114 protein-coding genes, 1 tRNA gene and 1 pseudogene (2 of these 116 running past the window's edge) are annotated in these 111,828 nt (G+C 60.6%); 36 read left to right on the top strand and 80 right to left on the bottom strand.

Features of this window, described 5'->3' with window-relative positions:
- Positions 1–967, top strand: the 3' portion of a protein-coding gene (locus HAHE_RS12605; RefSeq protein WP_338684935.1) for a matrixin family metalloprotease. Its footprint begins 188 nt before the window's first position; the window shows 967 of its 1,155 coding nt (coding positions 189–1,155); its start codon lies off the left edge, out of view; it ends in the stop codon at positions 965–967.
- Here the strand turns inward: HAHE_RS12605 and HAHE_RS12600 are convergent.
- Positions 925–1,566 (bottom strand): hypothetical protein, encoded by a 642-nt coding sequence (locus HAHE_RS12600; protein ID WP_338684934.1) that lies wholly within the window; start codon positions 1,564–1,566, stop codon positions 925–927. The genes HAHE_RS12605 and HAHE_RS12600 overlap by 43 nt on opposite strands.
- 609 nt (positions 1,567–2,175) lie before the next feature.
- On the opposite strand from HAHE_RS12600, the gene HAHE_RS12595 reads away from it, so the two are divergent.
- Entirely contained in the window at positions 2,176–2,607 is a 432-nt protein-coding gene (locus HAHE_RS12595) for a hypothetical protein (protein ID WP_338684932.1), read from the top strand.
- A gap of 270 nt (positions 2,608–2,877) precedes the next feature.
- On the opposite strand, the gene HAHE_RS12590 is transcribed toward HAHE_RS12595, so the two are convergent.
- The 4 genes from HAHE_RS12590 to HAHE_RS12575 form a co-directional block, all read right to left on the bottom strand.
- Entirely contained in the window at positions 2,878–3,258 is a 381-nt protein-coding gene (locus tag HAHE_RS12590; protein ID WP_338684931.1) for a hypothetical protein, read from the bottom strand.
- A gap of 121 nt (positions 3,259–3,379) precedes the next feature.
- Positions 3,380–8,782 carry an RHS repeat-associated core domain-containing protein gene (locus HAHE_RS12585; RefSeq protein WP_338684929.1) on the bottom strand — a complete coding sequence of 1,801 codons (5,403 nt, stop codon included), beginning with the start codon at positions 8,780–8,782 and terminating at the stop codon, positions 3,380–3,382.
- 7 nt (positions 8,783–8,789) lie between these two features.
- Entirely contained in the window at positions 8,790–9,467 is a 678-nt protein-coding gene (locus HAHE_RS12580; RefSeq protein WP_338684927.1) for a hypothetical protein, read from the bottom strand.
- 7 nt (positions 9,468–9,474) lie between these two features.
- Positions 9,475–10,260, bottom strand: coding sequence for a hypothetical protein (locus HAHE_RS12575; RefSeq protein WP_338684925.1), 786 nt, complete (start codon positions 10,258–10,260; stop codon positions 9,475–9,477).
- A gap of 689 nt (positions 10,261–10,949) precedes the next feature.
- On the opposite strand from HAHE_RS12575, the gene HAHE_RS12570 reads away from it, so the two are divergent.
- Positions 10,950–11,150, top strand: coding sequence for a hypothetical protein (locus tag HAHE_RS12570; RefSeq protein ID WP_338684924.1), 201 nt, complete (start codon positions 10,950–10,952; stop codon positions 11,148–11,150).
- Between the two features lie 168 nt (positions 11,151–11,318).
- On the opposite strand, the gene HAHE_RS12565 is transcribed toward HAHE_RS12570, so the two are convergent.
- Positions 11,319–12,212 carry a cupin domain-containing protein gene (locus tag HAHE_RS12565; RefSeq protein WP_338684922.1) on the bottom strand — a complete coding sequence of 298 codons (894 nt, stop codon included), beginning with the start codon at positions 12,210–12,212 and terminating at the stop codon, positions 11,319–11,321.
- 210 nt (positions 12,213–12,422) lie between these two features.
- Here HAHE_RS12565 and HAHE_RS12560 point away from each other — a divergent pair, with 210 nt between their 5' ends.
- The 3 genes from HAHE_RS12560 (at position 12,423) to HAHE_RS12550 (ending at position 14,250) form a co-directional block, all read left to right on the top strand.
- Positions 12,423–12,617, top strand: a complete 195-nt coding sequence (locus HAHE_RS12560) for a hypothetical protein (protein WP_338684920.1) — start codon at positions 12,423–12,425, stop codon at positions 12,615–12,617.
- A gap of 58 nt (positions 12,618–12,675) precedes the next feature.
- A complete protein-coding gene (locus tag HAHE_RS12555) occupies positions 12,676–13,182 on the top strand; it encodes a hypothetical protein (RefSeq protein ID WP_338684919.1) in 507 nt (168 codons plus the stop codon).
- 144 nt (positions 13,183–13,326) lie between these two features.
- On the top strand, positions 13,327–14,250 hold the full coding sequence (locus HAHE_RS12550; RefSeq protein ID WP_338684917.1) for a hypothetical protein: 924 nt from the start codon (positions 13,327–13,329) through the stop codon (positions 14,248–14,250).
- Positions 14,251–14,317: 67 nt separating this feature from the next.
- Here HAHE_RS12550 and HAHE_RS12545 read toward each other — a convergent pair whose 3' ends face one another.
- The 7 genes from HAHE_RS12545 to HAHE_RS12515 form a co-directional block, all read right to left on the bottom strand.
- Positions 14,318–15,670 (bottom strand): relaxase/mobilization nuclease domain-containing protein, encoded by a 1,353-nt coding sequence (locus HAHE_RS12545; RefSeq protein WP_338684916.1) that lies wholly within the window; start codon positions 15,668–15,670, stop codon positions 14,318–14,320.
- Positions 15,670–16,014 (bottom strand): plasmid mobilization protein, encoded by a 345-nt coding sequence (locus HAHE_RS12540; RefSeq protein WP_338684915.1) that lies wholly within the window; start codon positions 16,012–16,014, stop codon positions 15,670–15,672. The genes HAHE_RS12545 and HAHE_RS12540 overlap by 1 nt, the downstream gene beginning before the upstream one ends.
- A 326-nt stretch (positions 16,015–16,340) precedes the next feature.
- On the bottom strand, positions 16,341–17,186 hold the full coding sequence (locus HAHE_RS12535; RefSeq protein ID WP_338684914.1) for a hypothetical protein: 846 nt from the start codon (positions 17,184–17,186) through the stop codon (positions 16,341–16,343).
- Positions 17,183–18,820: a recombinase family protein gene (locus tag HAHE_RS12530; RefSeq protein WP_338684913.1), complete on the bottom strand. Its 1,638-nt coding sequence runs from the start codon at positions 18,818–18,820 to the stop codon at positions 17,183–17,185. The genes HAHE_RS12535 and HAHE_RS12530 overlap by 4 nt, the downstream gene beginning before the upstream one ends.
- Before the next feature lie 278 nt (positions 18,821–19,098).
- Positions 19,099–19,992, bottom strand: a complete 894-nt coding sequence (locus tag HAHE_RS12525) for an ArdC family protein (protein WP_338684911.1) — start codon at positions 19,990–19,992, stop codon at positions 19,099–19,101.
- 49 nt (positions 19,993–20,041) lie between these two features.
- Positions 20,042–20,275: a hypothetical protein gene (locus HAHE_RS12520; protein ID WP_338684910.1), complete on the bottom strand. Its 234-nt coding sequence runs from the start codon at positions 20,273–20,275 to the stop codon at positions 20,042–20,044.
- Positions 20,272–20,475, bottom strand: a complete 204-nt coding sequence (locus HAHE_RS12515) for a hypothetical protein (RefSeq protein WP_338684909.1) — start codon at positions 20,473–20,475, stop codon at positions 20,272–20,274. The genes HAHE_RS12520 and HAHE_RS12515 overlap by 4 nt, the downstream gene beginning before the upstream one ends.
- 332 nt (positions 20,476–20,807) lie before the next feature.
- Here HAHE_RS12515 and HAHE_RS12510 point away from each other — a divergent pair, with 332 nt between their 5' ends.
- Positions 20,808–21,527: a hypothetical protein gene (locus HAHE_RS12510; protein WP_338684908.1), complete on the top strand. Its 720-nt coding sequence runs from the start codon at positions 20,808–20,810 to the stop codon at positions 21,525–21,527.
- A gap of 106 nt (positions 21,528–21,633) precedes the next feature.
- On the top strand, positions 21,634–21,999 hold the full coding sequence (locus HAHE_RS12505) for a 4-fold beta flower protein (RefSeq protein ID WP_338684906.1): 366 nt from the start codon (positions 21,634–21,636) through the stop codon (positions 21,997–21,999).
- A 150-nt stretch (positions 22,000–22,149) separates the two neighbouring features.
- On the opposite strand, the gene HAHE_RS12500 is transcribed toward HAHE_RS12505, so the two are convergent.
- A complete protein-coding gene (locus HAHE_RS12500; protein WP_338684904.1) occupies positions 22,150–23,499 on the bottom strand; it encodes a hypothetical protein in 1,350 nt (449 codons plus the stop codon).
- Between the two features lie 163 nt (positions 23,500–23,662).
- On the opposite strand from HAHE_RS12500, the gene HAHE_RS12495 reads away from it, so the two are divergent.
- Genes HAHE_RS12495 through HAHE_RS12485 form a run of 3 tightly spaced genes read left to right on the top strand, consistent with a single transcriptional unit; the run spans position 23,663 to position 24,747 of the window.
- Positions 23,663–23,995: a hypothetical protein gene (locus HAHE_RS12495; protein ID WP_338684902.1), complete on the top strand. Its 333-nt coding sequence runs from the start codon at positions 23,663–23,665 to the stop codon at positions 23,993–23,995.
- 6 nt (positions 23,996–24,001) lie between these two features.
- The gene (locus HAHE_RS12490; RefSeq protein ID WP_338684900.1) at positions 24,002–24,568 is read left to right on the top strand and encodes an RNA polymerase sigma factor; all 567 of its coding nucleotides are present in this window, start codon (positions 24,002–24,004) and stop codon (positions 24,566–24,568) included.
- Positions 24,565–24,747, top strand: a complete 183-nt coding sequence (locus HAHE_RS12485; RefSeq protein ID WP_338684899.1) for a hypothetical protein — start codon at positions 24,565–24,567, stop codon at positions 24,745–24,747. The genes HAHE_RS12490 and HAHE_RS12485 overlap by 4 nt, the downstream gene beginning before the upstream one ends.
- 18 nt (positions 24,748–24,765) lie before the next feature.
- Here the strand turns inward: HAHE_RS12485 and HAHE_RS12480 are convergent, their stop codons facing one another.
- Entirely contained in the window at positions 24,766–25,032 is a 267-nt protein-coding gene (locus HAHE_RS12480) for a hypothetical protein (RefSeq protein WP_338684897.1), read from the bottom strand.
- Between the two features lie 55 nt (positions 25,033–25,087).
- Between HAHE_RS12480 and HAHE_RS12475 the strand changes: the two genes are divergently transcribed.
- Both HAHE_RS12475 and HAHE_RS12470 read left to right on the top strand, forming a co-directional pair.
- Positions 25,088–25,591 carry a hypothetical protein gene (locus tag HAHE_RS12475; protein WP_338684895.1) on the top strand — a complete coding sequence of 168 codons (504 nt, stop codon included), beginning with the start codon at positions 25,088–25,090 and terminating at the stop codon, positions 25,589–25,591.
- Positions 25,588–26,247, top strand: a complete 660-nt coding sequence (locus HAHE_RS12470) for a hypothetical protein (RefSeq protein WP_338684893.1) — start codon at positions 25,588–25,590, stop codon at positions 26,245–26,247. The genes HAHE_RS12475 and HAHE_RS12470 overlap by 4 nt, the downstream gene beginning before the upstream one ends.
- 15 nt (positions 26,248–26,262) lie before the next feature.
- Here the strand turns inward: HAHE_RS12470 and HAHE_RS12465 are convergent, their stop codons facing one another.
- A complete protein-coding gene (locus HAHE_RS12465; protein ID WP_338684891.1) occupies positions 26,263–27,813 on the bottom strand; it encodes a type IV secretory system conjugative DNA transfer family protein in 1,551 nt (516 codons plus the stop codon).
- Positions 27,814–27,978: 165 nt separating this feature from the next.
- Between HAHE_RS12465 and HAHE_RS12460 the strand changes: the two genes are divergently transcribed.
- The 3 genes from HAHE_RS12460 (at position 27,979) to HAHE_RS12450 (ending at position 30,416) form a co-directional block, all read left to right on the top strand.
- Positions 27,979–28,974, top strand: coding sequence for a hypothetical protein (locus tag HAHE_RS12460; protein ID WP_338684889.1), 996 nt, complete (start codon positions 27,979–27,981; stop codon positions 28,972–28,974).
- Between the two features lie 23 nt (positions 28,975–28,997).
- Complete coding sequence (locus HAHE_RS12455; RefSeq protein ID WP_338684888.1) at positions 28,998–29,504, top strand: hypothetical protein; 507 nt, start codon at positions 28,998–29,000, stop codon at positions 29,502–29,504.
- 561 nt (positions 29,505–30,065) lie between these two features.
- The gene (locus HAHE_RS12450) at positions 30,066–30,416 is read left to right on the top strand and encodes a hypothetical protein (protein WP_338684886.1); all 351 of its coding nucleotides are present in this window, start codon (positions 30,066–30,068) and stop codon (positions 30,414–30,416) included.
- Here the strand turns inward: HAHE_RS12450 and HAHE_RS12445 are convergent.
- On the bottom strand, positions 30,370–30,975 hold the full coding sequence (locus HAHE_RS12445) for a hypothetical protein (RefSeq protein ID WP_338684884.1): 606 nt from the start codon (positions 30,973–30,975) through the stop codon (positions 30,370–30,372). The genes HAHE_RS12450 and HAHE_RS12445 overlap by 47 nt on opposite strands.
- Positions 30,976–31,312: 337 nt before the next feature.
- On the opposite strand from HAHE_RS12445, the gene HAHE_RS12440 reads away from it, so the two are divergent.
- On the top strand, positions 31,313–32,371 hold the full coding sequence (locus HAHE_RS12440) for a helix-turn-helix transcriptional regulator (protein ID WP_338684882.1): 1,059 nt from the start codon (positions 31,313–31,315) through the stop codon (positions 32,369–32,371).
- Positions 32,372–32,402: 31 nt separating this feature from the next.
- Here HAHE_RS12440 and HAHE_RS12435 read toward each other — a convergent pair whose 3' ends face one another.
- The gene (locus tag HAHE_RS12435) at positions 32,403–32,693 is read right to left on the bottom strand and encodes a hypothetical protein (RefSeq protein ID WP_338684880.1); all 291 of its coding nucleotides are present in this window, start codon (positions 32,691–32,693) and stop codon (positions 32,403–32,405) included.
- Between the two features lie 295 nt (positions 32,694–32,988).
- On the opposite strand from HAHE_RS12435, the gene HAHE_RS12430 reads away from it, so the two are divergent.
- The 3 genes from HAHE_RS12430 to HAHE_RS12420 are packed head-to-tail and all read left to right on the top strand — an operon-like array spanning position 32,989 to position 36,656.
- Positions 32,989–34,179, top strand: coding sequence for an ABC-three component system protein (locus HAHE_RS12430; RefSeq protein WP_338684878.1), 1,191 nt, complete (start codon positions 32,989–32,991; stop codon positions 34,177–34,179).
- The gene (locus HAHE_RS12425; protein ID WP_338684876.1) at positions 34,176–34,661 is read left to right on the top strand and encodes a three component ABC system middle component; all 486 of its coding nucleotides are present in this window, start codon (positions 34,176–34,178) and stop codon (positions 34,659–34,661) included. Before HAHE_RS12430 ends, HAHE_RS12425 begins: the two co-directional genes overlap by 4 nt.
- Entirely contained in the window at positions 34,662–36,656 is a 1,995-nt protein-coding gene (locus HAHE_RS12420) for a DUF3732 domain-containing protein (protein ID WP_338684875.1), read from the top strand.
- Between the two features lie 55 nt (positions 36,657–36,711).
- Here the strand turns inward: HAHE_RS12420 and HAHE_RS21755 are convergent, their stop codons facing one another.
- The 3 genes from HAHE_RS21755 to HAHE_RS12410 form a co-directional block, all read right to left on the bottom strand.
- Positions 36,712–37,281, bottom strand: coding sequence for a tyrosine-type recombinase/integrase (locus tag HAHE_RS21755; RefSeq protein WP_353415639.1), 570 nt, complete (start codon positions 37,279–37,281; stop codon positions 36,712–36,714).
- 276 nt (positions 37,282–37,557) lie between these two features.
- Complete coding sequence (locus tag HAHE_RS12415; RefSeq protein ID WP_338684873.1) at positions 37,558–38,070, bottom strand: DUF6082 family protein; 513 nt, start codon at positions 38,068–38,070, stop codon at positions 37,558–37,560.
- A 100-nt stretch (positions 38,071–38,170) separates the two neighbouring features.
- Positions 38,171–38,629: a hypothetical protein gene (locus HAHE_RS12410; protein ID WP_338684871.1), complete on the bottom strand. Its 459-nt coding sequence runs from the start codon at positions 38,627–38,629 to the stop codon at positions 38,171–38,173.
- A gap of 209 nt (positions 38,630–38,838) precedes the next feature.
- On the opposite strand from HAHE_RS12410, the gene HAHE_RS12405 reads away from it, so the two are divergent.
- A complete protein-coding gene (locus HAHE_RS12405; protein ID WP_338684870.1) occupies positions 38,839–39,141 on the top strand; it encodes a hypothetical protein in 303 nt (100 codons plus the stop codon).
- A 6-nt stretch (positions 39,142–39,147) separates the two neighbouring features.
- Here HAHE_RS12405 and HAHE_RS12400 read toward each other — a convergent pair whose 3' ends face one another.
- On the bottom strand, positions 39,148–40,308 hold the full coding sequence (locus tag HAHE_RS12400) for a hypothetical protein (RefSeq protein WP_338684869.1): 1,161 nt from the start codon (positions 40,306–40,308) through the stop codon (positions 39,148–39,150).
- Between the two features lie 125 nt (positions 40,309–40,433).
- A tRNA-Gly gene (locus HAHE_RS12395) sits at positions 40,434–40,508 on the bottom strand.
- Positions 40,509–40,632: 124 nt separating this feature from the next.
- Between HAHE_RS12395 and trpC the strand changes: the two genes are divergently transcribed.
- Positions 40,633–41,436: an indole-3-glycerol phosphate synthase TrpC gene (trpC, locus tag HAHE_RS12390; protein WP_338684867.1), complete on the top strand. Its 804-nt coding sequence runs from the start codon at positions 40,633–40,635 to the stop codon at positions 41,434–41,436.
- 330 nt (positions 41,437–41,766) lie between these two features.
- Here trpC and HAHE_RS12385 read toward each other — a convergent pair whose 3' ends face one another.
- The 8 genes from HAHE_RS12385 to HAHE_RS12350 all read right to left on the bottom strand — a co-directional run bounded on the left by HAHE_RS12385 (position 41,767) and on the right by HAHE_RS12350 (position 49,696).
- Positions 41,767–43,080 (bottom strand): tetratricopeptide repeat protein, encoded by a 1,314-nt coding sequence (locus tag HAHE_RS12385; protein ID WP_338684866.1) that lies wholly within the window; start codon positions 43,078–43,080, stop codon positions 41,767–41,769.
- Positions 43,081–43,142: 62 nt separating this feature from the next.
- Positions 43,143–43,577, bottom strand: a complete 435-nt coding sequence (locus HAHE_RS12380) for a four helix bundle protein (RefSeq protein WP_338684865.1) — start codon at positions 43,575–43,577, stop codon at positions 43,143–43,145.
- Positions 43,578–43,583: 6 nt separating this feature from the next.
- Positions 43,584–44,285: an energy transducer TonB gene (locus tag HAHE_RS12375; RefSeq protein WP_338684864.1), complete on the bottom strand. Its 702-nt coding sequence runs from the start codon at positions 44,283–44,285 to the stop codon at positions 43,584–43,586.
- A complete protein-coding gene (locus HAHE_RS12370) occupies positions 44,282–44,686 on the bottom strand; it encodes a biopolymer transporter ExbD (protein WP_343218186.1) in 405 nt (134 codons plus the stop codon). The genes HAHE_RS12375 and HAHE_RS12370 overlap by 4 nt, the downstream gene beginning before the upstream one ends.
- Positions 44,683–45,234, bottom strand: coding sequence for a MotA/TolQ/ExbB proton channel family protein (locus HAHE_RS12365; protein ID WP_338684862.1), 552 nt, complete (start codon positions 45,232–45,234; stop codon positions 44,683–44,685). Before HAHE_RS12365 ends, HAHE_RS12370 begins: the two co-directional genes overlap by 4 nt.
- Positions 45,234–46,583 (bottom strand): MotA/TolQ/ExbB proton channel family protein, encoded by a 1,350-nt coding sequence (locus HAHE_RS12360; RefSeq protein ID WP_338684860.1) that lies wholly within the window; start codon positions 46,581–46,583, stop codon positions 45,234–45,236. The genes HAHE_RS12365 and HAHE_RS12360 overlap by 1 nt, the downstream gene beginning before the upstream one ends.
- Positions 46,580–47,326, bottom strand: a complete 747-nt coding sequence (locus HAHE_RS12355; protein WP_338684859.1) for a DUF3450 family protein — start codon at positions 47,324–47,326, stop codon at positions 46,580–46,582. The genes HAHE_RS12360 and HAHE_RS12355 overlap by 4 nt, the downstream gene beginning before the upstream one ends.
- A 105-nt stretch (positions 47,327–47,431) precedes the next feature.
- On the bottom strand, positions 47,432–49,696 hold the full coding sequence (locus tag HAHE_RS12350) for a TonB-dependent receptor family protein (protein WP_338684858.1): 2,265 nt from the start codon (positions 49,694–49,696) through the stop codon (positions 47,432–47,434).
- 177 nt (positions 49,697–49,873) lie between these two features.
- Here HAHE_RS12350 and HAHE_RS12345 point away from each other — a divergent pair, with 177 nt between their 5' ends.
- Positions 49,874–51,706 (top strand): DUF5060 domain-containing protein, encoded by a 1,833-nt coding sequence (locus HAHE_RS12345; protein ID WP_338684857.1) that lies wholly within the window; start codon positions 49,874–49,876, stop codon positions 51,704–51,706.
- A 7-nt stretch (positions 51,707–51,713) separates the two neighbouring features.
- On the opposite strand, the gene HAHE_RS12340 is transcribed toward HAHE_RS12345, so the two are convergent.
- Complete coding sequence (locus tag HAHE_RS12340; RefSeq protein WP_338684856.1) at positions 51,714–52,088, bottom strand: hypothetical protein; 375 nt, start codon at positions 52,086–52,088, stop codon at positions 51,714–51,716.
- Positions 52,089–52,392: 304 nt separating this feature from the next.
- On the opposite strand from HAHE_RS12340, the pseudogene HAHE_RS21750 reads away from it, so the two are divergent.
- Positions 52,393–53,202: pseudogene (locus HAHE_RS21750) on the top strand (IS5 family transposase); the annotation flags it as partial.
- Positions 53,203–53,756: 554 nt separating this feature from the next.
- Here the strand turns inward: HAHE_RS21750 and HAHE_RS12325 are convergent.
- From HAHE_RS12325 to HAHE_RS12250, 16 genes are all read right to left on the bottom strand, one after another.
- Positions 53,757–54,689, bottom strand: a complete 933-nt coding sequence (locus HAHE_RS12325) for an alpha/beta hydrolase (protein WP_338684854.1) — start codon at positions 54,687–54,689, stop codon at positions 53,757–53,759.
- Between the two features lie 92 nt (positions 54,690–54,781).
- Entirely contained in the window at positions 54,782–55,216 is a 435-nt protein-coding gene (locus HAHE_RS12320) for a GNAT family N-acetyltransferase (protein ID WP_338684853.1), read from the bottom strand.
- Between the two features lie 33 nt (positions 55,217–55,249).
- Entirely contained in the window at positions 55,250–55,978 is a 729-nt protein-coding gene (locus tag HAHE_RS12315; protein WP_338684852.1) for a hypothetical protein, read from the bottom strand.
- A 125-nt stretch (positions 55,979–56,103) separates the two neighbouring features.
- A complete protein-coding gene (locus HAHE_RS12310) occupies positions 56,104–56,682 on the bottom strand; it encodes a hypothetical protein (RefSeq protein WP_338684851.1) in 579 nt (192 codons plus the stop codon).
- 65 nt (positions 56,683–56,747) lie between these two features.
- The gene (locus tag HAHE_RS12305) at positions 56,748–57,014 is read right to left on the bottom strand and encodes a Txe/YoeB family addiction module toxin (protein ID WP_338684850.1); all 267 of its coding nucleotides are present in this window, start codon (positions 57,012–57,014) and stop codon (positions 56,748–56,750) included.
- Complete coding sequence (locus tag HAHE_RS12300) at positions 57,011–57,268, bottom strand: type II toxin-antitoxin system prevent-host-death family antitoxin (RefSeq protein ID WP_338684849.1); 258 nt, start codon at positions 57,266–57,268, stop codon at positions 57,011–57,013. The genes HAHE_RS12305 and HAHE_RS12300 overlap by 4 nt, the downstream gene beginning before the upstream one ends.
- A gap of 177 nt (positions 57,269–57,445) precedes the next feature.
- On the bottom strand, positions 57,446–57,757 hold the full coding sequence (locus tag HAHE_RS12295) for a type II toxin-antitoxin system RelE/ParE family toxin (RefSeq protein WP_338684848.1): 312 nt from the start codon (positions 57,755–57,757) through the stop codon (positions 57,446–57,448).
- Positions 57,745–58,002 (bottom strand): type II toxin-antitoxin system Phd/YefM family antitoxin, encoded by a 258-nt coding sequence (locus HAHE_RS12290; protein WP_338684847.1) that lies wholly within the window; start codon positions 58,000–58,002, stop codon positions 57,745–57,747. The genes HAHE_RS12295 and HAHE_RS12290 overlap by 13 nt, the downstream gene beginning before the upstream one ends.
- A gap of 186 nt (positions 58,003–58,188) precedes the next feature.
- Complete coding sequence (gene nadS, locus HAHE_RS12285) at positions 58,189–58,479, bottom strand: NadS family protein (RefSeq protein WP_338684846.1); 291 nt, start codon at positions 58,477–58,479, stop codon at positions 58,189–58,191.
- Positions 58,476–58,793 carry a type II toxin-antitoxin system RelE/ParE family toxin gene (locus tag HAHE_RS12280; protein WP_338684845.1) on the bottom strand — a complete coding sequence of 106 codons (318 nt, stop codon included), beginning with the start codon at positions 58,791–58,793 and terminating at the stop codon, positions 58,476–58,478. Before HAHE_RS12280 ends, nadS begins: the two co-directional genes overlap by 4 nt.
- Before the next feature lie 720 nt (positions 58,794–59,513).
- Positions 59,514–59,993 (bottom strand): hypothetical protein, encoded by a 480-nt coding sequence (locus HAHE_RS12275; protein ID WP_338684844.1) that lies wholly within the window; start codon positions 59,991–59,993, stop codon positions 59,514–59,516.
- Between the two features lie 130 nt (positions 59,994–60,123).
- Positions 60,124–60,654 (bottom strand): restriction endonuclease, encoded by a 531-nt coding sequence (locus tag HAHE_RS12270; protein WP_338684843.1) that lies wholly within the window; start codon positions 60,652–60,654, stop codon positions 60,124–60,126.
- Entirely contained in the window at positions 60,654–61,592 is a 939-nt protein-coding gene (locus HAHE_RS12265; protein WP_338684841.1) for a hypothetical protein, read from the bottom strand. Before HAHE_RS12265 ends, HAHE_RS12270 begins: the two co-directional genes overlap by 1 nt.
- A 155-nt stretch (positions 61,593–61,747) precedes the next feature.
- Positions 61,748–63,013 carry a hypothetical protein gene (locus HAHE_RS12260; RefSeq protein ID WP_338684840.1) on the bottom strand — a complete coding sequence of 422 codons (1,266 nt, stop codon included), beginning with the start codon at positions 63,011–63,013 and terminating at the stop codon, positions 61,748–61,750.
- A 51-nt stretch (positions 63,014–63,064) separates the two neighbouring features.
- Positions 63,065–63,592 carry a hypothetical protein gene (locus HAHE_RS12255; protein ID WP_338684839.1) on the bottom strand — a complete coding sequence of 176 codons (528 nt, stop codon included), beginning with the start codon at positions 63,590–63,592 and terminating at the stop codon, positions 63,065–63,067.
- Positions 63,593–63,743: 151 nt separating this feature from the next.
- Positions 63,744–64,112, bottom strand: coding sequence for a hypothetical protein (locus HAHE_RS12250; RefSeq protein WP_338684837.1), 369 nt, complete (start codon positions 64,110–64,112; stop codon positions 63,744–63,746).
- A gap of 153 nt (positions 64,113–64,265) precedes the next feature.
- Here HAHE_RS12250 and HAHE_RS12245 point away from each other — a divergent pair, with 153 nt between their 5' ends.
- Positions 64,266–65,333 carry an IS110 family transposase gene (locus HAHE_RS12245; RefSeq protein WP_338684835.1) on the top strand — a complete coding sequence of 356 codons (1,068 nt, stop codon included), beginning with the start codon at positions 64,266–64,268 and terminating at the stop codon, positions 65,331–65,333.
- Between the two features lie 1,015 nt (positions 65,334–66,348).
- Here the strand turns inward: HAHE_RS12245 and HAHE_RS12240 are convergent.
- The 22 genes from HAHE_RS12240 to HAHE_RS12135 form a co-directional block, all read right to left on the bottom strand.
- The gene (locus HAHE_RS12240) at positions 66,349–66,597 is read right to left on the bottom strand and encodes a hypothetical protein (RefSeq protein WP_338684834.1); all 249 of its coding nucleotides are present in this window, start codon (positions 66,595–66,597) and stop codon (positions 66,349–66,351) included.
- Between the two features lie 160 nt (positions 66,598–66,757).
- Entirely contained in the window at positions 66,758–67,282 is a 525-nt protein-coding gene (locus HAHE_RS12235) for an Imm21 family immunity protein (protein ID WP_338684833.1), read from the bottom strand.
- Positions 67,283–67,865: 583 nt separating this feature from the next.
- The gene (locus HAHE_RS12230) at positions 67,866–68,501 is read right to left on the bottom strand and encodes a DMP19 family protein (protein WP_338684812.1); all 636 of its coding nucleotides are present in this window, start codon (positions 68,499–68,501) and stop codon (positions 67,866–67,868) included.
- A 158-nt stretch (positions 68,502–68,659) separates the two neighbouring features.
- Positions 68,660–69,001, bottom strand: coding sequence for a hypothetical protein (locus HAHE_RS12225; protein ID WP_338684816.1), 342 nt, complete (start codon positions 68,999–69,001; stop codon positions 68,660–68,662).
- Between the two features lie 134 nt (positions 69,002–69,135).
- Complete coding sequence (locus tag HAHE_RS12220) at positions 69,136–69,495, bottom strand: hypothetical protein (RefSeq protein ID WP_338684831.1); 360 nt, start codon at positions 69,493–69,495, stop codon at positions 69,136–69,138.
- Positions 69,496–69,654: 159 nt separating this feature from the next.
- Positions 69,655–70,149, bottom strand: coding sequence for a signal peptidase I (gene lepB, locus HAHE_RS12215; RefSeq protein ID WP_338684805.1), 495 nt, complete (start codon positions 70,147–70,149; stop codon positions 69,655–69,657).
- A gap of 47 nt (positions 70,150–70,196) precedes the next feature.
- On the bottom strand, positions 70,197–70,808 hold the full coding sequence (locus HAHE_RS12210) for an Ig-like domain-containing protein (RefSeq protein ID WP_338684810.1): 612 nt from the start codon (positions 70,806–70,808) through the stop codon (positions 70,197–70,199).
- A gap of 154 nt (positions 70,809–70,962) precedes the next feature.
- On the bottom strand, positions 70,963–71,379 hold the full coding sequence (locus tag HAHE_RS12205; protein ID WP_338684803.1) for an SMI1/KNR4 family protein: 417 nt from the start codon (positions 71,377–71,379) through the stop codon (positions 70,963–70,965).
- Between the two features lie 149 nt (positions 71,380–71,528).
- Positions 71,529–71,873 carry a hypothetical protein gene (locus HAHE_RS12200; protein ID WP_338684829.1) on the bottom strand — a complete coding sequence of 115 codons (345 nt, stop codon included), beginning with the start codon at positions 71,871–71,873 and terminating at the stop codon, positions 71,529–71,531.
- A 111-nt stretch (positions 71,874–71,984) separates the two neighbouring features.
- The gene (locus HAHE_RS12195) at positions 71,985–72,404 is read right to left on the bottom strand and encodes a hypothetical protein (RefSeq protein WP_338684827.1); all 420 of its coding nucleotides are present in this window, start codon (positions 72,402–72,404) and stop codon (positions 71,985–71,987) included.
- A 140-nt stretch (positions 72,405–72,544) separates the two neighbouring features.
- The gene (locus HAHE_RS12190) at positions 72,545–72,994 is read right to left on the bottom strand and encodes a hypothetical protein (RefSeq protein WP_338684808.1); all 450 of its coding nucleotides are present in this window, start codon (positions 72,992–72,994) and stop codon (positions 72,545–72,547) included.
- Between the two features lie 143 nt (positions 72,995–73,137).
- A complete protein-coding gene (locus HAHE_RS12185; RefSeq protein WP_338684825.1) occupies positions 73,138–73,701 on the bottom strand; it encodes a hypothetical protein in 564 nt (187 codons plus the stop codon).
- Between the two features lie 158 nt (positions 73,702–73,859).
- Positions 73,860–74,213, bottom strand: a complete 354-nt coding sequence (locus tag HAHE_RS12180; protein ID WP_338684823.1) for a hypothetical protein — start codon at positions 74,211–74,213, stop codon at positions 73,860–73,862.
- 786 nt (positions 74,214–74,999) lie between these two features.
- A complete protein-coding gene (locus HAHE_RS12175; RefSeq protein WP_338684820.1) occupies positions 75,000–75,464 on the bottom strand; it encodes a hypothetical protein in 465 nt (154 codons plus the stop codon).
- Positions 75,465–75,487: 23 nt separating this feature from the next.
- Positions 75,488–75,964 carry an SMI1/KNR4 family protein gene (locus tag HAHE_RS12170; RefSeq protein WP_338684818.1) on the bottom strand — a complete coding sequence of 159 codons (477 nt, stop codon included), beginning with the start codon at positions 75,962–75,964 and terminating at the stop codon, positions 75,488–75,490.
- Between the two features lie 250 nt (positions 75,965–76,214).
- Positions 76,215–76,556, bottom strand: coding sequence for a hypothetical protein (locus tag HAHE_RS12165; RefSeq protein WP_338684816.1), 342 nt, complete (start codon positions 76,554–76,556; stop codon positions 76,215–76,217).
- A gap of 582 nt (positions 76,557–77,138) precedes the next feature.
- Entirely contained in the window at positions 77,139–77,714 is a 576-nt protein-coding gene (locus tag HAHE_RS12160; protein ID WP_338684814.1) for a hypothetical protein, read from the bottom strand.
- A gap of 52 nt (positions 77,715–77,766) precedes the next feature.
- Positions 77,767–78,402, bottom strand: coding sequence for a DMP19 family protein (locus tag HAHE_RS12155; RefSeq protein ID WP_338684812.1), 636 nt, complete (start codon positions 78,400–78,402; stop codon positions 77,767–77,769).
- Between the two features lie 32 nt (positions 78,403–78,434).
- On the bottom strand, positions 78,435–79,046 hold the full coding sequence (locus tag HAHE_RS12150) for an Ig-like domain-containing protein (protein ID WP_338684810.1): 612 nt from the start codon (positions 79,044–79,046) through the stop codon (positions 78,435–78,437).
- A 138-nt stretch (positions 79,047–79,184) separates the two neighbouring features.
- The gene (locus tag HAHE_RS12145) at positions 79,185–79,634 is read right to left on the bottom strand and encodes a hypothetical protein (RefSeq protein WP_338684808.1); all 450 of its coding nucleotides are present in this window, start codon (positions 79,632–79,634) and stop codon (positions 79,185–79,187) included.
- A gap of 158 nt (positions 79,635–79,792) precedes the next feature.
- Positions 79,793–80,287, bottom strand: a complete 495-nt coding sequence (lepB, locus tag HAHE_RS12140) for a signal peptidase I (RefSeq protein WP_338684805.1) — start codon at positions 80,285–80,287, stop codon at positions 79,793–79,795.
- Positions 80,288–80,457: 170 nt separating this feature from the next.
- Positions 80,458–80,874, bottom strand: a complete 417-nt coding sequence (locus HAHE_RS12135) for an SMI1/KNR4 family protein (RefSeq protein WP_338684803.1) — start codon at positions 80,872–80,874, stop codon at positions 80,458–80,460.
- A 320-nt stretch (positions 80,875–81,194) separates the two neighbouring features.
- Between HAHE_RS12135 and HAHE_RS12130 the strand changes: the two genes are divergently transcribed.
- From HAHE_RS12130 to HAHE_RS12120, 3 genes are all read left to right on the top strand, one after another.
- The gene (locus HAHE_RS12130) at positions 81,195–82,535 is read left to right on the top strand and encodes an integron integrase (protein WP_338684801.1); all 1,341 of its coding nucleotides are present in this window, start codon (positions 81,195–81,197) and stop codon (positions 82,533–82,535) included.
- 372 nt (positions 82,536–82,907) lie between these two features.
- A complete protein-coding gene (locus tag HAHE_RS12125) occupies positions 82,908–85,964 on the top strand; it encodes a PSD1 and planctomycete cytochrome C domain-containing protein (RefSeq protein WP_338684799.1) in 3,057 nt (1,018 codons plus the stop codon).
- The gene (locus HAHE_RS12120) at positions 85,961–87,430 is read left to right on the top strand and encodes a DUF1501 domain-containing protein (RefSeq protein ID WP_338684797.1); all 1,470 of its coding nucleotides are present in this window, start codon (positions 85,961–85,963) and stop codon (positions 87,428–87,430) included. Before HAHE_RS12125 ends, HAHE_RS12120 begins: the two co-directional genes overlap by 4 nt.
- Before the next feature lie 14 nt (positions 87,431–87,444).
- Here HAHE_RS12120 and HAHE_RS12115 read toward each other — a convergent pair whose 3' ends face one another.
- Positions 87,445–88,515 (bottom strand): substrate-binding domain-containing protein, encoded by a 1,071-nt coding sequence (locus HAHE_RS12115; protein WP_338684795.1) that lies wholly within the window; start codon positions 88,513–88,515, stop codon positions 87,445–87,447.
- 103 nt (positions 88,516–88,618) lie between these two features.
- On the opposite strand from HAHE_RS12115, the gene HAHE_RS12110 reads away from it, so the two are divergent.
- From HAHE_RS12110 to HAHE_RS12100, 3 genes are all read left to right on the top strand, one after another.
- On the top strand, positions 88,619–93,271 hold the full coding sequence (locus HAHE_RS12110) for a beta strand repeat-containing protein (protein ID WP_338684793.1): 4,653 nt from the start codon (positions 88,619–88,621) through the stop codon (positions 93,269–93,271).
- Between the two features lie 134 nt (positions 93,272–93,405).
- Positions 93,406–94,938 (top strand): YifB family Mg chelatase-like AAA ATPase, encoded by a 1,533-nt coding sequence (locus tag HAHE_RS12105; RefSeq protein WP_338684791.1) that lies wholly within the window; start codon positions 93,406–93,408, stop codon positions 94,936–94,938.
- Between the two features lie 169 nt (positions 94,939–95,107).
- Positions 95,108–96,427, top strand: coding sequence for a DUF2254 domain-containing protein (locus HAHE_RS12100; protein WP_338684790.1), 1,320 nt, complete (start codon positions 95,108–95,110; stop codon positions 96,425–96,427).
- A gap of 255 nt (positions 96,428–96,682) precedes the next feature.
- Here HAHE_RS12100 and HAHE_RS12095 read toward each other — a convergent pair whose 3' ends face one another.
- From HAHE_RS12095 to HAHE_RS12070, 6 genes are read right to left on the bottom strand one after another with little or no spacing between them, the layout of a single operon-like run.
- Positions 96,683–97,003, bottom strand: coding sequence for a DUF2007 domain-containing protein (locus tag HAHE_RS12095; RefSeq protein ID WP_338684789.1), 321 nt, complete (start codon positions 97,001–97,003; stop codon positions 96,683–96,685).
- A 56-nt stretch (positions 97,004–97,059) separates the two neighbouring features.
- Complete coding sequence (locus tag HAHE_RS12090; protein WP_338684787.1) at positions 97,060–97,743, bottom strand: hypothetical protein; 684 nt, start codon at positions 97,741–97,743, stop codon at positions 97,060–97,062.
- Positions 97,727–100,687, bottom strand: coding sequence for a hypothetical protein (locus tag HAHE_RS12085; protein ID WP_338684785.1), 2,961 nt, complete (start codon positions 100,685–100,687; stop codon positions 97,727–97,729). The genes HAHE_RS12090 and HAHE_RS12085 overlap by 17 nt, the downstream gene beginning before the upstream one ends.
- Entirely contained in the window at positions 100,677–101,414 is a 738-nt protein-coding gene (locus HAHE_RS12080) for a prepilin-type N-terminal cleavage/methylation domain-containing protein (protein WP_338684784.1), read from the bottom strand. The genes HAHE_RS12085 and HAHE_RS12080 overlap by 11 nt, the downstream gene beginning before the upstream one ends.
- The gene (locus HAHE_RS12075; protein ID WP_338684783.1) at positions 101,411–101,902 is read right to left on the bottom strand and encodes a hypothetical protein; all 492 of its coding nucleotides are present in this window, start codon (positions 101,900–101,902) and stop codon (positions 101,411–101,413) included. The genes HAHE_RS12080 and HAHE_RS12075 overlap by 4 nt, the downstream gene beginning before the upstream one ends.
- On the bottom strand, positions 101,899–102,471 hold the full coding sequence (locus tag HAHE_RS12070) for a pilus assembly FimT family protein (RefSeq protein ID WP_338684782.1): 573 nt from the start codon (positions 102,469–102,471) through the stop codon (positions 101,899–101,901). The genes HAHE_RS12075 and HAHE_RS12070 overlap by 4 nt, the downstream gene beginning before the upstream one ends.
- 192 nt (positions 102,472–102,663) lie before the next feature.
- On the opposite strand from HAHE_RS12070, the gene HAHE_RS12065 reads away from it, so the two are divergent.
- Positions 102,664–104,415 (top strand): hypothetical protein, encoded by a 1,752-nt coding sequence (locus tag HAHE_RS12065; RefSeq protein WP_338684780.1) that lies wholly within the window; start codon positions 102,664–102,666, stop codon positions 104,413–104,415.
- Between the two features lie 224 nt (positions 104,416–104,639).
- Here the strand turns inward: HAHE_RS12065 and HAHE_RS12060 are convergent, their stop codons facing one another.
- The gene (locus tag HAHE_RS12060; RefSeq protein ID WP_338684778.1) at positions 104,640–105,215 is read right to left on the bottom strand and encodes a type II secretion system protein; all 576 of its coding nucleotides are present in this window, start codon (positions 105,213–105,215) and stop codon (positions 104,640–104,642) included.
- A gap of 510 nt (positions 105,216–105,725) precedes the next feature.
- Between HAHE_RS12060 and rnr the strand changes: the two genes are divergently transcribed.
- The 3 genes from rnr to HAHE_RS12045 all read left to right on the top strand — a co-directional run bounded on the left by rnr (position 105,726) and on the right by HAHE_RS12045 (position 109,035).
- Positions 105,726–108,089, top strand: a complete 2,364-nt coding sequence (gene rnr / locus HAHE_RS12055) for a ribonuclease R (protein WP_338684776.1) — start codon at positions 105,726–105,728, stop codon at positions 108,087–108,089.
- 199 nt (positions 108,090–108,288) lie between these two features.
- Positions 108,289–108,474 carry a hypothetical protein gene (locus tag HAHE_RS12050; RefSeq protein ID WP_338684774.1) on the top strand — a complete coding sequence of 62 codons (186 nt, stop codon included), beginning with the start codon at positions 108,289–108,291 and terminating at the stop codon, positions 108,472–108,474.
- A 3-nt stretch (positions 108,475–108,477) separates the two neighbouring features.
- On the top strand, positions 108,478–109,035 hold the full coding sequence (locus HAHE_RS12045; protein ID WP_338684772.1) for a hypothetical protein: 558 nt from the start codon (positions 108,478–108,480) through the stop codon (positions 109,033–109,035).
- 85 nt (positions 109,036–109,120) lie between these two features.
- On the opposite strand, the gene HAHE_RS12040 is transcribed toward HAHE_RS12045, so the two are convergent.
- Complete coding sequence (locus tag HAHE_RS12040; protein ID WP_338684770.1) at positions 109,121–109,666, bottom strand: hypothetical protein; 546 nt, start codon at positions 109,664–109,666, stop codon at positions 109,121–109,123.
- Between the two features lie 175 nt (positions 109,667–109,841).
- Here HAHE_RS12040 and HAHE_RS12035 point away from each other — a divergent pair, with 175 nt between their 5' ends.
- Positions 109,842–110,858, top strand: coding sequence for a hypothetical protein (locus tag HAHE_RS12035; RefSeq protein ID WP_338684768.1), 1,017 nt, complete (start codon positions 109,842–109,844; stop codon positions 110,856–110,858).
- A 5-nt stretch (positions 110,859–110,863) separates the two neighbouring features.
- Here HAHE_RS12035 and HAHE_RS12030 read toward each other — a convergent pair whose 3' ends face one another.
- Positions 110,864–111,828, bottom strand: partial view of a DUF481 domain-containing protein gene (locus HAHE_RS12030; protein ID WP_338684766.1) — the 3' portion only. Its footprint extends 469 nt past the window's final position; 965 of the gene's 1,434 nt are visible here — the last part of the coding sequence; its start codon lies off the right edge, out of view — the gene reads right to left on this strand; the stop codon is at positions 110,864–110,866.

Genomic DNA, 111,828 nt, shown 5'->3' with positions numbered 1-111,828 from the left:
GGATCCCGGAGGAATGCGCGGAGGAGACAGCGGATGGCTTATCCCACTGACGGTATTCGAGACCGAGACCGGTGAAGACACGGACCTGTTCAAGCCCCTCCCGGCCTCTTTGCAGACGATTGAGGCCTTCATGGCTTCGTTGGAAACCTCGGTCATTGTGGAACGACCGAACGGGGAGCCGATCTTGGGCGGACTCGCCGAGTTGAACGAAGGGAAGGGTGAGGGAAAGCCTGTCGAAGTCACTTACTACCATGTGGAAGAAGACATCGCTCTCAACGAACTCGAGGCCGTTCTCTATTATCAGCAGGCGACCGCCGCATTCCGCGGACAAGAAGACGCCTTCGAAGACACCTTCCTGTCAGCTGACCCTGCCGGCTCGTCCGTCGTCCAGACACCACTGCGTGCGGCGACGGAAGAAGGAAGGGTCGTCCGCTGGACTCCGGGATCGACCCTCACCTACTGCGTGCTCAGGTGGACCTTTGGGGATGACCAGGCGAAATATGAGCAAATCTGCGAGAACATGAAGTCGGCCGCTGCGGACTGGAGTGCCGTGTGCAACATCCAGTTCGAACATCGCAAGGAATTTGACGAAGTGCCCCGCAGCCAGACTTTCCCGAAGGATGCTGAAGGCGAACGAGCGGTTCTGTTCGTTGTCGCCCAGCAGGAGATCGGGTCGACGATCGCCCGGGCTTTCTTTCCGAACGACCCTTGGTACCGTCGCATGCTCCTGATTGATCCGGACGAATACTATACGACCAAGATCAACAAGATCGGGATCATTCGTCACGAACTCGGCCATGTGCTGGGCTGCCGTCACGAGCACATCAGCCCGGATGCGCCTGCTTGGATCAGCGAATTCTGTACTTTGGAGTCTGCGCAGAACTCGAAGCCGATCACCAAGTTTGACCGGGCGTCTGTCATGCACTACCCGTGTGTCGCCCTGTTAGAGGATGGCCCTCCCGATTGATCCGTCGGGCGGCGGCCTTCGGAGTCCCGGATGAATTTGCTGAGATCGGCTGTCTGTTTCTGGACCCCAAGCGACACCGACCTAAGGCGCTGGGCAATGACATCGTAGGAACGTATCATGGCGCCGAGACCGGCATCGGGCTCCCCCTCCAGAAGGTATACCCGATTGCCCTGGGCCAAGGGGCACCTTGCCCTCAGCTCTGCAGCAATCTCCCGTCCCAGCCGGTCGATTTGCTGCGAAGCGATAACATAGGCTTCGGCCTTGGAGTTGGCTTCGATGGTTCCATCTACAGGTTTTACCGTCTCGCCGAAGAGAACCTCACGAATGTTCTTTTCCTTGCCCGCAATCGTCGCCTGATGCCCAGCCAAGGCGGCGGCCAGCTCTGCCTGTGCGACGGCAGCACGTAGCTTCGCTTCCGCAGCTTGGGCCTGCACCGACTCCAGCTGTAACTGTGCGGCCTGAACCGCAGCCTTCAGCCGCAGCTCTCTCACGGCCGGGTCATCGTTCAGATCGGAGAGATCATCCTGTCCACCTGCCACCGAAGGCACATGGAGCGCTGCAAGGCAGATCAGGAAACGGAGGGAGCGATAAGGCATCATGGGAAGTGGTTGCGTGCCGGGGCTGGCGACGCCCGGCAACCCGGGCACGGTTTACTAGGACTACAAGCTGATGTAATCATGGTAGAATGTTAGATAATGTGCAATCCCAAACGATCGACATTCGGGATCGAGGCGTTACGACCACGCCATCAGTTACCTTTACCCTGCAGAGTCCCGAAAGTCTCAGGACAAGAGCTCCTGCATCCTCGCGGGATGCCTTCGAAGCGGGATTTACCAATGCAAGATCCACAGCGCGCTGGAGATTGCCCTCCGGACCTAGCCGGAAGCAGCATGCAGCCACCATCGAACAAGTCGCGCCCCTGACCCGCGTGAAGGACTGATGCTTCGGCTGAAAGATTCAAATCAAGGAGCGGGTCCGGACTGGCGGGGACAGCACAGGATCGGGGAGGGGCCAGGTACTGGAGCGTTCGGAATGGTAAGACCGCACGCACCGGAAGGACCACTACGCACGAGAAGCTCCGATCCGAAACTTGGCATCATCACCGGTTGGCAAGCCCACTGCGGTTGGCTGCAACTAATCCCACCCAACACTCCAGGAAGAGTCTCAGGAGACTTGTAATTCTCACTGCATCCAACTAAATCCCCTTCATGAGACTTGTAATCGGAGCTTGCCTTGCCGTCTTTCTAGGGGGATGCAACCCTACCAAAAGCCGCACCGAAGCCGAGGGTGCCGTGGTTGATTTTCATGCAAAGTTCAGCGCAGCAGATTTTGAAGGGATCTACAATGCTGCTCATAGAGATTTCCAGTCCTCACAACCCAAGGATGACATCGTCGCCTTTATCCGCACTGTAAGAAGCCGCCTAGGGCCGGTTGTTTCCTCAAAGCTGAGCTCATGGAGCTCAATGTCTCAGAATCTCAGCACTACGGTTACGATTTCGTATAACACAGTTTTTGAAAATGGGACAGGTAGTGAGCAGTTCATCTATCAAATCGAAGAAGCAGAGGCTAAACTACTGAGCTGGAACATTACTTCCAACCAGCTGATCCACAACAAGAACGACAAACCAAGTCAGCCTTAGCCTGCTTGCCGGAAGCCTTTTCCGAAACGGACCCGTCATCCGGCCAAAGAAAATTCGCATAGCGCATCAGAGCCTGATATTCCGGCCCGTGAGGGCCAATATCGACGCCGATCGTCAGTTGTGGATCTAGATCTAGGCCCTCCTCATGACTTCCGCAGGCCCCACCGTTTCGACCAAACACCCTTGGCAAAGCATATGAACTGAATTCCCACATCATTGCACATAAGCTCCGCGTGCATGAAGGCAAACGATGAGGGATAGGACACTCGGTCAACATGGATCCTGACACCCCACACTTACGAGCTGATTGCTGAGGGTTCTGAGGACTGCCCGATTCGGCATATCAAATATCGCTAAGGCAACCGAAAAAAGATTGATTGCTAGCAGCAGCACGGCCAACCCCACCCACTTCAACGCGAGGATCGATGTTACGGCGACTAAGATTAGTGAAGTTATTACCAATACTTTCGCGGCTACATCATAGGTCATGAAGCAGGTGATCTTCGACTGACCTGCCTCCCGTCTAATGATGAATTCGGCCTGCAGCCAGTTCACCCAAAAAGGTTGGCATGATCGAACCTCAACACTATCAGGCTCATCGCCAAGACAGACCACCAACGACTGCGGCAAACCTTTGAGGTCCTGCGCCACTTCACCCAGACTAGCAACATCTACTTCGAAACACCTTGTAGTCGAAAAAACTCTCCGAATCATTGGTGGAAACAGGAGCGACGTGAGCCCCCTCCATAGCTTGATAATGACAGTCAAGGCATCATGGAATTATTGATTTGATAAACCCACCAATCGCTCTGACCACATCACCGGGAGTGAGGACTCCCGTGTGGGTGCGACTTGCCGTAGCCGCAACCGGCGCTCCCAAATTAACACTCGCACAGGCGCCTCCTTTGTTTTCCCCGGTGCCATTCACGACCTCACTAATCGCCTTACCTGCTTCATCAAATAAGTCCCCCCCATCCGAAGGCTGCCCCAATCCGACACCAAACGGCCCCAATCCTGCTCCAACGTTGGTGGTGCGCCCAGCGAGATCACCGTCCGCATAGGCTGAGGCCGTAAGCCCAACGCCGATGTCAAAGCCAACGACGGCTCCTACTCCGCCGTATAACCCGATTCTATCCAGAAGCGGCTTAGATGAGTCTCCTGATATATAGATTCCTAGTTCGCCACACCCACCACCAACTGCAGCAGCGACCCCATTAATACCGAGACCATATTCTCGCAAACCGAGAGGATCGAGGCTCGACAGCACAGAATTCCCAACATATCCATAGAGATTTGGCCCCTCAGGCAACCTCTCAGCCGCGGTGCCTACAATCGACTCCCAGGGATCGGATGAAACCCATCTCCCAAGGGATGGGTCGTAAGCGCGATAAGCTGTTAGGTAATTGCTGGACAGCTCGTGATTGAAGTAGCCTGCATATCCCAGAGAGGGCTCTAACGTCGGAGAGCCTATCTGGTCTAGAATCCCATACGGCGAGTAGTCTCGGCACGCCACAACCGAGCCACTCGATGCAACAAATTCGCGCACACTACCTAGGTGGTCTCGGCAATACAAATAGTCGTCAAAGGTCGAGGAGTTGCGGCGCAGTTCACCTTCGGCATGGAATTTTGACACAATCACATTCGAGCCGCTGCGTTCCTGCGCTGGACGGATCCCTCCTATCCACACAAATCTCCGCTCAACCTCCCCCGCGCCGCCCGGATCCCGGATGATCTTCACGCGTTCGCCAGTCGCATTGTAGACGAAGCGCTCGGTAACTCCGCCAACACTTACCGTCTCAAGGCGATTCTCCCTGTCCCATGTATAGGTCGTAGTGACCCCATCTACGGTCCGACTGACCGTGTTCCCGTTGTCGTCGTATGTCAGGCTCGCCCACTGGCCGCTGCCGGAGTCGATCCGGTAGCTCTTACTTGTCACGTTACTGGTGACGTCGGTCGCCTGAACATCAACCTGGGTCGTGCCGTCGCTCTCCAGCGGCACTTTCGTCTCGAAGATCCAGCTCGAACCGAACTCGCGGACCCGGGCCTCCTTGGTTTCGCCGCCCGCTGTAACCTCGACCTCGGCCCATTCGTCCATTTCACCAACGAACGGGACTTCACCGAGAAAGTCGCCGGTCGTGAGCTGGTTCCGGGAATTGAAGTTCGCGGTGAACGGTTCTCCATCGACCGTCTTTGCCGTCCGGTTGCCTGCGCGATCGTAGCCGTATCCCAAGGTCTCGAGAATGGCTCCCGATGCGTTGGTCTGGCGGATGGTGGCTTTGGTCAGTTGGCCGGCAAGATCGTGGACGAATTCCATGAATTTGACCGTTCCGCCCTGTTCCTTCGTCCATGTGGCGATCTTCCCATCCGGAGTATAGGTGTAGTCGAACTTCGAGATCGTCGTGCTTCCGTGCTTGTTGTGGATCTGGCTCAGGAAACCGCCCTGATTGGACGGAAGGTAGTTGTAGAGCGTCTGGAAGGATCCGCGTGTGACCGAATCCGGTCGCGTGTCGGTGCCGGTGTAAGCGGTCGTGAAGGTTCCCATGTCGTTCACGTGCTGGGTGATGCGTCCCAGCCCATCGATGGTCGAGATCGCCCAACTGAAGGTGGGATTGGCCCAAGGGGAGCCGTCGTCGGCAATCTGAGTGCCGATCCGTCGGTTCAGCGCATCGTACGAGTGGACCACGGTGTCGTCCGCCCACGGCCCGTCCACCGTATGGAGCAGACCCGCACCCAGGTTCCCGGTCTGCCCGCTCCCAAGAGCGCTGACCAGCGAATGGTAGCCATAGCTCGTGGTCTGCTGGACGCCGTCTTCGTCATACCACTTCGCCGTCTGCATTCGACCGAGGAGGTCGTCGTAGGTAAATTGCGCGAAGAAGGGGTCGGTGTCGCCCGGATGGCTCTTCTCGGCAAGCTGGCCGTCCAGATGCCAATCAAAGTCAACGGACGCGTTCGCCCCGCCTTGTTCCTCCGGATAGGTGACCGTGTCCAGCCGGCCGCTCTCCCCCTCGTAGGTGTAAGAGATCTCCTTACCATCGGGCAGGATTTTTCGGGTGACCCGCCCGAGCAGGTCCCGCTTCCACTCCGTATGCCGCCCGAGGGCATCGGTAATGGCCTCCATGTGCCCGCAGGAGCACCACTTGATGCGGGTATTCCGCATTTCGGGATCGATGATCGAGATCAGTTGGCGATTCCCGTTGTAGGCATAGTGGGTGTTCATGCCTTCCCGGTTCAGATGTCGAACCGGATCGAGATACTTCACCCCATCGAGCTCGTAGAAATACTCCTCGGTGCTCTGGTCCGGATGCGTCACCTTGGTGACTCTGCCGAGGTCATCGTAGGTGTTGAACGTGGTCACCAGTCCGGTCAGAGAGTCCGTAGCCGTGTGAACGTAGCCGGTGTTGTCGTGGTAGGTCAGTGAAAGAACGGTTACTGCCGAGAGACTGTTGGCCGAGTCAGTCAGTTTGATCGATTGCAGAAATCCGTCGTTGTCGGCGGCGGTAGATCCCGGCGTTGGATCCGTGAATCCGGTCGGCCATCCGTAGGTAAAGTCGAGAATTTCGTTGAGAGCATTCGTAACCTGGGTCACCTGACCCTTCGAATTGTAGACGATGGTGGTTTTGTTGTTGGCCGCATCGTAAATCTCGGTGGGCAGGTAGCTGACACTTCCTCCGTAAACCATTCCGCTCGTCTGATACTCGCCCGGGTTCCCGCCCGTGGGTTCTCCAACCCATACTTCCTCCACGTCGATTCCGTTGCCGGCGTAAATGTACTCCAGACGGCGGCCGAGTGGATCGGTTGCCACTTTCACCAATCCCGTCGAGGTGTATTCGAATCTTGAGATGGCGGGCGTAAGGGCTCCGGACTCGTTCCTGACCATCATTCCCTCGGCGATCGGGAGAAAGTCGACCGGATCAGTCGGAAGATCCTCGGCGGGCGTATCGTCGGGGTAATCAGCCAGCTGCCACTCCGTCAGCGGAGTTTTGGTGGCGTCCACGTAGGGCATGGTCTTGTAGATCCCCAGCGACGGAACATAGCCGAGCATCCACACCGTGAAGCTTGAGAACTCGAAATTCTTGCCGGTCTGGAAGTTCGGCGGGTGGTACTTGTTGGCCTTCTTGTCCCAATGAAATGTGACCGCCTCGTTCAGGTAGGCATCCCGGACCCAAACGTTGCTCTCCGGCCAGAATGGGTTGTTGGTGTTGTCGAGCTGGTCGAAAGCACTCTCGTCGACCTCTGGGAACGCGTCGTCATCGACGAAAGGGGCATAGAGCAGCTTCTCCTGCAGACCAACGGGGTCGGTAATCGTAAGGGTGGAGAAGTAGAGGTCGTTGGCGGGGCTGCCGAACGGACGCGTGAACGAGGTCTTGTCGAACCGGGTCGTTCCATACGGGGTGGTCATCGAGGAGACCGCGCTAAGATCGGTCGCGTCCGCGTATCCGAAGCTCGAATAGATGCCCTCCGCGTCGGTGATTCCGGCAAGCTCGCCGTCCGCGTAGTCGAGTGAGACTTCCCGGCACTCGGTGGCGCCCACCTTCTCAACGACACGGCTCACGAGCCACGGTTCGCCGGCCTCCTCATACTTGAAGACGAGCTTGCGGCCGAAGCCGTCTGCAACCTCATCCAGCAGGTCTCCGACACTGCTCGGACCTGCGATGTAGCTGAGCGTGAGGGAGTTCCCTTGCGGATCACGCAGTTCGGTCAGGTAGTGACGTTCCGTGTCGTCAGACAACTTCGTGAACAGCATCTCAAATCCATCGTTGGACGTCCGCTTGTACCCACCGGTGATCGTGGTAAGCTGCGCGTGGGACATCCGGTTGAGATCGAAATCCGTCCCGTTATGGACGTGGGTCTCCTGCCGTCCGCCGGGCAGGTAAAGACGGTACTTCGAGGTATCGACGTCGTCCTGGCGGATGAATGAATGGAAGTTGAAGCTCCATTTGGTTCCGACGTTGCTGAAAGGCATGTTCGGGTCGTCGCGGACCTTGGAGTTCTCCTTGTAGGTCAGGGTGAACTGCATGCCCGGCCCGAACGGGGTCTCCATGACGAGCGGCGTGTCGCGGATCATGATCCCGAGGGAGAACTCGTCGTAGCCGTAGTAGGGCATGCCCGAACCTCCACCGCATGACTTCTCGCAGCCGTCATCGTCGTCATCCTTGGCTTCGGGGGCACCCCGGCCATTGACCGAAGCCATCTCCGACTGGCTGAGCGCCTCCCATCCCGAAGGAGGCTGCTCTCCGGGGATCAGGAACGAGCCGCTGGACTCGGCCAGAAACTCATCCATCGGAATCCACTTCCGAACCTCAAAGGTCGGATCGACCACCAGCACCTTGCTGCCACGCGACTTCAGGGCTGCTGCATAGTGGTCCGCATGCCAGTGGACCACACAGGGAAACACCGGCTTCCCCTCTTCGCCGAGGCGTGCGACCTGCCACTTCAACCCGTGCTCATCGAGCATCGCCTTGAGGTCAGCCAACGTGAATCCGCCCCCATCCCCCGGCGTGTTGCGGATCTCGGCCACGACCTTGCGCTCGACATCGGTGGACTCCAGAGCGTTCGCGAGTGCGAACGGACCGCAGTTGAACGACCGCTCCGGGTGCAGGCCCATCTGCGTGTAGGCCTCCCTGATCCGTTGGCGCTTCTCGGTATCCGGTCCGATCAGAGCGAATCCGTCCAGGTCCTGCAGCAGTCGCCCGAGATCGTGCTTCCTGCCGAGCCGGGCATAGAGCCCGCCCAGTTCGACACCCACGCGTCCGGCGTACGCCTTCTGCCGTGGTTTGCTCTCGAACATTCCTTTCGAGCGGCTCCAAGCCGATTCCCATGAGCGAAGGGCCGCACTGTAGCGCCCGGATCTGTAAAGCTCGTCGGCAATCGATGCCTCCACCCAAAGTCGGAACGTTCCGGCGGGGTGGGCCTCGACAAAGCCCTTCAAGGGGCCGAGACGGTCCTCTTTGTCCTCTCCCTTTTTCCAAGCGGAGATCGCAGCCTGCAGCGCCTCGAGCTCGGCGGCCTGCGGTTGCCCATTCTCCTCGAAGTAAGGCATTGGCAACACGCTGCGGTAACGCAGCTCGGTCAGAGCATCGGCAGGGATGGCTTCAGGGGCAGGCACCGGCTCCTCAGCCGGGCTCGATACGAGGGCGCAAAGGGTCAGCAGACCTGCGAAGGCATGGGGTCTCATCGGGTAATCAGGGAAGAAGGGTCACGCCGGGAGTCAGGATCGTGATGGTTGGTCCGGCGGAAGGGGTTGGATCGGTCGGCACGGTGCCGTTGGCCACGAGTCCGAGGTTGTCGGTGGCGTCGCCAGTCCCGTCAAAATCGGTATCGGCAATCAGGGGGTTCAGGCCTAGAGCCAGCTCCGTAGCGTCGTCCAGCCCGTCGCCGTCGGTATCGGCAAGGTAGTGGCTGCTGACGCCCCAGAGGGCTTCGTTGACGTCAAGGATGCCGTCGCCGTCGGTATCTTCCGCTGCGTCACCGATGGTGTCGCCATCGCTGTCGGCATTCAGAGGATCCGAACTCAGAAGCTCAACCTCGACCCAATTCGCGATGCCGTCCGAGTCGAAATCCTCAAGGACCGGATTGCTATAGCTCTGGTTCGTCGTTTGCACGCGAAGGAAGAGTGCCGGCGAGTTGCTCCAGAAGCCGTAGGCAATCGACTCGTCGAAACCTTCCCGGATGTCCGGACAATAGAACCAATCCGACAGATTGTCGGAGAACTGGAGGAAGTAGACGTGGTCGTCCTCCCCGTGCCAGTTGACTTCGAATGAACCCTCGCCCCCGGCTTCGATCAGAGGCTCGGGGAGGACGGGCCCTTGGCCGAAGGCGGTGCAGGCGGATAGGAGACCGAGTAGGATCGGGAGTTTCATATGCAGATCAGCGGCGCCAGAAATTCACTTTGATGTCCTTTGGCTGGGGAGGGTTCGCATCCCTCCACGCTTTGGCCTGCCGGGCGTTCTCAAGATTCTTCTCGTGGGCAATCACAAGTTCGTCCTTTCGGGTCACGTAGATCTCATGCAGGGCGACAATCCCTTGGAGCGCGTCATCGTTGGCCGGATCTCCCTGCGTCACCACGAAGGCGACCTCGTCACTCGGAAGCTCGGGGTGTTCCGGAATCTCCAGAGTGAGCCCGCTCTCGGGAGGAGGATCATTGATCCGGCCGGCGATGAGGAACATGCTGTATGTGGTTTCCCCTTTCTCGATGTCACCCAGGCCCTGAAGGAGGCAAAAGTCGATGTTCGACCAGCCGACGTAGTGCTGTCCTTCGTAGGACCAGGAGAACCTCGACAGCTCTCCGTTGTAGACCGTGGCCCCTATGCTGAGGAACTTGTAGGTCTGATGGTAGCTCGCGAATTCCGCCAGTTGCTCCTCGGTCAAGGGAGCCGAGGGTGGAGGCTCCGGAGGCTTGGGAATTCCCGGGTCCCCGACAACGGTGGCATCCACCGCGCGTCCACCCGACAGATTCCGGCGGTCCCGAATGATTCGAAACTCACGGGGAGCGATGCGCGGCACTTCAACGGGCGGCGTAAACAGCGGAACATCCGAAATCTCCGTGACCGCGACATCGGGCTCTCCGGTAGTGGATGGGCCATCATCCGCGGTCTGTGCGGAGGCGAATCCGATCGAAACGGCCGGGATGGCCAGAAGGTACCTTAGGAGCATGCCGCCCGATCTCAGGTGACCCCGATGGTGTCGAGAAAATTCGCGAGGCGGTTTGGCACTCCGTGCGAAACCCATACCCGCTCTCCAACTCCGGCGGTAGCAACCGCAGCCGGAATCGACGGGATGGTGCGGGCGCAGCGCAGCGAGCCACGGTCACGGCGATTGGGGTTGCGGGCGCGGGAGGCGGGAGCCTCTTAGCCCGGAGGCAGATCCTCTTCCCCGCCGAATCCCGCGTATGCGGGTTTCGGTGCCTCCGTGGCAGGGTGGAGGCGGCACGGGTTGGCCGTCCGGCTCGGGAGCGAGGCACGAGCGAGAGAGAGCGGCGGACAACCGGTGCCGGTGGTGCGGCTGGTCTTCGGGGCGTTGCGGGGTGCCCCTGCTGGATGGGGTAGCGGCGCACGCAGCAGCCGCGAGGGGAAGGCCTTCCCCTTACAACTGAAAACCGTCGGCAGAAGATTCCAGAAACAGCCCAATTTCCCCGAAAGCTCGAAGACGCTGCTGGCAGTCTGCAGCAGCCATCGCGAGCTAAGCGATCAAAAGATCTGGGCCGATTCCGAATCCAGCAGAGGTTCTTGCGAGCAAATTTACAGAACTTAATTCAAATCGTTGCTTGCGCGATTCTTGAATGGGTGCGTTAGTCATTGGTCGGTGATCGTGTGAACGCCGGGAAAAACCTACGAGAAATACGAATGACAATCAAAATTAACAAACGGGTGATCTTTCACGATTTGCCCAATGAGAGTCGGTTGACCGTCGAGCAGCTTCTCCGATTGCCCGAGGTGATGATGTATCTGTCCTACATGGGGCTCGACTTGGTTGAAGTGCGTTATGCGGGTCAGTTCATTCTGGAGTGCAAGGCGCATCACTTTTCCGAGACGGAAGAATCCTGACCGGGGCGGCGATCCGCCGTCATTGGGACAGATGATCGATCCGGCAGAGAACCCGGAAGTCCGCACTGCAACCTATCGCCCGGCTGGCAAGCTTACCGGAATCCCGATCCTGCCGCGCCCCCGCGGATCACAATCCCGCGCCTTTTTGGCCCAAACCTTTCGGTAGCGTCACCCGTCCAGCGTGACCGGTCTGCATTTGGCCGGGCGTGCTACCGCGAGAATCGCCTCATTACCACCGATATTCTCGATGCAATGCCAGAGGCCGGAAGGAAACGCGATCGCCTCGTCTTCCTGCACCTGGAACGGTTTCGCCTGATCCCGGTCCTCGCTCTCGCCGATGAGAAACCTCAGGCCTTTGCCTTGGAAAACGAACGCGAACTCATACCCGTTGTGGGGACTCCAGCCTGTCTTGCCCCCAGCCTCGATCTTCAGGTAGTCAATGCGGACAGAAAGTTTTGAAGCGATGTTGTTGGCCAGAGAACGCACCTCACATCCCTCGGAACCGTCCGTCGGGTCACGGTTGATCGACCAGGCTTTCGCGTGGCCATGGATCACGTCCCTGATCGTTGGGCGCTGGCAGAAGCTGAAGAAGATTTGGAGACAGGGAATTTCCAGAATATCCGCCATGGCCTGTAACCGTGTCCACGAAAGGTCGGGCCGGCGCTCTCCGCGAGACAGCGTGGTTTTCCACTGTCCACTGGTCAGCAAAGGTTTGGCGTTTTGCCGCGTGCACCGCTCTTCGTACGCCTTCCAGAGAGCATCTATGGATTTACCTCCCCTGAACTGCTCGATCCATCGTCGAGCACCTTCGATAATTTGCTCCTCGGACGGCAGCTTCACAACAACAGAGCTTTGATTGCCTCGGGCGGAAAACCCAAGAATTGCTGCTGATGGATGCGATTTGCCGCCGAGTCTGCAAGGAAAAAGACCGCGGGCAGGTGCAGCCGGCTCATCAAGCAAGGCAAAATCCTTCCAATTCAGCTGCATATCCGCACCAATCTCGAGTTCAATTACCCCGAAGATGGAGCTGATACCGGCTCTCGGCACCGTCCGGATACCCAATCTGTCAGTTCCGCGGGCGGGCAGTGGCGATCGGCTTCGAAAAATCGATCTCGATTTCCCCATAATACGGCAGCCGGAGCCGAGAGCACCGTTTCCAAATCGGCTCTCGGCCGACTGGATGCAATATGCACCCAATTTGTCGCAAATTGCGAGTCACAAGCTGATGAAATTTCTTGCTGGGTGCACGACCCCATGCATACTTGGTATGCCATGAACACCAAATCAGCCACAGCTCAGAAAAAGGTCAGCCTCAATATTCGAGTCACTCCTGAGCTGCGAAGCCAGCTCAAGCAGTATGCCGACGAGTCGCAAGTCACCCTTGAGGAGCTTGCCACGGTCGTGTTCGAGCGGCTGCTCGAGAAGCGATGGCCGATCGAGAAGAAGGTGACCCTCGCGACAGTGTAGGGGCTTGTACCGAGAAAAGCTTTCTGTTAGCTTTCATTAACCAAACCTTCTCAGGGAGATGAAAATCCGGAGCTCAGAAAGAAACAAGCTGGTGTTCAGTTTCACCCGAGGTCGCTCGGGGTACTGCGCTGAGGGTGTTTTCGAGAAGCCGTGGACCGTCGAGCTGCTCGATCACAGCTTCGAGACGGTTCGTATGCTCGTCGACTGTAGGGTCGATGCTCCGAACCCATTCTCGGCCGGCCAGGTGTATGAGGGCGATCTCGTCCATATCCGGGCGCATGGATCGCTGCATGCGGACAGTTGCCAGTTCATTCTGACCGCCCACCTGCGCCGCGGTGAATTTGAAGTGATTGCACTCGCTGTGCCCGACCCGGCCGCGCCGGGGGACCTACGAATGGAGACAGCGTATGCCGCGTCCTTCGCTGCCGCCATGGCGAGGACGTTCGACCCGATCTTGTTCCAAGCTTTGGCGGAAATATTTGATGACAGCCTAATCGAGTTCGCGAAGGTGTCGAAACATCCTGCAACTTCCCCCTCGGCTGTCCTTGCACCGCCGTTGCCGTAGACGTCTAACAGAGTCTCTCATTCTGGAGACCAACCGGAGGGGACCTAACAACGCTTTTGGGAAGCGAGATGGAACTCGGTCGGCTACAAGAGCTTTTCAACATTGGAATGGCGGGATTGCGGAGGCGTCCCTTAACGTCATTCCATGGGAGATTTGCTGACCCAAATCCAGAACGAGGCCGTGGACGGAGAGTCGGATCTGAGCTCGCTGCTCCGGAAGTGCAGGGTTCTCGCGCAGCGAATCGACAACGCTGCGCTGAAGGAATGGGTTAACCATGAGCTGAACGGCTATTCGGATGCCGAGGCACTACCTGCCTACCGTATCATCGGAACGCCCTGCGTGAACGGTCACTACTTCGGATCGTTCAGCAGCGAGATTCGGAATGTGCCAATCCCAAGAACCGCAGTTGATGAGCGCGTCCGGGATCATGTTTTCACGCTGCCACTGCTCCCGGGGGTGCGCGTCCTGGAAGAACAAGCCGATTCGGCAACGGATGGCTACATCACCTTCCGGATTGCACCCGAAGCATGTGGTTTCGTTCACGATCCATCGATTGCCCCTGGCTTTCACCTCGGGGCAATGCAAAAGATTCTGTCCGTGTCGGCGCTCGAAGGTGTCCTCGACAGCGTTCGCAACCGCATTCTGAACTTCACATTGGAGCTTGAGTCAGAGGCCGACCAAACTGGAGATCCTCTCGTCGACTTGAGGGAGAGAAAAGCGGGAACGGTCGACCGGATATTCCACACCCACATTCAGGGCGATGTGGAGAACTTCGCGGCAGGCAGTTCCGGATTCTCCCAGCAATCGGTGTCGGTTCCGCAGGCGGGACGTGGAGAACTGATTGATGCACTGACCGACCTCGGATTGGACCCGGGTGAAATCGGAAAGCTGATCGACGCCGTCGAATCGGAGGCTCCCAAAAGCGACGGAACATTCGGCCCACGAGTCTCGGGGCTCATGGGACGGGCGTTTGCAAGTGCGGGTGAAGGTCTCCTTAAAGTGCCCGCAGCTGTGGCGGGTGAGCTCCTCACCGCGGCGCTCAAAGGTTACTACGGCATTGCTTCCTGAGACTCAGGATTGATACGCCTAACTTCTTCGGAGGTTCGGGCAACGGCACAGATAGCCTCCGCCTCCTTTACCTTGTTCCCGGAGCCGGGCGGCTTGCCAAGTCGGGTCCGAAGGCTTGCCCCATGGCGGGCGACGCCCACTCCTTCGCCCCCGAGCGCTCGGGCTGGTTCCTCTGCTTCGAAAGCCTGACCAATGCTTCGAACTCGCGCAACTGCCTGCGTTGAAGCCGGTCAAGATCCTGCTTCCTCTCCCTCGTCATTGCTGCGAGTGACTCTTCGATCCTTTGCGTCGAGCGCTCTTGCCGGTCCTCCAGCTCCCGAAGCTCCTGCCTGAGCTTTCGGTCCGAACGGAAAAGTGCGAAGCCGATCCTGCGCACAAGTCCCGGGCAATGGAGCTGGTCCCGCAATCGTCCGATCGCCTCCGTCTTCTCGGCCATCCGATGGTAGACCATGAGGTCACTTCGGGCACCCTCGATCCTCCGGTCGTGACTTTCCTCCAGAGCTCCGCGTTGCTTGCGGTGTTCCCGTTTTTGGCGGGTCATCCGGTCGGCAATCGCCTTCTCTCGTGCCCTGCGTTCCTCATCCCGTTGTCGCTCATCGGCCTCGATACCCGCTTTGATCACTTCCGGCGTCGGAAGCGACGTCGGATCGATATCCGCCATCCGATCCCTGAACACCTGCTCACGGAACTCCCCTCCCATAGCCGCCTTCAGATCGCGGATCGGATTGGAAGACTTGCCGTACGGATCGACCACCACGAGACGCTTGCGTCCGCGAGTCAAACGATAGCCCTTGGATTCGAGTTCCCGCACGAATCCTTCTCCGGTCCGGCTGCCGGTCCAGGCCTCCACGAGAACGGGATTGGCGTATCGCGTCTTCCCGCCTTGCCGGCGCTTGCGGTGGTTCTCCTCCCGTTGGGGGCAGTAGCTGGTCCCTTCCTTTTTCTGATACTCCCGCGCCCAATCCTGGAGCTTGCGCTTCGAGCGATACAGATTGGCGGCCATGCCGGTGACCGGATGGATGCGGTTGACGATGACATGGACGTGGGGTTGCGGCTCGTCCCGGTGGGCGACGATTACCGCCTCGTGTTCGGCCAATCCGAGCTTGTCGATCGAGGTCCGGGCAGCTTCGAGCATCGTCTCCTTGTCCGGAGTCTGTTCCGGATGCCACGAGAGCGAGTAGGAGATCACAGGCTTGGCGACCCGGTCACCGGTTCGCGACCGGCCTGCCGCGGATTTCAACCGGGCGGCATGTTGGGCCGTGTAGGCCATGACCTTCCAAGCCTTCTCGATCCTGTCGGTCATCAGGTTGAGCGTGTGTGTCCACGCGACCCTGGCCGTGGTCCGCGCCCGCTTGTCATGGGCGTAGTAGAGGAACGCTCCGTGGAAGGAGCTGCCCTCGGCGGCGAGACGCGGGACCATCAGTCCGCCTCCTTCCCGATGGCCTCGTCCATCAGGGCGTCGATGCGCCGGCAGAGCGCCTCGACCCGCGGCTGGATGCGCCCGAAGATGTGCGCGTTCTTGGTCAGCTGGTTCAGGTTGTGGCCGATGTGGTAGAGCTGGCGGACGAGGGCCGGGTCATGCGAAGCGGTGGCCTCGATGACAAGGCGCTCGACCCGTGAGAGCGTGAGCGCGCGGGCCAGTTCGCCGACCGACATGTCGACCGTTTCCGCCTCGCGGGCGAGACGGATGTGGTCGGCCTCGGTGAGGCGGAAGCGGACGATGCGGGTCAAGCGCCGCTCGTCGGGTGTTCTGGGGCGGGCCATGCTTACACCTCCCGATACGAACGGGAGGAAGGAAGCAACCGGCGGAGGCCGGTCACGGGCGCGGCACGCGCCACCTGCGGAGGGATGCAACGGGAAGCGCAGCGCCTCCCTTGCCAAGATGGAGGCCGAAGGCCGGGTTTGTGTGCCACACAAACCCATCTTGCTATCCGGCGAAACGAGCATCGCGAGCAGGTTGGCGCCAACGGGCGCAAATGGGGACGCAGTGACAACCGGACACGGTTCATGGGCACTCCTTTCGTTGGTGCAAGTGGGGACCATCCCGCGTCAGCGGGAAGTCATCGGGCAGCAGCGGCCGTGCTGCCGTTTCAGAACGGGGCGAGGCGGGCGATCTCCGCCATCGTGTATTGCCGACCCGGTTCACAGGGATACGGATCCGGCTCGTCGATGCCCTCGTCGGCGAGGAGTTGGATCGGGGACCGGACCCGGACGCCCAGGCGGAAGCCGGACTTCTCACGCTCGATCGCAGCGGCCGCATTGACCAGGCGGAGGTCGAGCGTGAGGAAGACATCGAGGCTGCTCCGTTTCGCCGTCCAGACGTAGAAGGCGTCGGGAAGGTTCTCGTCACTCCTCAACCTTCGGGCCATCGCCCGGAACCAGTCGAGACCGGCGAAGCTCTCGCATTCGAAGGGCGAGAGACCCCGCGTCTGCCGGTCCGCCACGATCCTGCCGGCCGCCTCGGGCCCGAGCTGGCAAAGCCATCGGAAAAAGGAAATCTGGGAAGTCCGCGAGTGCCCCGACAGACGGTCCTTCTTTCCGCCCTTGCGGATGAACTCGCCGAGTTCGGCCCGGACGAACTTGCCCCGCTCGATCGGGTTGGGCACCATGCCGATGGTACAGCCCGCGAGGGCATCGATCGGTTTGCCCCCGAGGCGGTCCCGGAAGCTTTCGGACTTCAGTTCAATGGATGAGAAGGCCTCGACCTTCCGTTCGCGGATCAGCCGGCCGACCGTGAAGATCGCTTCCAACTCGGCTTCGAAGCCCGGGTTGGGATACGGCGGCAAGCGCTCGGCCACGAGCAGCTTGTGAGGGTAAAATCCGCTCTGCGGATGAGGCACGGGGACCCGGGTCCAGTGCATCCGGGACCGGTGCGTGACGATCCCGTTGTCGAGGAGGATCCGTGTCGGTTGGGAACAAGATTGCCTGTCATTCATGCCGCGTCCTCCCTGTTCCCGGATGAGGCTTCCCGATGCTTGAGCTGCTCTTCCCAATCGGCAAGATCGCGGAAGAGGGAGTTCAAACTTTCTCCGCCGGGGCGCGCCATTTCACCGAACGACCCGCAGATCGCGGTCAAAGCCTTGAAAAGCGGGGCCACTTCGGGAGTTCGAAATCCCTCAACCCGGCAAAATCGAAGCCCCTTCGGAAATGCGAGTTTCAGCACCGTCCGACGGTCATCGAACCGTCCGCTGTCCCACAGCTTCCGGGGGTTCGAAAGGAATGCGAGAGCGAGTTCGAACATTTCGGTGAAGGGCACCTTGGGGCCACCTTGTTCCCGCAGCTTCTCCTCGGCGGCAAGCGCCGATGCTTCAAGCTCGCTGATCCGGGCCTCGCAGGCCTTGGCGACCGAAGGACTGGTCGAATCCATGAGCCTTTCCACAAGGCCCCCGATCTTCTTCCGTGCGGTGCGAATGTCGGAGCGCAATGCCTCGCGCTCCTCCTCGCATCGGACGAGACGTTCGTCCCATGCTTTCCTGAAACGCTCGGATACCAGATTGACCATCGGGACCGTCGGAGTGAGACGGTCGAGGATCGTGACGAAATCGCATTCGATCCGTTCCCGCGGGATCGACTTCCGGCGGTCCGGACACTTCCGGGCGTGACACAGGTAATATGCGTACCTCCTCGTATTCCCCTTTGACCAGCAAGCGGTCAGTGGAGTGCCGCACGAGTGGCAGAGCACCGCACCGCGGAGTGGGAAGTCCTCATTGAGATCCTTCCTGCGCGGCGTGTAGGCGACGATCCGCAGCCGTTCCTGAATGCGCATGAAAGTCCCGATGCTGATGATCGGCTCGTGATGACCCTTGCGGCGCGTGACCTTCCAGCGCGGTGCCTCGACCATCCCCGCGTAAATCGGGCGCGTGAGGAGCTCGACGACCCGCTGGTGGCGGATCGAGCCGTCGGGCAGGTCCTTCGGGTAAGCGGGGCGGGACTCGAGGAATCGCTTCACCTCGACCTGGGTGCCGAAGCGCCCGGACGCGAAGCCCTCAAGGGCTTCCGCGATGATCGATGCCTCGGGCTCGTCGCGGACAAGCACCTTGCCCTGACCAGGCTTCGGTTCGTAGCGATAGCCGACCGGAGCTTGGAAGCACCAGTAGCCGTTGAGAATGCGGGCGCGCATCCGGTTCCTGGTCTGCTCGGCGTTCTTCTGCTGCTGGTGCTGCGAGACGCTGGCGAGGAGGTTCTCGACAAGGATCGAGTCGCTGTCCTCGCCGAATTCGATCGACGGGCTCTCCAGTCTCCCTCCCGCCTCATCGATCGCGGACCGCAGCCGCAGGTGGGCGTCAAGGTTGCGGGCCAGCCGCGAAACGTCGTCGATCACGACCACCGGGCGCCGGGCGCGGTTGGCGTCGAGCCATGCGAGCATCGCCTGCATTCCCGGCCGGTCGATCAGGCTTCCCGAAAGGTCGTCGGTGAAAACCTGAATGACGGCGTAGCCTTTCATCCGGGCGAAGTCGCGGCAACGCGTCTCCTGAGACCGCAGGCCGTCGCCGCGTTTGGTTTGGGCGGTGCTCGATACCCGGGCGTAGATCGCCGCAGGCGCCGGAACCGCCATCGTTGTTGAAGTCATCCTTCATCTCCTTTCCGGTCCGCTCCGGCCGGAACGGACCATTGGTGGGTTTGAGTCGAGGATACCACGGATCGGGTCGGAAACCGGCGCTCCGTACCGGTTCCCGAGACTTGTCCACAGCAATCCGTCCGATCGAAGGCGAGATCGACGAAGTGCACGACCACCCGGTCAATCGCATCGAGCAGCCCGCGGCGCTCCCTTTCCGGGAGCCCCGACAGTGCCAAGGGGCAGCGGTTTGGTGGTCCTTCCGCCTCGGGCGGCTTCGCTTCCGCCATGGCTCAAGGCTCCAGTTTGAGAATGTGGTCGACGGCCTTCTGGGCATGACCCGCGGCCTCGACAATCCAGCGGCGGTTGTTGCCGTCCTTGAGGACCTGGAGCCACGACTGGATGTAGGAGGCCGAATTGCCGTGATCATCGATCACGATTCCGGCATGGGCACAGAGGTAGGCAGCGCCAATCTCGGCAACGAGCTCCTCCCTGCCGTAGACCGTCTTGTCGGACATCGAGATGCCGCGGTTGTCGAGCAGGGTTTTGCGGGCAAGCCGTTTGGCCGCGCCGGTCGAGTGGACCATTTCGTGGAACAGGCTCTTGTAGAACCGTTCGCCACTCTCGAAGCAGCTCCTGTCGGGGATGTCGATGGCATCCTCCTCAGGATCGTAGCAGGTTCGTGCCAGGCGCCCCTCGTGGATTGCCGGAGGGTTGGGCATCCTCGTCACGATCGCCTTGGCGGCATCGGTCCGCTCATCCGCCGAGCGGGGCGGTAGCTCCGGCTGGGGAAACTCGATTCCGTCGATCTGGCAGGAATTGAAGACCGTGTAGTGGCGCAGGAACTTGCGTTGCTCCTCAACACCGTCACCGGGATCCTTGTTGTAGGTCCCGAACTTGACGACGAGATAGCCTTTCTCACCCCGGCGGACCTGTCCGCCGCGCTCCTGCGCCTGCTTGTAGGTGAGGAACCACGGCGAAACGTAGCCCGCCATGGCGAGCAACATCACGTTGATGCCGCGGTAGGGTTTGGCCGACTGGAAGTTCTTCGGGAAACCGATCGTGGCGATGTGCGGCGAATGCCACGGCACGACGCCTTCCTCCAGTCTTTCGATGATGCGTTGGGTGACGCGTTCGTGAACGCTCCGGAGGCTTTCCTCCGGACGGGATTGTTGGGATTGACTCATTCATGACTCCTGTTGGTAGGTGGTTGATGGATACGCAGTGACCGGCGGATCAGCGCCGGGACGGCCGGAAGCCGCGACGGGCGTGCCCGAAGAGCCGCTCGCCGATGCGGTCGAGGTCGACGCGATGTTCGTCGGCCAACCGCACGTCAGCGACCGAGACGACCATGAGGCCGCATTCGTCCCACGCCCGGCGTTGCAGTTCGTGGATCTCGTCGGCGGATTCCGGCGCGATGTCGCTGGCCCCGGTCAGGGCCGACCAGTAGAGGCGGAGGTAGTGCTTCATGCCTCACCTCGCGAGATGCGGGTTTCGGTCTCGATCTTCGCCTTTTCCTCGCGGATGGCGCGCAGCCAGTTCTCGCGAGACCGGGCACGCTTCGTTGCCTCCTCGGCGCTTCTGAGCAGGATGTTGATCGCCGGCAGCGGGAGCCTCAAGAGGTCACGTGCCGGCAGTTCTTCGACTTGGTCGAGTTCGGGGTGGTCCATGGGAATGTCCTTTCGTTGGTTTGATGAAGGAAGAATGCATGAACCCGGTTGGTGAGCGCCCGGTGGTGGGTGGGTGACAGGATGAGACGTGGAAGGTGAGCGGGCTCGGAGATCTCCGCGAAGGGCCACCGGGAGGAGGGCGGCCGTTCCGTCATGCTCCCGCATTCCTCGCCCGAACGGAGGCCCGTAGCGGATCTCCGCCGATCGGCAGCCATCACCCTCCTCGCACCGGTCACACCCCATTGACTCGGACCACCCATTCGTCCTATCCAGCCCCTTCCACTGATTCTCCGCTGCGTTTCGAACCAACGATAAGAAAAAGGAGTTACATCGTGTCCCTGGAGTTTCCCGAAAGACTGTTTCATACCCTCAACGATCTGGAACGCCGATGGTCGGCGGACCGCTCGGATATCCGGCAATGGCTGATCGGCAGCCAACTGACGGCTGCCGTCTGGCTGCCGGTCATGACCGTGATCGACGCCTCATCCACCCCGGCCTTCGAACATTGGGAGGGCTACATCCGGTTCTCCGGACCGCAGTGCCGGAGACTGTTCCGGAACGGATGGATCCCGCTGCGGGAATTCATCCCCTTCGAAGGCGAGAGGAACTTCCGGCTTCCCGAAGTCAAAGACGACGTGATCGTCGATCTCGACGAGCTGGTAGTCCTCGAAACCGAACGGCGACGGTTCGAGAGACTTTTCCCGGGAATCACGAGACTTCGCAAAAAGGTTGCTCCCGAGACTGCCGCTGCCGGCGGACAGGTTGATTTCGATCCAGGCTATCGTTCCGTCCGGATCGCCGGGCGCACGCACCGGTTCGGACCGATTCAGGCAGGTGTGATCGCCCTACTGGCCGAGGCAACCGCCCGTGGCGAACCGTGGCAAAGCGGCAAGGCTCTGCTTCGGGATGCCGGATCGGAGTGTTTCTCGATGTCGAACCTCTTCAAGCGGCACCCCGCGTGGCGCGAGGTCATCGAGTCGGACCGGAGAGGCTTCTACAGGTTGAGTCCGGCTGTGCCGGTTGCACCCTCATCTCTCGCCGATCGGGCTTGAGCGGATCGGACGGAAAGCTAGTGTCGGGGCGTCGAGTGATTTCCGACGCCCCCTCGAACCGATTGCACTTTTCGGCAGAAATCCGAATCCCATCTCAGACGCACCCATGGCAGAAGTCACTCTATACGACCCTAGCGGTGAGCCAGTGGTCTACATCGATGTTGACGACGATCACACGATCTACACTTGGGGAGGAACTCCAGTGGCCTACCTTTCAGATGAGCACATATACGGCTTCAACGGGAAGCATCTGGGTTGGTTCCAAGACGGCATTGTCTGGGATCATGATGGCAATCGAGCCGGCTATTTGGCCCAGACTTTGCCCGTCTACGCGGCCTATGAGCCCTACAAATCGTACAAGAGCTACAAGCCTTACAGAAGCTACCAGGAGTATGCGCCCTACCAACCATACAAATTGCATTCTGAGTCGAGGATTCCTTTGCTCCAGTTCATGAGCCAAGGCGCCTCCTGAAGCGGGCCTGGGTCCAAGCGTGAAGTGCATCACCAGTTGCCAGCACGCCCCGTTGATCCACCCTTCGGAATTCGTGACGCTCCCAAGAGCAGCTTTGTGTCCCGACTGGAGTGCCGAAGCTCCCATGCGGGGCGAATTCGAGAAGGCTCCCTAATTCGATGCCGTGAGCTTTTTCGCCGCGAGAATCAAGCGGTCGAACTGTTTCGTAGCAGAGCGATAACTGCTGAAGACAAGGTAACCTCGTCGCGGAGGTTGGGTGCACGAGGTGTTCTCCGGCGAGTAGTACCAGAAGATCTGTTGGAGTTCCGCACAGAACGATTCGAGCTCCCGGTCGAAGCGGATTCCGGCTTCGGGAGGCAGGTTTATGTCGTTGATTGCCCTGTCGATGTGTTCCGCTGTCGGCCACCCGCTTCTGAGGAATGCCTCCAACTCGGAAGGAGCGATGAGATCCGGGGGAGGCTCTCCACCACCAGAGGTTCGTTGGAAGGTCTCAACGGTCGTCAGCCAGAGATCTACCGATTGCTCGAACACCGGAGTTGCCACTTCAAGATACTCACCCAGCGAACCGAAGCGTACCTCGCCCGGCAAAGGCTTGGCTTTCGGCCACATGAAGTCACGCGAGTCCTTGTTGTCCGGGTCCAGCAGCGTTTCCCGGAGGGCGCTGTAGAGATCGTCCAATTCCTCGTGGGATTTCGCCCATCGCGCCCGGCCCGCCATCAGTCTGGTCATTCGACCGACACGACCCGCATTGAACCCTGCCAGCTCGAACGCCTTCAGCATCGAGTAGAAACGGAGATCGGGCGGCTGCTTGCCTCCGACCTTCTGGCGCACCCAAAGAACTTCGTAGGCACCGATCAGTCCCACCCCATAGCCGAAGGGAATGGCCCAGCCAATTAGCAGCGGAGGCATCAACAGCGACTTGAGAGTCGCCGTGGTGAAGTAGGCCGCCGGATTGGCGAAGACATCAATCGACACGAAGATCAGCAAGGCGAACCCGACGAGAGATGCCAAGCCCTGCAGAGGTTGTCGGAGGATTGCAAAGCGATCCTCCCCCTCTGCGATCGCCATTGAAACCCCGATGATCGCCATAGAGGGAATCAGCAGGAGTTCGCCAAGCAAGGGAAGTGCCCGCAGATTCGCGTAGAACACAATCAACGCCGACAACTTCAGTTGGTCAGAGACCACTGATCGGAACGCATCATTCGGATCCTCCTTGCCCAGCCCTCGAAATGCGATGGCAGTTCCCGGCAACAACGCCCACAAGACCGTCTCCTTCATCAGCGAGACCTCCCAGAATCCGACGTGAGACAGGAGGGCTACCCCGAGGCTGATCCAAGCCCATCCCAGCAATGCGGTGGAGGCGAGTTTCCACTTCAGCGCTTGCCGGCCGACGGATTGGAGCGAGCGCCTCACCGACTTGTAGCGCCACATCATGACCAGAATGAAAACGGCGACGCATATCAGCATCGCGGTCTCCCTATTGCTCAACTCGAAGTTCATCCCGAATGGAGCGATTGTTCACAGAATCCGGAATTCCGCCATTACAGGGCCCTCCGCGCTTTGGAGTGCGGCCCAAGCAGCCTGAAGGAAGCCGGGCGACCCGAAGATTTTCGATTTTGTTCCGTTTGCCGGTGCCCCGGCATTCGTCCTTGAATGTGAAACTATGAACAACTCAACCATTCCCCAGCAGCGCCAGCCCGGTCCCGAAGTCCGTCAACCGCGCCAAGCCGAGGTGCCGGCGCAGTCGGCAACCGAGCGAAAGATGGTCTCCCGGATTCAGGACAGCATCGACGATTACGGTCGCTATTCGAACAAGCTGAAGGATCTGAGCCTCGGCTACGCCGCGGGCAAGGGCATCAGCGAGCAGGAGGCCAAACAGGAGATCGGAAAACTGTTCGAGCGTGATCTGGGAATGAGCCTCAAATCCTACCTTGAGCAGCACCGGCTGGAGCGGGGACTTGAGGTTGACCGCAACGAGGGAAGAGGCGGACGCTGAGCTGCGATGAGCCAAGCCGCCCCACCCGAGGCCGCCTCGCACCATCCCTCGTTCGACGAGAAGATGGAGATGGTCGAGCGGTCCATCGAAGCCCACGGTTCGTATTTGCTGAACTTCCTGCACTCGCTGACGCGGAACCGGCAGGACGCCGAGAATCTGCACAGCGACCTCTGGGTGTATGTGCTGCACCGTTTCAGCCCGGACCGGATCGGAGACATCGCCGCGCTGCGCCGCAAGGCCCGGCATCTGTTCATCGACCACTACAGGAAGCTGCGTCGTGATCCGCTGGCATTCGTCGAGGATACACCCGAATCCGGATCGGGCAGCGGTATCTCCGAACCTTTCACCGAGCGTGAGCAGGCGGAGTTCAGGAGGCGGTTCTTCACCGAGTTTCCCGTTTGCCTTCCGCCGGAACACGAGGAAGCGCTCTGGCTCCACGCATGGTGCGGTCACACCTTCCAGGAAGTTGCCGGCATCATGGGCAAGCCCGCAAGCACGGTCGGTGACTGGATTGCAGGGGCGCGGCAAGCATTCGCCGACCATCTGAACTCAACCCGGCAACAGACGTCATGAAAAAGCAACGAACCGAATTCAAACCCGAGGAAGTCGACGGGCTGGTCCGCGACTATGCCAAGCCGGTTCCCCCGGCTCACCGCATCGCGCTCATCGAGCGGCTGCGTGGCGAGAGGGAACGCTTCGAGGCCAACCTGCGCGAGCAGTCCGGTCAGCGGCCCGGGCGTGGAGGCAGGTGACGCCTGCGTCCATCTCCGTCAGGCAGCCGGGAGGAGCCCCGCTTCGAGGAGCTTCTTCCGGCGTTCGGCCGCCAGTGTTTCCATCAGATCGATCAGCTCGAGCTGCTCGTCCAATTCGAAGTCGGGCATCGGGAGGATCACGCCCCCCAGCAGCATGGCGATCGCTCCGACCGCGCCTCCGGCGCCCTCGCGTTCCATCTGTGCGAAAGCTTCCGCCGCAATCCACTCGGCCCTCGCCGTCAACTCCATCACGTGCTTCTCAAGCTTGATTTCCTCATCCCGCATTCCCAATCTCCTCTGCCAAATCTAACTTCTTATCGTAGCACGTTCTTCGTTCGGAATGCAAGACATCGAGCCCATCAAGCCCCGCTTCGACGAAGCCGCGCGCGAAATTGAGGAGATCCGGATCCGGCGGCGGATCGACGAGATGAACCGGCCCCTGGTAAAACGGGCCTACGAGCGGCTTGAGAAGCGGGAGAAGGCAAAGCTGGAAGACCTCGGCAAGGATCTCGACAGGAACCGTGACCGCGAGGTCAAGGAGCTGGCAAGGGAAGCTCTCGACCGGAGGGTCAAGGAAGCCTCCAACGCTCCGAAACCAAAGTGGGCACCGGGCCCTTCCCGCGACGAACTGAACAAGGCCGCGCGGCGGGATGCCGAGGCCGAATACGCCCGGAAAGTTCAGACCGAGCTCGCGAGAGCGCGTGAGAAAGCCGACGAAGAGCGTCGCAAGTTTCTCGCCAGGATCGAAGGCGACAAGAGCCACAAGGAGGCATTCAACGACATCGCCAGCCGTCGTCACCTTCGGGAAAATTTCAGGGAAGCCTCCGAAGGCCGCGGCAGATGAGTGTCATCCGCGACCCGCGCGTCCATAGCTGGCCCGGAGTCAGCCGACGGGGGAAAAAGATCGTCCTCTCGACGAAGGTGCTGCCGACGTGGCGCCTGGAGACTCTCACCAAGTTTCTGTTCGACCCACTCGTCGGCATCTGGAAGCTATTGGTTCTTGTCGCGGTCGTTGATTTCGGACTGGCAATGCTCAGTGAGGGGGACTCGCCCATCCTCACTCCGGTTTTCCGAAAGCTCTTGGGGAAGGATGACTACGCGCACTCCGGATTGTATGCCATCCTCCTGCTCCTGAGGCTCGTCTGGTTTTACGAAACACGGTCGGGGCGGAATCTGACGCGGATTCTGTTCGGCAGGCGCCTGAGGGTCGTCAAATCCGAAACCGAACTGAAAGCGGGCGGATGGGTTCCCGAAATCAGGGTGGAACTCGATCATACCCTGAGCTTCGCAATCCAGCCCCTCGACAAGGCCGAAAACGAAATCCAGAAGGAGGGCCAGCAGCTGATGCTCGTCATCGACGACTCGCGGAGCGTGAAGCTGACCTCCATCCACGGGATGGCACGAGCCCGCAAGGTGGTCGAGAACGCCAACATGCTGTTGCAGCTCGGGCCGGCGGGAGGTAGCCCGGCCGACCTCGATCTCGATCCATCGAGGGCCTGACGCACGACGGGACCTTCAGACCCGCCATTGGTCGTACCGTCCGGCGAAGAACTCGTGCTGGTCGTAGTTGGCGCGTTGGAGAATGTACGGCCGCCTGCCCGGAATGCAGACCAGCTGGCGGTTGAAACGGTCGTCCCGGGCGAAGTAGCGGCGCACTTCCTCGGGAGTCATGAGGTTCTGCACATGGTTGCGATAGCTCTTGGCACTGGCACCCTTGCTTCGTGACTCGATCGAATTGGCTCCGCGCTCTTCCAAGCGGATCGTCGTGCTCCCCAGATACTTGCTCACCCACTCGGAGGTGAAGTAATCGACGTTGCCGAAGAACTGGAGCACGCCGCTGTTGCCCATGAACGTCTCGAAGCGATCCCCATAGAGCGCTTTCAGCTGTCCGAGGTCCTGCAGCACCGACGTGATCCTCAGGCCCAGCCCCGCCATCTGGCCGATGGCACTTTCCAACTCCTTCATCGTCCCCAGCACGGGCATTTCGTCGAGGAGCATCTGGACCGCGTGCTCCGGCCGCGCGTGGGAGCGTTCGATGGCGGCGAGCGTCATGTTGACGAAGAGCCGGAGCCACTGGCGGCAGGTCGCCATGCGCGTCGCAGGCAGCACCATATACACAGTCGTCGGCTTCTTCTTGAGATCGGCCAGCGAGAATCCGTCCGCACCGAGCGACGCGTGCATCGAGTCGTAGTCGAGGAACTTCAGATTCTTGCGGGCGTTGGACAGCACCGAGCCCCGTTCGTTGTCCCCCATGTCGACAAGCGCCTGGGCCGCAGCGGCCACCCGGTTGTCCGGCCCGCCTTCCTCCTCCATCTCTTCGAACAAAAGTTTGAGTGGCCCTTGCTTGCCGGCGATCAACTCCCCGACCGTCACCAGCGAGCGTTCGTCCTCGAAATACTCCCCACAGGCGACGTGCAGGATCACCCCCTCGATGAAGGCCTTCGCGGTTTCGTCCCAATGGGAGTCCTTGCTGTCCTGAGGAACGATCAGGGCATCCGCGATGAGACCCGCATCCTCGACAAGTGTCGGACTGAGCGGGTCAAGCATCGCCAGCGGATTGAAGCCGGTCCGATAGGGCGCGCAGTGCCCGGGTGTGACATGGAAGGGATCCAGCACGTGGACGTCCTGCCCGAGGGTCTCCGCGCGGAAGCGCGCCGTGACCGCCGCGTTCTCGCCTTTGACATCGAGAACAACCATCGAGCCCGCGTAGGTGAGGAGTTCAGGGATGAGCACGCAACGTCCCTTTCCGGACCTTGATCCGGCGACGAGCATGCGGTGACGGTCGTCCCGGCTTCCGACCAAAGTTCCGCCACGCGTGACCGGTTCCACCCGCCCGTCGAGGCGGGGTTCCAGCTTGGTTGTGCCCCCGATAACGCCGAGAAAGTTGTCCCCCGCCCGGTCCGTGAATCCGGACTGCGCCAGACGTTCGGGATCCTCGAAATAGTTCCTGTCCGAATAGCTCTCGCCGTGACGCCGCCCTTCTTCGCCGCGCAGCAGGTCGCCGAGGATCGGGTCACCGGGGGCCGGCTCTTTTCCGGGTTTCCTGCCTCTGAACGCGTCGAGCATCGCGGGATGCAACCGGTTGCGATCGGGGATGTCAAACGCGGCAGCAAGGTGGCATGGGAGGAATTCCTGACTTCGGTATTTGCCACCCCCGAATTGGTGCCATAGTGGTTCTAACGGGTTCTGTTAGTTGCCGGAAGCCTCGAAGACCTGAACCGGATTCTCCGCATGGATAAGGGATGTCTGCTTGTCGTCGCCATCATCGGCATTCTCGCGCTTGTGGGCTTCGTCCATAAGAAGTCCCATGAGAGAGGGCTCATCGAGGGTGCGAGGAGGGCGGACGCCGCGAAGTACATGGAAGGATACAGTGACGGATACGACAGCGGGGTAGAAGTCGGACGCCGGCAGGGCGTCAAAGCCGGTGATGAGGCTGGCTATCAGCGAGGGCACTCTGAGGGGTATGCGAGCGGTCACCACGAGGGAACCCTTAGCGCCGTCAGAGGGTTCCTGGCCGACCGGCAATTTCTCTTCCTCTGCATGCTGGTCGTCTTTCTGATAGCGCTGCTGTTGCTTTGGCTCCTCTTTCACAAGGCCCCGTGGCCGACACGCGATTGGTTGCGGGCCAAAGTCAGGGGGCTCAATTTGGAGAACGAATGCCGGTATCTGAACAAGCAGATGCAACAGGAGACCCGAAATGCCGCGAGGGAGTGCGCCATCGAGGTGCGCGAGCAGTTCCTCGCCGGTGTCCGGGAACTTCAGCAATCCGTCCGACTGGAACACGAGAGGATCATCGAGTTCGATGGCTTCCTCGACCGTCAGACCCGCCGTACCTCAAGTCTCGAGCGATCGGTCGCAAGGGATCCATTCACCGAGTCGGTGTGGGAGTCCCCGGTCGGGGCGGGGTTCATGGCAAGGGTGATGGAGACGCCCGAGGCCAGGTCGGCTCGCGAACGTGCCGCGGCATTCGGCCTCAGGGCCGATTGGCAACTTCCGCAGCAGCCCGGAAGCGAAGCGCGGCCAAGTCACGCTCCTGAGGCTGCGCCCCGTGATGACGTTTCATCGTGGATTGCAGACGAGGCCCGCAGGCTCTGGGACGGCATCGTGGAAGGTGTTCCGGAGAACGACAACAGTCCTTCCGGCACTGCTGGAAAACCCGAACCCCGACATCCCGATCTCCCCGCCGAGCCCGGTCGGGACCCTTTCTTCAGAATTCACCCGACCTGAGCAGACGCACACCACCAACAACCATGACCGAACCACTTGAGCCACGGCATTCGCCCTCCCTACGCCCTCAACCGAAGCGTGATCTTCCTTCCCGACCTTCGGACGAGATCGCACTGTCTTCCCACTCGTCGTACAAGCAGATCGAGAGGGGTATCGAGGGTGCTGCGGTGAGCTGGCTGGACTTCGCTCACCGGGTGAAGGCGGCGAGCATGGGCGGGGCCGCGAAGAGGGACATCCTCAGGGAGAAGCTCAGGGAGTCGGTCGAGGCGGCCAAGGAGCTGTCCGAAGCTTCGATCAAGGATACCCAGAACAAGATCAGGGCGTTGCTTGAAGTCAGCCTGCTTGAGGTCTACACCCGGACACAGGATCAGATCCAGCTCACCTACGAGTCCGCCTTGGAGAACATCTTCCGGAAGATCGAGGAGACCAACGGCAGTGATCGCCCCCCGGAGATGAAAAAACTGCTTCTCCAGCGCTACTACGCCGACATCGAAGCTCTGAACAAGGAGGTCTCGCGGCTTACGCAGTAGGTTGCCTTGGATGCCAACTCCTGTTAGAATGACAGGGAAGTAGACAAAGAAGGAGATGAGAGATTCCGGACAACGAGGACTTCCGCAAACGACTCCCCTCCATCCAGCAATCGAGGAGCAGGATATCGGACATTCTCGCCGAGGCCGAGAGGTCGACCGCTGAAGCGATCCGGGAAATCGAACAGAGTGATCGTCCGGAAGCCATGAAGGCGATGCTTGTGAAGAGCAGAACGGAGGCGCTCGAAAAGATCAGGCTCAAGGCAGCAGCGGCCCTTACGCCCGAAGGCCCAGCCTAGCGGAAGACGAATACGGTCGGCACCAGAGGCGAAAGCCTTCGCCCTAATCGCCCAATCCGACCGGGACGCACAGGGGAACTTTGTGGCCTAACAGGTGGGGGCTGCGACGCGCAACAGGAACCTTTTTGTTGCTTTTCGCCAATATTGCGGCACAGACCGTCATTTTTGCGATTTGCACGGGATTCTGCTTTCATCTCGGCAAAAAAATTGCAACGTTTCAAACGACGCCCCGCAAAGCTCGAAGCCGTAACCATGCCTGAAGAACATGATGAAAACACCTATAGCATACCAGCCTCTACTGCGAGATGAGGTTGAAACCGTACGGAGGAACCAGATCAGCATCCGCGAGCACCGGCTTACGCTGGGCCTGACCCGCAGGCGCATCCTGCAATCTGCCGATGCTCGGATCGTTGTGAAGAATACGCGCCGCCACGGTCCCTCCGACCAGCAGTTCGGAACCTTGGTTCTTAGCGAAGCCGATTTCCGTCGCTACGCGCCTTCTTGGATCAATCCGTTCAACGAGCTGTTTGAAATCCGCCGGTGGGCGATCGCGAGATTCGGCGGGACAGTCAGCGTTGAACGCTCGGGGCGGCGCTACCTTGTGGAGCTGAGCTGATCTCGGCCAAGTCACCTGCGGCGGCGGCCTGCAGCAAAACGTAGACGCGTCTGAGCGCCTCCCTCCGAGCAGCGGTATCCTTACCAGGGATCAGCTCCTCGACGGCGTCCGCACCAAGCTTCCCGGCCAGAAATGCCGGAAAATGCTCCTCACGGATCCTTGAGAATCCCCGGACCCTCCCGTCAGAGGCGACGATGAAGGACTCGTAGTCGCCTGTCGGCAGCGGTTGGCTCCGTCCGGCATCTCCCCCATCCACCGAATAGGTGTAGATCAGATACTGGGAGTAGGCCTCGGAATAGACGGCGTTCATCGCCCGGGCCCTCCCTTCCAGAGCAAAGCTCGCTTGGATCTGGGTACCGGGTTTGGCTGGGCGGAACCGGGAGCGCAGCAACTGGGCGATCTCATCGTCAGCCTCGCTTTCGTGAGCCTTGGCGGCACGTAGCCACTTGGACACCACTTCGCGTCCCCGCGTGTCGGGATTCTGTCCTTCGGTGGCGCCCGGTGGGCCTGCCGGAAATCCATGCTCCAAATTCAGGAACTCCTGATAGTTAAGATCCATTAAAGGTTCTTGTAGCGGGATTCGTGGTTCAGTGTCAATCCGATTGGGGTGATGATTTTTGCGCTTCATGTCTAAGAATTGCATATCCAACCAGAAAGAGGGAGCGAAACTGGTGCAATTTTTGGAAATATTCTGAAATTGTATTGCAATTGCTTCCAGTCTTTTGCATGTTCCCGACCCCTCGCGCGGCCGGTGGCGACTGTTCGAGGGAACCAGCCAACTTTCACAAGTTTCAATCAGCTTATCGGGTGCAGCTCCGGACAACAGGCAACTGCGTGGCAACACGCGGGCTCTGTGTGCCGTGGGGGCTGCATCGGAAGGCGACGGAGGTATACAAATGAGCTCACAAATCCCGGAAGCCCGGAGTCTCAAGTCCCACATTCGGGAGAAAATGCTATCGGTGGGGATTCCGACCCAAGATGCCTTGGCGGCGCGTCTCGACATGAGTCCGAGCAGCCTGTCCCGCAAGCTGCAGGCCCTTATCGAGGGAAGAAATTCGAAGGGCGGATTCGCCCAGCATCTGGCGGCCGCGCTGGAAATGGAAGTGGATGAACTGCTGACGCCACGAGCGCCCAAGCGCGCGAAGGGCAAATCGCGTCTGCCCGCCGCCCTTGAGGAATTGGTCGAATCGTCATTCGAGCAGGGGCACTCGCTGAAGCGTTCGGTGATTCCGGGCGTTGCCGAGGTTCTCCGTGAACTCGACGGCAGCGACACGGTGATCCTGATATTTTCCGAGCTGCCTGATGAGCTCGCGCACGCCGACCCCGAGTTCCTGAAGGCGCTGATCGAGGCTATGGATCGGGGCATAAGGATCCACTTCGTGGTTCCGGCTCCCGTGAGGGATATCGCTAACGAGCGGCGCGAGATCTCCCTACCTCTGGATAGCTGCTGGAGAGCGGAGATCGGGTGCTCATCCGAGCGACTGAAACCTCACGTCGAGCAATTCATCGACTTCCTGCACATGCACATGGAAGCCGCGGGTCGCGCCGGGCGCGCCGGGAAGGCCCAACTTTGGGAGCTCCCGAGTCATCACCAAGTCTTTAACGCCTTGGGCAAAACCATCTGCGTCCACACGCGAGAATCCTACTTCGCTTTTCAGGAATGTGCCGCGGGATCGGTTTGGGCGGCAGACGACGTGAGGTTCCTGATCTCGCTGCCCCAGCGTCGGGCGCAGGATCTGATCGGGCAACTCCGTCTTCAGCTCGCGATCATGGCTTCGAAGCTCGGCCACTCCCTCGAGGATTGGCAGATACCATCTTACTCCGGCCCCCCGAGATGGGTCATGGAGAATGTCGCGGACCTACGGGACCGCAGCATGCACCGGCCAGTTCTGATCGACTCCGGAATACATAGCCGCGGCGGATGGTCAGGAATGATCCACTCCGCCCCGGCTTAAGATGAGGCCGGGACACTCCGGCAAGACTTCCTTAGAGCCGGTTCCAGAGCCATTTCGAGCCGGAAGCGGAAAACCCGGTCCAAGCACCTTCGCCAGTGAGCCCCACGACGAGAAGCTCGTCATTGTCATCAACATGGGCCTGCAGGGCTTCCAGAATGACTTTCGCCGGTCCCGGGTGGCGGATGATCCACGTGGAATCCAAGTTGTGCCACCAAACCCCGTCGGCCAACTCCTTAATCGCCTCGATCAGTTCCTTGTAGTCCTTCCCCGGAGCGTTCAGATCGTAACCGATCAGGTAGCTTTGTTTGGGTGCCTCTGACATGCTCCCAGCCTGAAGGAGCGAGCGAGCATGGGGAAGCCTGATACTGAGGACGCCGGCGAACGGTGTTTCTCCTTGAAAGTGAACAGAATACGCATTCTGTTCACACCATTCTGGCTACAAAATGGGCCTCACTTTGGCAAGCCCCAAGCAACTCGGCCGTGCCATGGTTCTGCCATGCCCAGCTTGGCAGAATGAGATCGGAGAGCGCATGGCCCGAAAAGAGCGGGACTGCTCTCGAGCTCTAGCTTGACTGGAATCAGCAGCACCTCAGCATACTTCGGGATCAGAATACTCGATGGCGCCTAAATCCAAGCACAGTGCTCCTGGACCATTTGCCGGCTACGCGTTTCAATTTGAACGCGCGCTTTTGCGACTAGCCGACAATGAGGCCGGCGGAATCGTTGGGATAGAAACCTGTGACGACGTCGTTTCGCGCTCCCCCTCCGGAACGATCTACGAACAGGACAAGCATAGCATACAGCCCACGGGAACCCCATTCGGCGACACCTCAAATGCGCTCTGGAATACATTGATGATCTGGGCTGAATCTGCAGCCAATGGCAGTGCAAACCCAGCCATAAGTGAATTCCACCTCGTAACCAATCGGCCTGTTGGAGCCGGACTCGCACGAACAATATCAGAGGCGAAAGGCATCAAAGCAGCTACGACGGTATTTAACACTCTGAAGGAAACTGCGCAAAGTGCGCCGCTTGCAATCCAGCTTCTCTCCGAACGGGTCTTCCGGGTGAATGAACAGCTGCTTTTGCAACTGATCCAAAAAATCTCGTTGTACGACCAAGACAGCCTCTCCATTGGGAGTGCCTTGGACGATCAGCTGGCAGACAAACTCCGATTCCCAACCTGGGCCCGTAACAGCTCTCGTCAAATATGCAATTCCTTACTGGGATGGATCCAACGAGTCTGCATGGATTCATGGCGAAGGCAGGAACCAGCTTGGATTGAGCAGGCCGACTTCAATGACGAGTATCACACTATCCTAGAATCTCTCCGTCGCCAACAGTGGAGGGAAAAGAGTGAGAATCTCATACCTGTAAGCAAGGAGGAGATCGCAGAAAAGCGCGCCTATGCGTTCGTGCGTCAGCTGCAACTCATCGCCATCGAGGAATCCCAAATTACACCGGCGATTACAGACTTCATACGGTACTCATCTGAGATGAGTAGACTATTGCGTCAAGGGGCGATCACGACATCTCACATCGAAGATTTCCGCAATGAACTCGTTAGGCGTTGGCGAGCGATCAGGGATAGAATCGAGAGGCTACACGCATCCGATTCAGAAGAGAATCGTGGATTTCGGATCTACAGCACCACCACAAATGACTATCTCGCTCCGCTCGGTGGGATCGACACACAGCATCAGTATTTCACTTCTGGAGCATACCACCGCCTCGCCCACGAGATCGAAGTCGGGTGGCATCCACGCTTTGAAGCAATGCTTGAAACCCTTTTGCAAGAAACTGCATGAATTTGTTCTTCGAGAAGAACGCTATTCAGAATCCCATTCTGGGCGCGGAAGCAATATGGACCGCAACCAAGGCTTGCTACAAAAAGAGCAGCCAAATCAACGGGCTTCCTTTTGCAGCATCATTTGTTATTCTCCCGCTAGCACTCCATTCCCGGACAGCCGAGACACTGGCCACCAAGAATCTACAGGGAGCATTGATAAAATCTTTGTCCGAGAATCGGGAGATTCCCTTCGGTCTCCAGGAACGGGTTGAGGAACTATCCGATCTGACCCTAGCCTCCATAAGTTTGGCTGCCGCATCAGGCTTGATCACCTTGGACCCCGTGCATGATCGTCCCCTTGTCCCATACACAAATCGCCATCCAATCCAGCACGCTAATCAGGAAGTCAAAAACATTTTGGCAGCCAGCAAGCGGATCGGTCACGCAATTGCGGAGCTGAGCTTTTCACGGCTGTGTTCAATACTCAATTTGAAATTCTGAATGAAACTGGCAATCATCAAGGTCATCCTTTGGCCGAAGAATCAAACAAAGACACCGAGAATTATCGAATTTGCCACCGATCGAATCAACGTAATTACCGGACAGAGCGCCAGCGGCAAATCTAGTATCAGTTGGATCATCGACTACTGCCTTGGAAGCAACAAGTGCTCAATTCCCGTTGGTATGATTCGAGACCTGTCGGAATGGTTCGGACTTCACATTCAGCTTCGGAATCTGGAGATGATCATTGCAAGGCGGAATCCAGGTGACCGCAAAAGCACCTCCGACTTATACTGGGAAGAGGGAGTCGACCTGATGCCTCCCGAACATCCGGAGAAGAACGCCAGGGTCGAAGACTTCAAGAACCGGATGAATCAAATCGCCCGACTCCCTACGCTCGACTTCTCAGACGCCGATGGCAACCCTGGCTATGCATCAAGGCCCAGTTTCAGAGATATGGCTGCCTTCAATTTCCAACCGCAGCACATCGTCGCCAACCCATTTACGCTCTTTTACAAAGCTGATACGACAGAGCACAGAGAAACGCTGACTCACATTTTTCCTCTTGTATTGGGTGCGGTCGATGCTGGAACCCTCGCAGACGAACGCGAACTGCGAGATCTTGAGCGTCAATATGCTAGGGTTCGTCGGGAGCACGAGAAGCGAACTCGCGCGGTCGACGCATGGTCTGCCGAAGTGCAAAGTTTTTACTTTCAGGCTAAGGAAGTTGGACTCCTTATGGGCTCGCCTGAACCCGAGGATGGTTGGCGCCTTGAGCGCTACCTAGTGGAGCTCAGAAAGGTTCCGGACAACCTCAAAGAACTCAATTTGCCAGACGTCCCAGAGGGAGCCACTGAAAATGCAGTCGAGGTATTGCGACGCACGATAGCCACGGACGAGGAGCATACCCGTCGAATAGGTGATCTCCGGAGAAGACTAGCGCAGCTCGACGTTCTGGCCGATTCGGTTGGCGAATTTAGATCTGAGCTGGCACAGCAGGAAGACCGACTTAGCGGCACAAATTGGCTTAAAAAGAAGCTCGCAGAAGATTGCCAGTGCCCCGTATGCGGGAACAGTAACGCGCGTGCATTAGATGAGCTTGCCCAGCTTGAGGATCTTGCCGATGAAGTTGCGAAGCTATCACGCTCAGCAGCGGTTGCTCCGTCCAATCTAGACAAAGAGAAAGCAGAGATCCGGGAGGAACTTCGGACTCTCGAATCCAATTTGAGGGTTGTTCGAAAGAAGAGAGCCGAACTTGAAGGCCAAACAGAGCAAATCGTAAAGCAACGCCAGCGCGTTAGAAATGTCTATTTGTTCGCTGGTCGCGTTCAGGAAGCACTCAACAACATTGATGCGGCCGAAGATGGCGGAGACAAAGTGAGGGAGCTTGCGCGCTTGAATGAGCTCATTTCTGTACTCAAACGTAAGCTCGATCCAGGGGTTCGCAAAAGGCGGTTGATGAGCGCATTGGAGAGTGTTTCAAGAGGGATCGAGTCTTACGCGAAGCTGCTGATGCTCGAACACCAAGACGAAAACCCGACATTGGACGCCAAAGAACTGACTCTGAAGTTTCAAAGCAAAAGCGGAAGAACCGACTACTTGTGGGAAGTCGGGAGTGGTCAGAACTGGGTAGGTTATCACATAGCAACTTTTCTTGCCTTGCATGAGTACTTTTTGAAACTTGCTAACAACCCAGTCCCTACGTTTTTGGTTATTGATCAGCCAAGTCAGGTCTACTTCCCAGAAGAGTGGCCCGCGCTTGATGAAGCACCAAAAGGCAAAGGCGAATTGCAATTGTCAGAAGACATCAAAGGCGTCCGCCGTATCTTCCTAGCCCTTGATCAAATGCTTACAAATACGGATAATGAACTACAGATCATTGTGACTGAACACGCTGGTAGCCTTGTGTGGGAGAGCTGCAAGAACGTGCTGCTAATCGGTAACTGGCGGGACGGCGAAGATGAGTTCTTGATTCCAGAAGAGTGGCGTGTATAGCCCCAATGGAGACGCAAGGGCAATCTTACAAATTAAGGTGTATCGTATCTCCGTTCTAGTTCCCATTTTTCCACAAACGCCGCGCCAGATCGCGTTCGTCCTCGCCAATCAAATCCAAATACACGGTTGTTGATTCCAGCCTTGTATGCCCCAACCACTTCTTGATCGTCGAGACCGGAACCTTGGCATTAATGCACGCGACAGCGAATCCATGCCTGAGTCCTTTCGGGCATGCTTTGACCCCCTCGATGCTGGCTGCACTCATGCATTTCTTTACCAGCTTCCAACCTGTGGTTCTGCAGAAGCCCCATATACGTCGTTCTTGACGATCCGTTGTTCTAATACACTCGATTAGCTCGATTGGGACTGGCACAGCTCGACTACGGATCGAAGCTCTTTGCTTCAGGGTGCGTATAACTATTACCCCCTCGTCAGCATCGAGGTTCGTCCATTCTAGGGCAAGAGCTTCTGATACTCTTGCCCCGGTGTAGTAGAGCGTGAGCAGAAACGCTTTTCGCAGAGAGTCGTCAACTCCCAAGGCTGCGTTGTAGAAGCGCTGCCGCTCGCTCGCGTTGAGGTATTTGCGGTTCCCGGCGTGATGAAACAATAGCCCCTCCAGACCCATGGGTGAACAGAATGCGTATTCTGTTCATTCTACCAACAATCAGACCAAGAGTCACTACCCATTGACCATCATGACTATACGGACAATCATTGGAGAGAACGGGCCTCAGGCGGAACTGTGCAACGGGGGCCAATGCCCGGCGGTAATCCTGACCGAAGAAGGGAACGCCTACGTTCAAGGCAACAAGTTGAGCACTCGGGAACGAGAAAGCCTGTCGGCACCAGAGGGTGAAGACTTCGTCTCGATACCGTTTGAGGTCCTGAGGGCGATTGCCGCTCAGGTCAGCGAAGCCTGATGCTCCTCGCTGGCTTTCGGGGGAGGCTCCTTCACGGAGTCTCCCCCTTTTCGTGGATAGATCGTGCTATCGATAAACTCCCGGAAATCCGGAGCATAGTAGCAGCCATAGCGCTCCCAATGCGTTCTAATTTCAGGGGCATTCATGAAGTCCCTGATGTCCTCAAGGGTGCTCTTCCATTCAGCGGAGGTAAAGAGGCGCCGCTGCCCGAACATGACCATCGTGTGATTGATCCAGACTTGTCGAAATCGTCTCTGCCTCTGGTCTTCACCGGAGTCCCCGCTGATGGCGTCGAGAAGATCCGGATTGTCCATGGCCTTGAACAGTAGCGCCGTCGTTCGGTCATACTGCCGGGCTCTCGCCTCGAACCTGCTCTGCTGCCGTGAAAGGTGTTGCTGGATCGCCAGCGAAATCAACGCCACGACAACCGACACCACTGCAATCCATTCTGGTATTCCCAAGTTCTGCTCCTTCCAGCTCGGCTCGGCTGGCATTTTCGATTCGAATCGAAAGTAGGACAAATCGGCCCCGAACGCAATGGGACGACTACCGATGGAGAAGCTCCGCTCACGAGACGTGAGCCAAGTCCGCTGCCTACCAGCTTGCCTGATACACAACGCTCTTCCATTTGCCGGGCTCAGGGTTCTGAAGCCACTCAGCGGCTTTCTGGAACGTTCCGATGGCTTCGTCCCTTTGCTCCTGATCGTTGGTGCTTTCGCCAAAGAAGAACCCGTCGGTCTTCGGCAGTCTCTCTTGTCGGATGGCTTCAATGACCTTCAGTATTCCCGGTGCACTCAGTTCGATCCGTTGGCACTCATCGATTCCGTCCGCGAACGTCTCAACGATGAATCCGTGAAGATCCGGATGCTTGCGCCAGTAGCCCAGGTCCAGCTCGTAGCCCTTGATGCGAAAACCGCCCTCAGTCCGGTTGTTCTCGGGATTCTCCCAGTCGTGCACCAGATAAGATTCTCCGGTCAAATACATGTCTAGCCCCATGGCTGTTCTCCTTCTTGGTTGGTTTCTCCCTGATGGGATTGCCAGCCGGGGAAGCATTCGGCAGGAGGGCGGCGGTCAAACCCAGGCCGCCGGAGGCGGGGCCGGTTTGGAGGGGTTTGACCGATGACCGCCGTATGCTAGAGGCAAATTCAGGCAATCAGGGAGGAACCGAACAAGAGAATCAGCCTTTGGAGCTTCTCGTGGGTTTGATCCGGTTGAACTGCCACTGGCGGACGTTTTACCCGTGAGCACCCCGAGATACCCGCATGACCACCGCCCAAAGAACCGCCAGCCTGACCCCCATGGACAAGCTCGCCGTGCTCGTCGGCGACGTCGATCAGCTCAGAACGCGGATTGAAGGCATAGCGGCCCAACAATCGATCGACGACATGTTGGAAGTGCTTGAAATCGAGGCTCTGGCCTGTCGCTTCGGCGTTTCTCAGGACACGCTTCGGAGACGACTCCGCGAGGCAGGAGGCAAAGTCTTCAAGCTGGGCAGAAAACACGTCATCCGCAAAGTCGCCTTCCTGGAAGTCATCGAGACACTCGAAAGCGACGATTTCAGCTGACCGGGCTCAATCCTCCTCTTGCGGCGGGACAATCTTCCAGAAGAGTCCGGCCTGTTTCGGTGTGATCCTGCCATTGCGGTATTTCTGCTCGTAGGTTTTGAAGCTGCTGTGCCCCATGTTGTAAGTGAGATTCTCACGGCACCCCGGAGTGCCCCGATGGAGCGCTTCGAAATACGAACCGTAGGAGTGACGCATGATGTCATGACCCCACGACACTTTCGCAGCCTTGCGCGCCGCCCCAAAGCGTTTGGTGAAGTTCGACGGAATCACGCTTCCCCGGGCACTCTTGAACGGCTCCAACCACTTCAAGGCGTTGTCTTCGATCGGAATCTGACGCCGCGGGTTGCGGTGGGTCTTGGTGGTCACGCAGTCGATAATCCGCTCCTTGAAATTGATCTGCTCGAAGCGGGTCGGCTTAATCTCCGAGAGCGGCCGCATGCCGGCGAAAAAGCCCAGCACGAAGTAGGGCACGAGATCTCGGTCATTCGTCCAACACCACGCGAGGAGCGCTCCAACCTCCTCAGGCGTGGACACGCAGACCTCGCCACGAACATCCTTGAGCCTGGGAATGTGCTCGATGGGATTGTGCCCGTGGCTGCGCTTGGCCTTCTCGTGGCCGAAAACCGTTCCGAGCATGCTCACGAGCTGATTGTAGCTGGCAGGTGCAGGCTTCTCCTTCGTCCTCCACTTGCCGAGCCACTCTCTCCAGAAGTCAGTGTCCATGGTCACAATCGGGGTGGGCTCCAACCCCCGGACCTTGTTTCGGAAGGGCTTCCAGCGGGCGGCAAGGTAGGTGGAAGACCAGTTCTCCGAATGATCAGCCTCATGAGCTTCGACAAGCTCGCCAAAGCTGACCGACGAATTCTGCCGCTCGTGATCTTCCGCCCACGTCATGAAGGCCTCACGAAGCCCGGAGAAGCCGTGGAACCGCGCCAGCTCGTCGAGCTCCACCGCATCGCGGATCAGGTCCGTGGACGCCTTGACGGCCAACCGCCGGTTCTGTTTTTCCAGCTTCTTGAGAGAAGCGGACCTCACCTCCGCCTCCCGCTTGGTCTGGTAATACTCCTGGGAACGCTTGCCGGTGCTGGACAGCCTCGGAGGAATCGAGAGAACCCACGCCTGCTTGCTCTTCTGGTAGGCGGGTGAAAGCGTTGCGTTGCGTCCCATGGCAGGGACGAAAGTGGCAAAAACGGCGCAATTTCAGAAGAAAATAGTGTGGATTTCCGTGGATTTATCGTGGATGCCGCCACAGAAAAAGGGCTTACGGTTTCCCGTAAGCCCTTTAAAATCAATGGAGCGGGTGATCAGATTCGAACTGACGACATCAACCTTGGCAAGGTTGCGCTCTACCCCTGAGCTACACCCGCGTTGCGCGAACGCGTGCGGGGTTTCTACATCCCATTCGCGCCCGGGCAAGAGATTTTTTCAAACTTCCTGACAGCCTGAATCTTCGCGCTTGAAACTTCAAACCCGAAACTTGGAACTCCCTGCATGTCCGACAAGCTCGCCGAAATCATCGCCACCAAGCATCAGGAGGTCGAAGCCCTGATGCCCCGCGCCGGCCACCTGCGCGCCGCCGCCCTCCAGCGCAACGATTTCCGGGGATTCCGCGCCGCGCTCGACCGCGGGCCCGACCGGCTCGGGGTGATCGCGGAGGTCAAGAAGGCGTCCCCGTCGGCCGGGGTGATCGACCCGGATTTTGACCCGATCCGGCAGGCCAGGCGCTACCTCGACGGCGGCGCGTCCTGCCTTTCGATCCTGACCGACGAGCCTTACTTCCAGGGTTCGCTGAGCTACCTCGCGAAGATCGCCGAATTTTCGGAAGCTCCCCTGCTCCGCAAGGACTTCACCGTCCATCCCATCCAGATCCACGAGGCTGTCGTCGCCGGCGCCGATGCCGTGCTGCTGATCGTCGCGGCCCTCGATGACGAACTGCTCAAGAGCCTCTATCAGGAGGCCAAGGACTTCCAACTCGACGTGCTCGTCGAAGTCCACGACCTGCCGGAAATGGAACGAGCGCTGGACCTCGGCGCCGACCTGATCGGGATCAACAACCGCAACCTCAAGACCTTCACCACCGACCTCGCGACCACCGAGGCGTTGGCCGACGAGGTGCCCGATGGCACTCTGCTGGTCTCCGAGTCCGGCCTGAAGTCGCTGGCCGATTGCCAGCGCGTGCTCGACGCCGGTTCCAACGCGGTCCTGATCGGCGAGACGCTCATGCGGGCCAACGACCCCGCGTCGGAAATCATGGCCATGCTCGAGCTGCATGCGGGTGTGGACGGTGCGGAGTAACTCATCGCTCCGAAGTGCCCCGTAAACGGGGAACTACAAACATCACTGGCCGGCCACTGGGGTTCGTAGTTCCCCCTTCAGGGGGTTGCACAACCCCGGCGAAACGACTCAGCGCGCCGCCTCCACCAACTGCGCGAGGCTTTCCCGATACGCCTCCAACTCGCCACCGGGACGCAACTCAAGCACCCGCTCGACCACGATTCGAGACACATCAGGGCGTAGGCGGAACCGAACTCAAACCCCGCAAACGGGGAACTACAAACCACACTGGCCGGCCACTGGGGTTCGTAGTCCCCCCTTCAGGGGGCTGCACTACCCCGGCGAACCGACTCAGCGCGCCGCCTCAACCAACTGCGCGAGGCTTTCCCGATACGCCTCCAACTCGCCACCGGGACGCAACTCAAGCGCCCGCTCGACCGCCTCAAGCGCCGCATCGTAGTTCCGCTGCTCGACCCGGACCCGCGCCAGCCCGACCCATGCGTCCGCGGCCGTCTCTTCCACCGCCGCCGCCCGTTCGTAGAGCAACGCCGCCGTATCATACGCCTTCTCCCCGAAACGGAAATCCGCCAACGCCAGCATGGCCGCGCCATCGGTCGGGTCTTCGGCAATCAGCTTCTCCAGCTCCGCGACGCCTTCCTCGGGCGCCTTCTCCGACTCGATCGCCAACCTCGCTGTCGCCAAGCGGAACGCCCGTGACGGACTGCCTTCCTCGGACTTCGCCTTCTCGACCAACTCTTCGGCCAGTTCCCACTGCTTCGCCGAGATCGACGATCCGATCAGTGAAATGATCCGCCCTTCCGATGGCTTCGTTTCCCCACCGAAGGCCTCGGCGACGATCGCCTTCGAGTCTTCAACGCGTCCGGCTCGCAGATGCAAGTCGGCGAGCAAGAGCAAGCTGTCAGGATCGAGCGTCCCCAGCCTTCGCGGCAGTTCGAGCGCTTTCACCGCCGCCTCGTTCTCACCGAGATCGAGCAGGATCGACGCCTGCAAACCGGCATACGAAGCCTCGTTCGGCCGCTGACGGATCACCTCATCCAGCAACGCCACCGCCTCCTCGCGCTCGTCCAGATTCTGCAGGCACTGCGCCACGCCCGCCTTCCACTCGGCCGAGTCCGGCTGTCCGAGCTGCGCCATCCGATACGCCTGCAAGGCGCTCGCCCACTCGCCCTTCTGCAGGCGGCAGAACCCGAGCAACCCGTAGGTCGTACCATCGGAGTCTCCGAGCCGCAGAGCTTCGAGCAAATGCTCGAGCCCCTCGTCGAGCTCGCCTTCGCGAACCAGCACCATCGCCAGATTCCGATGGGCGCGACGGAACGACGGATACTTCCCGATCGCCTCTTCGTAGGCCTTCTTCGCCTCCTCAAGTTTCCCTTCCTCGAAGTACAGGTTCCCGAGATTGAACTGCAACGCGGCCGACTCGGACGTCAGCTTGCTGTCCTTGACCTTCTCCAGCGCCGACTCGCGCTTGCCATCCTCCATCAGCTTCTGCACCTCGACCAGCAGTCCCCTTTCCTCGGTCGAAACCACCGGTTCGATCCGAGCCTCGATCCGGTAACTGCCATTGAAGGACTTCACGAAGGAGTCGCTTTGCCAGTAGGAGGAAGAGAGCGGGAGTGCCTCGGCGGAATATCCAATATCCAACAAGGAATATCCAATGATCAAGATGGAGATTCCGGCTGTAGCGCGATTACCAAGTGAACTGAGTCTCATGATCCCTTCTGCTGTAAATTCTTTCGAGCCGTCTGGACCGAAGTGAAGAGAATGGCGATCAATTCGTCTGTCTCCTTGATCACCTCGTCCAGCTTCTCATTTGGCTGAATCAAATCCGCCCGACGGATAATCTTCAGCCACGTCAGCGTTTCCCTCAACTCCTTCAGAGCGAGCTTCACCTTGTGAATGAAGTCGCGCCTCGATTCAGCGGACACGGCCTCGCTGTAGTTCGGTGCGGGAGCCGTTCCGGACCTGAGCAACTGCTTCCCGATGTGCTGCCCCGAACGAGAATCAGGCAACGCCTCCGACACCCGAATCATGCGAACGGCATACTCGATCAATCGGGCTTCGAGGTCATATGTCTGACCACTGATCATTGAACATTCCTTGTTGGATATTGGATATTCCCTGCCGACTGTTGAGTGTTCCATCCCCTCTTACTTGCGAATGGTAATCGGCCACCGCATCACCGCCTTCACCGGCCGGCCCTGCCTTGTCGGAGCCGTGAACCGGGCCGACGCCGCCACGCGGCGCGCGGCAGTGACCAGTTCCTGATGGGTCGCGGATACGGTGCGGCGGATACTGACACTGCCTCGCTCGGAAAGCTGGATCTCGAAAACCACCGTGCCCTGCGTGACCCCGCGCCTCGCAAGCGAGGAAGGGAAGGCCGCTGAGCCGTGACGCAACAGCCGTGGCGTGCCGTCGAGCTCACCGACGTTGTAGTAGGACTTCGCCACCGGCGCGGGCGGCGGCTTGGGAGTCGAGCGGGTCGGCGTCGGAGTGCGCGGCGTCGGCGGAGCCTGGCGCACCACCGGCTTCGGCAGCGGCGCGGGTTCGATGTCGGTGAAAAACGAATCCACCGGCGTTTCGAGATCCATCGGGATGTCCGCCTTCGGCACCGGCACACGGGTCGGATCCGGCACGTCGCTGATCTGGGTCAGCGACGGTGGCGGAGGTGGCGCCTCGGGGGACGGCTCTTCCGGTGGCGGTGGCGGCGGCTCGGGCAGCGCCGTGACCTCGACCTCGCGCATCTCAAGCTCCGGAAGCATGCCCTTGGGCACCAGCAACCTCGACAGCCCGAGCAGGGCGAGCAGCAGGCCCGCCATGACCGTTCCGACGATGATGCCCGCGAATCTCATTTTTCCGTGGCCAGTGAAACCGACGGCGCGCCGGCCAGCTTGGCGGCGTCGATTGCCGCTACGGTGTCTTCCGTAGATGTCGCGGCGTCAGCGCGGATCACCACCGGCACCTCGGAGTCCTCCTCCATCATGGCGGCGACCACCGCCCGAATACCGTCCATGCCGATCTCGCGTCCGCCATGCCACACCCGGCCTTCGTCAGTCACGGCGATCAGGATCGCGCGCTTCTGCAAATCCTCGGCACTCGCGGCGCGCGGCTTCGACACCTCGACCCCGGTCTCCTTGACGAACACCGTGGTGACGATGAAGAAGATGAGCAGCAGGAAAACGACGTCGATCAGCGGCGAGATATCCACCGTGCTGACACTCGCGTCCGTAGAGCGATGCCGGAACCTCCTCATCCGGCACCTCCTCCCAATTCCTCATGGAGCTGCCGTTGCAACTCGAGGTGCGTCGACTCCGCCTGCCGTCGGAGCAGCGCGAAAAGCAAGGCGGCCGGCACCGCGATCACAAGCCCGGCTTGGGTGGTGACCAGGGCCTTGGAAATGCCTGCCGAAATCGTGTCGAGCGGCTCCGAACCCGAGGCCGAAGCCATGCCCCCGAATGTCACCAGCATGCCCGCCACGGTGCCGAGCAAACCGAGCAGCGGAGCGGCCCCGATGAGCACGCCAAGGAACGGAAGCCGACGCTCGACCCACGCCATTTCATCCAGCTCGAAGGTGGCGAAGCGTCTCTCGACTTCCGAGCGTTGCGGCGCCGCCCGATTCCATGGGAGTTCTCCACCAACGCCCTTCCGCTCGCTCCACTCCCGACGGTCGACCCGCCGCCTCGTGCGCCGGCAGTGCCACCAGATCGCGAACACGAGGCTGTAGATCATCACCGCCAACACCAGCAAAGCCCACAGGGTAAGCCCGCCTTCGTTGAGCGTCTTGAGGATCGCGTTCTTCATCAGCGTCGCAGCGAATTGACGAATGAGAGTCCGAGGCGCTCGGTCGACTGCACGATCCCCTGGCTGCGTCGTGCGAGAAACGCGTGCAACACCAGCGCCGGAATCGCAACCACCAGACCGAACAGGGTGGTGATCAACGCTTCGGAAATCCCGCCCGCCAGCGGCTTCGGGTCGCCCGAACCGAACAGGGTGATCAGGTTGAAGGTGCGGATCATGCCCGACACGGTGCCGAGCAGACCGAGCAAGGGAGCCGTCGCTGCGGTGACCGCGATGATCGGCAGGAACGCGCCGGCCTTCTGCTGGACCCCCATCAACTGCTCGTAAAGCGTCTCTTCCACGGTATCCGTCGTACCTTCCGACCGCTCGACCAGCTTGGTCATCACGCCGGCCGCGGGATGCGAAGGCCCGGCCGCCAACTCGGCCGCCTTGCCACGATCTCCCGACCGGAGCGCGGCGACGATCGCGTTGACCCACGCCTCGCCCGGTTCGCGGTAGCGCGCGAATCCGAAAAGCTTGATCAGTCCGAAGATCAGACTAAGCACCGCCAGTCCGATGATCGGCCAGATCCACAGCCCACCCTTGCGGAACAGGTCCGCCAGACCGCCGTCGATCTCCTCCAGCGCACGCGCCTTGCCACCGGTGACATCCAGTCCGAGCAGCGCCTCATTCCCCGAAACCACGGATGCCACGGCATCGGCATCTTCCGGCACCACCTTTGGCAAGGTGCCGCCTTTCTCCCAAACCACGCCTCCGGCGACGCCGTCACCACTGAACCAGACCAAAGGTCCGGCCGCCGCGAACTCGCCGGATGCCACCGCACCCGTCGGTCCCGCCGCCTCACCCGGAGCGGTCGAGCCACCGAGCATCTGTTCGAGCCGTGCGACCGATGCCTCCATCACCGCCAGCCGCGCGATCATCGCCTCGGCCGGATCGTCGGCCTCGCCCGCGATCACCGCGGCATCAACCGCCAGCTCGGGCTCACCCGGACCGGCCAAGGTCGTGACTTTCAGCGCGTGATCCTTGAGCAGGCCCGCGACGTATCCCGCGTCCTGTTTGCGCACCTGCCGCTCGCGCTCAAGCTCGCGCATCGCCATCTCGCGATCTTCCTTCGAGGTCCGCGCGATCCGCACCAGCCGACGCTTCTCGCGCAACTCCAGTCCGACTTCCTCGAACTCCTTCGAAAGTTCCGGCTTCTCCGCCGCGATCGCCTCGCGCACCTCGCCGAGCTGCTCCATCGCGGCTTGCAGGTCCTTCTCCGCCTGCTCGAGCGCGTCTTCCACGCTCGTCTCGGCAAAGCCCTGTCCCGCCAGCAGGAGAATGGCGGCTCCGTTGATCAGGATCCGCTTCATTTCACCTCGAGGATTTGGACCGGAAGCCTGACCAGCTCCGGCGGGCGTTTGCGGTCGAGCTCGTCGAGCGCCTTGATGACTTCTCCGGCCAGCTCGGGACGCGATGTCCACGTCCAGCCGCCGGCCGCCGGCTCACCGGTGCCGGCATTGCCGTTACGGTCCGTGTAGTAGGCCCGCGCCAGACCGAGGTAGAGCACCTCGACTTCCTGACCTTTCCTCACTTCCTTCGCCCGGGTGATCCGCCGGTTGAACTGCTCGGCCTTCGAAAGGATTCCGAGAATCGCCTGCAAGCCGTCGCGCGCCTCGTCGCCCGATGCCCATGCTTCGAGCGCGTAAGTTTCCGTTTCGATCTCTTTGAACAACGGCGCCGGCAGCGCCTTGACCAACGCCAGCACCCGCGGGCGCGTCCGGCTCACGGCCTCGACCGCCGCCCGCCTCGCGTCGCGCAGCTTCGCGATCTCCGCCTCGGCTTCCTGCTTCTTGGCGTCGTAGCCCTCCGCCGACTGGCCCGACTTCTCCAGCTCTTCGTCGAGCAGCTCGAGTTCGCGACGCTGCAGCTCGAGCAGGTCGGCCATCGAGGCCTTGCGCACCTCCCAGTCCGATTTCTCGGCGGAAGCCTGCGCTTTCATATCGACGATCTTCGCGATCGTCTCGCGCAGTTTCGCCACTTCGGCATCCGGCGCCTTTTCCTGCGCGGAAAGCGTCGCCGCGAGGGCCAGCAACATGGAGGGGATGAGTCGCATCGCCACGATTGCTAGACCCGATCGCTCCTCCCGACAACGCAAGAACCGGGGCCGCTTGAAGCGACCCCGGCCCGAACAATGCGCACCGAGAGAAAGGAGCATGAATCAGAAGGTCGCCTCGACCCCGGCAAACCAGGTGCGCGGCAGGTTGGTCCGCGGACCTTCCGGGAGGCGCGTCACGACCGCGCGCTCGTCGAAGAGGTTGTGCAGACCGCCGACCAGCTTCCAGTTGTCGTTGATCTCGTAGTAGCCGCTCAGATCGACCGTCAGCAGCGCGTCGACCTTGCCTTGGCGGGCGCTGGTCACCGGAACCGGCGAGTTCAGGGCGGTGCCGTAGGTGTGGCTGGTGAAGTTGGCGTCGAGGTTCACACCCCAGCAGGCGGCGATGTAGCCGATGCCCGCCGCGAGCTTCCACTCGGGGACGTACGGGATGTCCGCGCCGCGCTGGCCGCCGGCGTAAATGTCGTCCTCACCGCCGGTCAGCAGCCGCTCCTTGAGCTCGGCGCTGGTCCACGTGGCGCTGACATACATCGGCAGGTTGAAGCCGAAGCCGCGATCGAACAGCGGATCATAGGTGATCATACTCTCCACACCCCAGACCTCCGCCGCGCCCGCGTTCTGGTTGACGCCGTTGCCGAGACCGGCATCGACGCCGATCAGGTTGTCGAAGTCGGTGAAGAAAGCCGCCGTATCGACCAGCAGGCCGCCGTTGCGGTAGCGCCAGCCGAGTTCGTAGCCGAGGCTTTCCTCCTCCTCGACGCCGCCATTCACATACGAGTTCGGTCCCGGCAGCGCGAAGCCGCGGTAGATGCCGCCGTAGGTCGAGTGGCAATCGTTCCAGTCGTAGTTGAAGCCGAGGCCGCCACCCCACACGCCGACGCTGTCGGAGGTGCGCAGGCCGGCGCCGTTGAAGTCGGTCACGTCGTAGTCGACGTGCTCGTAGCGGATCCCCGGACGCAGCGTCAGCTGGCCGATCTCGATGCTGTCCTCGATGAAGAACGCGAGCGCGGTCGCTTCCTCGAGACGGTTGGACTCGTCACCCGGCGTACCGGTGCTCACCGGCGTGAAGTTCGAACCGCCGTTGGCGTTGAAGACATTCACATACTGCTCGCGGAACACGCGGTCGTAGTGGGCGCGGAAACCGCCGGTCAGCTCGTGCGAGACCGATCCGGTGTTGAAACGCCACGTTCCCTGGTTCTGCCAGCCGTAGGCATCGTAGTAGCGGGCGTTGCCCTTCACGCCGATCGAACCGGTGGCGCTGCCCTGCAGCACGGCGAGCAGAGCGGGATCGAGCAGCGCATTGTGCAGGCTGGTCCGGCCCGATCCGCTGGCGATCCGGCCGCGGCCGTCGATCGCCGGATTCAGCGTCGAGGACACATGGTCGAGCTTATACCAGTTCCGCATGAAGTTGTTCCAGTAGAGGGTCGACTGGAAGCTGACGTCGTCGCACGGCTCCAGCACGTAGCGCAGGTAGGAGCGGTACTGCTTGCTGTCCATGTTGTCGAAAACGCCGGCCGCGTAGCGCGTGTCCGGGTTCGCCCGCGCGTCGAACTCGCTGAGGCCGAGGTAGCCCTCGTCGGACTCGAAGTCGGTCATGCCGAACTTCACCTCGAAGCGCTGCTTCACGTTGCCTTCGAATTCCCAGAACGCCTTCACCATCGGCTCGTAGAAACGGAAGCCGCTGTCGGCACTGATCCCGCCGAGGTAGCTGCGGTAGCCGTCGCTCTGCTGGCCGTGGAACTCGAGCACGTAGCCCCAGCGACCCCAGTCGGTCTCGAAGGTGTCGCCATACCACGTGTGGTTGAAGAACGTGCTGTCGCTGCCCGCGGTCGTCCGCGAGTAGAAGTTCGGACCACCCTCGCCAGGCACCGGGGTCGACAGGAAATTGAGCACGCCGCCGGTCGTCTGCGGACCGTAACGGACCTGGCTCGACCCCTTCAGCACCTCGATCGCCGACATCCGCCCGCTCTTCGGGAAATAGTAGGCCGCCGGAGCCGAGTAGGGAGCCGGCGCGGTCAGGATGCCGTCCTCCATCACCGTCACCTTCGAAGTCCGGGTGCCGTCAGCGCCGCGCATCGAGATGTTCGGGAAGTTGCCGTAGCCGTCTTCCTGGCGGAGATACACGCCCGGCACGGTCGAGAGGATCTGGGTGATGTCCGTGTAGCCCCGGTCGCGGAATTGCTCGGATTCGATGTAGGCGGCCGATCCGGCCAAATCCCACACCGCCTCGCTGCTGCCGACCACCGTCAGGCCTTCCAGCATCCCGATGTCGTCCAGCGCGTCCTGCGCGCCCGCGGTCACCGCCGTAGCCAGCAGGCCGGTTCCAATCACCCGGCCCAGCCGGTTCCGTTCATCCTGTCGTTTCATCATGTTGAAATAAATCTTTATTGAGACTCAGTCGCAGTGGCGGGGATGTGCCAGACCGATACGGGTCGGGTCAAAGATTTTTTCGCCGGATTCGGAAACACCTCCGTGACACAGGCCGATGTCGTAGAAAAAACCGGAACGGTGATGATCCGTTTCCGCCCAACCCGTAAGCCCGATCCCTTGAAACCGACCCATTTCCTGCCCGCCCTCGCGGCCTTCGTCCTCCCTCTCGCCGCCCAGCCCGAAACCCAGGACGCCACGATCACCGGCGAGCTCCGCCAGTGGCACAAGGTCACCCTGACCTTCGACGGCCCCGAGGCCAGCGAGACCGGCACCGATCCGAACCCCTTCACCGACTTCGACTTCCGGGTCACCTTCACCCACCAGAACGGCGACGTTTCCTACACCGTCCCGGGCTACTTCGCGGCCGACGGCGACGCGGCCGAGACCTCGGCGGAGGAAGGCGACCAGTGGCGCGTCCATTTTTCCCCCGACCGCACCGGCCGCTGGGACTACGAGGTCGATTGCCGGCGCGGCGAGGCCATCATCGCATCCGAGGCCGACCGGGCCGACGCGATCATCGAGCCGCTGCTGCACGGGAAGAAAGGCTCGTTCACCATCGAGGAAAGCGACAAGGCCGCTCCCGACTTCCGCGCCCGCGGCCGGCTCGCCTACGTCGGCAAGCACCACCTCCGCTTCCTCGGCGACCAAAGCTACTTCCTCAAGGCCGGCGCCGACGCCCCCGAGACCCTGCTCGCCTACGCCGACTTCGACGGCACCAAGGCACTCAAACCGAAGGTCCCGCTCAAAACCTGGGAGCCGCACGTCCGCGATTGGAAGGAAGGCGACCCCGTCTGGCAGAAGGACAAGGGCAAGGGCCTGATCGGCGCGCTCAACTACCTGTCGGCCCAGGGAATGAACTCCTTCTCGTTCCTCCCCTACAACGTCGATGGCGACGGCTCGAACGTCTGGCCGTTCACCGGGCCGCGCGACAAGCTCCACTACGATTGTAGTAAATTGGACCAGTGGGCCGTCGTGTTCGATCACGCCACCGCCCGCGGGCTGCACCTGCATTTCAAAATGCAGGAGAACGAGATCGACGACAACCGCAAGGGCCTCGGCGACAAGAAGGGCAAGATCGAAGCCTCGCTCGACGGCGGCGAGCTGGAGATCGAACGCAAGCTCTACTGCCGCGAACTCATCGCCCGTTTCGGCCACGCCCTCGCCCTGAACTGGAACCTCGGCGAGGAAAACACCCAGATCGTCGCCGAGCTGAAACCGATGGCCACCTTCATCCGGGAGCTCGACCCCTACGACCACCCGATCGTCCTCCACACCTATCCGAACCAGCAGGACCGACGCTACACGCCCTTCCTCGGCAAGGACACCCTGACGGGGCTTTCCCTGCAGAATCCGTGGAATCAGGTCCACTCGCTGACAGCCAAGTGGCGTCGCGAATCCGCCAAGGCCGGCCACCCGTGGGTCTGCGCCAACGACGAACAGAACCCGGCGGGTCTCGGGGTCCCACCCGATCCGGGCTACCCGGGCAAGACGGAAGCCCCGTACTCGATCGACGATATCCGCAAGCTCACGCTCTGGGGCAACCTGATGGCCGGCGGCGCCGGCGTGGAATACTACTTCGGCTACCAGCTCGCCCAGAACGACCTGCTCGCCGAGGACTGGCGCTCGCGCGAAATGTCATGGAAATACGCCCGCATCGCGCTGGAGTTTTTCCGCGATGCCGAGATCCCGTTCGAGGAAATGACCTGCCGCGACGAACTCATCGGCAACCCGCGCAACGACAACTCGAAGTTCTGCCTCGCCCGCGCCGGCGGCCCCTACCTCGTCTACCTGCCCGACGGCGGTAGCACCTCGATCCGGCTTCCCGAAGGCAAGTTCAAGCTCGCGTGGTTCAACCCGCGCACCGGTGAAACTTCGGCAGCGAAACCCCTCGAAGGCCGCAAGCTCGAGGCACCTGACAAGGACGACTGGCTCGCCGTGATCCGGCCCTGACGCCGCTTTATTTGCCCATGCCCGACTTCGAGTCGGTCACCGGCGCCACATACGGTTGTGGCGGCACGATGCAGCGGCTCGACTCGTCGACGTAGCGCAGCAGGCAGCCGTCCTTGGTGAAGCACATCCGACGCTCGGTCCCCGGGACCAGCTCGATGCCTTGGTAATCCGGATAGCTCGAGTAGTCGAAGGCACCGGCCGTGACTTTCCAGAGACGGCAGCCGTGACCCGGCTTCTCATCGACGCGGATGTAGGCGGCGTCCGACCACGACTCACGGTAGGCCACCTCGGCCTTGGCACGGTTCAGGATCTGCGACTGCGAGGCGGAGTTCGCGCAGCTGGCAAGGACGGCGAGAAACGGAAGGGTCAGAAGAAGGCGCATGGTTTCGGGTGGCTCGGATTCGGTGCTTGGGGCGCAGCGTTTGCGAACCCGGTCCGCGCGCTGCCTTGATCATCCATACTCAAGCAATCCCCGGCCGCCACCGCAAGTGTCCATCGACTGACGACGGACCACCGCCGTAAGCCCGCCCGCCTACTCGGCGTCCGGGTAGTGCCTTCGGAAAGCTTCTTCCAACTCGCGGCGGGTCTTCTCGAGCCGGAATTGGACCATGTCGACCTTCCACCCGGCATCCACCTCCCGGACTAGGATCTGTTCACGAATTAAATCTGTACTTTTCCTGAAGCGTTTGTTTCAAGCTTCGGATGCCAGCTGGACATCCTCGAAGCATGATCACCGACGAGATTTGGGAGCAGATTGAAAGTGCTCTGACCAAGGCGAAGCATTCGCGTGCGGGAGCTCCACCGGCCATGAGTGATCGCGAATTCATGGAGGCGGTTCTTTATCTGAACCGGACAGGTTGCCCGTGGCGCGATCTACCTCCTGAACTGGGCTATTGGCATGCCGTCTACATGCGTTTCCGGCGGTGGCAGGAGCGTGGTGTGTGGAAGCGCCTTTGGCAGGAAATGCAAGGCGGGCACTTTGCCGGAGCTCGTGAACTGATGATGGACTCCACCACAGTCCGAGCTCATCAGCATGCGGCCGGAGCGCCAAAAAAAACTCTTCCGATCAGGCTCTCGGACGCTCTCGAGGGGGATTGAGCACCAAGATTCACGCAGCAACCATTGATGAGAACTGTAGCGTGGCGCTGCATCTTACCCCTGGCCAGGCCCATGATGGCAGGCAGTTCGAGACACTCTTCGAAAGCCTCCAGCCGGAGAACGTTCTGGAAGCAGCCATGCTCGACAAGGGTTACGACGCCAATCGCATCCGCGAGCGCCTGAACTTCGAGGGCATTGAAGCGGTGATCCCGCCGATCAACTCAAGGGCAGGCGTCATCCGGTATGACCGGAATCGCTACCGCCGCCGAAACCGGGTCGAACGGTTCTTCAACAAGATCAAACACTTCCGACGCATTGCCACGCGCTACGACAAGCTTTCTCAGACCTTTTTCTCTGCGGTCTATCTGGTAGCGGCATTCATCATCGCACGCAATTCGTGAACAGATCCTAGACCGTTTGCCAAAAGTAGTTGCCGAAACGGCCGAGCCTGGGGGAGCCAAGGCCAAGGCGCGAGGAGGGCGTGGATCGAGATCCACAACCGACGAGCAACGCTGGGATCGGCTCCCGCAGGCCGGAACCCCAAGAACCGATCCGCGAAGCGGCTATCCTTCTAACCAAAGAACGACCCCGTTTCGGCAAGGACTTTTGGCAAGCGGTCTAACTCATCGCTTCGAAGAGCCCCGTAAACGGGGAACTACAAACCACACTGGCCGGCCACTGGGGTTCGTAGTTCCCCCTTCAGGGGGCTGCACAACCCCGGCGAACCGACTCAGCGCGCCGCCTCCACCAACTGCGCGAGGCTTTCCCGGCACGCCTCCAACTCGCCACCGGGACGCAATTCAACCAGCCGCTCGGCCACGCTTCCGGACAAGTCAGGGCGTAGACGGAACCGAACCCGAACCCCGTAAACAGGGAACTACAAACCACACTGGCCGGCCACTGGGGTTCGTAGTTCCCCCTTCAGGGGGCTGCACAACCCCGGCGAACCGACTCAGCGCGCCGCCACCGGCCGCCGACCAAGAAGCTCAACGATCTGGGAACGGACCTCTTCCGCCACAGCCCCTTGGAGCAGGCGGTGCGCGGCCTCATACTCGAACGCCTCGTAAAGGACTCCCTCCTCACTCGCCTTTTTCTCGAGTAGCGCCCCCAACTCTCCGGTGGACACCGTCGAATCATCGGCCCCGAACATCAGGAAAATCCCCGCCTCCACCCGGATCTGCTCCGGCCCGATCTCATCCTGCAGCAGGAACATCTGACGGGTCGAATTCACCTCATGGAACGGGTAGCGGAAGCGGCTCTGGTCCGCATAATCCTCCGGGTCGGAGAACTTGTAGGGCATGACGCCGCGAAGCGCCTGCGACGCCACCGGCGTTTCGAGGATCCGCTTGAAGCGAGCGGCGGAAGGCCCGGGCGAGAAGTTCGGCACCACCAGCACCAGATGCTCGACCTGCCGCTGGCCGGACAACCATGTCGCCACCAACGACCCGGTCGAGGTGCTGACGATGCTGACCTTCTCGGCACACTCGGCCAGCGTGTCGTAGGCATTCAGCGCATCCCGCAGCCAGTCTTCGTAGGCGACGTTCGGAAGCAGATTCAGTTCGGTATTCCCGAAGCCCGTGAGCATCGGCGCGACATGGGGAATCCCCTCTTTCTCAAGACGGTCGCACAGCCCGGAGAAGGTCGAGGTCGATGAAGGGATGCCATGGATGAGAAGCACCCCGTGGGGCTTCTTCTCCACACCGAAGTAAACGTGCTGCATCGAAAGCGCGGTCGCGTTCGGGGTGCCCTCCTGTGAAAACCGGGCCGAGTACTCGCGCAACACCGCAACCGCCTTCCGCTTCTTCCACTGGTTGACCGCCACCACGAGCACCACCAGCACGGCGGTACCGATGAGCAACGCCCGCTTCTTCCGATGCCTCTTCATACTCCGGCCATCGTTGCAGGTGCGACGCGCGAGCCGCGAGCATGAAAAGACGGCTGGAGCGGTTGCAGGCCCACCTCGACCGCCCGCTCTTCTCAGTGAAGCATCTTCTGAAACCTCCGGCTGTCGATGGCATAGCCACACGCCTGGTAGAACAAATGCGCATCTTGCGCCCGCTGATCCCCACTGGACACCTCGATCCGTCCGCAACCTCTCGCCCGCGCGAAACCATCGAGGCCCGCGAGAAGCGCCCTACCGACGCCTTGCCGCTGCCGGTCCGAGCGAATGCACATCGCGGTGATGCGTCCGAGGTTCCCGGAAGCGTGAAACAGGGGAATCACGTGGAAGCTGACAAATCCCACGACCTCCCCGACTTCATCCGCGACAAGCACCGTGTCGGAAGACTCCCGATAAACCCCGATACGCTTCTTCACTTCCACCGGACCGAGTTCGTAGCCCAACTCCATCAAGAGGGAGGAAATGGACTCGGCATCTCCATCGTCAGCCTCGCGAATTCGAATCGAGGTCATCGACTTGGTCGTCATCAAACACCTGGCGACCCGCTAGCGGGAGCCCTCCTCCGACTTTGATTGAGGCCTGTCGCCACCCTCGGAATCCGGCTTCGAACGGATCGCGGGTTGGTCAGCACCGTCTGGTTCGGCCGATTGCTTCCTAGCGGGCAACTCTATCGACCAAGATCTATCCTTCCTCTCGGGAAGTTCGACCTTGGCTGTAGCTGCTTTGGCTGCAGCTTCGTGAAATTCAATCGTCTCAAGCGACAATACAAATCGGAATTCCTTGGTCGGATTCTCTTCTCGATCTCCAAATCGGAAGCGCCGCCTCACCGATTGGTGACGGAAAGGGACTTCGCCTTCAACCCTGGCCGAACCACCTCCGCCACCTAGCCTGAACATGGGACCAAATTTGATTTCCTGCCCGAATCCAGAAACAATCCACTTCTTGTAGTAGAACCCATCCACTCCCTTGCGATCCTCGTCGTTGGGGAACTTAACGTATCCAACCTTCTCGGTGTGCCGTCCGGAAGGAGCGTAGTGGATGGTTTCAACTCTTCGGCCAGGGGGGATGCCTGCGGTGTCTGGCTCTTCATCGACATCGATCGAAAACGTTGCCAACACCAGTTGCCCATCTTGAGGTTCCACCGTGAGCCGCCACAAGTCGCTGTAGCTCCCGTCCGCTTGTTCCAGATCCTGATGCACCCTTGTGCACATTTCGTCCGCACTGAGCGGACTCGCCAGCACGAAGGCGAAAATAATACTGGTGGCGGTTTTCATTTCTAGTCGAACGCCGAAGGCCCCTCACACCTGCCCATGGGCGAGACTTCGACTGTGGATTGAGGGTTGAATGGTCACGGCGGAGTTGAACTCACGGCGGGGCATCTCCTTGGAGCGACGCCTTGCTAGCCTTTTGGTTTATAGTGGAAGCGACCGTCTCGCCAGAAAATCACGCCGGAAGCCTCCCCGAACTCGTAAGCCTCTCCTCGACCATCGCGCCCCGGACAGCTCTTGTAGGTCCCGCAGGGAATAGAGTCTCCGGGCGAATTGAAGCGGAACCATGAACTCCTCGGGACTTCTGGGGGCAATACGGCATCCGTGACATCCAGCCATCTGCCAGACTCGAGACGATAGACATAGGTATCCACCTTGCTCGGGGCGCCTCCGTCCGCGAATGGTCGTGCTGAGTGGGAAGCCGCAATCGTCTTGCCATCGGAGTCCTCGAAAAGCCTCAGAAACAACATGGATTCAGCGTCTCCGCCTTCGGAGGAATCCCCAAACAAGTGTATCCTCCGATTCAGTTCGTCGTAATCACCTGGCTTCACCTCAAGATACTGCTGACGTCCCTTCGGACTCATCCCTGCAACAGCCTTGGACGGAAGTGTCGTTATCGCATCCGAAAGGGAAACGGGCGACTCGATTTTCGGAGTGCTCGCACAAGAGGCAAATACGAACAGCATCGGAGCGACGAGGAGTATTCTCATTCTGAGGCTAACGTTAGAGGAATGGGGCACCGGGCCACACGGCGGCATCTCCCACTTATTCCTCGCTATTTGGTGTAGTGGTAGCGGGCTTGGGCAATCCAGAGTTCGTCGCCCGACACCTTGTAGACCAAACGGTGCTCGTCAGTAATCCGTCGTGACCAGTAGCCGGACAGGTTCTCGCGCAAAGGTTCAGGCTTGCCGATCCCTTCAAATGGAGTCGACCGACACTCGTCAATCAATCGGATCAAACGCTTCAGCACCTTCTTGTCGGTCGATACCCAGTGGCAGACATCCTCCCAAGCCTGGTCTGCGAAAATCAGCCTGAGCTTCATTCTGCAGGCGGGAGATTCCTCTCTTGCCCGCGCCCGGACTCAAGCTGGGCTACTGCAGAATCCAATCTCTCCGCATTCGCCGGAGAGCGCCTCAAATAAGCCGTCTCCTGCATCGACTCGAAGTCGTCGAGCGACATCATCACAACTGCCTGATCCCGCTTCCGCGTGATAATTACCGGCTCCCTGTCATCACACACTGACTGCATGGTTGCCGCCAAGGTCTCTCGGGCGGCTGTGTACGAAATTGCCTTCATGTGGACAGGATCGCGTACAGAAACTGCGCCGCAAGCAGATTTTTCTGACGAACGTAACAGGTGTGCAGGCGCCGGCTACTCGGCGACCCGGCTTCCACAAGCAAGCAGCACCCGAAGCTGGCGGCAAGCCTGCAACAAGGCCGCTGTCAGGCGTCGGAACCACCGACTTGTTCTGCATTATTCTTTGTCTCGCCCTTCGAGGTCCGACAGATCAAGGCGACGTTCGGATCTCATGACGTACACGATGAATACCTTCTCTCCCTCGACCCGATGGAAGATCCGCAACGGACCGACAATGAGATGACGGTATCGCGAATCAGGAAGATCGTGGGGGACTGGACACATCTCGGGGAATGTCTCCAGCAGCTCGGCCTTCTCAAAGACGGTTCTAATCAGGCGGCAGGCCGCATGGTGATCATCGAGTGCGATGTAGTCGGCGATCTGCTCGAGATCTTGAAGCGCCGGCTCGGTCCAAATCAATCGAGCCATCGGGACATCCGCTTCTTCGCTTCGGCGTGGGTGAGCACTCGTCCCTCCTCGATCGCCTTCTCACCCTTTGCGATTCCCTCAAGAAGCCCGATCCTCGCCCTCATTGCTTCGTAGCTCTCCACGTCCACGAGGTAGGCTGCCGGGAGTCCGTGCTGGGTGATCAACACAGGTTCGTGGTCGGTCGCAATCTCGCTAATGAGATCCGTCGCCTTCCGCTTTAGGGTCGTGACCAGTTCGGTTCGCATGGAGTGACACTAAAGTATCACTCGGGGCTCGGCAACCTGATTTTAGCCGAACGTCTCAGTGAACACGCGCGAACAAAAAGCCGCACGGCGGCGAAATGATCACGGGGCGAACCGCCAGCACGGCGTCCAACAATGCGGCGGTTAGGCGTCGATCTTCCACGGCTTGTTGGCCTTGTCTTGTTCCGATCAGGCGTGGAGTGCTTGGAGCACAGCTTGCGGCTCTCGGTCGACGACGCGGAGCAACGCCTTCGCGGGACCTTCGGGCTCGCGCCGACCCTGCTCCCAATTCTGCAGCGTGCGAACGCTGACTCCAATGATCGCGGCGAATCGGGACTGGGAAAGACCCAGGCGCTCCCGGATCGCCTTCGCGTCGGGATCCCCCACCTTGAAGGTTCTAGATGGCTTCCGCTTCCCCTGCCGGATCTCACCGGCTTGGCGGATGCTCTCGCAAAGCAGTTCGAAATCTTCGTCGTTCATTGGTTCAGGTGTTGTTCAACCAGCTCTCTGAGGATCTGGAGATGGCGTTGTGTCAGGTCGGATTCTCGGTTCTTCGGGTAGGCGTAAAGCATGAAGATCGCCTCGTGGTGGACCAAGTAATAGATCACTCGTAATCCACCCCGCTTGCCTCGTCCGCTGCCCATCCAACGAATCTTCCGCAATCCCTTCGACCGGGGAATGATGTCCCCCGCCTCGGGATCTGCGACCAGCACGGCCTGCAGTGCAGAGTATGATTCGTCATCGATGAGTTCGACGATGCGCGCTGTGAAAACGTCGGTCTCATAGAAGATCATCCCCAGGCACCACCATACGCCATTGGCGCACGCCCGCAACCCCAATCTCAGGATACACTCCGAACCGCTATTTTCTGGCCAACGTAAAAGCTGTGGCGACCCCGGTAACTCACCGGAGCGGCCACGGACAATCAATCACCTTCCGAAGCTGGCGGCAAGGACGCAACAAAGCCGCTGATAGGGGTCGTCCACCAGCGCCTTGTTCGCTTTGTCGTTTGCCCTAGGGAGAGCGCTCAGAGGGATCTGTCCTCGAGACGTGGATCGACGTCCGCCTCCGGGCACCGAAAGCATACCCGATCAATGCAAAGCCGAAAGCAGGAATCAGGCTCCCGAGGCCTGCGACCAGTCCCGCAATCGGGATAGACAGGATGATGTCCGAAGTCCTCCGGAAGTCGGCCAATACCAAATAGACGCAAACCCAGCCACAAAGCAGCGATGCACCCCATGCTTCCGTGCAAGTCCTCCCGAGACCTCGGCCCGCCAACCCTCCTCGCCATGAGATCCAGATGGAGGCCGCGAGGGACGGAAGGAGGATGCTCGCAACGATAGCGGGCAGATCACCAAGTTTCGATGATCGGGCGATGCTCGCAAATATGCCCGTTGGAACACCTGGTAACATTTTTTTAGCGAACGTCATAGCACACCAACCGCCTGACGGAAGCCGCGCGTTGACTGTGGGTTGAGGGTTGTAATCACGATGAAAAATCGGCTCGGAGCGGCTCAGGCGGTTGGGTGCTGCGCCTTGTTCGGCATTGTTGGAATCCCACGCGAGCCACCCCACTCGTCGTGGGAGAAATGGAGAATCTTGCGCCCCTTGGGACCGACCAGATAAAGATCCCAAAGTGAGGATACCGCGCACTTCACCATACGGCAGAGATAGTCAAAATCAGCCTTCGAAGCAAGGTGAGCGGGAATCTCGTCAAGCCAGCGAGGTTCACCGAGCTCTGCACGAATCTCTCGAAAGTCATCTGACCTGTCCACCGACGGCCAGACACCCCAACCGGTAATCCAAATCAGTATCCGAGAAGCACCGTCGAACTGGGCAAGTCGCTCTGCTGCAACGGCTACCCGGCCTGTGGAATCTTCGGGGAGTCCAAAGTGGTCCGCCAGAATCTCCCTCGATGGGCCAGAGCTTGGTTCAGCAGGAACCCCTAGATTGCGACACCACTCGGCGGCTTGCTTTGCAGTGAGAGGTTTCATTCTTTGCCGAACGTCGAAGTCCTCTCACACCTGCCCGAGGGCGCGGCTTCGACTGTGGTTTGAAGGTTGAATTGTCATGGCGGATTGAACTCGGAGCGGGGCAGGTGCTGAGAGCGACGCCTTGTTATGCTTAGAATATCTTGTGGACGTAGAGCTTGCAGTATCGCTGCTTGATCAAATTCCGAATGTCATCCAACGACCCGAATCCACGAATGTCGTCCATGGTGATAACTACCACTCGGATCCCCTCTTGGAGGGCGCTTCTGATGATTCCGGCTGCGCCGACCTCCGTTCCAGTCCCGTCAACGAAATCGCCTGTGACTCCCTCTGCCGCAATAAAAATACCGGTTCGGAGGAACCTCCGTCGAAGCTTCGAAATAAATGCGTCTAGAGCTTGAGCGCCCACCCGCGAGTTCCAATTCTTGCATTCCACTAAGATTACCGCTTCCCACGGCCTGAGAATGGCCTCGGTCTGTGCATTCCAAAGGACGATATCAATCTCTTCGGAGTCCATCATGGCGTTGTGCTCTGAAATCTCCACTCCATCCAGATGCTCAAAGAGATACATAGCTAACTGCTCGAAGCTCTGACCCTTTTGATGGTTGGTGGTGGCGGCATCGACACTCGCAATGCGCGCCGCAAGCTGGGTTGCGTCGAACATCAGAATTCGTCGTGGTAAAGTGCTTGCCGAACTCGACTCTTCAGAGCGCGAAGCAAGTCAGTCGAGCTGTGAACCTCAAGAAGATCATCCCGATCCAAAGCGATCGCGTTAATCCCTTCTTCATGCCGCAATTGGGCAAGGCGCCTTTTTGCGCTCGGAGGGTTGCTTCCCGTCGTCATCAGAATGACTGACTTCAAGCCGCTCTGCCGTGCGCTATGAAGCAGCCACGACAACCTTGAGCGATTGAACGCGCGAATGGACTTCACTTCGACACCAATGGGGTTGCCTAGAGCAACCAACTCCGGATCATCGAGGGAATTCCACAACATAAAGTCGAACTGCCGATCGCCATGCATTCCCTTCGCCGAATCAATCACCTCCCAGCCAGGAATGCCTGAAAAGGCCTCATGAATCCACTCTTCGAATCTTCTGCTTCGGGCGAAACCCTCGTAAGCAAAGAGGCTTCGAAAGTCGTGGCTAAGTGAATCATTAGCCGGCGGTCGATAGACCCCCTCAGGGCGATCGCGAGGGCCGCTAAATCCGGCTGAATCTCTTCCAGCCAGCGCTCGCCTAAGCGCGGTCTCCAATCGGAACAGGGTGTTATCGTCAGGGTATTTGTTCGAATGAAGAGCAATTATGTGCTGACCTGCGAGATCAGCGGGGACATCCGAATAATTGTCGGCGACGAGAACTACTGGCTTCCCTGCCCCGTGGGCCAAACCAATCTCATAGCAGAGGTTGTTAGTCAGATTGGTCAGGTCTGCGATCAGGACGTCCGAAATATTGATCAATCCCCACACAGCATGTGCGAAGGAGTCCAATTGTTGGAAATTCGAGAGCGTCTCCAGCTTGAAATCTAGAGCTCCACAAAGCTGCTGCAGAACAGACTCTACCTGGCTTTCGCGTTGGTAGCCTGTCAGTAGTCCGACGGTATTCATGTTGCGCTTACAGAATATTCAGTGCGGTTCATTTTTGCATAACGTCGAAGTCCTCTCACACCTGCCCGAGGGCGAGGCTTCGACTGTGAGTTGAAGGTGGAATGGTCATGACGGAATGAACTCGCGGCGGGGCAGGTGTTTAGAGCGACGCCTTGTTAGGTCTTTATTGCCGCTGCGCCCGCGATGATCTGTCTCGCAACCTCACTCGCGATTAGGATCTCAGTGCGAAGCATCTCGAGATTCTCTGGTGAAGCCACAAAGGGAATCGCCTTGGACTCATCGAAGTCGGGATTCGAATGAACGATGGAACAGCGCAGTGCGTAGATGCGGGTGGTCAGTGTCTGTAGAAACTGGGAATCAGACTCAAACGAAACCGCAGCTAGCTTTAGAGGCTTCGCGCAATCGAGAACACAGTCCTGCTCAAAGTGGTCAAGCACATCCAACTCATCAAGTGCCCCCTTAACTTCCTCAAGGGACACGAACTGCGAGAGAACACGTTGAATCTTGATTTTGTCTGATGCGTGCTTGTCCGACTCCTTCCGTAGAATCTGGACACATTCTCGAACGTATTTCTCAGATTTGGCGTGGAAGTCGTGCTTCGCCAGCATTCGTCTCACTGCTTCCGTAACCGCTCGGAATGCCGAGCGATCCGCGAAGAACTCAAGAATGTGGAAGTAGCACAGAAACTGAAAGGGAAGGTAGTCGGTGCGCTTCGCTAGGCGGTAATACTGCAGCAACTCGGGTGAATACTCTTTGAAGATTAGCGACAGTGGTTCGGTCGGAAGCGGAAGTCGGGGGCGCCCCCTTCTCCGCACGATTCGCCTCATCGCCTCAACACGCATGGGTAGCAGCCCAAATCCGTAGGTGAGGTCAAGATCATAGAGGACCGAATCGAGAATGGCTTCGATATCCTGTTCAAGTGTGTCTTGAAGGTAGCGCCTTGCGCCAAGGCCGCGGACCGTAATCTTGAATGCACGTCTGAGGTAAGGCCCGCGCCGACGGGAGACCAAATTCGCGACGTCACCAATCAACGATTCTTCCTCCGAGAGATCCGTAAGCTCGATCGACACGCTGATCGCCTTGCTGCCGTAGGATAATTGGACCTCCAAGGGCTCGACTCGCTCCCGCTCCCACCTCATGGAATACGGAATCTCCGCACGCGCAAGAATCTGCACACCATCGTCGTCACGATAGCCAAGGAGGTCACTGAGTAGTTGGCATCCCGCTTCGGCAACGCGCCTCAGTCGACTGACGTCCTCTTCTCGGAAAACCTGCACCTGGAGGTCGGGAATTCCTCGGAGGCCTTTGATATAATAGTAAACGTAAGTTTCCTCGCCTTCCGACGTGACGAAATTCCTCTCCACCTTCTCGAACTTGAGATGGTCGTATGCGGTGGTGAGTTCTTTGAGTTCGTCTTCCATATTCTTGACCTAACGTTGAAGGTGAGACGCGCAAACCGCGCTCCCGATCACTCAATCAGGGTCGGCCGCGTCTGACGAGTCCGATCCAACACGGCCGCTGATCGGCGTCGATCCTCCACCGCCTTGTTCTGCCCGTTTCGTTTCGGCAGCGCGCTCCCACAAACGACCCTCCCGCACCGCTTCGCAGTTGTAGCACCCGCTGCTCATGCCATCGAGATTGTACCAAACGTGCTCGAATCCAAGCGCGTCGCATGAGGCAATCTTCGACCTTCCCCAATGTTGGTCGACGAACGCCTTCGGGTCGATGATGGCTCCCGACTCGGGGTGAACTCCTATGGTCATCTCATGAGCAACTTCGACCGGGAGGTCACCCGGAGAATCATCGAGTTCTTGAACAAGGTAGTCTCCCAAGAACTTGATTTGCTCGGTCGCAGGATACTCCTTCGCCTCAGCCAGCAGGCGCTCGGTCGCTTGGGCTTCATTCGGCGCCGAACAGACCGTCGTCCGGCGCTCAAACTTGGGAAGGGTGCTGCCCATCTGCTCCCAGTGGTAGACCGCTGTCATCGAAAACCAGGGCATCGGATCTCTTAGCAGAACGATAGAGTGGAGACGCTCGAACACAAGGCCGCGGGTCGGGAAACCGAGTGGAAACGAATCTTGGCGACTGCATGCAACAAGGCGGCGGGTAAGCGTCGATCTCCCACGGCTTGTTCGGCTTCTTCTTTGACGTTCAAGGGACGGTCAGTTCCAGGGGAAAAGTCGGATGGCTATCGAAGTGCGACATCTGGTGCTCGACTCCCTCGTCGTCGAAGAATCGAATGTCAATCGACTCCCAACCGCCCTTCTCCGCCATCTCGGTTGGTAACACCGCGATGCCTTCTTCATCGGTAATGAACTCCGGCGGAAACGGTTGATCGGCGAAGGCAAGTGTGACCTTGGCATCCGGAATTGGAGTAAAGTCAGGATTCAGAATTGTTATGACTGGCCGTGGTGTTTCCTCGGGCGTTACAACTTGGGCCCTCGCGCTCTCGTCCTCTGAGTTCCTGCACGAGACAGCAACCAAAAGAGTAAGCAGCAGTACGGACCTGGAGGCGCTCATTTCTGCCGAACGTCTGAGCTGTGGCGACCCGGGTCCGTGTGACGGCGGGTCCGATTGCTCATGCAGATTCCTAGCACCCCGGCGGATCTTCAACAAGATTAGATGAGAAGGCAGCAGGGCGCGGAAGCGCCAGAAGGGTAAGCTCTTGCTGCCATGAATACCACATCATCGACCACCATCATCGGAATCGACCTCGGAGACCGGAAGCACTCGATCTGCGCGCTCGACGCCTCAGCCACGATCCTCGACGAGCGCACGATCACCAACCATCGCGAGTCACTGCGCAGGCTCTCCGAAAAACACCCCGGTGCCACCATCGCCATGGAGGTCGGAACCCACAGTCCGTGGACGAGCCGCTTCCTCGCCTCGCGTGGTCACGAGGTCATCGTCGCCAACCCGCGCAAGCTTCGCGCCATCTACGCCAACACCCGCAAGTCCGACCGCCACGACGCCCGCATGCTCGCCCGCCTCGCACGCGCCGACCGCGAGCTGCTCCACCCCATCGAGCATGGTAGCGAGCAGGCGCAGCGCGACCTCCTTCAGGTCAAGTTGCGTGACAATCTCGTTGCCCGCCGAGTCGACATCCTCAACTCGGTGCGCATGACCCTCAAGAGTCTCGGCATCCGCGTTCCGAAATCCAGCACACCCGCCGTGGCGAGACGCTGCCGCGAGTTCCTGGCCGGAGAACACGCGGAGATCCTCGCCATGATCGAACCCTCACTGGAGGTCCTTGATTCGCTAAACGCCGGCATCAATCGCCTCGACAAGTCCATCGAGGAGACCTGCGCACGCTATCCCGCCACGGCCCGGCTCATGAAGATTCGTGGAGTCGGCCCCATCACCGCCCTGACCTTCGTCCTCGTCGTCGGTGATCCGGAACGCTTCACCTCCAACCGCAACGTCGCCGCCTACCTCGGACTTGTGCCGCGGCGCGAGCAGTCCGGAGACATCGACAAGCAACTGCGCATCTCCAAAGCCGGCAACGCCTACCTCAGACGCCTGCTCATCGGTTGCGCACAATACTTGCTCGGTCACTTCGGCATCGACTGCGAGCTCAGACGCCACGGGGAGAAACTTGCCGCCATGGGTGGCCCCAGGGCGAAGAAGAAAGCCGTCGTCGCTGTCGCCCGCAAGCTGGCGGTCCTGATGCTCACCCTCTGGCGCGGAGAACTCGACTACGATCCCTTCCACCATTCCGGACAACCCGCCGAAGCGGCCTGACCCGCCGCGCACGGCGACCCTTTTCCCACGATGAAACGACTTCCCAACAGATTCGGGACGACTGCGGCACCGCGGCAGCACCAGGCCGAGAGGCCCCGAGTGCGCTAACAAGATGGCAGCGTCCCACCCCTCTCCATGAGAACAACGAAGCAAGGATCGAATCATGCACCCGGCCCCAAACGGAAGCGGGCCGGACAAATGCGAATGGAAGCCCGGAGCCTTGTTTCATTCCGTGACCGCCGCAGCAGCACTCGCTCGGTAACGACACGGGGCTGCCGCCCCGCACCCCGCCGAGCTGGGGTCAGCTCGACCACACTCGGTTCCCCCCCAAACCCCCATCCGGGGGCTTCGCCCCTCCCGTCCCCCCGGGGAGCGGGGGGACATCTTCCAATCCTAACACTCCAGAACGAATGTTGAGGCAAACCTCAATTCCCAGTTGACTGCCTTCTCATGGAAGACCGCGGTGGAGCGTCGCGATCTCCGACTTGTTCTGCTTGTTCGCTAGTCCGCCCGCTGGGGTGGCACAATCACTCGCTGCCTGATGCTCTTAGTCTTGGCGCCGTGGTCGAGCTTTGCCGCAGTGCCATCGAATGCAACCGTGATTGCGATCCTACCCTCGGTCTTGTCAGCATCTTCGGGCTTTGGGGACCAAGAGACGATCCAACAGCGCTCCGAATCTCCCTCTGCCGGTCTGATCCAAACGCTATCCATGTAGTGTCTGGAGAGATCGATCTGGTGCTTTTGGGTGAAGGCCTTCGCTAGTTCAATCGCCTCGACCAATTTGGTTTTCGGCTCGTCCTGAGGTGCAGGCGTCACCGCACTCAATGGAAGAGCCAACAGCAGTGATGTGAGTAACATGTAAGCGGCTCTCATTTTTCTGCAGAACGTTCGAGAACAGGCGACCCCGACCTCCGTGGCGGCGGTTCGATTCTCGTTGCTGGATGGAATCACCTGAGCGGAACTCCGACAAGACCGCTGTAAGGGGTCGCCCCTGCTTCGCCTTGTTCGGCACTTGCTAGTCTTTTGACAGACGGCGGGCCACAGCAAAGAGAAACACCGAGATCAGGACGAACACCACACCGAAGGCCACCGACTGGCTCTCCCCATAGATGTTGAATACCGCATTACTGCCATGCGCGCCAACCCCACCGGAGGTTGCGAAAGAAATCGGCTTAACGATCACCAAGGTCCCGACCGCTAGGAACGCAACACCTGCCAACGCGAACGCAATAACACCTCCTCTATGCGGATTGGGTGACGTCATGCGTTTACTGGCCTCATCAGGGCATCTCCTCTGGGCGGTTTTTCTCTGACGGCTCCAGATTCTTGCCGAACGTCTTAGTGAAGACGCGCGAGCGCAAGGCCGCGCGCTGAGGAAATGGAAACGGTGCGAGTCCCCAGTGGGGCTTTCAACAAGACGGCGGTTAAGCGTCGATCTTCCATGGCTTGTTCGCTTGTTCGTTTTTAGTTAGCCGGAAGACGGTCGCCATGGTGTTCTCGTCTTCCGCGTAGGCAGCGTCGATCCGATACTTGCCTGGAGAAAGGGACGCGTCGATCTTCGGCTGATTGTCCCCCTCGAATCCGCACGAATCCATAATCCTGATCTCGCCCTCGGACAACGTCAGCTCGAGCGTCTCTTGCCAGTCATCCCCGTCTGCAACCCTCTGGCCAAACGAGACGAGATCGTCGAGTGAATCAGCGCCAACCCACTGGAGGATCAGTCCACCGTCATTACTGGGGACCCAAAACAAGTCGCTAGGCTCGTCTCCGATTCTAACCACGGTGACACCGCCGAACGAAATTGGATGCATGAAGCTCCCGAACTGACAGACCTCACCGTATAGGCCACTATCGGGCCTGGGGTCGTCGCCAATAGCCTTGGACCACTCGTCGGCGAGCTTCTTTGGTAGCAGAATGAACGGACCTCCAAAGCTGGTAGCAGTTTCCATTTCTGAAGCGAACGTAAAAGCTGTGGCGACCCGGTAACCTCGCCAGTGCAGCCACGGACAATCAATCAGGTTCCGATGCTGGCGGCAAGAACGCAACAAAACCGCTGATAGGGGTCGTCCACCAGCGCCTTGTTCGCTTTGTCGTTTGCCCTAGGGAGAGTGCTCAGAGGGATCTGTCCTCGAGACGTGGATCGACGTCCGCCTCCGGGCGCCGAAAGCATACCCGATCAGTGCAAAGCCGAAAGCAGGAATCAGGCTCCCGAGGCCTGCGACCAGTCCCGCAATCGGGATAGACAGGATGATGTCCGAAGTCCTCCGGAAGTCGGCCAATACCAAATAGACACAAACCCAGCCACAAAGCAGCGATGCACCCCATGCTTCCGTGCAAGTCCTCCCGAGACCTCGGCCCGCCAACCCTCCTCGCCATGAGATCCAGATGGAGACCGCGAGGGACGGAAGGAGGATGCTCGCAACGATAGCGGGCAGATCACCAAGTTTCGATGATCGGGCGATGCTCGCAAATATGCCCGTTGGAACACCTGGTAACATTTCTTTAGCGAACGTCAAAGGTGACTCGCGCGCGTTAGCGCGTTGAGTCCACCGACTTGTTCGCTTCCTGTTTGAATGGTGTTACGAGGTCATGTTCTTCCGCATACCTCTCAAGCTTTTCTGCCAGCGCGTCGGGATTCGACCAGTAGGCCTTGTCAAGCTCGTCAAGCCGAATGCACCACGCAGCCTCTTTGTATCCCTCTTTTGGGTAGTCCTTAATCAGAGAATTCCGAAGAGCTCTGTCCGTTGGCACCTGACCATCTTCGAATAAGAGTTCGGCAGCCTCGCGAAGTAGTCTCAAGCTCTCAAATGCGTTCACCTCAAGCAGTGCATCAATGACATCACTGTAATGCTCGCCCGAGCTATTGGTGAAGAACTGATGAAACCCGCCGTTGTAAACTTCTCCTTCAAGGATTCCGATGCACCAATAGGTGCGCTCCGCAGGATTTAGCCCCTTATAGCCCTCTTCGGTTTTGTGGACTCGAAGAACGAGTGACTTCCAGAGCTCCCTGACCGGGTTATACTCTTTCTGCTTCTTATAATATTCTTTGGCTCTTTCCAAGTTCTCGCGATTCCCCTGCTTGCAGGGCATGCAGACACCTCCAGTAGCCTGCGCTGTCGTCGGCAGGATGAGCGCTCCACATTTCGTGCACGGGACTTTGGTGCTCATTTTTTTAGCGAACGTCAAAACTGAGGCGACCCCGGTAACCGCACCGGGAGCGCTGCGAGCAATCAATCAGCACCCAAAGGTGGCGGCAAGCGCGCAACACGGCCGCTGATAGGGGTCGCCCTCCAGTAGCTTGTTCGCTTCGTCTATTGTCCGACACCTCAACGGCCCGCCGTCCAATAGAACGCCCCAGCGGTTGCTGCCGTCCACCAATAGAATGCAATCAACGCGACCACGACAATCGAGGCGATGATTGCAGCACGAAGGCCATCTAGATCGGCCCCCCGCCAAAGTAGAACGCCTAGCCAGATGGGCGGAATCAGGATCGCCCACCAACCCCAGCTCCTGATGAACACTGAAACCGGATTCCAGATGTAATGAGGGGCATCCGGGTAGCCATGAACTTTGAGCATGGCCATGGTGATCAGCGTCCCTCCGCAGATCACCGCAAACTGCAGAAGTAAAGCGACGGTCAAAGGGTTACGAAAGCCGTTCCAGAACATCTCTTCAGCGAACGTCGAAGGCCTCCTACACCTGCCCTTGGGCGAGGCGTCGACTGCGGGTTGAGGTTTGAATGGCCATGGGAAATTGAACTCGCGGCGGGGCTGGTGTTAGGAGCGCCGCCTTGTTCTGCTTCTTAGTTTCGTCTCGGACGGGAATCCCACCACTTCTTGCGATCAATGAAAATGTCCTCGTCGCTCTCCGTCGAATACATCTCGATAATTTCTTCGGCGAGGACGTCTGTCCAATAGTCTCTCGCCTCTCCAAGTCTCAGTAGAGTCCCGGCTACACTATCCTCGTCTTCTCTTCGCGCAGGCTCGGATTCATGCAGAAGCGCTTTGATCACGCCAAGCTGGGCTAATCGAACCTTCTCGGCGCTTTTCTGTAACTTCTCAGCATCAACGCCGCGACGGATGTCCCCTATGAGAGCCAGTTCCCTTTGGTGGAGGATGTTCTTCTTCTTCTGGCCTCCCGATCTAGCGATGTAGCTGGTCATGGGTTCCTTTCTTTGCAGAACGTTTGAGGACAGGCGGCGCCGGGCCTTAAAGCGGCGCTCCCGAACTCTGTTGAAGGCAATGAATCACCAAAACCGATTTTCAACAAGGCCGCTGGTAGGCGTCGTCCTGCTCCGACTTGTTGGCCTTGGTTGGTCTAGCTACTTGCCCGCAACCTTGCCCAGGATCTTGGCTTCATCGAGCCCGCCCCAGTAGCGACTGTCCAGAGCGTTATCAACGTTGTCGCCGAGGACAAAGTAGCTCCCGGCAGGGATCTTGAATGGGAACGACACCGGACCCGGTGCTGCAGGACTCAAGTCACCATCAGGGGCGTGGTAACCTGCTATCGCTACGTGGGCTGGACGCTCCACAAGCTCTCCGTCGATCAAAAGGGATCCGTCGCGGAAGTTGACAGTCTCTCCCGGCAAGCCGGCAATCCTCGACGCCCAACTACCACCACTTCCGGTGGGTGCCTCGAACAACACAACGTCCCATCGTGCAGGCTTCGAGCCACGGTATGCTGCTGGCTCGATCGTAATCAGTTCGCCTCGCGTGATTGACGGCTCCATGCTCGCCGATTCGTATCGCAGCTCGCTCTTGGTGCATGAAGTGATCAGGCCCGATGAGAGAATCGCGGCCAAGGTGCAAAGGCGCATCGCAGGGGAGTCTAATTTTTGGGCCAACGTTGAAGGCCTGGGACCCGCTACCGGGAGCGCCCCTCCGCTTCTGGTTGAGGTTTCTGGCCACCCTCCGAATCCGACTCGGAGCGGGTAGCGGGTTCTCCAGCGCCGCCTTGTTCTGCATTGTTGGTTTTGGGCTCTGGGCCGAAGCGGACCGTGACCCAAGGTGTCATAGCGGTGTCAAATAGCTTCAAGGGCTCTTTGTAGAGATCGCCGAGTTCAACACTGGCCGTCCCGAGATCCGGATGAACGGCAGTAATGGCGCCAATCAGATCGAGATGGACCTCAGGCAAATCAAGAAGGTAGTTCATCGTCGTGGTTGCCGGATACTGGAGCACCGCTGTTCCGGATCCATCAGTTCGTGGATTCGCCGGTCCCTGAACATCGCTCTCGGTGAATCCGCCCTCGCCAAGTCGCATCAGCGCGACGGCGGCACCTTCGATTGGCTTGCCGTTGGCATTGAGGACAGTGACGACAACTGGAATTCTCGGCGCTCCCGCCCGGATGTAGTCGTCGTCGGCCAGCGTGTAGACACAAAGTGGTTGGGGCGGATACTCGCCCTCCAGCTCAGCAACGACGAACGGGGCAAGCGACACGCTACAGCAGCAACCGATGATGAGGAGCGCTTGTCTCATTCTCAGCAGAACGTCAAAGCCCACCGGACCGCTGCCCGGGAGCGAGGCTTCGACTGTGGGTTGAAGGTTGAACGATCATAGCGGCTGGAACTAGAGGCGGGGCAGCGGTTCGGTGCGGCGGCTTGTTGTGCCTTTCTTCGTTTTGCTTGGAGGCTCACTGCTCCGAATACCACTCGGCATTCCGCAAGTAATCCGAAAAGCTGGGGTGAAGCACGGCCACTTCAGGATCATCGTGAGCCACGTAAAGGACAGGAGAAGGCCGACCTGCCGACCTGGACAGGCACAGGAAATCCCCATTGCCGATCGCATAGAACGGAATGAAATCCTCGGTGAAATTCGGGTTGTTGGCGGCCTCCCAGTCGTAGGTGGCGGTCATCTCATTGGCTGGGAGATGGTCCCCGGTGACGTTGTAGAATGGGAGCAGCTTCCTGAACGCGATGAATTCAGGGGGAAGATCCGCTCCGAACGCTTCAAGAATCTTGGCGGTATCGTCAGCCGAGAATCGAGGATCGTGGGCCGTCGATCTGCGATGCCTCTCGGCGGTCAGTTCTTCGACTTCAGCATCCGTCATATTCTTTGCACAACGTCGAAGCACTGCCGACCCGACCCTCGTGGCGGCCAGCGCGATTCATCGGAGAGTCTCTACCATCGGGAGCGGTGAGCAACAAGGCCGCTGTAAGGGGTCGGTCAGCCGCGCCTTGTTCGCCGTTGGTGGTGCTCTCACCTCGTTGCGACGAATATGGAATAGACCCCGATCAGCGCAAAAATCGGGTTGGAGACGGCGAGCTTGAGTAGGTCTGACCTATCGACCTCTGCAATGTATCCGATGAATCGCCAGCTGACCCAGCAGTAGATGACCGACGCCAGGACAAGGTAGCCGAGGTGATCCGCCGCAAAGGCGAAGATCAAGATCATCTGACCGATGCAACAGAGGGTGCCGAGCAGGCCATACGACAAGTCCGCCGAGTGGCGGGTGAGCCGCCACGCAAGGAAAGCGAGCAGGACGAAATGAACGAGCAGCGCGAGACCGTGCTGCGGCTTCGAAAGATGTGGGTCGATCGTCATGGAATCCGCAGCAACCTGCGCTCTATCGGGATTCTTTGGCGAACGTCGAAGTGGTGGCACCCGCTACCGGGAGCGCCAGTCCGACTCAGGGTAAAGGGTTCTAATCATGGTTCAATCTCCGACTCGCGGCCGGGTAGCGGGTTGTCCACCCACGCCTTGTTCGCTTTGGCTTTCTTCGAGGACGATCGCATACAGTTCATCGAGCAGCTCATCGTAGTGTGGATAGGTGTAAAACTTTCCGGATCGAGGTCGCACGGCAGTCTTGAGTAGCTCTCGATGCCCAACGATCTCCCCGGAGCTAATGGTGTAGTCGATCACCACGTCTCCGCCAGTTGGGTAGCTCCCGCCGAGATCGTCTGGATGACTCGGCCACTGACCCTCGTGCGCGGCCACGTAATCCTTCAAATCGCGAATCGCCTGCGCCGTCCCATACTCGGAGCTCATATTGCGGAATCTGGGGGCAAGCAGGACAATCATGCCGATGATCGTGATTACCACCAGCGCGGCCAAAATCTGGAGTAGCCGCTTCATGTTTTAGAGCGAACGTCAGAGGAATGGCGGCACCGGTGAACTGAAATCGGCACCCCTTCCTGATTAAGGCTAACGAACCATCAAATCGGATTTTCGACAAGGCCGCTGTAAGGTGTCGCCATCTCCGACTTGTTCTGCATTCATTTGTCCCGATCCTTAGGTTCACCTTCTCGAAAATCACGCTTCAGAAGATCCTTAACGTTCGGGAGCTTCCCGAGTAATCTCGCCCCAGCAATGGGTCGTTCAATGCCTCCTTCAGACTCCTTGGCAGGGAAAACCGTAAAGCCCCGATGCTCCATCTCGACGACAAACAGGAGCTCTCCATCAATACGAACTGCAAAGTAGTCGACAAGCACATCGAGTAGCTCAGGCGGCTCGAGCTCCTTGGCATCAAATGCTCGGCGGATACGATCAGAATTGGTGGGATTGAGCTCCTTCGTTCCTTTGATCTTGTAGATGCGGATAGCTTCTCGCTTCTCTTGAAACTCAAGCTCGAAAAAAGTAACGCCCTTCTTCTCAGCCTTCGGCTTCGCATCCACCATTGCAAGTAGCGCCAAGACAGCGAAGAAAATAGCTAGAGCATGCTTCATTCTGAAATATTCAGCAGAACGTCAGAGAACAGGCGGCCCCGACCCTCATGGCGGCGGCCCCGATTCTCCTTAGCTGATGGAACCACCTGAGCGGAAATTCGACAAGGCCGCTGTGAGGGGTCGCCCTGCTTCGGCTTGTTCGATTATTGATCTTTGGGTTGCAGCCGGCGCGGGAACTCGTGGTCAAGCAGTGCGAAAGGCCAGAATGGATTCATGTCCCCCGAAGTGACTGCTCCAGATCGCCCGCCAAAAACGAACCCCGTCTTGCCGTCTACGCGGTGGAGAAAACAGGAGTCGCCAACCCGCTCAAATCTCATTGACGGCCACTTACCTGGGTATCGGGGCAGATGGAGATCAATGATGCCGTCAGGCTGTATGACCACCTTTCCCGAATAGTCGTTCGAGCCCATTCCCATCTCGGACAGCGTTACGGTTCCGTCAGATCGAAATATGATCGCTGTATCGGAATCCATACCGGCGAGTTGTCCCTGCCGAGAGACAAACGTGAAAAGATCGTTCGCCTCAAGAAGCTCGGCAATCGAATCAGCCGGCGCAATGTAGATGGCCTCGCCTGACGAAAACAGCGACGCTAACGGGTGGGATTCATCCCAAGGAGCCTCCTGATGCTCCGGCGATTGCTTGATAGCGTCGCTGTGCTTGTCGCAGGAAGCTAACGTCAAGGCCCCAATCGCAATGAGGAATCTCATTCTGAATCGAACGTCAGAGAACAGGCGACCCCGACCCTCATGGCGGCGCTCCCGATTCCCGTTGCCGGATGGGACCACCAAAACGGAAATTCGACAAGGCCGCTGTAAGGGGTCGCCCTGCTTCGGCTTGTTCGCTTTTTGATTTCTTCACCGGATGGCTACGCCTTCCAGGTTCCGACACCGGCGTAGAGAAGCCTGCTGTGGTCGGGGGAGAAGAAGAACATGTAGTGACGACCACTGCCGGACAGCGGCTCAAACTGCTCGGAGGCGGTGAAGAAGCTCAACGTCGGGCACTCGTCCTCAGGGCCGTTGACAAACGCGAGAATGGTCTCCTTGTGTTCGTCCTCGATCAGCATCCGCTCGATCGTCTGTCGACCAAAGGGAATCAGATCTGGTCCTCGGCAAATCTTCTGGCGGCGCGCCTCGTCGAGCAGTGGATGACCCTCGACCTTCTGGAGCAGGCTGGCGATCAACCCATCACCAGAACGGTCCTCCCCGGTGATCTTAGTCATTTGTAGCGAACGTTGAAGGTGAGACGCGCAAGCCGCGCCCGGTAGGAATCAATCAGATCCGGCCGCGTCTGGCGACTCCGATTCAACACGGGCGCTGATCGGCGTCGATCCTCCACCGCCTTGTTCTGCTTTGACTATTCGGCTGCGGACTCCGCCAAGCGGATACGCTCCAAGAGCGCCGTGAAGGTAGCATCGTAGTCACTGCGATCGAAGACGAACGTGGTCGGATCATAGACAGGTTTAAATCCCTCTCCAGCGCCGGAGAAGCCTAGCCCGGACCAGAACACCCTCTTCGGTCCAACGAATATTCGTGTCCAGATCCCGCCGCAGCCCTCCCAACCGCAGTCGCTGCACGCCAAGAGCGGTAGTAGGCCAGCCCAGCGCCCTCGGTATCCGGGATGGTGGCCAGTGCGATAGGCATCCTCACGCCCACGGACAATCCAGGCGGAAACACCAACAAATGTTCCATCAGGGTTGCTCGCTTGTGGACTCGCCATCAGCTGGGGCTCCAGCCGCCTCATACGCTGCCAAACGGACTCGGAATCGATCTCGAAGTCCACGATGGCGTCTGGCTCACCCTCGCAAATCGGTGACGAGCGCACCACAAATGACAGCTGGTTGCTCATCCATTTCAGCAGAACGTCAAAACTGAGGCGACCCCGGTAACCGCACCGGGAGCGCTGCGAGCAATCAATCAGCACCCAAAGGTGGCGGCAAGCGCGCAACACGGCCGCTGATAGGGGTCGCCCTCCAGTAGCTTGTTCGCTTCGTCTATTGTCCGACACCTCAACGGCCCGCCGTCCAATAGAACGCCCCAGCGGTTGCTGCCGTCCACCAATAGAATGCAATCAACGCGACCACGACAATCGAGGCGATGATTGCAGCACGAAGGCCATCTAGATCGGCCCCCCGCCAAAGTAGAACGCCTAGCCAGATGGGCGGAATCAGGATCGCCCACCAACCCCAGCTCCTGATGAACACTGAAACCGGATTCCAGATGTAATGAGGGGCATCCGGGTAGCCATGAACTTTGAGCATGGCCATGGTGATCAGCGTCCCTCCGCAGATCACCGCAAACTGCAGAAGTAAAGCGACGGTCAAAGGGTTACGAAAGCCGTTCCAGAACATCTCTTCAGCGAACGTCAAAGCTGTGGCGACCCCGGTGACCTCACCAGGGCAGCCAGGAACAACCAAGCAGCTCCCGAAGCTGGCGGCAAGAACGCAACAAAGCCGCTGATAGGGGTCGTCCACCAGCGACTTGTTCTCCGATTGGATTATTCGGTCAGAAAGGCGCGAATCGAGGAATCGACCGGAATCAGGAACTCCTCCCAGCCCTGATCCTCTTCAAACTCGTAGCTCTCGTGCTCGAAAATGAAGATCCCCGGCAAAAGAGTGCCGGTCTCCGAAAAGACGTATCCGCTGGCGTCGCCGTTGCCCCAATCGACAAACGGCACGAAGCGCTTGGCAAGCTCGGGGTGAGTCTCCTGGAACCAATCTCGGATCTCGGACGCGTGTTCGGGAAGCTTCGAGATCGGCAGGAAGAACCAATCGGTCTCGCCATCTCGGGAGGTGCCAAAACCGTCGTATTCCGAATACAGCTCCTTGAACTCATCCGGCATCGAGTAGCCAATCGCCTTCTCGAACTCTGCGATCGATGCTGCCGACGCGGGAGAACCGAGGACGAGCGAATCCGGATCGTCAGCGTTGTCGAGCTTGTGAAATGCGACGATGCGCTTGTGCCATTCGGACATGGTGGTGGACTCTTGCGATGTAGAGTGACTCGGCTTGTCGCAGCCGCAAAGCGTCACGAAGGAAATTGTGATGACGCCCAATTGAGAGAACATTTTCTGGAGAACGTCAAAACTGAGGCGACCCCGGTAACCGCACCGGGAGCGCTGCGAGCAATCAATCAGCACCCAAAGGTGGCGGCAAGCGCGCAACACGGCCGCTGATAGGGGTCGCCCTCCAGTAGCTTGTTCGCTTCGTCTATTGTCCGACACCTCAACGGCCCGCCGTCCAATAGAACGCCCCAGCGGTTGCTGCCGTCCACCAATAGAATGCAATCAACGCGACCACGACAATCGAGGCGATGATTGCAGCACGAAGGCCATCTAGATCGGCCCCCCGCCAAAGTAGAACGCCTAGCCAGATGGGCGGAATCAGGATCGCCCACCAACCCCAGCTCCTGATGAACACTGAAACCGGATTCCAGATGTAATGAGGGGCATCCGGGTAGCCATGAACTTTGAGCATGGCCATGGTGATCAGCGTCCCTCCGCAGATCACCGCAAACTGCAGAAGTAAAGCGACGGTCAAAGGGTTACGAAAGCCGTTCCAGAACATCTCTTCAGCGAACGTAAAAGCTGTGGCGACCCGGTAACCTCGCCAGTGCAGCCACGGACAATCAATCAGGTTCCGATGCTGGCGGCAAGAACGCAACAAAACCGCTGATAGGGGTCGTCCACCAGCGCCTTGTTCGCTTTGTCGTTTGCCCTAGGGAGAGTGCTCAGAGGGATCTGTCCTCGAGACGTGGATCGACGTCCGCCTCCGGGCGCCGAAAGCATACCCGATCAGTGCAAAGCCGAAAGCAGGAATCAGGCTCCCGAGGCCTGCGACCAGTCCCGCAATCGGGATAGACAGGATGATGTCCGAAGTCCTCCGGAAGTCGGCCAATACCAAATAGACACAAACCCAGCCACAAAGCAGCGATGCACCCCATGCTTCCGTGCAAGTCCTCCCGAGACCTCGGCCCGCCAACCCTCCTCGCCATGAGATCCAGATGGAGACCGCGAGGGACGGAAGGAGGATGCTCGCAACGATAGCGGGCAGATCACCAAGTTTCGATGATCGGGCGATGCTCGCAAATATGCCCGTTGGAACACCTGGTAACATTTCTTTAGCGAACGTTGAAGGCCTGGCGACCCGCTACCGGGAAGACCCCTCCGCTTCTGGTTGAGATTTGTCAGCACCTTCCGAATCCGACTCGCGGCTGGTAGCGGGTCGTCCAGCGCCGCCTTGTTCGGCTTCCGGCATATCGTCATTGAGAGCTACTTCGTAACCCGTGGGCTTGCCATCCTGCACTACGAATCGAACTGTTACAGAGACCGGGCGATGCTTGTAGGTGGCATCTATCGTAATCTCCATGCTCTCAAGAGTCTTTGAATTGGCCAACCAGACCATTCCGTGCCCACTCGGCGCGATCTGATGCTCTTCCTCGTTCTTGTGCAGTAGCATAAGGCCGTCGAAGAATGGGCTTGCGCTGTGAACGCTTCCAATTGAGACGCCAACGGTCGGTGTGCCATCAAAACGAAACTGATCCGTCAAACTAAGCCCGACACCCCAGTTGGAGTCATCATTGCTGTAGGCGAGGATGATCAGGTCCTTCGCAAAGGGTTCAGCATCGGCATTTGCTGGCTTGAGCGACTGTGCCGAGGCATTGAGCGCGGCCATGCTAACCAAGGTGAGCACGAACAAGGCTACGAATCGGGAGCTGGTTTTCATTACGAACGAAGCATGGCGATCTCTGCCGAACGTCAAAGGTGACTCGCGCGCGTTAGCGCGTTGAGTCCACCGACTTGTTCGCTTCCTGTTTGAATGGTGTTACGAGGTCATGTTCTTCCGCATACCTCTCAAGCTTTTCTGCCAGCGCGTCGGGATTCGACCAGTAGGCCTTGTCAAGCTCGTCAAGCCGAATGCACCACGCAGCCTCTTTGTATCCCTCTTTTGGGTAGTCCTTAATCAGAGAATTCCGAAGAGCTCTGTCCGTTGGCACCTGACCATCTTCGAATAAGAGTTCGGCAGCCTCGCGAAGTAGTCTCAAGCTCTCAAATGCGTTCACCTCAAGCAGTGCATCAATGACATCACTGTAATGCTCGCCCGAGCTATTGGTGAAGAACTGATGAAACCCGCCGTTGTAAACTTCTCCTTCAAGGATTCCGATGCACCAATAGGTGCGCTCCGCAGGATTTAGCCCCTTATAGCCCTCTTCGGTTTTGTGGACTCGAAGAACGAGTGACTTCCAGAGCTCCCTGACCGGGTTATACTCTTTCTGCTTCTTATAATATTCTTTGGCTCTTTCCAAGTTCTCGCGATTCCCCTGCTTGCAGGGCATGCAGACACCTCCAGTAGCCTGCGCTGTCGTCGGCAGGATGAGCGCTCCACATTTCGTGCACGGGACTTTGGTGCTCATTTTTTTAGCGAACGTTGAAGGCCTGGGACCCGCTACCGGGAGCGCCCCTCCGCTTCTGGTTGAGGTTTCTGGCCACCCTCCGAATCCGACTCGGAGCGGGTAGCGGGTTCTCCAGCGCCGCCTTGTTCTGCATTGTTGGTTTTGGGCTCTGGGCCGAAGCGGACCGTGACCCAAGGTGTCATAGCGGTGTCAAATAGCTTCAAGGGCTCTTTGTAGAGATCGCCGAGTTCAACACTGGCCGTCCCGAGATCCGGATGAACGGCAGTAATGGCGCCAATCAGATCGAGATGGACCTCAGGCAAATCAAGAAGGTAGTTCATCGTCGTGGTTGCCGGATACTGGAGCACCGCTGTTCCGGATCCATCAGTTCGTGGATTCGCCGGTCCCTGAACATCGCTCTCGGTGAATCCGCCCTCGCCAAGTCGCATCAGCGCGACGGCGGCACCTTCGATTGGCTTGCCGTTGGCATTGAGGACAGTGACGACAACTGGAATTCTCGGCGCTCCCGCCCGGATGTAGTCGTCGTCGGCCAGCGTGTAGACACAAAGTGGTTGGGGCGGATACTCGCCCTCCAGCTCAGCAACGACGAACGGGGCAAGCGACACGCTACAGCAGCAACCGATGATGAGGAGCGCTTGTCTCATTCTCAGCAGAACGTCAGAGGAATGGCGGCACCGGTGAACTGAAATCGGCACCCCTTCCTGATTAAGGCTAACGAACCATCAAATCGGATTTTCGACAAGGCCGCTGTAAGGTGTCGCCATCTCCGACTTGTTCTGCATTCATTTGTCCCGATCCTTAGGTTCACCTTCTCGAAAATCACGCTTCAGAAGATCCTTAACGTTCGGGAGCTTCCCGAGTAATCTCGCCCCAGCAATGGGTCGTTCAATGCCTCCTTCAGACTCCTTGGCAGGGAAAACCGTAAAGCCCCGATGCTCCATCTCGACGACAAACAGGAGCTCTCCATCAATACGAACTGCAAAGTAGTCGACAAGCACATCGAGTAGCTCAGGCGGCTCGAGCTCCTTGGCATCAAATGCTCGGCGGATACGATCAGAATTGGTGGGATTGAGCTCCTTCGTTCCTTTGATCTTGTAGATGCGGATAGCTTCTCGCTTCTCTTGAAACTCAAGCTCGAAAAAAGTAACGCCCTTCTTCTCAGCCTTCGGCTTCGCATCCACCATTGCAAGTAGCGCCAAGACAGCGAAGAAAATAGCTAGAGCATGCTTCATTCTGAAATATTCAGCAGAACGTTTGAGGACAGGCGGCGCCGGGCCTTAAAGCGGCGCTCCCGAACTCTGTTGAAGGCAATGAATCACCAAAACCGATTTTCAACAAGGCCGCTGGTAGGCGTCGTCCTGCTCCGACTTGTTGGCCTTGGTTGGTCTAGCTACTTGCCCGCAACCTTGCCCAGGATCTTGGCTTCATCGAGCCCGCCCCAGTAGCGACTGTCCAGAGCGTTATCAACGTTGTCGCCGAGGACAAAGTAGCTCCCGGCAGGGATCTTGAATGGGAACGACACCGGACCCGGTGCTGCAGGACTCAAGTCACCATCAGGGGCGTGGTAACCTGCTATCGCTACGTGGGCTGGACGCTCCACAAGCTCTCCGTCGATCAAAAGGGATCCGTCGCGGAAGTTGACAGTCTCTCCCGGCAAGCCGGCAATCCTCGACGCCCAACTACCACCACTTCCGGTGGGTGCCTCGAACAACACAACGTCCCATCGTGCAGGCTTCGAGCCACGGTATGCTGCTGGCTCGATCGTAATCAGTTCGCCTCGCGTGATTGACGGCTCCATGCTCGCCGATTCGTATCGCAGCTCGCTCTTGGTGCATGAAGTGATCAGGCCCGATGAGAGAATCGCGGCCAAGGTGCAAAGGCGCATCGCAGGGGAGTCTAATTTTTGGGCCAACGTCAAAGCCCACCGGACCGCTGCCCGGGAGCGAGGCTTCGACTGTGGGTTGAAGGTTGAACGATCATAGCGGCTGGAACTAGAGGCGGGGCAGCGGTTCGGTGCGGCGGCTTGTTGTGCCTTTCTTCGTTTTGCTTGGAGGCTCACTGCTCCGAATACCACTCGGCATTCCGCAAGTAATCCGAAAAGCTGGGGTGAAGCACGGCCACTTCAGGATCATCGTGAGCCACGTAAAGGACAGGAGAAGGCCGACCTGCCGACCTGGACAGGCACAGGAAATCCCCATTGCCGATCGCATAGAACGGAATGAAATCCTCGGTGAAATTCGGGTTGTTGGCGGCCTCCCAGTCGTAGGTGGCGGTCATCTCATTGGCTGGGAGATGGTCCCCGGTGACGTTGTAGAATGGGAGCAGCTTCCTGAACGCGATGAATTCAGGGGGAAGATCCGCTCCGAACGCTTCAAGAATCTTGGCGGTATCGTCAGCCGAGAATCGAGGATCGTGGGCCGTCGATCTGCGATGCCTCTCGGCGGTCAGTTCTTCGACTTCAGCATCCGTCATATTCTTTGCACAACAGTGTTATTAGTCAGACGGGAGGGTGATATGCCGGGATGGCAATCGCTTCTGTCTTGAGGCCCAATGGAACCCCCAGACGTTGGAAGATCAAGGGGGAACGGCGGTTTCGGGGGAGCTGCATTGAGGATCTTGTTTCGTTCAGAGCTTTGAATTTTCTGGAGGTGCGTGGCAACCGATATGCGTCGCGAATCGGGATCGATGGCGCCACCGATAGCACCGATGCTGCACAACCTTGGAATACGAACATAAACGAAGTATCGATTTCTCTCTGGACTGCAAATAGGTTTCAAGTGAACAGTGTTCACATGAAACCTTCAAAGCGTTTCTTCGATTGGCGGAAGGATCTCAGCGCATCGCGGGATGTCGACCCGCGGGAGCGGGCCGGTTTCCAGTTGCTGCTGGAGTGGTTCGAGAAGTGGCGCATCGGTCGGGACCTCCCGCCGGGGCGTGCCGCAGCGCGGAGGTTTTGGAGGGAACAAGTCCAGCTCAAGCCGCGAGAGGCATGGCAACTCCAACAGTGGGCACATGCGATCAAGTGGCACCTCCGTTGGCTCCAGGCCTGTGAGCAGGCGGGTGGCACGGCCACCACTCTGGAGGAACGGGTCAGGCTCGCGGTCAACTCGGCGGCATCGCGGCGCGGACTGGCCTATCGCACCCGTCAGTCCTACTCCGGTTGGGCAGGTCGCTACGCGCGGTGGGCGGGAAGTGCGAAGGAAACCCTCAAACCGCTCAAGGCGCGGGATTTCCTGTCGTGGCTGGTGACGGAAAGGAAGGTTTCTTTCTCCACCCAGAAGCAGGCACTCAACGCGCTGGCCTTTTTCTTCAAGGACGTCTGCGGACATGAGGAGGTGGATCTGAAGGTGGTCTTGCGCAAGACCCCACCACGCATCCCGGTGGTGCTCGATCGGAGCGAGGTGGCGGCTCTTTTCAGCCATCTCGAGGAGCGCTATCAATTGCTTGCGCGGATCCAGTATGGTTCGGGCCTGCGGATGGCAGAGCTCCTGCAATTGCGGATCAAGGACGTGGATCCCGGGCGGCGCCAGGTCACGGTTCGGGAAGGCAAGGGCCATCAGGATCGCGTGACCGTGCTCCCGGGATCGGTGATTGACGATTTGGACCGCCACAAACGGAAGTTGCGTGAGGTTCACGAGCACGACCGCAGGGAAGACGCACCGGGAGTCGCGCTACCCGGTGCGCTGGAGTGGAAGCTGCGCGGGGCGGGCAAGAAGTGGGAGTGGTTCTGGTTGTTTCCGTCGGAAACCCTGTCGGTGGATCCGGAGTCCGGGGTGACGCGCCGGCACCACATTCACCCGGATGCCTACTCGAAGGCGCTTGCCAGGGCGGCGAGGGCGGCGGGGATCGAGAAACGGATGACCAGCCACGTGTTGCGGCACTGTTTCGCCACCCACCTCCTCGAAGACGGCAAGGACCTGAGGACGATCCAGCAATTGCTCGGACACAAGGACATCCGCACCACCGAAATCTACACGCATGTGGCAACAGGCGTGGGAGCATCCGGTGTGAGGAGTCCGCTGGATGAGAGCGTAGAGCGTGGAGCAGGGAGCGGAGAGCGGAGAGCGGAGAGCGGAGAGCGGAGAGCAGGGAGCGGAGAGTCTGGATCGAATCAAGGCTGCGCCTTGAGCTGAGAAGTCTTGGAGGTCCCACGAGATGCCGCGTGAGGCGGGGTTTCTGGGATGGAGCCACGTCCGCCTGCGCCCCTCCGGGGCTCCGAATCAACCACCACTCTGAATCCACGGGGTGAACCCCGTGGCTAAATGCCGTCGCCCCTTCGGGGCTGTGGAAATCCCGCATCCCGCATCCCGCATCCCGCATCCCGCATCCCGCATCCCAACTCACTGACCACTGACCACTGCCCACTGCCCACTGCCCACTGCCCACTGCCCACTGCCCACTGCCCACTGCTCCCTGCTCCCTGCTCCCTGCTCCCTGCTCCCTGCTCCCCAGCCACCGTGCGCGTCCTGAAATAGCCTGCAACGGCTGCACGTAGGCCCACCGGCATGAAGCGTTCCCTGTCCGCGTTGTTTCTGGCGCTGCCCCTTCTCGGGCAGGGCGAGGAGAGTGCGGAAATCTCCTTCAACCGGGACATCCGGCCGATCCTCTCGGAGAATTGCTTCCATTGCCACGGGCCCGACTCGGCCGCCCGGGAATCCGGGTTGCGGCTCGACACCTTCGAGGGTGCGGTCGAGGGCGGCGACACCGGACCGGCGATCGTTCCGGGGAGAGCGTCCGAGAGCCTGCTGGTCGAGATGATCCACAGCACCGACCGCACCGAGCGCATGCCGCCGCCGAAGTCGAACCGGGTACTCACCGACGCGCAGAAGCAATTGCTCGAACGCTGGATCGATTCCGGCGCGAAGTACGAGAAGCACTGGGCCTACCTCCCTCCGGAGCGGGCCGACGCGGACTTCGGCGACTCCCACCCGGTGGATCATTTCGTCCGGGAGAAGCTCAAGGGCACTTCTCTCGAACCGAGCCCGGAAGCACCGCCCGAAGTGCTGATCCGCCGAGTATCGCTCGATCTGATCGGCCTGCCGCCGACGCCGGAGGAGACGGCGGCATTCCTCACCGAGTTCGCCAACGGTCCGGACGCGGCCTACACCGCGTTGGTCGATCGCCTGCTCGCCTCCCCCCGCTTCGGCGAACGTTGGGCGCGGCCGTGGCTCGATCTCGCGCGCTACGCCGACTCGAACGGGTTCCAAGCCGACCAGCTCCGCGACTCATGGCCGTATCGCGACTGGGTGATCGACGCGATCAACGCGAACCTTCCCTACGACCGCTTCACCATCGAGCAGATCGCCGGTGACCTGCTGCCCGAGCCGACTTTGGCAAACCGGATCGCGACCGGCTTCCACCGCACCGTGCCGTGCAACGTCGAAGCCGGTGTGGATCCCGAGGAAAACCGGGTGAACCAGGTCGTCGACCGCGTCAACACGACGGCCACGGTCTGGCTCGGCCTCACTCTCGAATGCGCCCAGTGCCACGATCACAAGTACGACGCACTCTCGATGGAGGACTACTATTCGTTCTTCGCGTTCTTCAACAACACGCCGCTCGAGGTCGAACTGCCGAGCGGCAAGACGGACGTGTCGCACGACTTCGTCGGCCCCTTCCTCGACCTGCCGCTCGCCGGTGGGAAAAAGGAGGAACAGCAGCGGTTGACCAAGGAAATCGAGGAGCTGCGCAAGCAGTTGAACAGCCGCGATGCCGGCCCGTCCTTCGAACAATGGGCGAAGGAAGCCCGGGCATCCCTCGCGGACCCTCCCCGCTGGGCGCCGCTGGAAGTCGCGGGATTCGAATCGACCGGTGGCGAGGACCATCAGGTGCTCGAAGACCACTCGGTGCTGATCTCCGGCAACCTTCCCGGCACCACCGTTTACACGGTGAAGCTCGAGAGCCCGTCGGAGCCGCTGTGGGGCTTCCGTCTCGAAACCCTCACCCACCCCGAGCTTCCCGGCAAAGGTCCGGGACGGGGCGACGAGGAACGACCGAACTTCGTGCTCAACGAATTCGAGGTGCAGGCAGCGCCGACCGGCTCGGACAAGGCGGCAGCGGTCGAGCTTTTCAACGCCAAGGCCGATTTCTCTCAGGACAAGTGGCCGGTCGCCCACGCGATCGACGGTGAACCGCGCACCGGCTGGGCCATTGCCCCCAAGTTCGGAAAGCCGCACCACGCGACCTTCCTCACCCGCTCGCCGGTGTCGCCGGGCAGCGTGCTGAGTGTCGAACTGACCCAGAACTACGGCCGGGGCCGTACTTTGGGCAGGGTCCGGATCCTCGGGCTCGTCAGCCCCGACGGTCAGGAACCGCTGCCGGAGCCGGTAGTCCGGATTCTCACGAAGGAGCCCGGCGCCCTGACCAAGGCCGAGAAGAAACAGCTACGCGACCATTTCAACACCAGCAATCCGGAGCGCCTCGCGATGCAGTCGAAGCTGGAGGAACTCCAGAAGCGCCTCTCGAAGCTCAAGCCGGACCAGGCCCTGGTGATGGTGGAAATGAACGAACCGCGGGAAACGCGGATCTTCGATCGCGGCAACTACCTGAGCCCGGGTGACGAAGTCGGACCGAACACCCCGGCCACCCTGCCCGGTCTCAAGACCACCGGCGCTACACCCGACCGTCTCGATCTCGCGCGTTGGCTGGTGCGACGCGACAATCCGCTGACCGCGCGCGTCGCGGTGAACCGTTGGTGGTCCGCCCTCTTCGGCCGCGGACTGGTCGCCACCCTCGAGGACTTCGGGACCCAGTGCGAACCGCCGACCCACCCCGAGCTTCTCGACTGGCTCGCGGTCGAGCTCATGGACTCCGGCTGGAATCGCAAGCACGTGCTGCGCTCGATGGTGACGTCCGACACCTACAAGCAGTCGTCGCGGATCAGCTCGGTCGACCGGGAGATCGATCCCGACAACCGCCTCTACGCCCGGGCGCCGCGGTTCCGACTGAATGCCGAGCGGGTGCGCGACAACGCCCTCGCCTTCAGCGGCCTGCTTTCCGGGAAAATGCACGGCCCGCCGGTCATGCCCTACCAACCTCCGGGTGTCTGGCGGCAGGTCGGCCGCAATGAGCCGAAGTGGATCGAGAACCGCGACGAAGACCGCTGGCGCCGTGGAATCTATGTCGTTTACCGCCGCGCCGCCCCCTACCCCAGCATGGTCAACTTCGATGCGCCCGACAGGGCCGCGTGCACCGTCGACCGCCCGCGCACCAACACTCCCCTGCAGGCGTTGACGCTGATGAACGACCCGGCCTTCGTCGAGATGGCCGTTGCCTTCGCCGACCGCGTGCTCGGAGAAGCCGGCACCGACACCGAGCGCATCGCGAGCGCATTCGGGTTCGCGCTGGCGCGAAAGCCATCGCAGGCCGAGTCGGACCGCCTGCTCGAGCTCCTCGCCGGACAGCGCGCTCGCCTCGCCGCCGACCCGAAGGCCGCCGCGGCGCTGCTCGACGACAAGTCGATCGCCTACCGTCCGAAACACGCGCACAAGACCGAGTTGGCCGCGTGGTACTACGTGACCAGTACGATCCTGAACCTCGACGAAACCATGACGAGGCCATGAGCGACCCGTTTTCACAGACTCCTCCCGCAATCCGCCAGGCGCTGCTGCGCGACCTGACCCGACGGACCTTCTTCCAACGGGCGGGCTTCGGACTCGGCGGTGCCGCGCTCGGTTCGATGATGAGCAGCGACGCCCTCGGCGCCGGAGCCGACCCGCTTTCCCGTCTCGGCCTGCACCACGCACCGAAGGCGAAGAGCGTGATCTTCATCCATATGGTCGGCGCGCCGTCACACCTCGACCTCTTCGACTTCAAGCCCGAGTTGCAGAAGCGCAGTGGCGAGCTGTGTCCGGACGAGTTCTTCGCCGGCAAGAAGCTCGCCTTCATCCGCGAGCAACCGAACCTGCAAGGCACGCCTGCCGAGGACCGGTTCGCGTTCAAGCGCTGCGGGCAGTCGGGTGTCGAAATCTCCAACCTGCTCCCGCATCTGCAGGGCGTGGCCGACGACCTGTGCTTCATCAAGTCGCTCCACACCGAGCAGTTCAACCACGCGCCGGCACAGCTGTTCTCGCTGACCGGTTTCAACCGCTTCGGCCGCCCGAGCATCGGCTCGTGGGTGACCTACGGGATCGGCAGTGAGAACCGGAACCTGCCGGGATTCGTCGTGCTGATCACCGGCCAGGTCCTCGGCGCCGGCAACTCGGCGTGGGGATCCGGTTTCCTGCCGACCGTCCACCAAGGCGTCGAGTTCCGCTCGCAGGGCGACCCGGTGCTTTACCTTTCCGACCCGAACGGCATGACTCGCGGCGACCGCCGGAAGGTGGTCGATGCGGTCAAGGATCTCAACGGCATGCACCTCGACGACGTCGGCGATCCCGAAATCGCGACCCGCATCGCGCAGTATGAAATGGCCTACCGCATGCAGGCATCGGTGCCGGAACTGATGGAGATCGACTCCGAGCCCGAGTCGATCCACGAGATGTACGGCACCCAGCCGGGCAAGACGAGTTTCGCCAACAACTGCCTGCTCGCGCGCCGGCTCGTCGAGCGCGGGGTGCGCTTCGTCCAGCTCTTCGACCAAGGCTGGGACCACCACAACAGCGTATTCAAGAACCTGCCGAACAAGGCCAAGCAGGTCGACCAACCGATCGCCGCACTGATCAAGGACCTCAAGCAGCGCGGCATGCTCGACGACACCCTCGTCGTGTGGAACGCCGAGTTCGGACGCACGCCGATGGCGCAGACGAATAACGGCTCAGGACAATCGACGGCGATCGGCCGCGACCACCACAAGGAGGCCTACACCGTGTGGATGGCCGGTGGTGGAACCAAGCCCGGCCACATTCACGGAGCGTCGGACGAACTCGGCTACAACGTCGCGCGCGATCCGGTGCACGTGCATGATTTCAATGCCACCCTACTGCACCTGCTCGGCATCGACCACGAGCGCCTGACCTTCCGCTACCAAGGCCGCCAGTTCCGCCTGACCGATGTCCATGGCAAGGTGGTCGACGGGGTTCTGGCGTAAGGAAGCCGGAACACCTAGATTCCGGGTTTCGGCGGACCGATCGTCTCGCCCTCGACAAAGCGGGCGGTGGTGGCCGTTTGCCGGAGGTCCTTTTTCCCACGGCTGATGTTGTCGGCCCAGCGGACGATGCGCCGGACCACCGGGCCACTGTCCCACGCGATGCGTGTGACCTTTGGTCGGCACCATTCGAATGACGGGTCCGAGTCCGTGCAGATGAGCGAAACGTCCGCCGGCACCCGGATGCCCCGGTTGCTGAGAAAGTGCTGCACCGCGGTGTAGAGTTCGACTTCGTCGACCAGCAACGCGGTCGGCGGAGTCAGCGCGAAGAGCGACGACAATGACTGGTGCAGGCTCTCCGGATTATCTTCCCAGTGCGGCAGGTGGTAGGAACTCGGTTCGATGCCGCCCTTCCCGAGTTCCTCGAGAAAAACGCGCTCGGCAGCACCGGGTTGAGGAAGTCGACGCGCCGGCCGGCAGATCATCGCCACCCTGCGGTGACCGAGCTCGATCAGCTTGCGCGTCGCCTGTGCAACCGCCGGCAGCTTGTCCGGACCCACCCCCGCGATCTGCAAACGCCGGCGCCGGCCGAACATCGCGAAGGTCGGGAAGCCGCGCCCGATCATCCACTTGAGCAACTCCTGGGATCCGGCGAGCACGATCCACGCGTTGACCTCGGCGCCGCGGATGATCCGGTTGGTCCGGCCATCTCCTCCGGCGCGGTTCATCAACGGACACCTCACGACCCGGACCGAGTGCCCGGCATTCATCAGCAGGTGCTGCAGTTCCACAAGGTAGTGGAGCCGGATATCCGCCTCATCCGCGTGCAAGATTCCGATGACGAGGGTCTTGGACCCTCTTGTCCCGTGGATGGCGATCTGACGCCGCTTCCCCGACCCGGGGCGCACTACGAGACCCTCTTCCTCCAGCTTCCGCAGCGCTGCCGTGACCGTCTTGAAATTGACCCCGATCTCCGAAGCCAAGGCATGCACGCCGGGCAAGCCGCCGCCCCACTTGCCGCGGGCGATCTCCTCCCGCAGGTGATCGGCAATTTGTTCGGAAATGCTAAGAAAACCGCCCTGCTTCAAGGCTTCATGTGTTCCATAATATGGAATAGATGGCAACCAGATTCAGATTGCCGGACCTGCGACGGATACGGTTTGGCTCTCTATCCCGAAACCGATAAAACGCATGATACCATCAAAACCCCGAACCGTCTGGGGCCGGATCCTGATCCCGGCCCTTCTCTCCCTGCCCGCGCTGCAGGCTCAGGTCACTCCGGGCTTCGAACTCAACTTCGATGCCCAGAATCCCGCGAGCGCGATCAGCAGTGCGAGCTGGATTTCGACGACCGCCAACTCCAGCCATGACTTTGGCTTCGGCGGCGATGTGAGCCTTGAGTCAGTGACCACCGGACTGTCGGGCATCACGAATGCCTACCGCTTTACCGGCGGCGGTGGTGACTCCGACAACTTGACCTGGAACGGCCTTTTCGGAGAAGGCGACGCGACGACCTGGGAGTTCTGGCTGAAACCGACCGACACGGGTGACGCCAACCAAGTGATCTACGAAAGCGGAGGATCCGGAACCGGTTTCGCCATCTGGTATGAGACCGGCACCGCGTCCGACGACTCGGGTACCGTTCATTTCACCATCGACGGCGGCAGTGGCGCATCGATCGAAACCGTCAGCGCGGTGATCGACACCACCGAGTTTCGCCAGATCGTTCTGGTATATGACGAGGCTGCGGGCGGCGGCTCGATCGACAGCATGGAAATCTACGTCGATGGAGCGCTGGTGGACGACAACCTGACGGCGACCGCTTTCGACGACGCCTCGAACGACAACGACAATACCGCACTCGACGACTACTGCGGCGGTGACGGAACCGGTCTTGGAAACGCCAACAACAGTTTGGCGGAAACCGCAAGTGACGGCGAGTTCGACGGCGACATATCGATTTTCCGGGTTTACGGCTCGCAGGCGCTCACCGCGGGCGAGGTTCTCGCGAACTACCAGGCGCTTTCCGGTCCTGACACCGCAGCCCCGACCATCAGCTCGACCGATCCGACCGACGATGCGACCGGCATCTATCCAGGTGCGGTGCTCGTCGCGACCTTCAACGAAGTTATCCAGGCCGGCACCGGCAGCATCACGATCATCGAGGATCCTTCGGGCGCCGCCACCTCGACGCCGATTGCGATTGGTGATTCGCAGATCACGATCTCGGGCAAGGAACTCTCGATCGATCTGAGTTCCAATCTGGCGTTCGGCACCGAATACGAAGTGCAGATTCCATCGGGGGTCGTGACCGACACCGCCGACACTCCGAATGACTTCGACGGCACCTCGGCGGGTCAATGGACCTTCACCACCGTCGCGGTGGATGGGACCGCCCCGGTAACGACCACCTTCGATCCGGTTGACGACTCGACCGAAGTGCTGCTCGACACCACCCTCACTGTCACCTTTGACGAAGACGTCCTCCTGAACTCCGGCGCCTCACTGGTGCTTCTCGACGAGGACTTCGAAGCCGATGGCGGCAACTTCACGACCGTTGGCACGCCCAACGACTGGGCATGGGGCGCTCCGAACTCGGACAACGACGCCGGCCTGATCATCACCACCGGCAACAATGGCTCGACCAACTGCTGGGCGACAGCACTCGGCGCCGGCGGCACGCCTTCGGGCACGATCAACACTGCTGCCGATTCGATCCTCCAAGGCCCCGACGCGGCCGGCAGTGGCGTCGATCTCACCGGCGTGGCATCCGCCCAACTGCAGTTCGCCGCCGCGGTGGACTCGGTCGACGGTGACACCATCGAGGTCCTCGTCAAAGAAGTCGGAACCGACACCCTGCTCTACACGGTACCTGCCAGCTCGCTGACTCCGCCGGTGACCTCCGACTGGGCGACCTACGGGCCATTCGACATCTCCGACGCCGTCGGACACAACGTGTATTTCGAATTCCGATATGTGGGCACCAGCAACCTCTACATCGGTCTGTATATCGACGACCTGCTCGTCACCGGAATCGACGGCGCGAACGCGATCACGCTCAAGAACCTCACCGACGGTGTCGACACGGTCATCCCGATCGACGATGCCTCACAGGTCTCGGTCAGCGGTTCGACTGTCACCATCACCCCGACCGATCCGCTGACGGCGGCGGTCAACTACGCGGTGCGCATCGGCTCGACGGCAATCCGCAACTACAACGATCTCGATTTCGCCGGCATCGCCGACGACACGACGTGGAGTTTCTCGACGGCTTCTTCGACGCTCTACATCGGCGACAACAACAACAAGAACGACCGCTGGAACAACCCGGCCAACTGGGACGTGGGAGTTCCTTCTGGAGGACTCAGCCCGACCATCGCGGCGGCCAACCCGTGGGTGACCGTCTGGAGCGCCAGCACGCCGACCTACACCGGCGACCTGACGATGGAACCGAACACGACCATCCAGGTCGGCTGGACGAACAACTTCGTCGAGTCCTGGAACTGCCTCGGCACCGCCGGATCGACCACGATCACGATGGGTGACGGTGTCCTGATCAAAGGTCGCACCAGCGGAACCCCCGATGTGCCAGCGATCGTGCTCCAGGGAGACGTCACCTTCAGCTGCGGTGAATCGACCCAGACACCGGCCAGCCCGAACTTCGGCGAACCGATCACCGGAGCGCACCAGTTCACGCTGCAGTCCAACGCCAGCGGCCCGACCGTGGTCTTCGACGCCAACAACACCTTCAGCCATCTGGTGATCCGTGGCATCAACGGACGCGGCGGCAGCCACGGTACGGTGCGGGCAAGCGCGGCCGGCTCCTTGGGAGCGGGCAACGTGACTCTCGAGTCCGCGGCAAGCAACGATGCGACGCTCAAACTCGAGTTCGACGCATCCGGAGCGATGGACGCCGCCGGGACGCTCAACATCGACGCCAAGGGACCGTCCGGCGACGGCTCCAACCGGATTCAGATGGACGCTGACAACACAATTAACCTGCTCAACATCCAGGGCTTCCCGTTCCCCGCCGGCACCTACGGCCGGGTCGGAACACCGGCCACCGTCGACTACGAAGCTGCCTGGATGAGCGGCGACAGCGTGCTCACCGTGACCAGCGCGCCCGCCGACGCCGCAGCGCCGGTGGCGACGGTCACCGACGACTCGGTCAACGGCGAGGTCTTCCTCTCCCTCCAGCCGTCGGTCACCTTCTCGTTCACCTTCGACGAAGCGATCACGACCTCGGCGACCACCGCAGACTTCTCGAGCAGCGGCTCGGCTCCGGTGACGATCGACAGCGTCACCCAGACCGATCTCAACGTGATCGAAGTGGTGGTGACCGCCAGCGGCACGGGCACCATCGCCCTGCAGGCTGACGGCAGCGCGTCATTCGACGACCTGTTCGGCAACAGCCTGACCGGGCCTGTGCTCGACGACAGCACCGTGACCGTCCGCGACATTGGCGACCTCAGCACGCAGCTCGGGGTTCTCAGCCTCACTAACAACAACGGGATCAACCCGGCGACCGGAAACCTGTGGCAGATCGGCGACAACTACCGTCTCGCCTTCGTCACCAGCGGAACGACCGACGCGACCTCGAACGACATCGCCACCTACAACACCCTCGTGCAGAACGCCGCCAACGCGAGTTCCCTCGGTCTCGGGTCGGCAAGCTGGTTCGCGATCGCATCGGCCGCGGGAGATGGCGGAGGAATCCCGGCCGTTGACGCACGCACCAACACCTCCACCAATCCCGGTGTCGACGGCACAGGCGAGCCGATCTACCTCATGAACGGAACCACGATCGCTGCCAACGACTACAGCGATCTTTGGGACGGAGTGACGAACAACCACATCAACCGCGACGAGGAGAACGCCGCACGTCCCACCAATACCATTCCGTTGTTCAATCCCTACGGAGGTGTATGGACCGGCACCAATGACAACGGGACCGCCAACGCCGCCCTCGGCGTTGCCAGCCCGCGCTTCGGCATCTTCAGCGCCGAGACGAAGTTCTGGGAAAGCCGCGGGACATCCGGCCAAGCAACCGAGGCCGCCCTCTACGGGCTCTCCGAGGTGCTGACCGTAAGTGCTGCCGGCCCGCCGGACACCACGGACCCGACGCTCGTCTCGATCGCCGACGACGTCGGTGGCGGTCCGATCACCACCTCCGACACGGTGGTCTACACCGTGACCTTCGACGAGCCGATCAACGACGGCACCGTTGAAACCGGGGACTTCGAAGACGGTGGCACGTCCGCCGCAACCATCGACAGCGTCGCCACCACGGGCGACCCGGCGGTCTTCGAGGTGACGGTTTCGCCCGGTGTGGCCGGTGACCTGATTCTTCAGATCGCCTCCGGTGCGGTGATCGAGGATCTTGCCGGCAACGCGCTCGACACGACCTCGGCGCTTCAGGACGACACCACCATCACGGTCACGGCGGGCACGCCTTACACGATCTGGAGCGGTGGCGCGTTGTTCGAAGACGACGCCAACGGCGACGGGATCTCGAACGGCATGGCCTTCATCCTCGGCGCGGCCGATGTGAATGCCAACGCCGCCGGCCTGCTTCCGCAACCGGGAACCGAACCCGGCTTCCTGACGCTGAGCTTCGAGCGCCTCGACGGCATCGCTCCGGTGGTGCTGAGCATCGACTACAGCGGCGACCTCGGCTTCGGAAACACCGACGTGATTCCGCTGACCAGCCAGACGCTCGGCAGCGGCGTCGTGGTGGAAGTGGTCGACGGCAGCCCGACGGACTCCGTGACGGTCAAGATCCCCGACAGCTTCGCCTCCGGCAACGGCACCCTCTTCGGTCGCCTGAGCGCCACCGAGAACTGATCTTCCGATCGATCACCCGAAAAAACCTGCGGCGGCCTTCCTGACGGGAGGCCGCCGTTTTTGTCGGAGACGGGCTGCCTCCCCGGAAGGCTTGGCATTGACGAAAGGCCGGGCTTACCGCTAATACTGTTCGCATGATCAGTCGTCTGTATTCCGCAGCGCTTCGGGGTGTCGAGGCCCTCGAGGTGGAAGTGGAGGTCAATGTGCGCAACTCCGAGACTCCCACCGTGGTGGTCGTCGGGCTGCCGGATGCGGCGGTTCGCGAATCCTCACAGCGGGTGATTTCCGCCGTCTCCGCCTCCCCGCTGCGGATGGCGGACGGGACCAAGACGGTCAACCTCGCCCCTGCGGACGTGAAGAAGGAAGGGCCGTCCTTCGACCTGCCGATCGCCCTGGCGATGGCGTCGGCCTCCGAAGAAGTCGAGTTGCCCGGGGAGGACTGCTGCATCGTAGGAGAACTGGCGCTCGACGGCTCGGTGAGGCCGGTGAAAGGCGTGCTCTCGATCGCGCTGGAAGCGAAGGCCCGCGGCCGGCGGCGGGTGCTGGTTCCCGAGGCGAACGCCCCTGAAGCCGCCGTCATCGAAGGCGTCGACATCTACCCGATCCGAAATCTCTATCAGGCATGGCGGTTCCTGATCGGCGAGGAAACGATCGAGCCGGTCCGTATCGACCGCACCCGCTTCTTCGGAGAAAGCCGGAGCTACGAGGTCGACTTCGACGAGGTGAAAGGCCAGCACCACGTGAAGCGCGCGCTGGAGGTCGCGGTCGCCGGCGGCCACAACCTTCTGATGGTCGGACCTCCGGGCACCGGCAAGTCGATGCTCGCCAAGCGGCTGCCGACGATCATGCCGGACATGAGCGAGGACGAGGCGATCGAGGTCACCAAGATCCACTCGATCTCCGGCCTGCTCGATCCCAAGCGCTCCTTTCTCACCACCCGGCCATTCCGGTCGCCGCATCACACGATTTCCGACGCAGGCCTGCTCGGTGGCGGCACCAACCCCGGTCCCGGAGAGGTGTCACTGGCTCACCGCGGCGTGCTCTTTCTCGACGAACTTCCGGAGTTCCGTCGCCAGACGCTCGAGGTGATGCGCCAGCCGCTCGAGGACGGTCACGTCACGATTTCCCGCGCCGCCGGCTCCCTCACCTTCCCCGCATCGTCGATGCTCGTGGCCGCGCTCAATCCGTGTCCCTGTGGCTACTATGGAGACAGTAAGAGGGACTGCCGCTGCTCACCGCGGAAGATCGAGCAGTACCGGCAGCGGATCTCCGGGCCGTTGCTCGATCGCATCGATCTCCACGTCGACGTGCCGCTGGTCGACTACCGGGAACTTTCGGGAAAGGAGCGGGGTGAGAGTTCGGCAAGCATCCGCCAGCGGATCGTCACGGCACGGGAGCTTCAGCGGCGGCGGTTCGCCGGCACCGCGACCCGCACCAACTCCGGCATGGGGCCACGGCAGGTGCGCGCCTTCTGCGAACTGGATGCCGAAGGGTCGTCCTACCTCGAGCAGGCGATGGAGACCCTCAACTTCTCGGCCCGCGCCCACGACCGGATTCTGAAAGTCGCCCGGACCCTGGCCGATCTCGAGGACTCGGAACGGATCGCCACCCATCACGTGCTCGAAGCCATCCAGTACCGCAGCCTCGACCGGAATCTGTTCAACTAACAGCGACACCTGAAATGGGGAGAGCGGCTTTGAAAGCCGCTGCGTCGGAGATCGGATACCAGACTGAACCAGCGGCTTGCAAAGCCGCTTTCCCCACGCTCGCGCTTGGTTCTCGCTATCACTGTGCGATGGAGTCCAACATCCGCGAGATGACCGAGGCGCCGCACCGATGAGAACCTGGCTCGAACACTTCTGGTCGAGGTTGCGGACGAGCTTCTGGTTCGTTCCGGGGTCGCTGGTCGTGCTTTCCGCAGTGATCGCGCATGCCATCATCGCATTCGACCGTTCGGATGCCAGCGACAGCTTCACCCAGTGGCTTCAACCGGAGGCGGTTTCCGCCGACGGAGTCCGGTCGCTGCTTTCGACCGCCGCCACCGCGGTGCTGACGCTGGCCGGCTTGACCTTCTCGGCCACGCTGGTCGCGCTGACGCTGGCATCGAGCCAGTTCGGCAGCCGGATCCTCCGCAACTTCATCCGCTCGCTGCCCAACCAGTTCGCGCTCGGCATGCTGCTGGGCAACTTCGTATTCTGCCTGATCGTCCTGCGCGCGGTGCGCAGCGCGGAGGAAGGCGAGTTCATCCCGCACATCGCCACCCTCGGCGCCTTCCTCGCCACGCTCACCAGCCTGGCGACCTTCATCCACTTCGTGCATCACATTTCCGTCTCGCTGCAGGCGGACCGGATCATCTCGTCGATCCACTCCGAGCTCGACCAGGCGATCGAGCGGTTCTTCCCCGACTGCCGGCCGGAGGACCCGGACGAACGCAAGGCCGACCAGGAGAAGTCGGAGTGGGAGACGATCGAGAACGAAATCCCGATCAATGCGAACCGCAGCGGCTACATCGCCGCGATCAATGTCGAAGGACTGGTCGAGACCTGTGCGGAACTCGGGGTGCGTTGCCGCGTCTTGCTTCGTCCGGGACAGTTCGTGCAGGAAGGCAGCACCTTGCTCGCGGTGAGCCACGATGGCGACCTGGAGGATGCAGAGCTTCAGAGACTGCGCCGCGACGTCCTTCTCGACAGGATCCGCACCGCCGAGCAGGACTTCGAATTCTGCCTCCGCCAACTCGTCGAAGTCGCCTTGCGCGCCCTTTCGCCCGGTATCAACGATCCGTTCACCGCGATGAACTGCATCGACTATCTGGGCGATGCGCTGGGCAAAGTGGCGACCCGCAAGCTTCCGAAGCGCACCTTCAGCGATGCCGAAAAGGTTCCGCGGGTCCGCGTCCGTCCGACCGTCTTCGCCGATCTCCTCGGTGCGGCGTTCCATCAGATCCGCCAGGCCGCGGCGGACCGTGCGGACATCGCGATCCGGTTACTGGACGTGCTGGAAGAAATCGGAGACCGGGCGATGCTCGACACCCACCGGGATGCCATCGCCGAACATGCCGATGCCGTGCTCGCCTGCGCATCGAGCGTCGACGGCTGCGACCGCGAGCCGGTCGAAGCGGCCCACCGGCGGGTCATGGAGGCCCTTGGCCGGAGCTGAGGTCGACTCGGCAGCATTGGCTCGCCCGACGTGGGCATAGTATGGAGAGCGGCTTTGCAAGCCGCGGCATCATACCTGGATTCTCAATCAAATGCGCGGCTTACAAAGCCGCTCTCCACAGCGCCTTCGGCGCCGGAATGAACCGCAAAGTCGCCAAGACGCGAAGGCCGGGCGGACGCAGGTTTTGAAATTCCTCTGCTTTGCGCTTTTACGGTTCGGTCAATTGTCGCGTGGCCAGAACGCGGATCAGTCGGCTTAGCCTGAGATCTCTCCACCGCAGGACCAGCAGATGTCGAAGTTGCCCGGATTCATCTCACCGCATCCCTTGCATGCGACCTCCTCGTCGGAGCGCTCCCGGTTCGACTCGATGTGATCCCGGATGATGCCGAGGGCGCGCTCGTAGTCTTCGTCAGCCATCACGCACAACGCGGGGAAGAATTCGGGGATTGGGATCTCCGCCAGACCGGACGACTGGAGATGTTCGTTGCGCATCATCGTCGCGATCCCCTCGCCTTCCAACAGGTTCCGGAAATAGGTGACCTTGGTAAGGTCGGAGTCGCGGATAAGTTCCTTCATTGCGGCGACCCCAAGACGCAACAAATCCGCCGGTCCGACCAGCGGGAATGTCCGGCTCAACCGGCGATCACGAACTTCGGATCGTAGAAGGTCATGGCGCGGATCTTGCCCTCGCCGTCGTCATAGAAGACCGCGACGTAGCTGCCGGGTTCGTCGAAAGACATTCCGCACAGGGCTTCCTCCGCTCCTTGCAGCCGGATCTCGACATCGCCACGTGCCTCGCCAAGGTCGACGGTTGTCGTATTGAACCGCTTCACCGACTTCGTCTCGAGTGACTGCCGCGCCTCGGTCGCGATACGAAAGGTGACCTCAGGCAACGCGCAGACACTGACAACCGTCAGACGATAGCCGCGCTCGGCGTCCTTCTGCTTGAGCTTGAGGATCCGCGCCTGCCATTTGAACGGCTCTTCCTCGTCCTCGGTCTCCACCTTTTCCGCGAAGCCGATCAGGGTGGTCGTTTCTCCGGTTGCCACGTTGACCGACGTCTCGCCGGTTTCCACTCCGTCCTTGGTCACGGCAATCTTGTGGCTGCCGGACTTCAATCCGATGCCTCCGGTCCGCTGCCCGAGCTTGTAACCCTTCGCGTATAGATCCTCTCCATCGACCTTCAGGTGGGTGTTGCCTTCGCCCGGTCCGACGGCATTGACGAGGCGAATGAAGCCGACCTGCGGCGGTCCGTCCTGCGCGTGGACGAAGGCGAAGAGGCACAGGCTGGCGACAAGCTTAGAAATCGTTTTCATGGAGAATGACGGGACGGAAGTTGCGGGAATCGATGCCGCCATCGGCGAGCCGTTCCCCGGGATCGGCGAACACGTTGAAGACCTTCCGCGACTCGGCCAGCACTTCGGGCACGGCGTTGGAACCGGGTGCGAGTGGCGTGAGTGCCTGACCGACGACCCACACGCGGAAGTTCCGCGAACGAAGGGTCGAGCTGTTGTAAACGCGGGCGAAGACCTCTTCGGCGGCGGAGTCGCTCCACTCGACGCGGTCACCGATCGAATAGAGCTCCTCATTTCCGAAAACCGGTTCCTCCTGGACGTTCTCGACCGCCGCAAGCTGAGCGGCGGAAACGATCGGCCTTTCGCGGATGATCGCGTCGGCAATCACGTCGGCGGCGCGCGAAACCGCCGGAGTTCCAAGTTCGAGCGGTTGGATCGGAGGCGCCATTTGGTCGGTGGGCCGGTGGGAATTGCTCAGTCGGCGCGAAAGCTCGGGGTCCTGCTGAAGTAGCCCGACCGCGAGCGCCCTCAGCGCGTCGCGACCTGCGGTGTTCAGATTCACCCGGCCTTCCATCCATGCGAGGTTGCCTTCGACATCCTCGCGATCGACCGCGTTTCCGACCCCGGTGTGGAAGAGGTCGAGCAGGTGCGCGGCGTGCAACCCGGGTTCGACGAACCGCGGGTGCTCCGGACGGCCGATCCTCAGCGAGTTGCCGCCACCATAGTGGTCGTTCACCGGTGATCCGAGTTCGACCAGCGGCCAGCGGGTCTGGCTGCTCGGCATCCGGCCGTCGCGAATCTGCGCAGTATCGCTTGAGCGATCGTAGGTCGGCACCCACATCACGGGGTCGTAGACCCGGCCGAGTTCGGTCGCGCTGAAAAAGCGGCCGCGGTTCGAGATCCGCATCGGCGCCTTGAGAGGCTCGACGTCCGGCAGGTTGCGGAAGAACTGCGGGTCGTCGGGATCAATCCGTTCGTCGCCCCGGCTTCCCGCCCGACCGGCCTGGACCGCTGGAGGCAGATAGCCATACGACGTGTTGTGCCCGCAATCCGGCCATTCCGACGGCATCACGCGGCCGTAGACCTTCGGCTTGGTCGACGAGTCGCCGAAGTAAACGTTGCCCCAGCGAATCGTCCTGCGGTTCGGGCTGTAGTTGTCGGGATAGTCGTTCGGGTCCTGCGCGATGCCGACGTAGTAGGCGATCCGCGGGTCGCCCATGTTGTTGACGTAATCGAAACGCCCGATCGAGTAGCTGTGCCCGGGAATCGTAGTCCAGATCCCCTGCCGCGGCTGGCTCTGGGTGTCGCGCGGGTAGTTCATGATCAGGTCCGGATGCTTCACGTTGCCCCGCGCCTGATCGACGATGGTCCCGTTCCACTTCATCCGGTAGCCGACCTCGCCCTCGTCCTCGCCGCGCAGCGCGATCGGACTCGGGATGAAGACCGACGACGGCCCCGAATCGATCGTATACACGACCTTGCCGCAGTTGATCAGCTTGTACTGGTTCGGCTCCAGCGTGATGCTCTGGGCGGGCAGCCAGTAGTAGCCGCCTTCCTTCTTCAGTTGGGGCGACGCAATGTCGGGGTCCTCGAGGAAGTCGGGGCTGCCGAGGTTGAGGTCGGGCACCACGCCAAGATCGAACGAGTAGTTCGTCTCGTAGCTGATCTCGAACTCACCCGAAACCGGCTGGTCGCTCATGTTCCAGAGTTCGGCAAAGACCGTTCCGCTGAGGACGAGATACTTGCGACCGTCCTCGACCTCGATGTCCTCCCAGCGGAAACGAACGAGGTGCTCGCTGACCAGTGGGTAGGCATCGAGACCGCGGTGGCTGTCGGCCACGACCGTTCCGTCGCTATCTTCGTCGGCATAGTCAAAGGCGTTCGCCGCCAGCGTCTTCAGATAGTTGTCGGGAAACCCGCCCTTGCGTTCCTCGAATTCCGGCAAGGCGGTCTCGACCCATTCGGCGAAGTCGCTGATCGCGCTCTCCCGCTCCTTGGCCAGCAGGGCGTTGAGGTTGAGCTTGGGCTGACCCGCCGCGGCGACATCGATCCCCGGTGCGAACGGCACGGTCGGACGCTCAAAATACGGCTCCGTACCGGAGTTCATCGACTCCTCGATCGCCCGCGCCTGCAAGTCCTCAAGCCGACCGTCGTCATCGCGCTCAAGCGGCGGCTGGAACTCGGCCGCTGCGAGAATCGACTCCGGCGAAATGAGCACCCGCTCGCCATCGATCACACGGTCATCGAGCTGGCTGGTGTCGACGTCGCCCTCGACTTGCGGATCCAGAGCAAAGGCCGCGACCTCGGTGCGCTCGACGGTCTCATCGAGATCGACTCCCGGCGCCGGCAACGGGTAGGCCGCCCGCGCGTGCTTTCCTTCGTCGTTGTCGTTGCCGGCCGTGCGACCGTCGATCTTCGCCTGCAGGTCCTCGACCCACATCGCGTAGCGTCCGACCAGGCGACCGTCGTCGTCTTCGACCGGGATCCACGCGACCCGCGCATCCTGGCCCCACTTCCGCGGCTGGAAATCCTCAGCCGCCTCCGAAACCCAGCTCGCGGGATCGGGAAGCGCGTCGAGATCGCTCACCTCGCGCGATTCCTCATCCGCGGTGAAGAGCGGAAAGATCGTGTAGCGGGTATCCTCGCCACCGCCTTCGCCTCGGGCGAGGTAGAGGTAGTCGAGCACATCCTTCGTCGAGCCCGCCTCGGCTTCGCCCGGCTTGGCGAAGATGAGGAAGTCGTCGTTGTCGGCCTCCTCGCGAAGCAGCGTGCGGACCTGCTCGACGCCGGCACGGGCGATCCACTCGGCGCGTTTCACATCGACGTACGAGCGCGCCGTCTTGCGCTCGATGCCGACCACCGCCAGCACGCCGACCGAGAGCAGCAGGATCGCCGCCATGACCACGAGGACCGCGGCCAGCGTGAAGCCCTTTCGCGAACGCGACGTGGAACGTTTAGGAGTCATGCCCGAAGGGTTGGAAAATCTCGTAAGTCTCGAGTTGGTCGGAAAACTCCGCGTCGTCCGGATCGCCGAGCAGAGGGCTGTTGTCCCACGCGCCGGTGTCCCGGAGTTTGGCGACCAGCTCGCGGCGGGCGACCACCAGCACCAGCCGGACCGCGTCGGGTCCGACCCAGTCGGGATCAGCCGTTTGCTGCCAGTCCTCCCACTCGCCGTCGGCGCCCCGCACGCTGGGCTCGACCTTGAACGCAAGCACCCCGAAGGCCACCGGCTCGTCCGCCGGCTCACCGACGAACAACGATGACTCGTTGCCGGTCCGGAGCGCTTCGAAAGTCTCGTCACTGCCACGGAATCCACGCAGCAGACAGCGCACCGTGTCGCGGCCGATCTTCAGGTCCTTGATGTAGTAAACGACGGCACACAGGTCACCGACCCGTTCGCTGTCTGACTGCGCGTCATCCGGTTGGAGGCAGAGGAATCCGAGCCGGTCCTTGCGCCACGCGTCGGTCGATCCGCCGAAGACCATCTCCCGTCCCCGGACCGCCTTCGAAAGATCCTCGGCCGCCTGGGTCAGGATCGCCCGCGCCTCGCGCTCCGACGCGACCCCGTCGGTCCCCCGCCCGTAGCCTTCCCCGACCGCGCGCAAGCCCGCGACTCCGAGGAGCAGCACGAGCATCCCGAGGGCCATCGAGACCATCAGCTCGACGAGGGTGAATCCGGCGCGGCGCATCATGGCAGAATCGTGTGGAAGGCCACCGAATCGCGGCGTTCGGCCGGGAGCACGGCGGGGTGCTCGACTTTCACGGTGATCGTCACGCCGGTGTCCTCCGGGCGGCCCGACAGCGTCGCAATGTAGAAAATCCGCTCTCCCTCGAGCTTGTTGATTCCGTCCTCGTACTCGGCGCCATTGAGGTCCGAAATGAGTTCCCCTTCGCGGTCGAAGGCGAGCGCGATCACCTGGCCGGCCGAGGGAAACGCCTGGTCGGCCTCGATCTCGTCGAGCACCGGCGACTCGCCCTTCCTCGCCGCTTCGAGCTCCATGAGGCACCACTCGGCGATCGCCGGTGCGCGGGACTCGGCGCGGGCTGTGCCACCGGTATCGCCCGCTTTCCCCATGGCGGCAAGTGCCAGCGGGATCACGATTGCGAGCACGCCGATGGCGATCACCGTTTCGAGCAACGAGACGCCTGACGGGCGGGATGTCGGTCGGCGCTGGGTCATGACTCGAGATTCCATGCCCGCGCCACCACGCGGCCGATCCGGATCGTCCGGTCGCCGCTTGATCCCGTACGGACCGCCTCGCCGTTGCGATAGGTCCCGTTTCCGAGCGCCACCACCACCGACTCCGACCCCGGCGGCGCAAGCAGGCCGCCCCGGGCGCTGAAGACCAAGGCGGGAAACTCCGCGCTCTCGCTGCCGTTCTTCCACGTCAAATTGACGCTGGCCGCATCCTTCACATTGGCCAGCGAGTCGACCTCGCCGCCGAAAAACACGATACCGTCCGGAAGGGAATGCCATCGCTGGATCAAACGTCCCGACACGGCCTCGCCTTCCTTCCATTCGTCCAATTCGAACAGCCCGATCCGGCACTGGTCGTCGTCGAAGCCCGCGGTTCCGGGCTCGGCGATCGCCATCGCGACCGGCCGCCGCCGCGTGATGGCCGAGGTCCGGGCCTGCTCGACCAAGGACGAGAACTGCTCGGACCCGCTGCGGAGCGCCTCGCCACGGGTGTTCCCGAGCAGGCTCACGGCGATCGTCAGCAGGACGATCACGATCGCGATCACGGCCACGAGCTCGACCAGGGTGAACCCTGACGTTCGGCATTTGGATCGCGCAATTCCCCGCACCATGGACATCAACAAAATAGGAGCGGAAAAGCTGCGCTGCCCGCAAAAAAACCGTCTCTCCATCACCCAGCACGGGCTGCGCCACAAAGCGGCGAATGTGACGATCCCGTCAACCGACCGGAGTTCCCTAAATCGTTGAGAATCCGTTCCCTCCCGGGCCAGATGCCGCCACGCCTGCTCCTGATCGACGCGATCGGCCCGTTTTTCCGTGGCTACGAAAAGCGCCGCATCAACTGGTCCAAGATTCCGTTCACCCATCTCGCCACCGAAGGCGAGGCGCGGCAGCGCCAGTGGGACCGGATCCGCGACGACCTCCGCCAGTTCGCCGGCGAGGTCTCGGCGATCGGATACAACGCCGTTACCCTCGACGATCTCGCCCACCTCGCCCCCCACCCGCTGCACGAAGAGGACATCGCCCGCCGGATCGAGGCCTTTCGCGAGGAATTCTCCCGGATCTTCCCGATTCTCGACGAGTTCGGGCTGAAAATCTACCTGACCTCCGACATCATCCCGCTGACCCCGGCGATCGAAGCCGAAATGGGCGGCGATCACCGGAAACTGGAGGACTACTTCCTCGGTCTGGTTTCCGATCTGCTCGACGACTTCCCGCTCATCGCCGGGATCATCCTGCGGATCGGCGAAAGCGACGGGGTGGACGTAAAGGATCCGATTCACACCCGGCTGCACCTGACGTCCGCCGCCGAGACCAACCGGCTGCTGCGTCGGATGGTGCCGCTTTTCGAGGAAAAGGAGCGCGATCTGATCCTGCGGACGTGGACGGTCGGCGCCCACCGCATCGGCGACCTGATCTGGCACCGCAAGACCTTGGCGGAGACGCTGAAAGGGATCGACTCGCCCCGGTTCATCGTTTCGATGAAACACGGCGAGAGCGACTTCTTCCGCTACCTGCCCCTCAACCGCGCGTTCTTCCGCACTCCGCACCCGAAGATCATCGAGCTACAGGCCCGACGCGAGTACGAGGGCGCCGGCGAGTATCCCTCGTTCATCGGCTGGGACTGCGAGAAATTCGCGCGCGAACTCGAAGGCGCGGAGAATGTCGTCGGCATGTCCGTGTGGTGCCAGACCGGCGGCTGGCACCGCTTCCGCCGGCTGCCATTTCTCAAGAACGCCGGCGACGACACGTGGATCCGGCTCAACACCTTCGTCGCGCTGCGCGTTTTCCGGGACCGGCAACCGGTCGAGGAAGCGGTCCGGGATTTCGTCGGCGAGGACCGGGCCGTCGCCACGCTCGAGTTGCTGCGCTGCGCCGATACGGTCGTCCACGACCTGATCTACATCGAGGACTTCGCCCGCCAGAAGCTGTTCTTCCGGCGGGTCCGAATCCCGCCGCTGCTGCACATGTATTGGGACTGCCTGTTCATCAATCACGCGGTGCGCAAGATCATGCGGCACTTCGTGCGCGATCCCGAACGGGCGTTGCGCGCCGGCGAGGCGGCATGCGACCTGTTTCCCCAGATGATCGAGCTGGCGGAAGAAGCGCGGCTGCCGGTCCGCGACATCCGCCACTGGCGCGACATCTGCCACATCATCCGCCTCGCGCGACGCTACTACTTCCTCCCCTACGATCCCGAGATCGCCCAACAGATCAAGGCTGCCAAGGCTGCCTACAAGGTTGCCTGGCCGCGCACCGAGGGCGCGCGCTACCGCATCAAGACTTCCTTCGAGCCGCTCAAGGTGAAGCGCCAGACGCTGGCTTGGTTGTCGGGACTCCTGCTCCGGCGCAAACGCGGCTACCGGATGATCGACCACATCTTCACGCTCAACCTCCTCGGACTGGTCTACCGGATCTTCCGTCCCCGGAAAAAGGAGGCGATGCCGAAGTTCCTCCGCAAGTCCGCCATGGGCGTCGAGACGCTGCTGAGATAAGCGGCTTCCGGGTCTGCCTTTTTGGAACTGCAAAGGCGCAAAGGGCTTCCGGTTCGGAAATGGACCGCCGACTTCAGCCGGCCCCGCAGCGGCTGGGGAGAAAGTCTCAAACTCCGTCGGTCCGGCCTTTGCGTCTTGGCGCCTTTGCGGTTCGACCTCTTCCGTCTCGACACGAAAAAGCCCCGCGGCCCGGAGGCGGCGGGGCTTTGGAAAATCCGGACCGATCAGTCGGCGAAGCTCGCGATGTCGTCCTTGGTGCCGAGCTCCTGGTCAGCACCCGGGCTGAAGACCGCGACCTGCTCACCGCGAAGTTCGAATTGCTTGCCGCCCTTGCTGAAGCGGAGCACGTCCTCGTAGTCGGTGTTCAGCACGATGGTGTAGGGCTGACCGAAGGGGTCATACATGCCTTGGACCGTGTTGCCGTTGGAACCGTAGTAGAGGCCACCGCGCTTGCCGGTGCCTTCCTTGGTGTTGAGGAACGGGATCTTGCGGCTGTTCTCGATGTCCGAGCCGTCACCTTCGTCAGCGAGCAGGATGCGGAGCAGATCCACTCCGGTGCCGGAGTCGGTCTTCACCTCGCCCTGAACTTCCGGAAGGCGGCTGTATTCGCTGTAGAAGTTGTTCACCGCGGAGTGGATGGCGGAGGCGGCGACGTTGCCTTCGGTGGTCCGGGCCCGCTTGATCGCGATGTTCACCCCGGCGAAGCTCATGGCGGCGAGAACCGCGACGATCGTGATGACGACGAGCAGCTCGATCAGCGTGAAGCCTCCGGGCCGACGGATTTTTGAGTAGGTTTTCATGATATTGGACAGTTTGGACGGCGGCATCCAACGGGATCGGACACCGGCTGACAACGGCGCATTGCGCCCGCTGCAGTTTTCCCAACTAAACCTGCAATCGGCCCTACCGCAAGTCCGCAGCCGCGGCAGGGCGGAGCGCGGCCGATCTTCATGCGGAACCGCGAAACTCGCGAAACGCCACCAAAGCCGGAGAATCCAAGCATTTCAGTGTCTTCCGCTTCTTCGTGATTTCGCGCCCTTTCGCGATTTTCGCGGTTCAAACCCCGACCCTATCCCCTTCCAGCCCCGTTTCCTCCTTGCTTTCCCGGCAATCGCGGACAGTCTCCCGCCAGCGGCCGCCTTTGATGGCCGCCCGCGCGAGACGAAAACGGGCAGGCTACCCGATCCTCAAACCCCGCGCGCTCTTCCGCCCGCCGGCACCCCCGGCGACCTGCGCACCAACCGGTGGACCCGCCCGAAATCGCGGCCGATCCCGGTTGTCCGGCGCGTCAATTTCCATCATTTTTCATCATGCCCCGTTTGACCCTGCGCGACCGCATCCTCCAGTTGATGCAGCAGCGCGATTACCAGCCCCTCAACAAGTCCGAGTTCGCACGCGCCCTCGAAGTCCCGTCCGGCAAGCGCGCCGACCTCCGCAACGAACTCGCCGGCCTCGAACGGAAGGGCAAGATCGTCGCCGGCAAGAAAGGAAGGTTCTCCCTCCCGGAAGCCCGCAAGGACGCGCTCCGCGGCTCGATCAAGTTCACGCCCAAGGGCGACGCGTGGTTTTTCCCCGACACCATCGACCCGGACAACATCGCGACCGGCATCGACCTTCAGAAGAACGGCCGTGTCTACGTCTCCCGCCGCGACTCCGGCAAGGCGCTCAACGGCGACCGCGTGCTCGCTTCGCTCAAGGCCCCGCCGATCAGCCCGAAACAATTCCGCAGCAACCGCTCCTCCGGCGGGCGCCCGCCGGGCGAGGAGCCCGAGATGCGCGCGGTGGTCGAGGAGATCCTCGAGCGCCGCTCGGGAAACATCGTCGGCACCTACCAGCAGAAGGGCAAGAACGCCTGGGTGCGCGCCGACGATCCGGCGATCGACGGCAACATCGAACTGATCGGCGACACGACCGCCCGCCCCGGGCAGACGGTCGTCGTTTCGATCGAGAACTGGCAGCACAAGACACCCCACGGCCGCATCATCGAGGTGCTCGGCTGGCCCGGCGACGCCGGCGTCGACATCCTCTCGATCATCCACCGCAACGGCATCCGCACGTCGTTCCCCGACGACGTGCTCGCCGAAGCGCGCAACATCCCCGACGAAGTCGATCCGCAGGAAGCGCAGCGCCGCGAGGACTGGCGCGACCGCCTGGTGATTACCATCGACCCCGCCGACGCCAAGGACCACGACGACGCGATCTGGGTGAAGCGGACGGAGAAGGGTTGGAAGCTCGCCGTCCACATCGCCGACGTCTCCCACTACGTGAAGCCTCGTACTTCGCTCGACAAGGAGGCGGTGATGCGCGGCAACTCGACCTATCTCGTCGACCGCGTGATCCCGATGCTGCCGGTCGAGCTCAGCAACGGCATCTGTTCGCTCAAGCCGGACGTCGACCGGCTGACGAAATGCGCGGTACTCGACATCGACCGCAACGGCAAGGTCGTGAAGTCGCGATTCTGCGACGCTCTGATCCACTCGCAGTCGAAGCTCTCCTACGAACAGGCCCAGACGATCCTCGACGGCGGCAAGGCACCGGCAGGATCGGTCAAGGGGCTCGAGGACATGGTGCGCGAGGCGTGGAAGATGGCCTCGACCCTGCGCAAGCGCCGTTTCGCCAATGGCGCCCTCGACCTTGAGATGCCGGAGATCCGGGTGCACCTCGGCGACGACGGCAAGGCCGACCGGATCGAACACGTGATCCACACCGCCAGCCACCAGCTCATCGAGGAGTGCATGCTCGCCGCCAACGAGTCGGTGGCGCGCATCCTCAAAATCCGCAACAAGCCGACCATCCACCGCGTCCACGAGGAGCCCGACTTCGGCCGGCTCCAGGAGTACGGGGAGACGGCGGAGGCCTTCGGCTACAGCTTCGGCGACCTGACGAACAAGAAGCACATCCAGCAGCTCCTCGACGCGGCCAAGGACCGGCCGGACGAGCACGCGATCAAGATCGGGCTGCTGAAGTCACTCAAGCGTGCCGCGTATTCCCCCGACGCGCTCGGCCACTACGGCCTGTCGAAGTCCGACTACTGCCACTTCACCTCGCCGATCCGACGCTACGCCGACCTGATCGTCCATCGCAGCCTCCAGCCATTCCTCGACAACGCCCCGAAGAAGGCGGACCCGACACCGAAGCAGGCCGAGCTGGCGGACATCGCGCGCCACATTTCCGATACCGAGCGCACCTCGGCCGATGCCGAGAACGACTCGAAGCAGATCAAGCTGCTCGACTACCTCGACCAGTGCGCCCAGTCGGACAAGCCGGTCGTCTTCAAGGGCCTGATCACCGAAGTCCGGTCGATGGGTCTGATGGTCGAAGCCACCGAGATCTCGACCCGTGGCGTGATCAAGCGCGAGGACCTGCCCGGTGGTGGCCCGTGGAGGATGGACTCCGTTCAGCAGCGCCTCAGCGGACCGGGTGGAAAGCACTTCCAGCTCGGCCAACGCATCGAGATGGAGGTCGCCCGAATCGACCACGAACGTCGCTTCGTCGACTTCAAGATCGCCGGTGATGGCGACGCGAAGGATGCCTCTCCGGCTCCCGGGTCCCGCGGCCAGCGCGGCAAATCGAGGGATTGGAAACCGAGCAAAACCGGCGGCGGGCGATCGGCCAAAAAGTCCTCCCGCAAGCGCCCCAAATCCCTCCCCCACAAGCGCAAGCGGAAGAAGTGAGATTTGGAGTGCGGTGGCAGAGGGAGCCTGCGACCGGCGACACCGCTTTCTCGGAGTGCTCCCGCAACGCAAAAGCGGTGTCGCCGCCCCTGCCGGGGCTCTGCCACCGCACTCCAAAGGCCTCCGGCCCTCCAATCATCGGGCTTGCCGATCCGTCTGACGACTTGCGACCCGGCTATCCCTCAGGCAATCTTGCGCCATGTCTGAACCGTCTCCGAAGACCACTCCCCGACCCAGCGCGTCGGCGGATGCGGCATTGCGGGCGGAACTTGAGCGCATCGAGCGGATGTCAATCAAGGAGCGGATCATGACCGCACTGACGATGCGCAACCGATTCGATTGGCTGAAGACCGGCAGCGCCGAGCGGTCATCTCCCGGCAAGTGACCGATGCCCGCGGACGAACCAACCAATCTCGAAGTCGCCGAGCAGGTCTCAACGATCCTCGCCTCCGAAGCGATACCCTCCATCGTGATTGGGGCGGTCGCACTCGCCGCACACCGATACGTGCGGTTCACGGAGGACATCGATCTGGGAGTCGTCGCCGATGCGGGAAAGATGCGCGCCCTGGTGGACAAGCTCCGATCAGGTGGTTTCGAGGTGCAGTTCCACACGCCGGATGGAGATGATCCGTTGGGGGGCGTGATCGACATCTTCGGCTCGTTCGGTCTGGTGCAGGTGGTCAACTTCGACGAGCGCTTTCCCGCAGCCATCCACGACGCGCTCTCTGGTGAGGACGTTCGGGTCTCCCCGAGCAGTCCGCTGCGAATCATCCCGATTCCTCAACTGGTCGCGCTCAAACTCTACGCCGGCGGCCTGAAGTCGAAGTCGGACATCCTCGAGTTGCTACGAAGGAATCCCGAAATCGATGTGGAGGAGATTCGGGAAACCTGTCGTCGATACCGCCTCGAAGGACTGGACGAGATTCTGAAGGAACTTGGCCCCTGAGTCCGCGAAGATGGACCGCGAGCTTCAGCTCGCCCCGGAACCCCGGCAGCCGGACCGACGGGGCGAGCTGAAAGCTCGCGGTCCGTTACTCCCAGCTTTTCAAATCGTCCTCCGTCCCCTCGACCCCGTCTTCACCGAGCGCCCAGACTGCGAAGTCTCGGTTCTGCAGAACCAGGTCTTGGCCACTGTATCGGACTGAGAACTCTTTCTCGTCAGTCGTCCGAAGCGCGACCCTCAGGGGCCGACCACGGATATCGTAAAGAGCGTATGGCCGATCATCCTCGGCAGAATAATAAAGCCCTCCCCTCTTCCCTCTTGCTTCCCTGATATTGAGGAATGGAATCAAACGAGGATTCTGCGGCGTGGTGGTTGGACCCGACTCCCCCAACAGAATCTGCAATAATTCAGCTCCCTCCGGCCCCTCGGTTTCTAGCCAATAGCGGCCCGGATCGGGCAACCTCCCATACTCGGAGGCAAAGTTGCTGAGAGCATTCGCCAAACCTGCGACCATCACCGAGTCGTCAGCTCGGGGATTTTTCCTCACGTTTGCCGCGTGAATCAGGAGGTAACACAAGACCACGAAAAGCACCGCCAACACAACCCCGAGCCACCGCTTAACCTTCCTTCCCATCTCTCGAGCCTAAGCAAGTCCAGCGCCCCCACAAGCCCGGCAGAACTCCCCACCGGTGCGCGGACTTCAGTCCGCCCCGGAGAATCAGCGCCCGAAAAGCCAAGCGGACTGAAGTCCGCGCACCCCCACCTTCCTCGCTTGTCATACAACCCGGCCCCCGTTTCACTCGCCGCCGATGAAACGAGCCATCCTTCTTCTCCTCCCGACGATCGCCTTCGCGCACCCGGATGCCGGCACCGAGCCGGGCACGGGACCGCAGACCGCCGTGCGCACCGGCAACGGCCAGTGGACCTACGAGGCCGTCCCGCACTGGGGCGAGCTGCCCGACGGCAAGAACGTCGGCCCGACCCACGGCGGCGTGATCGTCGACCCGCAAACCGGCGAGATCTACGCCTCGACCGACGCCGCCCACGCGATCCTCGTCTGGAAGCCGGACGGCACCTTCGTGAAATCCATCGCTCCCGAGTGCCAGGGCTTCCACGCCATGGACGTGCAGGTGGAGGACGGCAAGACGGTCATCTACGGCGCCCAGCTCGGCGGCCCGAACCCGCTCCGGATCTGCAAGCTCGATACCGACGGCAAGCTGCTCCTCCAGATCGGCGCGAAGGAAATCCCCGACCTCCAGGGCGGCTGGAAAGGCCTGACCTCCGTGACCGTCGCGCCCGACGGCTCGATCTTCTGCTCCATGGGCTACGGCGCGCAGTTCATTCACAAGTTCGACGCCACCGGCAAGCACCTCAAGACCTTCGGCGGTCGCGGCAAGGGCCAGAAGGTGCTTACCAACACCAGCCACGGACTGAAGGTCGACACCCGCTATGACGAGCCCCGTCTGCTGGTTTGCGACCGCGAAAGCCGCCGCCTTTTCCACACCGACCTCGAAGGCAACTGGATCGGCGAATACGCCACCAATCTCCGCCGCCCGTGCTCGGTCTCGATCCATGGCGACGTTTGCGCCGTGGCCGAACTCGAAGCCCGCGTGACGATCATCGACAAGAACGGCACACCGGTCGCCTTCCTCGGCGACAACCCGGTGAAGGGCCAGTGGGCGAACTTCCGCGTGAAGCCGGAGGACATGAAGCTCGGCATCTTCACCGCGCCGCACGGCCTGTCGTTCGACAAGGAGGGCAACCTCTACGTCGAGGACTGGAACCAGACCGGCCGCGTGACCAAGCTGAAGCTGATCAAGCCCTGACCCGCTCAGAATTTCACCGCGACCGAGGAAAACAGTCCGAGGTCGTGGTGCTCCCGCAACGCCGCCGGGCGGTTCTCGTAGGCATACTCGGCTCCGACGCGCAGATACATGCGTCCGCTGAGCCGGGTATCGAGCGCCGCGGTGGCGGTGATGTCGAAGTTGTCGAAGTCCGACAGCTCCGAGGTGTAGACCACCGCCTGCTCCAGCGAGACGCGGGAGTTGAAGGTGTGGCTGAAACGCTCCGCGGCCACCAGTGACGCGTAGTCGCGGGTGCGCCGGCCGACCTTCTCGAAGGTGTACGACGGCCCGAACTCAAGAGCGAGGCGGGTGGCGTCGTTCTTGATCAGCGAGTAGCCGGCCACCACCGTCGGCGCTACTCGGTAGTCGATGTCCGCGGCACCGTCGCGCAGGTAGCGGATCGACGGACCGACGTAGAAGCGCTCGCTGAGGTAGCGGTTGAACTGGACACGCGAGCTGGTGCGGTCCTGCGAGGTCGAGCCGTTGTTCTCGGCGTAGTGGTGGGACAGGTCGAAGAAGAACTCGCAGTCGGCACTGCGGTAGGCGGTGTTCCAGTCGAGCTTCGCACCCATGCTATCGGCATTGCCCTTGTTGAGGGAAAAGCCGATCGCCGCGGTCGAAGCCCACCCTTCCTTCTTCGGAGCATCTTCTTCCTCGCCCGGGAACAGACTGCGTCGTCCGCCGCCTTCCTCGGGATCGCCGAGTCCGCCGAGGTCGTAGGCAACACCCGCGATGAACGAGGTATCCGTCCGCCCCCGGCCCGGCGCCGGCGAGGTGTCGGTCCGGTGCTGGACGAAGGTCCTCAACGCCCAGCGGTCGGTCAGCCGAGTCTCAAGACCGAGTTCGAAGTGGATCAGGTTGTCGGAGGGATCCTTGACCTTGGGTGTCCACGACAGCGACTGCCACAGCTTGGTCGTCTCGGTGAAGCGATACTCGAAGCGCTCGGCCAACC

It is taken from the genome of Haloferula helveola, from assembly GCF_037076345.1.
Classification (GTDB): Bacteria; Verrucomicrobiota; Verrucomicrobiia; order Verrucomicrobiales; family Akkermansiaceae; genus Haloferula; species Haloferula helveola.
Note: the sequence above shows the minus strand (reverse complement) of the source record. Positions and strands in the feature narration are given on the sequence as shown.

Bases quoted from the DNA above. Each gene is read 5' to 3' on its own strand.
- HAHE_RS12290 (WP_338684847.1), bottom strand. From the start codon at position 58,002: ATGCGAACCGAACTGGTCACGACCCTAAAGCGGAAGGCGACGGATCTC.
- HAHE_RS12500 (WP_338684904.1), bottom strand. From the start codon at position 23,499: ATGAACTTCGAGTTGAGCAATAGGGAGACCGCGATGCTGATATGCGTC.
- HAHE_RS12255 (WP_338684839.1), bottom strand. From the start codon at position 63,592: ATGCCCTGGTTTTCGATGACAGCGGTCTACCACTGGGAGCAGATGGGC.
- lepB (WP_338684805.1), bottom strand. From the start codon at position 70,149: ATGCGCCTTTGCACCTTGGCCGCGATTCTCTCATCGGGCCTGATCACT.
- HAHE_RS12465 (WP_338684891.1), bottom strand. From the start codon at position 27,813: ATGCTCGACGCGTTCAGAGGCAGGAAACCCGGAAAAGAGCCGGCCCCC.
- HAHE_RS12075 (WP_338684783.1), bottom strand. From the start codon at position 101,902: ATGACCCAGCGCCGACCGACATCCCGCCCGTCAGGCGTCTCGTTGCTC.
- HAHE_RS12095 (WP_338684789.1), bottom strand. From the start codon at position 97,003: ATGAAGGAACTTATCCGCGACTCCGACCTTACCAAGGTCACCTATTTC.
- HAHE_RS12240 (WP_338684834.1), bottom strand. From the start codon at position 66,597: ATGACGTCACCCAATCCGCATAGAGGAGGTGTTATTGCGTTCGCGTTG.
- HAHE_RS12440 (WP_338684882.1), top strand. From the start codon at position 31,313: ATGAGCTCACAAATCCCGGAAGCCCGGAGTCTCAAGTCCCACATTCGG.
- HAHE_RS12265 (WP_338684841.1), bottom strand. From the start codon at position 61,592: ATGAATACCGTCGGACTACTGACAGGCTACCAACGCGAAAGCCAGGTA.
- HAHE_RS12480 (WP_338684897.1), bottom strand. From the start codon at position 25,032: ATGCGGGATGAGGAAATCAAGCTTGAGAAGCACGTGATGGAGTTGACG.
- HAHE_RS12045 (WP_338684772.1), top strand. From the start codon at position 108,478: ATGCCCGCGGACGAACCAACCAATCTCGAAGTCGCCGAGCAGGTCTCA.
- HAHE_RS12450 (WP_338684886.1), top strand. From the start codon at position 30,066: ATGATGAAAACACCTATAGCATACCAGCCTCTACTGCGAGATGAGGTT.
- HAHE_RS12470 (WP_338684893.1), top strand. From the start codon at position 25,588: ATGAGTGTCATCCGCGACCCGCGCGTCCATAGCTGGCCCGGAGTCAGC.
- HAHE_RS12185 (WP_338684825.1), bottom strand. From the start codon at position 73,701: ATGAGATTCCTCATTGCGATTGGGGCCTTGACGTTAGCTTCCTGCGAC.
- HAHE_RS12300 (WP_338684849.1), bottom strand. From the start codon at position 57,268: ATGAAGGCAATTTCGTACACAGCCGCCCGAGAGACCTTGGCGGCAACC.
- HAHE_RS12165 (WP_338684816.1), bottom strand. From the start codon at position 76,556: ATGTTCTGGAACGGCTTTCGTAACCCTTTGACCGTCGCTTTACTTCTG.
- HAHE_RS12090 (WP_338684787.1), bottom strand. From the start codon at position 97,743: ATGAAAACGATTTCTAAGCTTGTCGCCAGCCTGTGCCTCTTCGCCTTC.
- HAHE_RS12375 (WP_338684864.1), bottom strand. From the start codon at position 44,285: ATGAGATTCGCGGGCATCATCGTCGGAACGGTCATGGCGGGCCTGCTG.
- HAHE_RS12455 (WP_338684888.1), top strand. From the start codon at position 28,998: ATGACCGAACCACTTGAGCCACGGCATTCGCCCTCCCTACGCCCTCAA.
- HAHE_RS12585 (WP_338684929.1), bottom strand. From the start codon at position 8,782: ATGAGACCCCATGCCTTCGCAGGTCTGCTGACCCTTTGCGCCCTCGTA.
- HAHE_RS12370 (WP_343218186.1), bottom strand. From the start codon at position 44,686: ATGAGGAGGTTCCGGCATCGCTCTACGGACGCGAGTGTCAGCACGGTG.
- HAHE_RS12125 (WP_338684799.1), top strand. From the start codon at position 82,908: ATGAAGCGTTCCCTGTCCGCGTTGTTTCTGGCGCTGCCCCTTCTCGGG.
- HAHE_RS12110 (WP_338684793.1), top strand. From the start codon at position 88,619: ATGATACCATCAAAACCCCGAACCGTCTGGGGCCGGATCCTGATCCCG.
- HAHE_RS12195 (WP_338684827.1), bottom strand. From the start codon at position 72,404: ATGAAGCGGCTACTCCAGATTTTGGCCGCGCTGGTGGTAATCACGATC.
- HAHE_RS12460 (WP_338684889.1), top strand. From the start codon at position 27,979: ATGGATAAGGGATGTCTGCTTGTCGTCGCCATCATCGGCATTCTCGCG.
- HAHE_RS12515 (WP_338684909.1), bottom strand. From the start codon at position 20,475: ATGGACCACCCCGAACTCGACCAAGTCGAAGAACTGCCGGCACGTGAC.
- HAHE_RS12535 (WP_338684914.1), bottom strand. From the start codon at position 17,186: ATGAATGACAGGCAATCTTGTTCCCAACCGACACGGATCCTCCTCGAC.
- rnr (WP_338684776.1), top strand. From the start codon at position 105,726: ATGCCCCGTTTGACCCTGCGCGACCGCATCCTCCAGTTGATGCAGCAG.
- HAHE_RS12035 (WP_338684768.1), top strand. From the start codon at position 109,842: ATGAAACGAGCCATCCTTCTTCTCCTCCCGACGATCGCCTTCGCGCAC.
- HAHE_RS12425 (WP_338684876.1), top strand. From the start codon at position 34,176: ATGAATTTGTTCTTCGAGAAGAACGCTATTCAGAATCCCATTCTGGGC.
- HAHE_RS12525 (WP_338684911.1), bottom strand. From the start codon at position 19,992: ATGAGTCAATCCCAACAATCCCGTCCGGAGGAAAGCCTCCGGAGCGTT.
- HAHE_RS12245 (WP_338684835.1), top strand. From the start codon at position 64,266: ATGAATACCACATCATCGACCACCATCATCGGAATCGACCTCGGAGAC.
- HAHE_RS12120 (WP_338684797.1), top strand. From the start codon at position 85,961: ATGAGCGACCCGTTTTCACAGACTCCTCCCGCAATCCGCCAGGCGCTG.
- HAHE_RS12555 (WP_338684919.1), top strand. From the start codon at position 12,676: ATGAAAATCCGGAGCTCAGAAAGAAACAAGCTGGTGTTCAGTTTCACC.
- HAHE_RS12230 (WP_338684812.1), bottom strand. From the start codon at position 68,501: ATGAGCACCAAAGTCCCGTGCACGAAATGTGGAGCGCTCATCCTGCCG.
- HAHE_RS12380 (WP_338684865.1), bottom strand. From the start codon at position 43,577: ATGGAACACTCAACAGTCGGCAGGGAATATCCAATATCCAACAAGGAA.
- HAHE_RS12540 (WP_338684915.1), bottom strand. From the start codon at position 16,014: ATGGCCCGCCCCAGAACACCCGACGAGCGGCGCTTGACCCGCATCGTC.
- HAHE_RS12200 (WP_338684829.1), bottom strand. From the start codon at position 71,873: ATGACGATCGACCCACATCTTTCGAAGCCGCAGCACGGTCTCGCGCTG.
- HAHE_RS12430 (WP_338684878.1), top strand. From the start codon at position 32,989: ATGGCGCCTAAATCCAAGCACAGTGCTCCTGGACCATTTGCCGGCTAC.
- HAHE_RS12225 (WP_338684816.1), bottom strand. From the start codon at position 69,001: ATGTTCTGGAACGGCTTTCGTAACCCTTTGACCGTCGCTTTACTTCTG.
- HAHE_RS12180 (WP_338684823.1), bottom strand. From the start codon at position 74,213: ATGACTAAGATCACCGGGGAGGACCGTTCTGGTGATGGGTTGATCGCC.
- HAHE_RS12365 (WP_338684862.1), bottom strand. From the start codon at position 45,234: ATGAAGAACGCGATCCTCAAGACGCTCAACGAAGGCGGGCTTACCCTG.
- HAHE_RS12485 (WP_338684899.1), top strand. From the start codon at position 24,565: ATGAAAAAGCAACGAACCGAATTCAAACCCGAGGAAGTCGACGGGCTG.
- HAHE_RS12530 (WP_338684913.1), bottom strand. From the start codon at position 18,820: ATGACTTCAACAACGATGGCGGTTCCGGCGCCTGCGGCGATCTACGCC.
- HAHE_RS12435 (WP_338684880.1), bottom strand. From the start codon at position 32,693: ATGTCAGAGGCACCCAAACAAAGCTACCTGATCGGTTACGATCTGAAC.
- HAHE_RS12085 (WP_338684785.1), bottom strand. From the start codon at position 100,687: ATGACTCCTAAACGTTCCACGTCGCGTTCGCGAAAGGGCTTCACGCTG.
- HAHE_RS12305 (WP_338684850.1), bottom strand. From the start codon at position 57,014: ATGAAGCTCAGGCTGATTTTCGCAGACCAGGCTTGGGAGGATGTCTGC.
- nadS (WP_338684846.1), bottom strand. From the start codon at position 58,479: ATGAACGACGAAGATTTCGAACTGCTTTGCGAGAGCATCCGCCAAGCC.
- HAHE_RS12190 (WP_338684808.1), bottom strand. From the start codon at position 72,994: ATGAAGCATGCTCTAGCTATTTTCTTCGCTGTCTTGGCGCTACTTGCA.
- HAHE_RS12420 (WP_338684875.1), top strand. From the start codon at position 34,662: ATGAAACTGGCAATCATCAAGGTCATCCTTTGGCCGAAGAATCAAACA.
- HAHE_RS12260 (WP_338684840.1), bottom strand. From the start codon at position 63,013: ATGGAAGACGAACTCAAAGAACTCACCACCGCATACGACCATCTCAAG.
- HAHE_RS12320 (WP_338684853.1), bottom strand. From the start codon at position 55,216: ATGACCTCGATTCGAATTCGCGAGGCTGACGATGGAGATGCCGAGTCC.
- HAHE_RS12160 (WP_338684814.1), bottom strand. From the start codon at position 77,714: ATGAAAACCAGCTCCCGATTCGTAGCCTTGTTCGTGCTCACCTTGGTT.
- HAHE_RS12100 (WP_338684790.1), top strand. From the start codon at position 95,108: ATGAGAACCTGGCTCGAACACTTCTGGTCGAGGTTGCGGACGAGCTTC.
- HAHE_RS12340 (WP_338684856.1), bottom strand. From the start codon at position 52,088: ATGCGCCTTCTTCTGACCCTTCCGTTTCTCGCCGTCCTTGCCAGCTGC.
- HAHE_RS12235 (WP_338684833.1), bottom strand. From the start codon at position 67,282: ATGGAAACTGCTACCAGCTTTGGAGGTCCGTTCATTCTGCTACCAAAG.
- HAHE_RS12040 (WP_338684770.1), bottom strand. From the start codon at position 109,666: ATGGGAAGGAAGGTTAAGCGGTGGCTCGGGGTTGTGTTGGCGGTGCTT.
- HAHE_RS12310 (WP_338684851.1), bottom strand. From the start codon at position 56,682: ATGAGAATACTCCTCGTCGCTCCGATGCTGTTCGTATTTGCCTCTTGT.
- HAHE_RS12170 (WP_338684818.1), bottom strand. From the start codon at position 75,964: ATGTCCGAATGGCACAAGCGCATCGTCGCATTTCACAAGCTCGACAAC.
- HAHE_RS12050 (WP_338684774.1), top strand. From the start codon at position 108,289: ATGTCTGAACCGTCTCCGAAGACCACTCCCCGACCCAGCGCGTCGGCG.
- HAHE_RS12400 (WP_338684869.1), bottom strand. From the start codon at position 40,308: ATGGGACGCAACGCAACGCTTTCACCCGCCTACCAGAAGAGCAAGCAG.
- HAHE_RS12575 (WP_338684925.1), bottom strand. From the start codon at position 10,260: ATGCTCCTAAGGTACCTTCTGGCCATCCCGGCCGTTTCGATCGGATTC.
- HAHE_RS12060 (WP_338684778.1), bottom strand. From the start codon at position 105,215: ATGAAAACCTACTCAAAAATCCGTCGGCCCGGAGGCTTCACGCTGATC.
- HAHE_RS12105 (WP_338684791.1), top strand. From the start codon at position 93,406: ATGATCAGTCGTCTGTATTCCGCAGCGCTTCGGGGTGTCGAGGCCCTC.
- HAHE_RS12295 (WP_338684848.1), bottom strand. From the start codon at position 57,757: ATGGCTCGATTGATTTGGACCGAGCCGGCGCTTCAAGATCTCGAGCAG.
- HAHE_RS12080 (WP_338684784.1), bottom strand. From the start codon at position 101,414: ATGATGCGCCGCGCCGGATTCACCCTCGTCGAGCTGATGGTCTCGATG.
- HAHE_RS12270 (WP_338684843.1), bottom strand. From the start codon at position 60,654: ATGTTCGACGCAACCCAGCTTGCGGCGCGCATTGCGAGTGTCGATGCC.
- HAHE_RS12315 (WP_338684852.1), bottom strand. From the start codon at position 55,978: ATGAAAACCGCCACCAGTATTATTTTCGCCTTCGTGCTGGCGAGTCCG.
- HAHE_RS12545 (WP_338684916.1), bottom strand. From the start codon at position 15,670: ATGGTCCCGCGTCTCGCCGCCGAGGGCAGCTCCTTCCACGGAGCGTTC.
- HAHE_RS12250 (WP_338684837.1), bottom strand. From the start codon at position 64,112: ATGAGCGCCTCCAGGTCCGTACTGCTGCTTACTCTTTTGGTTGCTGTC.
- HAHE_RS21755 (WP_353415639.1), bottom strand. From the start codon at position 37,281: ATGGGTCTGGAGGGGCTATTGTTTCATCACGCCGGGAACCGCAAATAC.
- trpC (WP_338684867.1), top strand. From the start codon at position 40,633: ATGTCCGACAAGCTCGCCGAAATCATCGCCACCAAGCATCAGGAGGTC.
- HAHE_RS12145 (WP_338684808.1), bottom strand. From the start codon at position 79,634: ATGAAGCATGCTCTAGCTATTTTCTTCGCTGTCTTGGCGCTACTTGCA.
- HAHE_RS12580 (WP_338684927.1), bottom strand. From the start codon at position 9,467: ATGAAACTCCCGATCCTACTCGGTCTCCTATCCGCCTGCACCGCCTTC.
- HAHE_RS12130 (WP_338684801.1), top strand. From the start codon at position 81,195: ATGAAACCTTCAAAGCGTTTCTTCGATTGGCGGAAGGATCTCAGCGCA.
- HAHE_RS12415 (WP_338684873.1), bottom strand. From the start codon at position 38,070: ATGCCAGCCGAGCCGAGCTGGAAGGAGCAGAACTTGGGAATACCAGAA.
- HAHE_RS12135 (WP_338684803.1), bottom strand. From the start codon at position 80,874: ATGACGGATGCTGAAGTCGAAGAACTGACCGCCGAGAGGCATCGCAGA.
- HAHE_RS12570 (WP_338684924.1), top strand. From the start codon at position 10,950: ATGACAATCAAAATTAACAAACGGGTGATCTTTCACGATTTGCCCAAT.
- HAHE_RS12350 (WP_338684858.1), bottom strand. From the start codon at position 49,696: ATGATGAAACGACAGGATGAACGGAACCGGCTGGGCCGGGTGATTGGA.
- HAHE_RS12405 (WP_338684870.1), top strand. From the start codon at position 38,839: ATGACCACCGCCCAAAGAACCGCCAGCCTGACCCCCATGGACAAGCTC.
- HAHE_RS12445 (WP_338684884.1), bottom strand. From the start codon at position 30,975: ATGGATCTTAACTATCAGGAGTTCCTGAATTTGGAGCATGGATTTCCG.
- HAHE_RS12560 (WP_338684920.1), top strand. From the start codon at position 12,423: ATGAACACCAAATCAGCCACAGCTCAGAAAAAGGTCAGCCTCAATATT.
- HAHE_RS12280 (WP_338684845.1), bottom strand. From the start codon at position 58,793: ATGATCTTCTATGAGACCGACGTTTTCACAGCGCGCATCGTCGAACTC.
- HAHE_RS12595 (WP_338684932.1), top strand. From the start codon at position 2,176: ATGAGACTTGTAATCGGAGCTTGCCTTGCCGTCTTTCTAGGGGGATGC.
- HAHE_RS12155 (WP_338684812.1), bottom strand. From the start codon at position 78,402: ATGAGCACCAAAGTCCCGTGCACGAAATGTGGAGCGCTCATCCTGCCG.
- HAHE_RS12600 (WP_338684934.1), bottom strand. From the start codon at position 1,566: ATGATGCCTTATCGCTCCCTCCGTTTCCTGATCTGCCTTGCAGCGCTC.
- HAHE_RS12360 (WP_338684860.1), bottom strand. From the start codon at position 46,583: ATGAAGCGGATCCTGATCAACGGAGCCGCCATTCTCCTGCTGGCGGGA.
- HAHE_RS12205 (WP_338684803.1), bottom strand. From the start codon at position 71,379: ATGACGGATGCTGAAGTCGAAGAACTGACCGCCGAGAGGCATCGCAGA.
- HAHE_RS12495 (WP_338684902.1), top strand. From the start codon at position 23,663: ATGAACAACTCAACCATTCCCCAGCAGCGCCAGCCCGGTCCCGAAGTC.
- HAHE_RS12490 (WP_338684900.1), top strand. From the start codon at position 24,002: ATGAGCCAAGCCGCCCCACCCGAGGCCGCCTCGCACCATCCCTCGTTC.
- HAHE_RS12550 (WP_338684917.1), top strand. From the start codon at position 13,327: ATGGGAGATTTGCTGACCCAAATCCAGAACGAGGCCGTGGACGGAGAG.
- HAHE_RS12475 (WP_338684895.1), top strand. From the start codon at position 25,088: ATGCAAGACATCGAGCCCATCAAGCCCCGCTTCGACGAAGCCGCGCGC.
- HAHE_RS12355 (WP_338684859.1), bottom strand. From the start codon at position 47,326: ATGCGACTCATCCCCTCCATGTTGCTGGCCCTCGCGGCGACGCTTTCC.
- HAHE_RS12275 (WP_338684844.1), bottom strand. From the start codon at position 59,993: ATGAAACCTCTCACTGCAAAGCAAGCCGCCGAGTGGTGTCGCAATCTA.
- HAHE_RS12150 (WP_338684810.1), bottom strand. From the start codon at position 79,046: ATGAGACAAGCGCTCCTCATCATCGGTTGCTGCTGTAGCGTGTCGCTT.
- HAHE_RS12220 (WP_338684831.1), bottom strand. From the start codon at position 69,495: ATGACCAGCTACATCGCTAGATCGGGAGGCCAGAAGAAGAAGAACATC.
- HAHE_RS12210 (WP_338684810.1), bottom strand. From the start codon at position 70,808: ATGAGACAAGCGCTCCTCATCATCGGTTGCTGCTGTAGCGTGTCGCTT.
- HAHE_RS12505 (WP_338684906.1), top strand. From the start codon at position 21,634: ATGGCAGAAGTCACTCTATACGACCCTAGCGGTGAGCCAGTGGTCTAC.
- HAHE_RS12520 (WP_338684910.1), bottom strand. From the start codon at position 20,275: ATGAAGCACTACCTCCGCCTCTACTGGTCGGCCCTGACCGGGGCCAGC.
- lepB (WP_338684805.1), bottom strand. From the start codon at position 80,287: ATGCGCCTTTGCACCTTGGCCGCGATTCTCTCATCGGGCCTGATCACT.
- HAHE_RS12325 (WP_338684854.1), bottom strand. From the start codon at position 54,689: ATGAAGAGGCATCGGAAGAAGCGGGCGTTGCTCATCGGTACCGCCGTG.
- HAHE_RS12410 (WP_338684871.1), bottom strand. From the start codon at position 38,629: ATGCTTCCCCGGCTGGCAATCCCATCAGGGAGAAACCAACCAAGAAGG.